We start from the raw sequence: 113,471 nt of genomic DNA, 5'->3' as shown, positions 1-113,471 counted from the left end.
ACCCCGAAGGTCAGGTGCAGCTCGACTGTCTGCGGTGCGATTTTCTCCCGCGGATAGATGCCCACCCAGGCCTGCACCCGCAACTCTTCGATGAAGATGAAATCCATGTCGTTTCCCGATTAGAATCGCCGCAATTCTAGCCGGATGCTCAGGCTGCTTGCGCACGATGTGTGGCGCGAATCACAAGACCACCTGAACTCAGGGGTCACGGAGAAATGATGTCTGTCCTGCTTTTGCTTGTCGCTGCCTACCTGCTCGGCTCCATTCCTTTTGCGCTGGTTTCCAGCCGTCTGTTCGGCCTGCAGGATCCGCGCAGCTACGGTTCGGGCAACCCCGGCGCGACCAACGTATTGCGCAGCGGCAACAAGGCCGCGGCAGCCTTCACCCTGATTGGCGACTGCGTCAAGGGCTGGGTTGCGGTATCGATTGCACTCAAGCTGGGCTTCACCGCCCCTGAAGCGGCGCTTGCCGGCTTTGCCGCCTTCCTTGGCCACGTATTCACGATTTTTCTGCGCTTCAACGGCGGCAAGGGCGTCGCCACCGCACTTGGCGTGCTGGCCGGGATCGACTGGCGGATTGCGCTTGCCTGCCTTGGAGCCTGGCTGCTGATCGCCGCTGCGAGCCGATACTCGTCGGCTGGATCGCTTGGGGCAGCCATCGTCTCGCCGATAGCAGGCTACCTTCTGCTGGGCGCAAATCCGGTCATCGCAGTGCTGCTTGCCATGAGCGCGGTGCTGATCTGGCGTCACGCTGCCAATATCCAGCGCCTGCTGGCCGGCACCGAGGGCCGGCTGGGCAGCAGCAAGAAGAGCTGAGTTACCCCTACCCACCCGCATCAAGAAAACTACCCTCCGGCTGGCGTCAGCAGCTCTGCCAGCGGCCAGCGTGGCCGGATCCGCACGCCGGGCGCCTGCTCCGGACGAGCTCCGCCTGCTAGCCGCAGCGCGCCGGCAAACGCAATCATCGCGCCGTTGTCGGTGCACAGCGCAGGCTCGGGGTAGTACACGCGAGCCCCACGTCGACGTGTGGCGCTATCGAGCCCGGCACGCAACTGCACGTTGGCTCCCACGCCGCCTGCCACCACCAGCGACTTCAGTCCCGTCTGCTTCAATGCCGCCAGCGACTTCGCGGTCAGCACCTCCACCACGGCCTGCTGAAAGTCTGCAGCCAGATCCGCCGCCCACTCGGCTTGCCAACCTGGCCCCGAGACAACGTTCAGCACGGCCGTCTTGAGGCCGCTGAAGCTGAAATCAAGATCTCCCGAATGCAGCATCGGCCGCGGCAGCTTGAAACGTCCCGGCTTTCCCTGCAGCGCCAGCGCCGCCAACTGAGGGCCGCCCGGATATCCGAGACCAATCAACTTGGCCGTCTTGTCGAAGGCCTCGCCTGCGGCATCGTCGAGCGATTCACCCAGCAGCGTGTAGGCACCGACGCCGGTCACCGCCATCAACTGCGTGTGCCCGCCCGACACCAGCAAGGCGACAAAGGGAAAATCCGGTGGGTCCGCAGCAAGCAGTGGCGACAGCAGGTGTCCCTCAAGGTGATGCACGGGGAGCGCCGGAATGCCGGCCGCCATCGCCATCGACTCGGCCACGCTCGCACCCACCAGCAAGGCGCCTGCAAGACCGGGCCCTGCCGTGTACGCGATGGCGTCTATCGCCCCGATATCGAGCCCTGCCTCGGCAAGGGCCTGGCGTACCAGGATCGGCAAGCGCCGGATGTGATCGCGCGATGCGAGTTCGGGCACAACCCCGCCATACACCGCATGCAGATCGATCTGCGAATGCAGGCTCTGTCCAAGCAAACCCGCCTCGGTGTCATACACTGCAACGCCTGTTTCGTCGCACGACGTCTCGATACCCAGTACCTTCATTCCCTGCATTCCCGGTCGTCAATGCGTCATTTTACCTTCCGCCGAGCGTTTTTCCGGCAATGAAAAATACCAAGATGCTTGCCAGAGTCTGACTAACCGGCTATATTTGCGATCTTTCTGCCCTCCAGACACTCAAGGAAGTAAGCAATGCCGGGTATCCGCGTCAAGGAAAACGAGCCGTTTGAAGTCGCTATTCGTCGCTTCAAGCGCACGATCGAGAAGACCGGTGTGCTGACTGAGCTGCGCTCGCGTGAGTTTTACGAAAAGCCCACCGCCGAGCGCAAGCGCAAGCTGGCCGCCGCGGTGAAGCGCAATCACAAGCGCCTTCGCAGCCAGACGCTGCCGCCGAAGCTCTACTGATCCCGCACCGGTTTTTTCCGGTTGCCTGCACGCCGGGCGAAGATCGTCATGATCTTCGCCCGGCGTGATATTTTTTCTGTTCGATGATTCCACAGTCTTTCGTTCAGGATTTGCTTGCCCGCGTCGACATCGTCGACGTCATCGAGCGCTACCTGCCCCTCAAGAAGAGTGGCGCGAACTATTTCGCCTGCTGCCCTTTCCACGGCGAAAAATCAGCCTCCTTTTCCGTAAGCCCGAGCAAGCAGTTTTACCACTGCTTCGGTTGCGGCGTGCACGGGAGCGCGATCGGCTTCCTGATGGAGTACAGCGGCCTCGGCTTCGTTGAAGCAGTCAAGGAACTCGCAAATCAGGCCGGACTGCAGGTGCCGGACGACGGCAAGCCCGGCCAGAATGCCATTGATGACGGCAATGCGAAGCTCGTCGACGCCATGGCTGAAGCGGCGCGCTTCTATCGCGACCAGCTCAAGAACGCCCCTGAAGCAATCGACTACCTCAAGCGCCGCGGCCTCTCCGGCGAGGTTGCAGCCCGCTTCGGCATCGGCTTCTCTCCTGACGAATGGCAGGCACTCCAGCGCGTCTTTCCCGACTACCAGAGCAAGCACCTGGCTGAAGCCGGACTGGTAATCGACAACGACCAGGGTCGGCGCTACGACCGCTTCCGCCACCGGATCATGTTTCCGATCCACGACCGGCGGGGCCGCATCATCGCCTTTGGCGGCCGCGTGCTCGACAGCGGCGAACCCAAGTACCTCAACTCGCCAGAGACGCCGCTGTTCGAAAAAGGTCGCGAACTCTACGGCCTGTACCTGGCGCAGAAGGCCATTCGGGACGCCAGCTTCGCCCTTGTCGTCGAAGGCTACATGGACGTTGTTGCGCTCGCCCAGTTCGGCGTCGATAACGCAGTCGCAACCCTTGGCACAGCGACCACGCCTCACCACATCACCACCCTGCTTCGTCACACCGACCGCATCGTGTTCTGCTTTGACGGCGACGCCGCAGGCCGCCGGGCCGCATGGCGCGCGCTCGAGAACGCACTCGAAGTACTGCGTGACGACACCACGCTCGCCTTCCTGTTTCTGCCCGCCGAACACGACCCCGACTCCTTCGTGCGCAAGGAAGGCGCAGAAGCCTTCCGCAAGGCCGCCGCGAGCGCATCCCCCCTGGCCAGCGTTTTGCTGCAGGAACTCAAGGAGCGCTGCGAACTGGACACCGCCGAGGGACGCGCACGCCTGATCCATGAATCGCGCCCACTGGTCACGCGAATTGCTGCACCGATGCTCCGTCTGCAGGTCATCAAATCGATTGCCGAGGCAGCCGAGATGACGCAGACGGAAGTCGAACTGGCGTTCGGCTTCAAGCCCGCCGCAGCACCGCCGCGACAGAGCTTCCAGAAGCAGGACTTCAAGCGCGGACCACGCCGGACCGAACCTCTTCGCCCGCAAGGGCGACGCAAGCCGCCATCAACCATCGGCACCTTGCTGCGACTCATCCTCCAACACCCCGAGCGCGCAGCACGACTGCCGATCGACCTCATCCCGGACGACTCCGCAGAGGGCCGCGCGATGATCGCCATCATTGATCTGGTCAGCCTCGGCGAGCCAATCCCTGCCGGCGGTCTTGGCGCACTGATCGAACGTTTTCGCGACACGCCGCACGGCGACACGCTGGCCAGACTGGGAACGGAACAGGACGAATCGGAGTTCGAGGAGTCCGTTGTCGAGACCCTGTTCGAGGACACCTTGCGCAAGCTGCAAGGCGACGCGATCGCACGCGAGATCACCGAACTGCTGGAACTGTCGAAGCAGGGAGCGCTCTCAGCAGGCGACCGCCACCGCCTGTCGGAACTTCTGCTGGAAAAACGGAACCTTGCCAGCACAGGCAAAGTCTCAGATCTATAGTATAATTTTCGGTTTACCCATTTATTTCGCCCTGATTCGAGGAGTGCCATGGCACGCGAGAAAGCCAAGGATACGCGCAAGGACAGCCCGAAAGGTCGCACTGCCAAGGCCAAGGCCAAGGACAAGCTCGCGCTGATCATCGAAAGCCCGGAAATTGCGCCGCTTGATGCCGAGGTCCGTCGCACGCGACTGAAGACCCTGATTACCCTCGGCAAAGAGCGTGGCTATCTCACCTACGCCGAGATCAGCGACCACCTTCCTGACGATGTAGCCGATGCCGAGCAGATCGAAGGCATCATTGCGACGTTCAACAACATGGGCATTCAGGTCTACGACGCAGCCCCCGCTGCCGAAGACCTGCTCATGTCGGACAACGTTGCCTCCACGGTGGACGAGGACGTCGCCGAGGAAGAAGCCGAGCAGGCGTTGTCGACCGTCGACTCCGAGTTTGGCCGCACGACTGACCCGGTGCGCATGTACATGCGTGAGATGGGCACCGTCGAGCTGCTGACGCGCGAGGGCGAAATCGAGATCGCCAAGCGTATCGAGGACGGCCTCAAGCACATGGTTCTGGCCATTGCTGCGTGCCCGACCACGATCGCCGAAATGATCGATATCGCCGACAAGGTCATCCGCGAGGAGATGCGTATCGACGAAATCGTTGATGCCGTGATCGACCCGAATGCACCGACCGCCGAAGAAACCGCCGCCGCCGCAGCCGAGGCCGCTGAAGAAAGCGCCGACAGCGACAGCGACAGCGACGATTCGGACGACAACGACGACGATAGCGACGACGACAGCGACGGCGACAGCGAAGGCGCTGCCAACGCGGCATCGCTGCTGCAACTCAAGACCGACGCGCTGGCCCGCTTCGAGGCAATCCGCGGCCACTACGAGCAGATGATGAAGGTGCTCGCGGATAAAGGTTCGCAGGACAAGGCTTACCTTGAGTACCAGCAACTGATCTCTGAGGAACTGATCAACATCCGCTTTACCGCGAAGTCGATCGAACGTCTGTGTGACTCCGTGCGCCGCATGGTAGAGCAGGTGCGCGGACATGAGCGTCACATCCTGCAACTGTGCGTCAATCGCGCAGGCATGCCGCGTCAGCACTTCATCAAGATCTTCCCCGGTCACGAAACCGACTCCGACTGGATCGACAGCGAGCTCGCCTCGAACAAGAACTATGTCGATGCCCTGTCGCGCGTACATCCGGCGATCACCGAAGAACAGGCGAAGCTGCTCGACCTGCAGGACAAGATCGGCATCCCGCTGAAGGAGCTGAAGGACATCAACCGTCAGATGTCCACCGGCGAAGCGAAGATGCGCCGCGCCAAGCGCGAGATGACCGAAGCCAACCTGCGCCTCGTGATCTCGATCGCCAAGAAGTACACCAACCGCGGCCTGCAGTTCCTCGACCTCATTCAGGAAGGCAACATCGGCCTGATGAAGGCTGTCGACAAGTTCGAATACCGTCGCGGTTACAAGTTCTCGACCTACGCCACCTGGTGGATTCGTCAGGCCATCACGCGCTCGATCGCCGACCAGGCACGCACCATCCGTATCCCGGTGCACATGATCGAAACGATCAACAAGATGAACCGCATCAGCCGTCAGATCCTTCAGGAAACCGGTGCCGAGCCCGATCCGGCAACGCTGGCCGAGAAGATGGAGATGCCCGAGGACAAGATCCGCAAGATCATGAAGATCTCCAAGGAGCCCATCTCCATGGAAACGCCGATCGGCGACGACGACGACTCGCACCTTGGCGACTTCATCGAGGACACCGCAACGCTGGCCCCGGCCGAAGCTGCGATGTACTCGGGCCTGCGTGACGCCACCGGTGAAGTGCTCGACTCCCTGACCCAGCGTGAAGCCAAGGTGCTGCGCATGCGTTTCGGCATCGAGATGAACACCGACCACACGCTGGAAGAAGTTGGCAAGCAATTCGACGTCACGCGCGAGCGTATCCGTCAGATAGAAGCGAAGGCCCTTCGCAAGCTGCGTCACCCGAGCCGTTCGGAGAAGCTGCGCAGCTTCCTCGACAGCGACGCGTAACACGCTACCGCCTGTCAGGTACGCCTGAAAGGGCAAAGGGCCTCTAGCTCATGCCTGGTTAGAGCAGCGGACTCATAATCCGTTGGTGCTGGGTTCGACTCCCAGGGGGCCCACCATGGAATCAAGGGGTTAGAGACTTTTTCTCTAACCCCTTTTCTTTTTTGCTGCATTCTTGCTGCAATTGAAAGGTTGCCGGCAAAACCTGCCCACGCGTGAAGCAGGCAGAAAATGGCAAGCTCATGAGCCTGCCCACACACGTGATCGCAATAAGCGCTTCAACGGTGACTGAATCGCGATTGTTTGGCTTTGGCTAATCTTTTTTCCCCCGCCCAAGAGATCTGGAGATGTCGGCATGAGGACAAACCTGCAAGTGCCCTTTGCTGAGAAGGACGAGGCCAAACAGCTCGGCGCGCGCTGGGACCCGAAAGCCCGCGTCTGGTACGTCAAGGACGCAGCTGACCTGACGCCCTTTGCAAAATGGCTCACGACCTCCGCACAACAGCCACAGCCCACTTCTGGAGCGAAGCCGGCTACGCCTGGCCGCACTCAGTCACCCCCTGTACAGAATACGGGCGCCGGGTTTTTCGTACTGGCGTGCGATTGCCTTCCATGGGAAGGGTGCGCAAAGTGCCAGGAAGTGGTGAAGAAACGGGGATGGGGCGCATGAAGCCAGTCTCGCCGGTGAGTTGGCGAATGAAGCACCTGCGTGGCTGAGTGAGGCCCAACGGGTATCAACGGCCAGCCCATGCTCTACACCACGACCACCTTTCGCTTACCGGCACACCGATGTCGGGTTTTCTGGTTTTGGGTACAACCCCGCTTTCTCAAACGGTGACGAAGTCTGCGCCCGGCACCGGATGACCCAGCAAATAGCCTTGCAGCTCGTCGCAGCCCAGATCCACAAGCTGACGGCGCTGCGACTCCATTTCGACACCTTCGGCAATAACCCGCATCCCCAGACTGTGGGCAACCGCGATGATGGCGGACACAATCGCAACCGCGCTTTCGCCCGTCAGCATGGCTCGCACGAAGGTCTGATCGACCTTCAGCGTATCGATGGGGAAATGCTGTATGTACGCGAAACTCGAATAGCCGGTGCCGAAGTCGTCCAGCGCAATCGTGACACCGAGCCCCTTCAGACGCCGGAGCATTTCTTCGGCCTGATCCACCTTGCCCATCAGCATGCTTTCAGTCAGCTCGAGCTCCAGCAGTGCAGGATCGAGGCCTGTCTCCTGGAGAATGGCGGCCACCCTTTCAGGCAGGTTTGCAGAACGAAACTGCCGTGCCGACACGTTGACCGCCACGCGCAAGGGCGTGCCCGCCGCCTGCCAGGCGAGCGCCTGCTCGCAAGCCGTCCGCAACACCCACTCACCGATCCGTTCGATCAAGCCGAGCTCCTCCGCCAGCGGGATGAAGCGTGCGGGCGAAACGGCACCGAGTTCGGCATGCGTCCAGCGCAACAAGGCCTCCGCGGCAATGACATGACCCGTGCTTGCGCTCATCTGCGGCTGATAGACCACTGACAGTTCGCCGTTCCCCAAGGCGTGGCGCAAAGCCTGTTCGAGCATCAGCCGGTCCTGCACCAGCTCATTCATCTCCGAGGTAAAGAAACGTATGGCATCGCGCCCGGCTGCCTTGGCCTGGTACATCGCAATGTCCGCGCGTTTGAGCAGCGTCTCGTCCTCATCGCCATCACGCGGGTAGAGACTGACTCCGATGCTGGTCGTGACAAAGAACTGCCGACCTTCGATTTCGACCGGCGCGGTCAGAATCTGCTGCAGCCGACACAGCACAGCATAGGCCTGCTCCTCGCCATCAAGATCGGGAAGCAGCACGACGAACTCGTCTCCTCCTTGGCGGGCGGCAGTATCGCCATCACGGAGCACACCCCGCAAACGTTGCGCGACTTCGCACAGCAGCCGGTCGCCTGTGCGATGACCAAGGTCGTCGTTGATGCGCTTGAAATGATCGAGATCGAGGTAGGCAACCGCCAGCACGCGCTGATGCCGCTTTGCGGTGATGATCGCCTGCTCGAGCCGGTCATCGAGCAGGGAGCGGTTGGGCAGGCCGGTCAAGGGATCGAAATGCGCCTGATGCTCAAGTTGCTGCAGATAGCGCATGCGCTCGGTGACATCCTTGATCACCAGTACCACGCAGTCGCTATCCTCCCCTCGAACCGGCTCAACCGCACATTCGGACCAGAAGCTCGCCCCGTCGGCCCCAACCCCTTCGAGCTCCAGCACCGATTCGCGAAGGGAGGCGAGCGCCCCGTCCAGCGCCGCGACGCCGCCCCGATCGAGAACGCCGAGCACGTCCGACGTACGACCGATGAGCGCCTCCTTGGACATCGCCAGAATCTTCTCGGCGGCCGGATTGACATCGCGAATCACGAAAGCACCGTCTTCGGCATGCAGGATCAGCACGCCGTCACGCGTTGTCTCAATCGCACGCTCGCGCAGGATCAGCGCACGCTCCGCACTCTTGCGCGCCATCTCGCTGCGCTGGCTCATCAAGCCGTAGCCAAGATCCTCCGCCAGCTCTTTGAGCAGTGCGACACCACTTCGATCAAGGTCGCGGACGCTACTTGCACCGATGGATAACACGCCCAGCAGACGCTCTCCTCCGTGCAGCGGAAAGGCAATCATGGCCTCGCATCCGTCGCGCAACGCCGCATCTCGCAACGCAGGATCGAAGTCCTCACCAGAGGTCAGATGCACCGGCTCGCCCGCCTGCAGCGCGCTCAACGCAGGCGCCAGTACCTGCCCTTCCCCCGCACCCAGCACGGCGCACAGTCGCTGCGCCTCGCCTGCCGACGCGACGCGCCTGAGCCTGCCGTCGGGGTCCAGACAGTCGATCAGGGCCAGCCGGAACCCGCCTGTATGCACCAGAATCCGGCAGATGGCAGAGACCAGGGCCGACTCGTCTTCGGAATGAACAAGGGCCTCGTTCCCTCTGCTCAGGGTGCGCAGCGTACGCTGCAAGCGCAGCATCGGCCGCATCACCAGGCGCTCGATGGTCACTTTCAGCCCGATCATCAAGAAAACCGCCATCAGCACCATCGCCACGCCGACGGTGTAGCGCAGCCGCACCGCGCTGCGGCCAAACTCCTCGACGTAGCCACTGGCACCCACCACCCAACCCAGCGACTCGCTGTGCTCGAAGGCCACAAGCTTGCTTCGGGGTTCGGTCTCGCCGCGCTCCAGGTTCTGCCACTCGTAGGCGATCACGCCCTGCTGATTCGCCAGCATGTTCGTGACAAGTTGCTGCCCGACCTCATTGAGCGGAGACCGAGGGTCATCGCCCGTCTGAAGCGGGTGGGAGATGAAGTGGCCGTAACTGGGGCCCGGGTTGGCATCAACCACATACAGATAGCCACTCTCGCCGATCACGAACGTTCGCAGTCGTTCCCGCAGAGGCTTGAGCGCGCGGATGAGGTCTACGCCGACAGCCATCAATCCCACCAGCCGCCCCTTTTCATCACGTGCTGGAACGACCTCAAGCAGATAGTGCCGATCCCGAATCATGACCCGGCCACGCCACCGCTGACCGGCCTCCAGCAAGCCGATCGATGCGGGCTCCAGCCGCAGGATCGGCGCCACGTCGTCATCTCCCCACTGAGTCGAGGCGATGACCCGAAACCCGTCGCCTTCGCGAGAGAGCACGGCAGCCAGCGTCCCGCGAAGATCGCCGCCGTAGCGCGCCAGTTCGGCGGAACGCTGACTCACCGCCACACCATCGATGAAGAAATCCGGCGTGCGGCCTGCCTGCGGAGAGCCCGAGTAAGCGCCGCCATAGCGCAAGGCCATGGCATCCGCGAGCTGGGTGAGGCCATTCCCGAGCGTGGCGTACTGCGTTTCGACGAGATCGTGCGCCAGGCGGCTCAAGGCCTTGAGCTGCCCCTCGGCCTCGGCGCCCGACTGCCTCACGAGATAACGATCACCCATCACGAGAACAGGCAGCATGACGATGCCGACGATCACGATGACGATCGCCAGCAACTTGCCACGGAGTCCTTGATGCGAGGCTTGAACCATTAAATATCCATTCATTTACTGCTTTGCACTGCATCTTACCCATTTTGGGGCATCGGCAGCGACGCAAAACGGTTTCATCGTCGTTAAATACCGTGCCTGCAAAAGCGTCGGGAGCGCCACACCACCAATGAGTACGGTAAGCTCGGGCGCCAACCCGAATTTTCCCGTTCAGATCCATGTCCTCCGAGTTCGAGCTGATTCACCGCCACTTCACCCGCCCCACGGCGCATACCGACCTTGCCGTCGGCGATGATGCGGCACTGATGCGCCCGCGCCCGGGCATGCAACTGGCCGTATCGACTGACATGCTGGTGGCCGGCACCCATTTCTTTGCCGACACCGATCCGCACGATCTTGGCTGGAAGACCCTTGCGGTGAACCTGTCTGACCTCGCCGCCATGGGTGCGGAGCCGCGCTGGGCCTTTCTTGGCCTGACCCTGCCGGGCGCCGACGAAGCCTGGCTCGCGGCGTTTTCGGCGGGCCTGTTCGCCTGCGCATCGCACTACGGCGTTGATCTTGCCGGCGGCGATACCACACGCGGACCACTCACACTGAGCGTCACCATCCTTGGCGAACTCCCTGCGGGCAAGGCCATCACGCGGGCTGGCGGTCACACCGGTGACGATATCTGGGTCTCCGGGCAGCCCGGACTGGCCGCACTCGGGCTCGCAGCCCTGCAAAACAGGATAGACCTTGGCCCGACCGGACGTGAGCACTGCATTCGCGCCCTGCAGCACCCCACCCCCCGGGTCGAACTCGGCCTGGCGCTGCGCGGCGTCGCCAGCGCCATGCTCGATGTCTCGGATGGCCTGCTGGGCGATCTCGGCCATATCCTCGAGCGTTCGGACTGTGGTGCCGAAATCGACATTGCCCTGCTCCCCCTGGCCGAACTGCGTGCGACGGGGGCCGACGAGGCCCAGGCGCGGCGCGCGCTGCTCGCAGGTGGCGACGATTACGAACTGCTGTTCTGCGCCCCCGCCGAGCGCCGTGACACCGTACTCAAGATCGCTCATGAGCAGGGCATTGCATTGCACCGCATTGGCCGCCTCACCGGCCCCCCCCGCCAGTTGATGCTGCGCGAGACCGATGGCCGCCTGCTTTCTCCCATGCTTTCCGGATACGACCACTTTGCCTGAAACACGCCCCACCACGCGCTTGCTGCTGAGCCACCCGGCCCATTTCATTTCACTCGGATTCGGCTCGGGGCTCTCGCCCAAGGCCCCGGGCACAGCCGGCACACTGCTGGCATGGCTGCTCTATCCCTTGCTGCGCACACCGCTATCGGAAGCGACCTTCCTCGCGCTGGTGTGCGCGCTCTTCGTTGCCGGCATTCTGGCAGCCGAGCGCACCGGACGCGCGCTCGGCGCCTCCGATCACGGCGCCATCGTCTGGGACGAAATGGTCGCGATGTGGCTCGTCCTCGCCTTCACACCCGCAAGCCTGATCTGGCAGGCGGTTGCAGTGGCGCTGTTCCGCCTGTTCGACATCACCAAGCCACCGCCCATCCGCTGGGCCGACAGCCGGGTCAAGGGCGGTTTCGGGGTCATGCTCGACGACCTTCTTGCAGCGGGCTACACCCTGCTCTCCCTTGCCGTACTCGTTGCCATTTTCGGCGCCTGAACCCATGGACAACACGCTAGAACACCTCTCGGCCCGCGTCGGCGAGGCCCTGACCCGCAAGGGCTGGATGCTGGGCACCGCAGAATCCTGCACCGGCGGCTGGATTGCCGAGGTCGTCACCGCCACGGCGGGCAGCTCGACCTGGTTCGACCGCGGCTTCATCACCTACTCGAACGCGGCAAAGATCGACATGCTCGACGTCAGCACCGGGACGCTCGCTGCGCATGGCGCGGTGAGTGAAGCCACGGTTGCGGAGATGGCCACCGGCGCCCTGAAGCACAGCCTTGCCAGCATTACCGTCGCGGTTTCAGGTATTGCCGGGCCCGGCGGCGGCAGTGCGGCAAAGCCGGTGGGCACGGTTTGCATCGCCACTGCGCTGCGCCGGGGCGATGTCTTCCCCACCACCCGCCACTTCGATGGCGACCGCGAAGCCGTGCGACGGCAGACCGTCATTGCCGCACTTGAAGAGGTCCTTCGCCTTACCGATTCGGACAGCAGCATCTCAGCAAGCTCTGTGCCATAATTCGCGTCTCACTCAGGAAGGACCACTCATGGACGACAACAAGGCCAAGGCGCTTGCCGCCGCGCTCTCGCAAATCGAGAAGCAATTCGGCAAGGGCTCGATCATGCGGATGGGCGACGGCAGTATCGAGCGCGACATCCAGACCGTCTCCACCGGCTCGCTCGGGCTGGACATTGCCCTCGGCCTGGGCGGCCTGCCGCGTGGCCGCGTAGTCGAGATCTACGGTCCGGAATCGTCCGGCAAGACCACGCTGACCCTCCAGGTCATCGCCGAAATGCAGAAGCTCGGCGGCACCGCATCGTTTATCGACGCCGAGCATGCGCTCGACGTGGGCTACGCTGAGAAACTCGGCGTCAACATCGACGACCTGCTGATTTCCCAGCCCGACACCGGCGAGCAGGCGCTCGAAATCGCCGACATGCTGGTGCGTTCGGGCGGCGTGGATATCGTCGTCATCGACTCCGTCGCCGCACTGACCCCGAAAGCCGAAATCGAAGGCGAGATGGGCGACCAGTTGCCAGGCCTTCAGGCACGACTGATGTCGCAGGCGCTGCGCAAACTGACCGCCAACATCAAGCGTACGAACACCCTCGTGATCTTCATCAACCAGATCCGGATGAAGATCGGCGTCATGTTCGGCAGCCCCGAAACCACCACCGGTGGTAACGCCCTCAAGTTCTACGCATCGGTCCGCATGGACATCCGGCGTACCGGCGCCATCAAGAAGGGCGACGAAGTCGTCGGCTCGGAAACGCGCGTCAAGGTGGTCAAGAACAAGGTCGCCCCGCCGTTCAAGGAGGCGCACTTCGACATCCTCTACGGAGAAGGCATCTCCCGCGAAGGCGAGATCATCGACCTCGGCGTGACTTACAAGATCGTCGACAAGTCCGGCGCCTGGTATTCGTACAACGGCGACAAGATCGGCCAGGGCAAGGACAACTCACGCGAGTTCCTGCGCGCAAACCCGGCGCTGGCTCGCGAGATCGAGAACAAGGTCCGCGCAGCCGTCGGACTGGGCGAAATGGCCGCGCTCGGTGGCGCGGCACCCGTCGCTTCCGAAGCCTGATTTCCGCCCCGCCCGGACGCTGACCCCTGATGGGCGAACCGAGTCTGCGCGAGCGCGCGCTGCGCCACCTCGCCCGTCGGGATCACTCGCGGGCGGAGCTCGCACGCAAGCTGTCCCCGTATGGCAGCGCCGAGGAGATCGAAGCCGTACTGGTTCGCATGAGCGAACTCGAACTGCTCTCCGACACCCGGTTTGCCGAAGCGTGGATTCGCAGCAAGGCCGCCAGGTTTGGCAGTCAGCGTCTGCGGCACGAACTCGCGAGGCGTGGCGTATCGAAGGCCTTGATCGACGAGGCCATCGAGAGCGAATGTGTGGAATCCGAACTCGACCGCGCACGTGCAGTGTGGCAGTCTAGATTCGGCCTCGCCCCTGACGATCGCCGCGAATGGGCGCGACAGGCGCGTTTCCTGCAAACCCGTGGTTTTTCCACTGACGTGATCTGCAAACTGTTGAAAGAAGACCCTGATGAGTCTGCTTAAGGTCACCGACCTGCAAAAGCGCTACAAGGCACGCACAGTCGTTCATGACGTTTCGTTCGAGGTCGGCTCGGGCGAAGTGGTCGGCTTGCTGGGCCCCAATGGCGCAGGCAAGACAACCTGTTTCTACATGATCGTCGGTCTGGTGCGCGCCGACGGCGGCGAGATCACGCTCGACGACGCCCGCCTGACCGATCTGCCGATCCACGCTCGTGCGCGCCTGGGGCTGTCATACCTGCCGCAGGAAATGAGCGTGTTCCGCAAGCTCACGGTCGCCGAGAACATCCGCGCCGTGCTTGAGCTCCGCGGGCTGCCAGTGGCGCAAATCGACGAGCGCCTGGAAGAGTTGCTCCAGGAACTCGGAATTACCCACCTGCGCGACAACACCGCCATCTCGCTGTCCGGCGGCGAACGCAGACGGTGCGAGATCGCCCGCGCGCTCGCCACCGACCCGCGCCTCATCCTGCTGGACGAGCCGTTTGCCGGCGTAGATCCGATCGCGGTCCTCGACATCCAGAAGATCATCCGCTTCCTGAAGGAGCGCAATATCGGCGTGCTGATCACCGACCACAACGTGCGCGAGACCCTCGGCATCTGTGACCGCGCAACCATCATTACCGAGGGGCGCGTGCTTGCCAGCGGCAAGCCGCACGAGATCATCGCCAACGAGCAAGTGCGCCAGGTCTACCTCGGCGAACACTTCCGCCTCTGATTCCGGCACGCACCCTCGACTGGCATCATGAAACCGACCCTTCAGCTCAAGCTCTCGCAGCACCTGACGCTCACTCCGCAGCTTCAGCAGTCCATCAAACTGCTGCAGCTCTCCACGCTCGAGCTCAACCAGGAAATCGAACGCTTTCTGCTGGAAAACCCGATGCTCGAGCGCGAAGACGGCGACGGCAGCGACTTCGCACCGGCCGCTGTCGGCAACGATGCGCAGCCCGCAACCGAGACCCCGCGCGAGACCAGCACCGAGACCACCCAGGAAGCCGAGCCCCGCAACGAGAACGAATCGGCCGACTTTGACGAAGGCATGGACTGGTCGGGCACCGGCAGCGGCGCCAGCAGCAAGAGCGACGACGACGAGGACAGCGACTTCCAGGAGTTCCAGGCCGCCGGCACCTCGCTGCGCGACTATCTCGACCAGCAGGTTGCGCTGTCCCCCCTGTCGGACCGTGACCGCCTGCTGGTGCGCTTCATCATCGAAGCACTCGATAGCGACGGCTACCTGCACCAGGAACTTGAAGACCTGCTCGAACTGCTCCCGCCCGAGCTCGACTACGACCTCGACGACCTCGCGATTGCCCTGCGACATGTGCAGCAGCTCGAACCGGCGGGGATTGGTGCACGCACCCCGCAGGAGTGTCTCGGCCTGCAGCTGCGGGCCATGCCTGCAGGCAGCTGCCGTGACCTGGCGCTGGTCATTGTCGAACAGCACCTCGAACTGCTGGCCGAACGAAACTTTGCGAAGCTGAAGCGCCTCACCGGGTGCGACGACGACGCCCTGCGCGATGCCCAGGCGCTGGTCTGCCGACTCGACCCGCACCCGGGCTCACAGCATTCCAACGAAGAAACCCGTTACGTGCTGCCCGATGTCGTCGTGCGCAAGATCCGCAACCGGTGGACGGTGTCGCTCAATGCCGAAGCCATGCCACGCCTGCGCATCAATCAGCTCTACGCGAGCCTGCTGCAGCAGAACCGCGGCCAGGGCGGCGGCCTCACCGGCCAGCTGCAGGAAGCACGCTGGCTGATCAAGAACGTACAACAGCGCTTCGATACCATTTTGCGTGTATCTCAGGCCATCGTTGACCAGCAGCGACAGTTCTTCGATCATGGCGAGGTGGCAATGCGTCCATTGACCCTCAGGGAGATCGCGGACCAGCTCGAGCTGCATGAATCCACCGTATCGCGTGTCACCACTCAGAAGTACATGGCGACACCGCGCGGCGTATTCGAACTCAAGTATTTTTTCGGCAGTCACGTTGCCACTGACACCGGTGGTGCGGCCTCCTCTACGGCGATTCGTGCATTGATTCGCCAGCTGGTGGATGCCGAAGACAGGAAGAAACCCCTGTCCGACGCAAAGATTGCCGATCTGTTGGGCCAGCAGGGTATCGTGGTCGCGCGGCGCACAATCGCCAAATACCGCGAATCACTCAATATCCCGCCGGTCAGTCTGCGTAAAGCGCTTTGATACCAAGAGGAGTTACCATGAATCTCAACATCACCGGACACCACGTTGAAGTGACCCCGGCCATCCGCGAGTACGTCTCCGGGAAGCTCGACCGCGTCATCCGCCACTTCGACAACGTTACCAGCGTGAACGTGATCCTTTCCGTTGAGAAACTCGACCAGAAGGCTGAAGTCACCGTGCACGTGCGCGGCAAGGACATCCACGTCGAAAGCTCCGACGCTGACCTGTACGCAGCCATCGACGCAATGACCGACAAGCTCGATCGCCAGGTGCTCAAGTACAAGCAGAAGAGCACCGATCACCACCACGACTCGCACAAGCACCAGACCCCCGAGGCGTGATTTTTCACCAGGCCTTTCAGCCCCAGGTGAAGTTATAATCCGCCGCTTAATTTGGCGGCCCGGCTTCACCCGGGCCTGAGAGACCTTTCAGCGTTGCGTCCGCTCCGGCGGCGCTGCGTGAGCCCCAAAGCGCATGAGCCTCATCTCCCAACTCCTGCCACTTTCGAACGTGGTTGCCGACCTCGACGCCAGCAGCAAGAAGCGCGTCTTCGAGCAGGCCGGCCTGTTGTTCGAGAACAATCAGGGCATCGCCCGCAGCATGGTGTTTGACAGCCTGTTTGCGCGCGAACGCCTCGGATCGACCGGCCTCGGCCAGGGCATAGCCATTCCCCACGGCCGCATCAAGGGCCTGAAGGACGCAGCCGGCGCCTTTCTCCGTCTCGAAGCCCCGGTGCAGTTCGATGCGCCCGACGGCCGTCCGGTGAACATGCTGTTTGTCCTGCTGGTACCCGAACAGGCCAACGAGACCCACCTTCAGCTCTTGTCGGAGCTGGCACAGATGTTCAGCGATCGCGGCTTCCGCGAACAGCTGCAGGCCGCACCCGACGCACAGGCACTCCACACCCTGTTCAACGACTGGGGTTCCGATGCGACAAACGAGCCTCTCGCAGCTGTATGACGACAACCGCGAACGTCTGCAGCTGACCCATGTCAGCGGCAGTATCGACGCGGTTCTCTCTGTTGCCGAAGAGCGCATCTGGCCGGCCGACCTGATTGGCCACCTCAACCTGATTCACCCTACCCGCCTGCAGATCCTCGGCGCAGCCGAGCTGGCCTGGGCGCAGCGGCAATCACGTGACAAGGTCGCACACCACCTCAACGACATCCTGTCGGCACACCCGCCTGCCTTCATCCTTGCCGATGGCTGCGAAGTGCCCAATATTGTCCACGGCGTCTGCGCGGCGCACAACGTCGGGCTGTTCACCACACCCCAACCGGCAGCCGGGGTCATCGACCAGCTGCGCCTTTACCTGTCACGACAGCTCGCCGAAAAGGTGTCGCTGCACGGTGTGTTCATGGACGTGCTCGGACTTGGCGTGTTCATCACCGGCAATTCCGGCGCCGGCAAATCCGAGCTTGCGCTGGAGCTGATCTCGCGCGGTCACGGCCTGGTTGCCGACGACATCGTCGAGTTCTCGCGGATCGCGCCCAGCGTACTCGAGGGCCGCTGCCCCGAACTGCTGCAGGACTTCATCGAGGTGCGCGGACTCGGCATTCTCAACATCCGCACCATCTTTGGCGAAACCGCCTGTCGCCGCAAGATGCGCCTGCGGCTGATCTGCCACCTTGAACGCCGTCAGCCGGGGCAGGACGACCCGACCCGGCTTCCGATGCAGCGCGAACATCAGAACATCCTTGGCGACTCCGTCCCCCGCGTCACCCTGCCAGTTGCGGCCGGCCGCAACCTTGCGGTGCTGCTCGAGGCGGCGGTGCGCTCGACCATCCTGCAGTTGCGGGGAGTGGACTCCACCCAGGAGTTTATCGAGCGCCAGATCAAACTGCTCGAAGCGGACAAGCCGGACGGCACCGCCTCCGATCTCGCGAACTAAGGGTACTCCCCCTTGCGCCCGGATGTTTTTTCGGGCACTGCGCTTGCCGCAGTGCCGCATCGACTGCTACCCTCAGCCCCTTTACCGCAGTGCGCTCGCACAAAGCCAAAGCCATGACCGCCGCAAGCCCGGATTATCTGGAACGTATTCTCAACGCCCAGGTGTACGACGTCGCCATCGAGACGCCACTGGATTTCGCCAGCAATCTCTCCGCCCGAATTCACAATCAAGTGTATTTCAAGCGCGAAGACATGCAGCCGGTATTCAGTTTCAAGCTGCGCGGTGCATACAACAAGATGGTCAAACTGTCGCCCCAGGCCCTGCAGCGGGGCGTCATCTGCGCCTCGGCCGGCAATCACGCCCAGGGTGTGGCGCTGTCGGCGAAGAAACTCGGTGTCCGTGCGGTCATCGTCATGCCCAGCACCACGCCACAGATCAAGATCGACGCGGTCAAGGCCAGGGGCGGTGAAGTCGTGCTGGTGGGCGAGTCCTACTCCGATGCCTATGCCCACGCGCTTGAACTGGAGAAGGCCGAGAAGCTCACCTTCGTCCATCCTTTCGACGATCCGGATGTAATCGCGGGCCAGGGCACCATCGGCATGGAGATCCTGCGCGCCCACCCCCAACCCATTCATGCCGTATTCTGCTGCGTCGGCGGCGGCGGCCTGATCTCAGGTGTCGCGGCCTACATCAAGCGTCTGCGCCCGGAGACCCGGATCATTGGCGTCGAAGCCGTCGATGCCGACGCGATGACGCGTTCGCTGGCGGCCGGCAAACGGGTGGCGCTCGATCAGGTAGGCATCTTTGCCGATGGTGCTGCCGTCAAGGAGGTGGGCCGCGAAACCTTCCGCCTGTGCCAGCAATATGTCGATGAGATGATCCTGGTCGATAACGACGCGATCTGCGCCGCAATCAAGGACGTGTTCGAGGACACCCGCTCGATTCTCGAACCCGCCGGCGCACTTGCGGTTGCCGGCGCCAAGGAATACGCGCGCCGCAACAAACTGCGTGACAAGCACTTGGTCGCGATCGCCTCCGGCGCCAACATGAATTTCGACCGTCTGCGCTTCGTGGCCGAGCGTGCAGAGCTTGGCGAGCAGCGCGAAGCGGTACTTGCAGTCACGATCCCGGAACACGCGGGCTCCTTCCGCAAGTTCTGCAGCCTGCTCGGCAATCGCAACATCACCGAGTTCAACTACCGTTATGCCGATGCCGAGAAGGCACACATCTTTGTCGGCGTGACGGTACATAACCGCAACGAAGCCACGCGACTGGTCGAAATGCTGGCGCGTCACGATCTGCCGGCCGTCGACCTGACCGACGACGAACTGGCCAAGACCCACGTCCGTTACATGGTCGGTGGGCGCGCGCCCCAGGCAGAGAACGAGGTGATCTATCGCTTCACCTTCCCCGAGCGTCCGGGCGCCCTGATCAACTTTCTGTCGAATCTGCGTTCGGACTGGAACATCAGCCTCTTTCACTATCGCAACCACGGCGCCGACTTCGGCCGGGTACTGGTGGGCATGCAGGTTCCGCCGGAAGACAACGGCGCCTTCGATGCGTTTCTCGAGCGCCTCGGCTACGAGTATGTCGACGAGACGACAAACCCGGCCTATCGCATGTTCCTGTCATGACCCCTGCAGGATGGCAGCCGCACAACCGCTGCCATCCTGCCCGCAAACCCTGCATCAAGCAGGCAGATGTCACATCCCGGCGCTTGATAACTTAGTTCTTTTGTAATAGAAATAGGCTTGCCGGAGCTGATCCGGCGACATGCGCATGATGTCGGCGTGACTGAGGTGCGCGACGCTGCAGCGCGGAGCCATGGAGACTCGTGGCTGCATTGAGGATACTCGTGACTTCCCCGCTCTCTCTTCAATTTGCTCGCTGGCTTCTCGTGCTCTTCGGCGCCGCCATGATTCAGGGCGTCGCTTTCGACGCGCACGGGCACCAAAGCCGCCTTGATCGCATCCTCGACGAGAAACGCGTCCGGATCTGCATCTGGCCGGAGTACTTCGGGGTGACATACCGGGACCCGGCAACACGCGAATTGCGCGGCATCGACATCGATCTCGCGCTCGAGCTCGGTCGGGAGCTGAACGTCGGCGTCGAATTCGTCGACAGCAGTTTTCCCCGCCTGGCGAAGGACTTGCTCAGCGACAACTGCGACGTCGCGATGTTCGGTGTCGGGATCACCGCCGAGCGTGCAGAGAAGCTTCAATTCACAGCCCCCTACCTCGCGAGCGACATTTATGCGGTTGCCGCCCGCAGCAGCGGTCGAGTCAAGCGGTGGGATGACATTGATCAACCGGGAATCGTCGTTGCCGTCGCCAAGGGCACGATCCATGAGCAGGTCATGGTCGACAAGCTTCGTCACGCCAGGCTCGCGATACTCGGATCACCTCATGCGCGTGAAGAGGAGGTTGCATCCGGCCGTGCCGACGTTTTCATGACCGACTACCCTTTTAGCCAGCGCATGCTCGACCGGTCCGACTGGGCGCGCCTGATTTCGCCCGGCACCCCCTACCACATTACGCCATACGCATGGGCTGTAGCTCCTGGTGACGCCACTTGGTTCAAGCGGCTCGAAACCTATCTCCAGGCGATAAAGCAGGATGGACGACTGGTACGCGCCGCGCGACGCCACGGGCTCGAGCCCATCGTCATCACACGCTGAACACGGATTCGAGATGAACGCACGACGTCGCAGGCGACTCGCTGATTTCGGCTTCCTTGCCCTGCTTTGCGTCTGTGCGCTACTGGCTTGGGCGGGTTTCGAGTATCACTTCTCAAGGGTCCTTGAGGACGTGCGCACTGCGCATGAACAAGTTTTGCAGCGCGACACCCGTCATCTGAACACGCACATCGGACATCTGCTACGGAACGTCGATCTCAACCTGATTTCCCTTGGACGAGCCATCGACGCCGATGCTCCATCACCTGAATGGACCAGCCGTCTCGAGTCCGTGATCCAGCACATCCCCTACCTGCGCTCGCTCTCTGTGGTGGCCGCAGACGGCACGGTCATAGCGAGCACCACGCCCGAGAATCGGGGAACAGCGCTCAGGCTCGACAGCTACCACCCTCCCGATCGTACCCGGGGAGACATCCTGCAGATCGGCCCGCCACACGCCGGGCGCGACCTTGCCGACGCCCGGCCGGCGGATGATTCGCTGACGCCGACACCCGACCTGGGCTTTGTCCCGATTGCACGTTCATTCAGACCGGGGAACGCGCCCCCGGTCGCGCTTCTTGCCACCTTGGACCTCGACTACCTCGAACGTATTCTCGACGACTTCAGAACCACCCATGGCGACCGCATCAGCCTCTTCCGGCTCGATGGAATACGCCTGCTCGATACCGCAACCGCAGACACGGCGCTGCAGCAACTCGAACAAGCGCTCGCCCTTCGCTGGCAGGCAGGCGAAACGGCAGGGATGCAGACACTGGACGGCGAACAGGGGCACCTGCTTGTAAGCTACCAACTCAACGAGCGTCTTCCATTCGCAGTGGTCATCAGCAGCGCGCTCGACGAGGCACTCGCAGGCGCGTATGCCGAAAGCCGCAGCAGCGCACTCATCTTCCTGCCGCTGAGCCTGCTCGGGCTCGGCTGCACGCTGGCCGCCTATCTGTATTTCCGACGCGCCGGACAGCATGAACGAAGCCTGCGCCATCGCGCCGAGGCGCGCCGCCACCTCCTCGAAAGTGCGCTCAACGCGAGCGCCACCGCCGTTGTAATCACCGGTACCGACGCGCGCATCGAATGGGCCAATCCAGCCTTCACCACCCTCACCGGCTATGGCCTGAGCGAGGCAGTCGGGCGCATGCCCAAGGAACTGGTTCGATCCGGCCAACAAAGCCGTGAGTTCTACGAAAGCATGTGGCGCACCATCCTCTCGGGCGCGGTATGGCGCGGGGAGCTCGTCAACCGGCGCAAGGACGGCAGCCTGTATGACGAGGCGCTCACCATTACACCTGTGCGCGATGAGCAGGGCACACTGACGCATTTCATCGCCATCAAGGAAGACATCACCGCTACCCGGGCCGCGCGCAAGGATCTGCAGGCTGCCTACGCCCGCTTGCAGACCGTGGTCGACCACTTCCCGGGCGCGGTGATCATGGAAGACATGCAGGGACAGATCACCCTGCTCAACGACAAAGTCTTCGACCTCATGAATATGCCGCGCCCGCCGGGCAATCTCGCGGGCGCATCGATCAAGAGCCTCACGCTCGCCGCCGGCAAGCTCAGTCTGGACCCGACGACATTTGCGCAACGTCTCGACATGCTGCGCGAGCGCGCGCAGACCGTCTATGGCGAAGAACTGGCACACCGCGACGGGCGCTGGATTGAGCGTGACTTCATTCCGATCCGGAGCACGGGAAGCACTGACGCACTGCTGGGCTTCCTGCGCGTCTATCGCGATGTGAGCGCTCGCAAGCAGCAGGAGAAAGCTCTGTGGCTGCTTGCCACCACCGACCCGCTGACAGGTGTTCGCAACCGTCGCGCGTTTCTGGACAAGGTCGATGCTGAGCTGGTTCGGGTGCGCCGCTACCGCAACAACGCGGCGCTGATGATGCTGGACCTCGATTACTTCAAGCGCGTCAACGACCTGCACGGCCATGCGGCAGGCGATGCCATGCTGTGCCACGTTGTAACGCTTGCGCACTCGCTGCTGCGAGCGTCCGACCTCATCGGCCGTCTGGGCGGCGAGGAGTTCGCGATCCTGCTGCCGGCTACCGGTTTGGCGGGCGCGCTCGAACTGGCCGAACGCCTTCGCAGCACGCTTGAGAACACCCCACTGGTCTACCAGAACCGCGACATCGGCGCGACGACCAGCATCGGTGTAAGCCTGATGCAGGCTGACGACAGCAATGCAGAAATGATTCTGGCCCGCGCCGACAGCGCACTCTACGCAGCCAAGCACAACGGCCGCAACCGGGTGGAGCAGGCCTGAACCAGCGCCCGCCCGAGCACTCCCCGCTCAGGCTTCGGCAGCCCGAAATGTCCCTGCCTCTGTCACCAGCCAGTCCATCGCCCGGTCGTGGGCCTGGGGCAGCACGGAATCAACCCGTCCCAACTCGAACCCGACCCCGACAGTCACCGTTCGCATGATCGCCAGCGTACGGTCGAAATACCCGCCGCCATAGCCAAGGCGAAAACCCTGCGCATCGAAGGCATTGAGCGGCACCAGCACCACGTCGGGCACGACAGCCGCGCCCTCACCGGGAAACGGAATGCCATGACGATCGGTCTGAAGCAGCATGCCGGGTCGCCAGCAGCGAAATATCAGGGGTGCGTCCTTCTCCAGCACGACCGGCAGGGCGGCACGACGGTCCGCGTCGGCTGTCAGCCAGCACGTCACCCATTCGCGCAAGTCGGGCTCTGCACGATACGGCCAGCAAAACGCAAGGACACGGGGCTGCAGCGCGGCAACAAGCTGATCAAGGTGGGTTTCGAGCTGGCGAACACGCCCGGCGCGGGACGCCGGCGAAAGCGCTTCGCGAGCAGCCAGCGCACGATCGCGAAGCACGCGTCGCCGAGCCTGGATATCGTCGGAAAGGGCAGGGAAACTGGCAGTCACTGTGATATGGTGATTCGATCTTAAACGGGGATGTTACGGGATGCACAAGGCTTCATGGGGAATGCTGTTCGCAGCATGCCTGGTATTTGCGACGAGCGCTTTCGGACAACAGGGAGAGGCGCGAATTCTCGCCGCCCGGGAGGCCATCCGCACAGGTGATCGCAACACGCTGGAACGGCTGGCGCAACAACCCGACACCCACCTGCTCGACCCCTATGTCCGCTACTGGCTGCTGCTCAACAAGCTTGCCCGACCCGATGCGCCCCCCGCAACCGAGCTGGCAGACTTCCTGATGCAGGAGGCAGGCTCAGTGCTTGCCGAACGCCTGCGCGCCGACTGGCTGCGAAGGCTCGCCAAGGACAGCGACTGGGCCGGCTTTCTGCGGCTCTATCCGGATCTGCAAAGCCCTGACGGCGAGCTGCGCTGCCATCACTGGACCGCCAGGCTCATGAACGGCGATCGCGGCGTACTGGCCGACGTCGCTGCACAATGGCACGACCTCACCGACGCACACAGCGCCTGCGACACCGTGCTGCGGGCTGCCGTCAGCAGCGGGGTCGTGAGCGCCGACGACGCGTGGTGGCGCTTCAGGCGACAGGTCGAAAACCGCAATACCGGCAACGCACGCAGCACGCTTGCATGGCTCGACGATGGCGACAGCAGCGCACTCGAACAGGTCATGAAGAGCCCGGCTCAATACCTCGACCGCCTGCCCGCCAATTTCGCCACCAACCGCGGCGGCCGGGAACTGGCGCTGGCCGCGCTGGTCCGCCTCGTCCGCGAAGACATGCCCGGTGCGCACGTGCGCCTGATCCGCCTGCAGGACCGGCTCGGCGCCGATGACCGCGCCTATGTCTATTCGGCCCTCGCGCTGCGCGCATCGTGGGCGCAGGACAGGATGGCCAGAGACTGGTTCAGTGCTGCCGGCGACATTCCGATGACGGCCGAACAGCGCGCGTGGCGCGTTCGTTCAGCACTGCGCGACAACGACTGGAACGCAGTGCTTGGGGCGATCGAGCGGCTGAACGCGGATGAACAGCAGCAAGCGGAGTGGATCTACTGGCGCGCCCGCAGCCTTGCCGGCCTCAACCGTCGTGCCGAGGCAGAAGCGCTCTATGCCCGCATAGCAGGCGCCCCCCACTTCTACGGCATGCTCGCGGGCGACGAACTCGGGCGCCCCTTTGTTGTTTCGCCCGGTGCCACGGCATTGAGCGCGGATCAGCTTCGCCTCGCCGAGGACGACCCCGGGTTGCGCCGTGCCATCGCGCTGTTCCAGCTCGACATGCGGACCGAGGCCGTGCGCGAGTGGAACTGGTCCTTGCGCGGACAGGACGAGGTATTCCGGCTCGCGGCCTCCCGCCTCGCCCTCAAGTACGATATTTTCGACCGCGCCATCAATACCGCCGAACTCGCCAGCCCGAACGGCGCCTTTGATCTGCGCTTTCTCACCCCGTACCGGGATCTCATCGAACCACAGGTCCGCAGCCAGGGTCTGGACATGAACTGGGTCTACGGCCTGATGCGCCAGGAGAGCCGCTTTGTCGTCCCCGCGCGCTCGAGTTCCGGCGCACAAGGCCTGATGCAGGTGATGCCGGCCACGGGCAAGTGGGTCGCAGGCAAGATCGGCATGAGCGGCTACCATCAGGGCCTGCTGGCCGAGCCCAACACCAACGTGCAGCTCGGCACCAGCTACATGCGCCTCATCCTTGAAGATCTCGACAATCATCCGGTGCTGGCCAGTGCAGGCTACAACGCCGGGCCGGGACGCGCCAAGCGCTGGCGCGACGCGCGTCCGCTGGAAGGTGCAATCTATGTCGAAACCATTCCCTTCGACGAAACCCGCGACTATGTAAAGAAGGTCATGGCGAATACCGTGATCTATGCAGCCATGCTCGACGGCCAGCCACAGTCGCTCAAGGCGCGGCTTGGCACCATTGCACCGCGGCCGGACGCACAATGACCCCATTCACATTAGTCGCTAAACTCATGCACTACGCGCCGGAGCAACAATCACGATGATTCCACAACGTGTCGTTCTGATCGGCGGTACCGGTTTTCTCGGCACCGCCATCGCCAACAGGCTGGCTGAAGCCGGCGTCAGCGTGCTGATTCCGACGCGCCGGCGCAGTCGTGCAGGGCGTGTATTGCTCCTGCCCAACGTCGAGGTGATCGAGGCCGACTGCCATGACGAGGCAACCCTTTCCCGCCTGTTTGCCGACGCCGATGCCGTGGTGAACCTCGTCGGCATCCTGCACTCGCGCAGTGCGTCGCCCTACGGGCCCGACTTTGCCCGCGCCCATGTCGAACTCCCGGAAAGGATCGTAGCCGCCTGCAAGACAGGCGGCGTGCGACGGCTCATTCACGTCAGCGCGCTCGGCGCCGATGCCGATGGCCCTTCCGAGTATCAGCGCTCCAAGGCCGCAGGCGAACTCGCCATCCGCGCCGCCGCGCCCGAGGTCGAATGGACCATCCTGCGACCGTCGGTCATTTTCGGCCGCGACGACAGCTTCCTGAACCTGTTCGCAAAGCTGGCCTCGGTCTTCCCGGTCCTGCCGCTTGGTGGCGCAAACGCCCGCTTTCAGCCGGTCTATGTGGAAGACGTTGCCGAGGTGGTGTGGCGCTGCCTCACCGACACTTCGGCCAACGGCCAGACGCTGGAACTTGCCGGGCCAAGCGTCTATACGCTGCGCCAGCTGGTCGAGTACGTCTCCGCGCTGGTCGGCCACCCGCGCCCGGTCATTCCGCTCCCCGAGGGCCTCGCGATGTTTCAGGCCAGGCTGATGGAGCTCGCACCGCAGCCCTTAATGAGCCGTGACAATGTGCGCTCGATGCGTGCTGACAACGTTGCCAGCGGCACGCCCCTGCCCTTCGGGCTGGTCCCGACTGCGATCGAATCGGTCGTACCAGGATGGCTCGGCAAGGCCACACAACGCGCCATGTATAACCCCCTGCGTCGCCACGCGCGACGCTAACCCCTCCCTTAGACGGAGTCCCTGATGAAACTGATCATCGGCAACAAGAACTACTCGTCCTGGTCCCTGCGTGCGTGGCTGGCAGCACGTTCCGGCGGCTTCACCTTCGAGGAAATCCGCATCCCGCTGTTCATTCCGGGTAGCCGTGAGCACATCCTCTCGCATTCGCCCTCGGGCAAGGTACCCTGCCTCATCGACCATGGCTTCGTGGTATGGGATTCGCTCGCAATCGGCGAATACCTGGCGGAGAAGAACCCGCAACTGTGGCCGACCGAGGTCGCAGCGCGGGCCGTTGCAAGGGCGGCAAGCGCCGAAATGCATTCCGGATTTGCGCACCTGCGCGAACACATGCCGATGAACATCCGCAAAGACTACACCGGCAAGGGGCACACCCCGGAGGTCGACGCCGAGATCGCCCGCGTGGTGGCGATCTGGAACGACTGCCGCGCACGCTTCGGCAAGGACGGCCCCTACCTGTTCGGCCGCTTCAGCATTGCGGATGCGGCCTTCGCCCCGGTCTGCTACCGCTTCAAGACCTACGGCGTGAAGCCGGAAGGCGCTGCCGCGGAGTATCTGGCCACCATGCTCACCAATCCGCACATGCGTGAATGGGAGGCTGCAGCACTGGCCGAGACCGAGTCCATTGCCTCAGAGGATCTCTACGGCTGATGCGTGCATTCGTTGTTGGCGGCGCAGTACGCGACGCACTGCTCGGACTCCCGGTAAAGGATCGCGACTGGGTCGTGGTGGGCGAAACGCCGGAAGCCATGCTCGCGCGTGGTTTCCGCCCGGTGGGCAAGGACTTCCCGGTCTTTCTGCACCCCGCCAGCAACGAGGAATACGCCCTCGCCCGCACCGAACGCAAGAGCGGGCGGGGCTATACCGGATTCGTGTGCCACGCCTCGCCTGACGTCACCCTCGAGCAGGACCTGCTGCGTCGCGACCTGACGATCAACGCCATTGCGCGTGATGCAGAGGGCAATCTGACCGACCCCTATGGCGGCGTCGCCGACCTGAATGCGAGGCTCTTTCGTCACGTCAGCCCGGCGTTTGCCGAAGATCCGGTGCGCATTCTGCGCGTCGCCCGCTTTGCAGCGCGGTTCAGTGAGTTCAGCCTCGCGCCGGAAACGCTCACGCTGATGCAGAACATGGTCAGTGGGGGCGAAGTCGATCACCTCGTGCCTGAACGCGTCTGGCAGGAACTGTCCCGCGGCCTGATGGAGGACTCACCGTCGAGGATGATCCGCATCCTGCGTGAGTGCGGCGCACTGGCGCGCATCCTGCCCGAAGTTGATTGCCTGTTCGGCGTACCGCAACCGGAGCAGCACCATCCGGAGATCGACACCGGCGAACACGTGCTGATGGTCATCGACGCATCGGCTCGCGGAGGCCACCCCCTGGCGGTGCGCTGGGCCTGTCTGCTGCACGATCTTGGCAAAGGCACCACCCCGGAAGCCATCCTGCCGCATCATTACGGCCATGAAATGCGTGGCGAGCACATGGCACGCGCAGTGTCGGAACGCCTGAAGGCGCCGACAGAATGCCGCGACCTCGCGGTGATGGTGGCTCGCGAACACGGCATTCTTGGCCAGATCGACATCCTGCGCACCGAAACCGTCGTCAAGGTCATCGAACGCTGCGACGCGCTGCGACGCCCCGAGCGCTTCCTGCTGATGCTCGATGCCGCAGCCTGCGACTATCAAGGCCGCGGGGGAGAGCGTTCAGCACCGTGGCTGCCAGCAATACGCTGGCGGCAGATGCTCGATCGCATGCGAGCCATCGATGCCGGCAGGATCGCCCGCGAATGCACCGACAAAAAACAGATTCCCGAGCACATCCACTGCGCACGCCTGGCAGCGGTCAAGGCAGTCCGCGCAGAAACTTCCGGCGCTGAATGAGCATCATCACACGGTCACACGCTCAGATCGCGCGCAAGATGAGCCAGGCAAGCAGGGACAGCAACACCGTCGTGGTGAAGGGGAAGTGATAAGCTTTGCCCCTGAAACGGAATGCAAGATCTCCGGGCAGGTGGCCAAGACGCAGGCGCTGAGCCGTGCCGGGCTGGATCAGGCCGGTGAGCACCACGATCAGCATGACCACCACAATCCACTTGAGCATCGACCACTCCACGCAAAGATGCCGGATTAGACCCCTTCAGGGGCGAACACCGCAACCAACAGAGCCTACAAGAAATGATCACCCTCCATACCTGGGCCACGCCGAACGGTCGAAAAGTATCGATCGCGCTGGAAGAACTCGGACTGGAATACGAAACCCGCGCAATCGACATCACCCGGAAAGATCAGTTTGCGCCCGAATTCGCCGCGCTCAACCCCAACAACAAGATTCCGGTACTCGTCGACAGTGAAGGGCCCGAAGGTCAGCCGTTCACGGTGATCGAGTCCGGGGCAATCCTGATCTACCTGGCCGAAAAATGTGGCCGACTGCTACCCACTGATGCGCGCGAGCGCAGCGAGGCCTTGCAGTGGCTGATGTTCCAGATGAGCAGCGTCGGGCCCATGCTTGGACAGATCCATCACTTCCTGCGCTTTGCGCCGGATGTCATTCCTTACGCAATCGACCGCTATTCGCGAGAGGGCGCGCGCATCTACGGCGTGCTCAACACCCGCCTCAAGGGCCGCGACTGGCTGGCCGGCAGCACCTACTCGATCGCAGATATTGCGACTTACCCCTGGATTGCCCGCCACGAGTGGCAAGGTATCGACCTTGCCCGATTCCCAGAGGTGCAGCGCTGGTCAAAAGCCATGACTGCACGCCCGGCAGTGCGGCGCGGCATGGAGATTCCCCAATGAATGCATCACGCTTCGGCGACCTCGAAGTCCTCTGTCACAGCCCAGAGAAGGACACGCCCCACGCCACCCCGCTGCTTTTCGTCCACGGCGCCTACACCGGCGCCTGGTGCTGGGAAGAGCATTTTCTGCCCTGGTTCGCAGCCAGGGGATGGACTGCTTACGCGGTATCCCTTTCAGGACATGGAAAGAGCCTGCACCACGACCACCTCGACTCGCTGTCGATCGACGACTATGTGCGCGACCTGACCCAGGTGATTGCGCGCCTGCCGAGCGCTCCAGTGCTGATCGGTCATTCGATGGGTGGCCTGGTGGTGCAGAAATACCTCGAACGGGCGACAGCCCCTGCGGCAGTGCTGATGGCGTCGGTGCCGCCACAAGGTCTGATGGGGTCGGCTTTCGGGCTGATGTTCAAGAAACCGCACCTGCTGGCCGATCTCAATCGCCTCATGAATGCAGGAGAAGCTCAGCTGGAGAGCCTGCGCGAAGCCCTTTTCCATCAACCGATCGAAGAAGCAACGCTGCGCCGCTACTACGCGCTGAGCCAAGCAGAGTCGCACCGCGCGATCTGGGACATGACGCTGTTCAACCTGCCCCAGCCTGCGCAGATGCACGATGTGCCAATGCTGATCCTCGGTGCGAGCCACGATCAGCTCATCCCGCCCGACCAGGTGCATATGACCGCCACCACCTACGGACTAACTGCCGAGATCTTTGACGATATCGGCCACGGGATGATGCTGGAACACGGCTGGGAAGGCGTCGCGAAGCGCATCGCGGAGTGGCTCGAGTCGCAATCGCTTTAAATCCCTTGGCTGACGGCGACCTGCTGCGGCAAAAAAGCCACACCCCGTGCTTTTTTTCCTCGCCAGCCGCTCGCCAAATTGTCATGATTTGCTCAAAGACGCGAACACCACGTCTTGAACATTGCACCATCGGTCCCAATCTTCGATTCAAGCCCGCCAGAAAGCGGCCGTTAATGAAATCAGGAGACCGGGATATCCGGTCACTTTGCGGAGGCCATCATGGTGATCTACATGGACATGCAAACCGGCAAGGAAATTCGGGAAGCCGGCAGGTCTGACGAGGAAGTCCTTGGCACCACCAGGCATCCTCTCCCCGAAACCGCCCTTCAGCTGCAGGAAATCGACTTCAGTCAGCCAGCGCGCAACATGCCGCCGCCGCGCGACATCGAAGCGCTCCTGAACGCAATGAGTCGCCAGGGCGCTTAATCAGCCGAAACGCCGGGCATCCGACAGGCAGTACCCGCTCGCAGCGTATCAAAGCGTATGCAGACGGTCGCCGCGAGCGAAACCGAGCAGCGGTACGTCGATGCCCCGGCCGACGGCAAGCACCTTGAACAACTCGCCCATCTCCTGCGGCGTGGTCAGCCGTTGCGCTGCGCGCGCCGCGCGAACATAGTCGGCCGACCCTTCTGGGCCGCGTCGTGCCAGACAGTCCAGCACCCCGCAATTGAACAGAAACTGTGCCTGGCTGGTGTAGCCCAGCACTTCCAGCCCTGCGTCGTACGCCGCCTCGGCCATCGCGGTGAAATCCACGAATTCGGTAATGTCGTTCAGCCCCGGCCACAGGAAGGGGTCGGCGTGCGCATGATGGCGGTAGTAGCACAGCAAGGTGCCGTTCGAGCGCGACGGCAGATAGTACTCGGCGCGCGGATAGCCATAATCGATCAGCAGCATCGCCCCCTGCTGCAAGCGGTCTGCCCATGAGGCCATCCAGGCCTGCCCGGCCAGGTTGATCTCGGTCAGGTATTCGCCCTCTGCGGGCGCCGGCAGTTCCAGCGCGCGGGCCGCTTCGAGCACTGCCCCCTCGGCCGGACTGTCACCCCAGCGAAACACCGCCCCATCTTCGCTCTCGGTCAGCACGACACCGCGCTCAAACACGCCATCGGCGCGCGACACGACCAGATGCACCGGCATCACATCGAGCACTTCGTTCGCGACCACCACACCGGAGAACTGCGCGGGCAGCGTATCCAGCCACTGGACGCGCGCGGCCAGATGCGGCGCCCGTTGCGCGAGGGTGTCGAACTGGCGTTCCCTGAGTTCGGCCGAAAGTTCGAGGATGCCATAGCTGAGCGGGAGCGCACCTCTGCGCTCAAGCTCAAGCAGGAGATCGGCCGCAAGCAGTCCGGTCCCGGCACCGACTTCGATCACCTGCATCGCACTGACCTGCATCACCTGCTCGACCTGGCCTGCAAGCGCCTGGCCAAACAAGGGCGTGAGCTCCGGTGCCGTGATGAAATCGCCCCCCGGCCCGAACTTTCTCGCGCCGCCGCTGTAATACCCCAGCCCGGGCGCGTAAAGTGCCAGTTCCATGTAACGGGAAAACGGCATCCAGCCCCCTGCGGCCCGGATTTCGGATTGCAGCAGGGCAGTCAGGCGATTGCTCTGGTCAAGAGCTTCTGCAGAAGGCTGGGGCAAGGAAGGCATGGCGGCGGCAAAGGTTGGGAACGCGGCATTGTAGCCGAGCGCGCAGGATGAACTGCACCGCGCACACCCGGAACCGCGCCAATCATCAACTCTCGACAACCCAATACAGCACCATGAACGAACAATCCACCGAGCCCGTCATTCTCGTCACCGGCGCCGCGCGCAGAGTCGGCGCTGCGATTGCACGCGAACTTCACGCCGGCGGCGCTCGCATCGCGCTGCACTATCGCAGCAGCCGGGATGAGGCCGAAGCGCTCGCGGCGAGCTTTCTCGCCATCCGCCCGGGATCGGCCATGACCGTTGGCGGAGACCTTGGTGCCGATGGCGTGCCCGAAGCGCTCGCGGACCGGGTCCTGGCTCACTATGGCCGACTCGACGGACTCGTCAATAACGCGTCGAGCTTTTTCCCCACGCCGCTGGGGCAGATCGACTCAAGCGCCTGGGCCGATCTCGTTGGCTCCAACCTCAAGGGCCCGCTGTTCCTCACCCAGGCACTCGCACCGGCACTCAAGGCATCACGCGGCGCCGTCGTCAACATTGTCGACATCCACGCTGAACGCCCCCTGCGACATTACGCACTGTACTGCGCGGCCAAGGCAGGGCTGGCGGGGCTGACCCGCGCGCTCGCCCTTGAGATGGCGCCCGAGGTGCGGGTAAACGGTGTTTCTCCGGGGCCGATCGAGTGGCCCGAAGATGGGCAGATCGCAAGCGACGAGCGCGAGGAGATCGTCCGCCACACCTTGCTGCAGCGCGAAGGCAGCCCGACCGACATCGCCCGCACGGTGCGCTTCCTGCTGGTCGACGCCCCCTACATCACCGGTCAGATCCTGGCCGTGGATGGCGGCCGCAGCGCGCACCTCTAATCGTCCGCTGCAATGCAAGTGTATAATCCGGAAAGACTTTTTTACTGAGCCCGATCGTGAACAGCGTTACCACCCAACCCGCCGTCGAACAAGCCGAAAACCGCCACTCCAATACCTTTCTGCGCCTGAAAAAGAAGCTCGAGCGTGGCGTCGGCGAAGCGATCGGTGACTACAACATGATCAGCGACGGCGATACGGTGATGGTCTGCGTGTCTGGCGGCAAGGATTCATACACCCTGCTCTCCTGTCTGCTGGCGCTGCGCGAGCGTGCGCCGGTCGATTTCCGCATCGTGGCAATGAACCTCGATCAGAAACAGCCCGGCTTCCCCGACCACATCCTGCCCGCCTACTTCGAGTCCATCGGCGTCGAGTACCGGATCGTCACCGAGGACACCTACTCGATCGTCAAGGACAAGATCCCTGAGGGCAAGACCACGTGTTCGCTGTGCTCCCGCCTTCGCCGCGGCATCATTTACCGCACTGCAGCCGAGATCGGTGCCACCCGCATCGCGCTTGGACACCATCGTGACGACATGCTGGAAACACTGTTCCTGAACATGTTCTTCGGTGGAAAGATCAAGGCCATGCCACCCAAACTGGTGAGCGACGACGGCAAGCACATGGTGATCCGTCCGCTGGCGTACTGTACCGAAAGCGATATCGCCCGATTTGCCCGCAGCATGGATTTTCCGATCATTCCGTGCAATCTGTGCGGCTCGCAGGAAAACGCGCAGCGCAAACACATCAAGGCCATGCTCCAGTCGTGGGCACGGGAGCATCCCGGACGTATCGAGTCGCTCGCGACCTCGCTCAAGAATGTCGTCCCGTCGCATCTGGCCGACCAGAAACTGTTCGACTTCGTCGGCGTCGACCGAAATACAACACTGGACGAAGGTGATATCGCCTTCGATCCGCAGCCCCTCCCGGAGGGGAACGGAGGTGTTATCAGGCTTTTTTCCGGGCAATAAAATATCCGTCAGGCATCGCCGGAAGGCTTGCATCGCTTTCAGCCTTTGATCATTATTGACCCGAGCGCGGCGAATGCCTGCCGCCGGACAATCACCGCGGTAAATCAATAATATGTCCGATCGAAAAAACCTGTGTGTGCTCGTGGCCGAAGTCATCGGGGGAGACCACCTCATCACACGCCTCGGCAAGGATGAGGCGAACCACGCAGTGGACCGCTGCCTGAACCGTATTGACCGTGCGGTAGGTGGCAATAGCGGCAATGTCCTTGAACGCACGCAAAGCTCCATGACGGCGAGCTTCGAGCGCTGCGATTCGGGCGTTGTCGCGGCCTGCGAAATGCTAGAGCGAGTCCTGAGCCTGCCGCCAGTCAGCGGCACGCAGTTGAAGATCCGGATCGGCATTCACTATGGTCTCGCCGATGTCGGCTCGGGTGGAGACGGAGTCGACGGCGCACGTCGCCTGGCGCAAACCTGTCGCCCCGGACAAGCCTTGGCGAGCAGCACTGCAGTCATGCTGCTCACCCCCTCGGCCCGGCACTTTGCCGGCGCAGAGGCATTTCAGTCCGAGGCACAAAGCGGGCTGGAATGGCAGGTATTCACCATCGGCCACCGCGTCGGCGTGGTGACGTCATTGCCACCGAACGCAAAACTCTCCCAGCGCCTGCGATTACGTCACCAGGAAGAGGTGATGTTCGTCGAAGAGCACCGCCCCATCGTGCTGCTCGGGCGTGAACTGGGCAACGATGTCGTGATCATCGATGCCAGGGCATCGCGCCAGCACGCACGCATCGAACGCAGAAGAGACGGCTTCGTCCTGATCGACCAGAGTTCCAATGGCTGCCACGTTTCCATCGACGGTGACGAAGAGCGCTGCATCAAGGGTGCCGAACTGTCCCTCAGTGGCTCGGGGCGCATCGGCTGCGGTTTTTCATCAAAGGAAATCGAACGCGACCTGGTCTTTTTCGACATCGTTTAAGTCCGCCCCCAAAGCCTCCGCCCAAGCGCCCACGGAATCAGCTCGCGGCGGACTCACACTGAATCATTGCGCGGGCGTCCGACCAGCGCCGAACGCCCGTCTCGCCCCGCATTCTCCGGGGCGAAGCACACTCACCCTTTAAGACACTCGCTCATGAAGGCCTTGCGCTCATTGCCCTTGAGTGCCTTCTCGCTCGCGTTCCGGCTGCACCCTTTCATTTTTTCCTTCTGAGCGGCCTGAAGCGCACCGTCACTCGTTGAGGTAGCGGACACGTTCTGTGCCTTGCCCTTGACGGGTTCGGGAGCCCTGGATGCTGGCGACGCGGCCGGCGCAGCCCCCACAGCATGCTTGCCTTTCAGGCATGTGCTCATGAACTGCTTGCGGTCGTCTCCCTTCAGTGCCTTTGTCCTTGCCTCCTGATTGCACGTCTTCATCCGCTCGTGCTGCGGATTGGCCCAGGCGTCCGCAGGGGATAATGTGGCAAGCAAGGTGGCGGCAACAGTCGTCAGAATCAATCCTTTCATCACACAACTCCTTGGTCATCAACATGAAAAATGCGCCGCCATACTCCCACTTGTCATATGCAAACGTCAACTTTAAGAAGCTGAGAAACACCTGCCGACACATGCTTCGACATGCATGCAGGCGGCCATCTGCCCGTGTTTGACGCCGTCAGCGCCGCGCTTGGCGGACTCTTCGTTTCGGCCTTCCTGTCAGCGACCGTACTGCCTGGCGGCTCCGAACTCGTACTTGCGGGCATCCTCCACCAGTACCCCGAGCAACTCGTCTCCGCCCTGATCCTCGCAACCGTCGGTAACACCCTCGGTGGCATGAGTACGTATGCAATCGCACGCCTCCTGCCGCGCAAGGAGTTGCCACAGCGCCTGCGCCAGGTGCAGCGCTACGGCAGCGCAAGCCTTGTGCTGTCCTGGGTTCCGGTCGTTGGGGACGCCTTGTGCGCGGCAGCCGGCGTACTTCGCCTGAACTGGTTTTCATGCCTGTGCTGGATGGCGCTGGGCAAGGGTCTGCGATACCTCGCAATCGCATCCGCCATGTACTGAGTACGGGCGGTATAATCGTGCGCCTTGCGATCTCATCCGGCCTTCTCATGCAATCGATACAGCGCAAGGGCACAACTGCCCGTTACTCCGACTCCGTGGTTCACAACGGTGTCGCCTACATTGTCGAAGTCCCGACCTCGGTCGATGGCGACATCGGCAGCCAGACCCAGGAGATCCTCGACAGCCTGGCACGACAGCTCGAGGACATCGGCAGCAGTACCTCTCGCATCCTCAGCGCAAGCATCTACCTCACCGACATGGCCGACTATGCCGGCATGAACGCGGCGTGGGATGCCTGGGTGCCGGCGGGCACCGCCCCTTCCCGCGCCTGCCTCCAGGTCGTTGCGCTGGCGCAACCCGGCTGGCGGGTCGAAATCGCGATCACCGCCGCCGTCGCCTGAAGGGCTTGAAACACCGGCCTTGCCGGAACCCTTCGTTACCCGTGGCGTCCACCCCTGTAGCGCAGTGTCTGATTCCACACTTCGCATAAGGTCTTGTTTTTTGATGCATGTTGCACTGCGGTTCGTTAAAATCGCAGGTTCCCCTGCAGCAGCCACCTCGGTGCACTAATGACCCAACGCCTGCGAGAAATTCCGTACAACTACACTTCGTTCTCCGACCGCGAGATCGTGACCCGCCTGCTCGGTGCAGACGCGTGGTCCGTTCTCGACGAATTGCGTGCAGAGCGGGTTACCGGCCGTTCGGCGCGAATGCTGTACGAAGTCCTCGGCGACATCTGGGTGGTTCGCCGCAACCCTTACCTTGAAGACGACCTGCTCGCCAGCCGCGAGCGGCGCGAGGCGCTGATCAACGCCCTCGACCACCGGGTCAATGAGGTGGAGAAGCGCCGGCAGGGTAACGACCGCGTCGCACTGCTGATTGCCCGCGCGCGTCAGGCCGTTGCCGATTTCGAGCGCTGGTTCGATGTCACTGCGCGCAAGCGCAAGGCTGCGCTGAAGACGCTCACGCGTCACACTGCGCGCGACAACGTCTGTTTCGACGGGCACGCCCGCGTATCGCACGTCACCGACGCAACTGACTGGCGCGTCGAGTACCCCTTCGTCGTCCTCTACCCCGACACCGAAGAGGAAATGGCACCGCTGGTACGCGCCTGTATCGAACTCGGCATGACCATCATCCCGCGCGGCGGCGGCACCGGCTATACCGGCGGAGCCGTACCCCTCGACGCGAATTCGGTGGTGATCAACACCGAGAAGCTGATCACCATCGGCGCTGTGGAAGAGATGGTTCTGCCCGACGCCGACGGCAAGCCGATGGACTCCCCCTACGCGACCATTCGCACCGGCGCCGGCGTTGTCACCGATCGCGTGTCGGAGGCAGCAAGCCTGGCCGGCCGCGTGTTCGCCGTCGACCCCACCTCGGCCAGCGCATCCTGTGTGGGCGGCAACATCGCCATGAACGCCGGCGGCAAGAAGGCCGTGCTGTGGGGCACTGCACTCGACAACCTGGCGTGGTGGAAGATGGTCACGCCGGACGGCAACTGGCTCGAGGTCGAGCGTCTCGACCACAATTTCGGCAAGATCCACGAGCAGCACATTGCACGGTTCCGCCTGCGCCGCTTCGATGGCTTCACTTACGCGCCCCTCGGAGAAGAAGTGCTCTCCATGCCCGGCGCACACTGCCGCAAGGACGGACTGGGCAAGGACGTCACCGACAAATTTCTCGGCGGCATTCCGGGCGTGCAGAAGGAAGGCACGGACGGCCTGATCGTGGCCTCGCGCTGGGTGCTGCACAAGATGCCGCCGGTCACCCGCACCGTCTGTCTCGAGTTTTTCGGCCAGGTTCGCGAAGCCGTGCCAGCCATCGTCGAGATCACCGACTACTTCAAGCCGGGTGGCGCCGGCAATGCCGCCGGTGTGCTGCTGGCGGGGCTCGAGCACCTCGACGAGCGCTATGTGAAGGCGGTGGGCTACACCACCAAGGCCAAACGCCACGGCCGCCCGAAGATGGTGCTGATCGGTGACATCGTCGGCTTCGACGAGAACGCGGTGATGACCGCCGCCTCCGACGTGGTGCGCATGACCAACACCCGCGGTGCAGAAGGCTTCATTGCGGTCTCGCCCGAGCAGCGCAAGCGCTTCTGGCTGGAGCGCTCACGCACGGCAGCCATCTCCCGCCATACGAACGCCTTCAAGATCAACGAAGACGTGGTCATCCCGCTGCCACGCATGGGCGACTACTGTGACGGCATCGAGCGCATCAACATCGAGTTGTCCACCCGCAACAAGCTTGAGTTGTGCGACACCCTTGCCGAATTTCTGCGTGGCGATCTGCCACTGGATCAGGGCGATGCGAACCTTGCCGCAGATGAGCTGATTGGTGACCGCCGCGAAGCTGCCCTCAACTACGTCGGGGCCGTGCGCCGGCGCTGGGAATGGCTGCTGGACAACCTTGACATGCCGCTGGCCGAGGCTGAGAGCCAGTTCGCCACCTACGGCATTCAAGCCGGTGAACTGAGCAATCGTGCAGCAAACCCCACGCTCTTCCATCGCCTTCAGGATTACTCCATCCGGGTGTCGTGGAAGACCGAGATCAAGCCGCGTCTGAACAAGATCTTCGACGGCACGATCTTCGCCCCGGTGCTCGAGCGGATCGAGGCGCTGCATGCGCAGGTGCTGCGCGGGCGCGTCTTTGTGGCGCTGCACATGCACGCCGGCGACGGCAACGTGCACACCAACCTTCCGGTCAACTCCGATAACTACGACATGCTGCAGACCGCCAATCGCGCGGTCGATCGCATCATGGCGCTGGCGCGCTCGCTTGATGGCGTGATTTCCGGCGAGCACGGCATCGGCATCACCAAGCTCGACTATCTGACTGACGCGGAGATGGCCTCCTTCTGGGACTACAAGTCCAGAGTGGACCCCGAGGGTCGCTTCAACCGTGGCAAGCTGATGCGGGGCGGCAACCTCGACAATGCCTACACGCCCAGCTTCAACCTGATGGGCCACGAATCGCTGATCATGGAGCAGACCGAGATCGGCGAGATTGCGCACGATATCAAGGACTGCCTGCGTTGCGGCAAGTGCAAGCCGGTGTGCTCGACTCATGTGCCGCGCGCCAACCTGCTCTACAGCCCGCGCAACAAGGTGCTCAGCACCTCGCTGCTGATCGAGGCCATGCTTTACGAAGAGCAGACACGGCGCGGCGTATCGCTGGCACACTGGGCCGAGTTCGAGGATGTGGCCGACCATTGCACCGTATGCCACAAGTGCGAAAAGCCGTGCCCGGTCGACATCGACTTCGGCGACGTCTCGATCAAGATGCGCAACCTGCTGCGCAAGCAGGGCAAGAAGTCCTTCAATCCCGGCAAGGCCGCGGCGATGGCCTTCCTTACCGTCAAGGACCCGGCCACGATCAAGGTGATCCGCACCGGCATGATCGAATGGGGCTACAAGGCGCAGCGTTTCGCCTACACAATGGGCAAACGCTTCGGCCTCATCCAGTCCCAGGTGAAGGCGCCGCCAGCCACGCTGCACAAGGCCCCGATCAAGGCGCAGGTGATTCACTTCATCAATAAGCCGATGCCCGGCAATCTGCCGAAGAAGACCTCCCGCGCCCTGCTCGACATCGAGGACGACAAGGTCATCCCGGTGATTCGCGACCCGCAAAAGGGCAGTAACGATACCGACGCCGTGTTCTACTTCCCCGGCTGTGGCTCGGAGCGCCTGTTCAGCCAGGTCGGCCTGGCCACCCAGGCCATGCTCTACCACGTCGGCACGCAGACCGTGCTGCCGCCGGGCTACCTGTGCTGCGGCTATCCGCAGACGGCCGCCGGCGAGGAAGACAAGGGGCAGAAGATCACCACCGACAACCGGGTGCTCTTCCACCGCGTCGCCAACACGCTGAACTATCTCGACATCAAGACGGTGATCGTGTCCTGCGGCACCTGCATGGATCAGCTGCAGAAGTACGAGTTCGAGAAGATCTTCCCCGGCTGCCGCCTGCTCGACATCCATGAGTACCTGATGGAAAAGGGCGTGAAGCTCGAAGGTGTGCAGGGCGTGAACTACATGTATCACGAGCCCTGCCACACCCCGATGAAGGTGCATTCCGGCATCAAGGTGGCCAACGAGCTGATGGGGACACGGGTGGACCTGTCGGACCGCTGCTGCGGCGAGTCGGGCACCCTGGCGGTTGCACGTCCGGACATTTCCACCCAGGTGCGCTTCCGCAAGCAGGAGGAGATCGAAAAGGGTGTGGCGCTGATGCAGGAAGCCAGCCCCAACGCCCCGACCAAGATCCTCACCTCCTGCCCCAGCTGCCTGCAGGGGCTGAGCCGTTACGCCGACGACGCCGGCGGCATCGAGCCCGACTACATCGTGGTCGAACTCGCAAAGCACCTGCTGGGAGAGAACTGGCTGCCCGATTACGTCGCAAAAGCCAATAACGGCGGCATTGAGCGCGTGCTGCTGTAAGTAGTAGCAACCGCAGCAACAAGAAAGGGCGCCAGTGGCGCCCTTTCCTTTGTGCCCTGATCGCGTCGCGATCAGGGCAGTTCGTGCATGCGCGCCCACAATTGCGTCATTGCGTCCGCAGCGCCCATGCGCAGGCGGTAGTCGACAATATCGCTGACCTCGGTGTCACCCGGATTGATCTCAACCGATGGAATCCTGTTCTGCTGCGCCCACCACACCGGGCCGGAGATATACGGAAAGACACTTGTGGTACCGATGGATACGATCAGATCGACCCCCGACTCGAGCACATGGGTGAGCTGATCCAGCCCCTTTTGCGGCAACATCTCGCCGAACAGCACGATATCCGGACGCAGCACGCCACCGCACACAGGACACGCGGGCGGCAGATCAAGCCCGGCAAAATCGTGCACGCTGCGCTGATGCGGACACTCGGTGCAGCGCAGGTGATGCACCGTGCCGTGGATCTGGATCACCTTCTCCGATCCGGCCATGCGGTGCAATCCATCGACATTCTGCGTCAGCACCCAGACACCCGGCTTTTCGGCCTCGAGGTCGGCAATGCGCAAGTGCGCCGCACTCGGCTTCGCACCTCTGCAATTGGATTCGATCTCCCCGATGTAACGCCAGGAGATATCCGGTCGTTGCGCCATCATTTCGCCCGAAAGCGCTTCTTCGATCGTCAGCCCTTCGGCCGTCAGACGCTCATGATACAAGCCGCCGATGCCACGATAAGTGGGGAGTCCGGAGTCGGCGGAAATGCCCGCCCCGGTAATGAACAACACGCGCTCGGCGCGCTTCAGCAGCGCTGCAACCGCATCAATATCAGCATTCGTGCTTGACGAAACCGTCATACAGGCAAGACCTCAACCAGACAATCGTAAAAAATCGGCCCGCCTCCCATGTCGGTCAGTGCCGACGAGGTCACCGCATTTGCGTTCTCTCCATCGCCAGAGAGCTTCTGCCACCACACGGACGGACTCACGACGACACCGGCACGGATGTCCTCGGTGACCACTGCGCGGGCGTGAAAGGCACCACGATCATTGCGGATGCGCACCCGGTCTCCATCGCTGATAGCGCGCTTCGCGGCATCCTGCGGATGAATCTCGAGCTTCGGCGAGCCTTCCTGCTGCACGAAGCGGGGCAGATTGGCAAAACTGGTATTCAGGAAATTGCGGGCCGGCGGTGTAATCAATGCCAGCGGGTAGCGTTGGGCGAGCGCTGGATTGCTCGACACGGACTCCGCCGGCGGCGTCCAGGCCGGCAGCGGGTCATGCCCCTGCGCTGCAAGCGTCTCGGCGTAAAACTCGCACTTGCCCGATGGCGTCCTGAAGGCGCCCTGAGCATACGGCACACTGGGGCGCGGCAGATTCAACCTGACCCAGCCTTGTGCTTTCAGCGCTTCCGGCGTCACCCCGAATGCGCGCGGATCGTCGCGATTGAAGGCCTGGGACGCAAGCTCGTCGTCGGTTTCGGAAAACAGCGCTTCGGAGAACCCCATCCGCGCCGCCAGCAGGCGAAACACCTCAGTGTTCGGCTTCGCCTCCCCCAGCGGCGCAATCGCAGGCTCGTTGGACACTGCGTAAGCGTGTCCGTAGCTGGCATGCACATCACGGTGTTCGAGCTGGCTGGTGGCGGGCAGCAGGATATCGGCGTAGTCGGCCGTGTCGGTCTGGAACAGCTCGTGCACCACACAGAACAAGTCCTCACGCGCAAAACCCGCCCGTACTTCATTGCTGTTGGGCGCAACCGCCACCGGGTTCGAGTTGTAGACGTAGATGGCCCGGACAGGCGGCTCGCCAGCCTTGAGCAGGGCCTCGCCAATATTCGACATGTTGATCGTGCGCGGCGGAAAGCGCTTTGCATCCGGATACAGGTCAGGCCGCGCCAGGGCGCGCACATCCTTGGGAAAGTTTCCGGAAACGGAGAGCAGCGCCCCGCCCGCAGCATGTCGCCAGGCGCCGGTCAGGGCGGGAAGACAGGCGATGTTGCGCACCGCCATGCCAGCCCCCGCGCAGCGGTTCAGACCATAGTTGAGACGAATCATTGACGGCTGCGCGCGCCCATATTCGCGCGCAAGGCTGCGGATCACCTCCGCATCCAGACCAGTGACGGACGCCGCCCATTCGGGCGTATGTTCACGAACACGCTCAGCCAGCGCATCAAAGCCAATCGTGTGCTGCGCAATGTAGTCGTGGTCGAGCAGGTCCTCGGCGATCAGCATCTGCATCATTGCCAGCGCCAGTGCGCCGTCCGTTCCGGGCAGGGGCGCGATATGCTGATGACACTTTTTCGCGGTATCGGTGCGGCGGGGGTCGATGCAGATCAAACGCGCACCACGCCGCTTGGCCTCCTGCATGTAACGCCAGCCATGGAGGTTAGACACCACCGGGTTGCCACCCCAGATCAGGATCAGCCTGGCATCGACCAGTGCTTCGGGATCGGCCCCTACGGCCGCACCGACCGTCGCCTTCCAGCCAGCGGCGCCGGCCGAGGCGCAGATGGTGCGATCGAGCAGCGAGGCGCCAAGACGGTGGAAGAAGCGACGGTCCATGCTCTCGCCCTGCACCAGCCCCATGGTGCCTGCGTAACTGTAGGGCAGGATCGCGCGCGGATCGTCGGCGGCGATCTCGCGGAACTTCGCGGCAATGGTATCCAGGGCTTCATCCCAGGTGATGCGCTCAAAACGCCCCTCCCCCTTGCGCCCGATACGTTTCATCGGATACAGCAGGCGCTGGTCGGAATACACCCGTTCCAGATAGTGCGACACCTTGGTGCACAGCGAGCCATTGGTGAACGGCATCTTCTCTGCACCGCGAACGCGCACTGCCCTGCCCTGTTCGACGGTGATCTCCATCGCGCAGGTATCCGGGCAATCATGTGGACAGGCGGCTTTCACCACCTTGGGCTCGATGGCGTTCATCTGGATCTCCGTGGGCGCAATCCGCGCAATGTCAGCGCGGGCGGGATGCAGGGGCCGTCAACTCAAGGTAGCGACGACGATCTTCCTCGAAGCGCAGACGGAGAGACTCACGTTCGCGCAGCTTGGCCTCGATGATCGAGCGCTGGGCAGCAATCTCGCCATCGACGTTGTGCTGATCCTCTGCGAGGTCTGCCGGCACGCTCTGGCCGCGGTAGAACTCGGCCTCCTGCGCGAACCGCGCCTTGCGCGCAAGCAGCGCCTTCTCCCGCACACGCAAATCCGCAATCGTGCGATCCATGTCCGCCAGCGCCCGTTCACGACGGTCGGAAATCGCGTTGACGCTGGGATAGGTTTCAAGCAAAGCCTGATCCAGGCGTCGCTGCTTGAGCGCAATGGCCTCTGCCTCCTTGCGACGACGCGCGTCCTCGTCGCGCTGGGCAATCTCTTCTGCCGTCAGCGGCGGAGGTACGTAACGCCGCAGCGTGCCGCTCGTGCTGAGCTCACGGTAACCTCGTCCGTAACATGCGGCCGGAAGGATATCCCCGCACACGGGGCTACCGCCCACGTCACAGCAGAAAATAGTGCGTCCCTGCGCCGCCGCAGCCAAAGGCGCGGCCAGCGCGGTCAGAAGCGCAAGCTCAACGAGCCGAACCGACGCCATACGCTTCCCGGTAGGCCTTGACCGCATCGAGGTTTGCAGCGAGGTCGGGGCTGTCGGCCAGATAGCCGATGAGGTCATCGAGTGTCGCTACCGCAATCACGGGGATGCCGAAGTTCTCCTGCACTTCCTGCACAGCAGACAGCGCGCCCTTGCCGCGCTCCATGCGGTCAAGCGCGATCACGACCCCGGCCGGCGTGGCACCGGCAGCACGAATGATCTCGACAGACTCACGCACCGACGTACCCGCCGAAATCACATCGTCGAGAATCAGGACGCGTCCGGCCAGCGGCGCGCCGATGAGCGTGCCCCCCTCGCCGTGGTCCTTGGCCTCCTTGCGATTGAACGCAAACGGCAGACCCACGCCTTCTTCTGCGAGCCGGATCGCCGTACCCGCCACCAGCGGGATACCTTTGTACGCGGGACCGAACAACATGTCGCAAGCGACGCCGGTGTCACGAATCGCATGTGCGTAGTATCCGCACAGGGCACGAAACGACACACCGTCATCGAACAGACCGGCATTGAAAAAATAGGGTGAGTTACGCCCCGCCTTGGTCACGAACGACCCAAAACGCAGCACGCCCTTTTCACAGGCGAGGGCAATGAATTCCCGGCTAAAATCCACGATTCGAATCCTGCATTGCAACATGACTGGAAGTTTGCCCATGTTACGCATCATCTCCGCCAACCTCAACGGCATCCGCTCTGCAACCAGCAAAGGTTTTCTCGATTGGCTCGCAAAACAGGACGCAGACATCGTCTGTCTGCAGGAACTGAAGGCTCAGGGGCCTGATCTGAGCGACCAGATGCGGAATCCAGCCCCGCTCAATGGATGGTTTCACTGCGCCGAAAAGAAAGGTTACAGCGGTGTCGGCATTTACAGCCGCCACACACCGGACCGCGTCGTGGAGGGCCTCGGTATTGCCGACATCGACGCTGAAGGCCGCTACCTGCAGCTCGACTTCGGCGCCCTTTCGGTCATCTCCTTGTATCTTCCCTCGGGCTCCAGTTCGGAAGACCGGCTCCAGATCAAGTTCTCATTCATGGAACGCTTCCTGCCTCACCTCGCTGCCCTGCGCGCAAGCGGTCGCGAAGTCGTGATCTGCGGCGACTGGAACATCGCCCACAAGGAGATCGACCTGAAAAACTGGAAGAGTAATCAGAAGAATTCCGGTTTTCTCCCGGAAGAGCGCGCCTGGCTCAGCCGGCTGTTCGACGAGCAGGGCTGGGTAGACGTCTATCGCGGCCTGTATCCGGACGCCGGAGAGGCCTGCTACACGTGGTGGTCGAACCGCGGGCAGGCCTGGGCCAAGAACGTGGGCTGGCGGCTCGACTACCAGATCGCAACCTCCGGTATTGCGGAAAAGGCCAAAGCCGCCGCGGTATACAAGGAAGAGCGCTTCAGCGACCACGCGCCACTCACCGTTGACTACGACTGGGTACTCTGACGCCGAACGTACTGCAGCCCCCCGGGGAAACACCCCCAGGGGACTCACCACTGGTGCCGGGACAAGGTTTCGAGACACCCCACGTGCCACCGCCCCCGTAGCACTGAAAAACGGCGCTCAGCCTTCGGGCGCGAACGAACCAGCATGTCGTGTGACATCACGCACACATCCCATTCCCGATGAATTTGCTAACTCGCCGGAAACGGAATAGCGTGGACTCATCACCGCGCAACCGCGCATTCGTCATAGTTCGCAAGGAGGCCAAGAATGACCGACACGACTCATCCCTCAAGGGAAAAACTCGTTTCCGACCTGAAATTGGTGGTATCCGACGCCGAGGAGTTGCTCAAGCTTACGGCCGGGCAGGCGGGCGACAAGATTGGCGACGTGCGCAGTCGCCTCACTGACCGCCTGTCTGACGCCAAGGACAGAATCGCCGACGCAGAAGCAGCCGTTCTCGACAAGACGAAGAAGGCAGCGCACGCAACCGACGACTACGTTCATGCCCACCCCTGGGAATCCGTTGGTGTAGCGGCGGGCGTCGCCTTTTTGCTCGGCCTGCTGGCGGGTCGCAGGTAAACCGGCGCAGTGAGCGAGAAACGAAGACCGCGTCTTGCAGACAGCCTGCGCGGCTTTCTGGATCACGGACTGGAGACCGCGCAAACCCGGCTTGAGTTGCTCGCGCTCGAGGTGCAGGAGGAAAAACTGCGCCTCAGCGGCCTGGTGCTCAATCTCGTGGTGTGTGCGCTGCTGCTGGCCTTTGGCATCGTATTCCTGCTGGTATTTCTCACCGTGCTGTTCTGGGAGGAACACCGCTTGCTAGCCTTGGGCATTGCCACCACTGTCTGCATCGGCGCTGCGCTGCTGACGGCAAGCAATGCCGCGCGTGAGCTCAAGCGCGGTTCGCGCCTTTTTGCCTCAAGCCTGGCCGAACTGGCCCGCGACCGCGCGGCATTGCGCCGCGACGACGAATGAACCCACGGCTGATCGAGTTTGCGCTGCGCAAGCAACGCCTGCAGATCAATGCAGAGCACCAGCGCGACGATATGGTGCGACATCTCGAAGGCGTCGAATCCATACTTGATACCGTCGACGAACTACGCGACGGGGTGGACTGGGCGCGCAAACAGGCGCCGATCCTGTCCGGCGCAGCGCTGCTGCTGATCGCGACCAGGCCACGACAGGCCCTGCGACTGGCCAAGCGCGTGGGAATCGGCTGGCTGATGTACCGGCGCATGCAGGGCGGACCCGGCGCACGGGTCAGCCTGCTTGCACTTCCGCTGGTACGTCGCCTGCTCGAACGCGTGCTGCGCCGGTTCGCTGGCAGCCGCGCCTGACACGGCCGCCGCTCTCGGCAAGATCAAGGCTGCTTGCGGTTTTTGGGCAGCAGCAGGTTGAGCAGGATCGCGGCGACGCCGCACAGGCTCACGCCCTGCAGGCTGAACCCATCCAGATTGAGCGCCAGTCCGCCAATACCGAACACCAGCACGGCGGAAACGATCACGAGATTGCGCGGCTCGTCGAGGTTGGTGCGGTCGGCGATCAGGGTCTTGAGGCCGATACTGGCAACCGAGCCAAACAGCAGCATCATGATGCCCCCCATCACCGGGACGGGGATCGACTGCAGCAAGGCGTTGAACTTTCCGAAAAAGGCCATCACGATCGCGAACACCGCAGCCCAGGTCATCACCTTGGGGTTGAAGCTCCTGGTCAGCGTAACTGCGCCCGTCACCTCCGAATAGGTCGTCACCGGCGGCCCACCAATCAGACCGGCAAACAGCACACCGAGGCCATCACCGGCGAGGGTGCGATGCAGGCCCGGCTTGTCGGTGTAGTCCTTGCCCGTCACGCCCCCAATCGCAACCACGTCCCCGACGTGTTCGATCGCAGGCGCCAACGCGACCGGGATCATGAACAGTATCGCAGCCCATTCGAAGGTCGGCGCCACAAAGTCGGGCATGGCCACCCACGGCGCAGCGGCGATCTTGCCGAAATCGACCAGCCCCAGCACGGCAGCCAGCACATAACCTGTGCCAACACCGATCAGAATCGGCACCAGACGCAGGAAGCCCCGTCCGAAAACGGCAGCGACCACGGTCGCCCCGAAGGAGACCATCGCGACGATCATCGCCGTGCCATAAGGCACCAGCTCGACCTTGCCGTCTCCCGTCCGCCCCATCGCCATGTTCACCGCGACAGCAGCAAGCGACAGGCCGATGATCATGATGATCGGACCGATCACCACCGGCGGCATGAATCGATGCACGATCTCTGCCCCGTGCCGCCACACCAGCCCGGAAAAAACGAAATACACCAGCGACACGCAGGCCAGCGCACCCATGGTGGCGGGCAGACCCCAGGTCTGCATGCTGTAGATGATCGGCGCGATGAAGGCGAAGCTGGAGCCCAGGAAAATCGGCACCTGCCGCCCGGTGACGAACTGAAACAGGAGCGTCCCGACACCCGCACCAAGCAGCGCCATGCTGGGGTTGAGGCCGGTCAGCAGCGGCACCAGCACCAGCGCACCAAACGCCACGAAAAGAATCTGGGCACCAGAAACCGCCTGCCGCCACAATGGGTCAGCAGACTCGATGGGAACTTCACGCATTACCATTCTCCTTGCGCGCCGGCCATGCAGACCGGCTGCGGTCACTACCTTAGTATTTGCCGCGACATCGTCACACAGCGCCGGTCTGACGCCGGCATGGCTGCGGACAATGCGCCTGATCAGTTGTGCTTGGTACCGAAGATCTTGTCGCCCGCGTCACCAAGTCCCGGAATGATGTATCCGTGCTCATTGAGGTGACTGTCGATGCTTGCGGTATAGATCTCGACGTCTGGATGACGCTCCTGCATCAGCGCAATGCCCTCGGGCGCGGCCACCAGCACCAAAGCACGCACCTGGCCACAACCGTTGCGCTTGAGCATGTCCACGGTCGCCGCAAGCGACCCACCGGTGGCGAGCATCGGATCGATGATCAGGGACATGCGTTCGCCGAGATGTCCGACGAATTTCTCGAAGTACGGCGCCGGCTGCAGGGTTTCCTCATTACGTGCGATCCCTACGACGCTGACCTTTGCGCTGGGGATCATGTCCAGCACCCCATCGAGCATCCCCAGCCCTGCACGCAGGATGGGCACGACCGTCACCTTCTTGCCCTTGATCTGCTCGACTTCCACCGGCCCGGCCCAGCCATCGATGGTCACCGATTCGAGCGGAAAGTCCTTGCACGCCTCGTAGGCAAGCAATCGGGCCAGTTCGGCCGTGAGTTCGCGAAACTTCTTGGTGCTGATGTCACCTTCCCGCATCAGTCCGATCTTGTGGCGGACCAGGGGGTGATTGATCTGGTGGACGGGCATGAAGAATCCTGAGACGAAGGGAGTAGGCGACAGTTTACCTTCAAGTTTGTCCATCAGTCGGGCGATGCGGCCCCAGTGCGATAAAATCCCCTGCTATTGCCGCCCGCGGCCATCACAAACAAGAGAGAAGCAGACCGCCATGAACATGGATGAAATCCGACGCGCCCGTGAGGAAGCCGACTGTCTGGCCAATGAGGAGGCGGTCGAAGGCGCACTCGATCGCATGGCATCCGAGATCACGGCAAGGCTCGCCGACCGCAACCCGCTGGTCTACACCGTCATGAATGGCGGCCTGATCCTGGCCGGGCGCATCCTGACGCGCCTGCCCTTCCCGCTCGAAGTTGCCTACCTTCATGCGACCCGCTACGGACATGCCACGCAGGGCACCCTGCTCGACTGGCGCGTGCGCCCGACGCAGGACCTGCGCAACCGAACGGTACTCGTCCTCGACGACATACTCGACGAAGGCCATACGCTCAACGCCATCATCGAATACCTCAAGGCCGAAGGCGCAAGCGAGGTGCTGTCGGCCGTGCTGGTGCACAAGGAACACGACCGCAAGGCCTATCCCGGCATGCGCGCCGACTTCAGCGGCCTCGACATCGCCGACCGCTTCCTGTTCGGATGCGGAATGGATTACAAGGGATACTGGCGCAATGCCCCGGGCATCTACGCCGTGAAGGGACTCTGAGGAGCGACACCATGCTGATCATCTTCAAATCCGACGCCAGCGCCGATGTCATCATGCTTGGCGACGCCGGCAAGCAAGTCATCGCGGCGATGGGCAAGGACTCCGCGGACGCCAAGGGCATCGTCACCGTGGAGCAGTTGCCCGCAGCCATCGCGAGCCTGCAGGCTGCGATCGAAGAGGATCGCGCCCGTCAAACTGAGCGCACCGAAGCGGAAGAAGCAGCCGACCGCGAGGAAGGCCGCACCGGCATGGCAGCGCCCGTCAGCCTCGCCCAGCGCGCATGGCCGCTGCTCGACATGCTGCAGCAGGCACAGAAGGAAAAAGTGCCGGTCGTCTGGGGCGTCTGAAGAGCATCTGCCCGGCAGAAGACTGCGCCATCACGGCGCAGCCTCCCCGCCAGGGTAAAGGGCAAAGCCGGCTCAGACGCCCTTCTTCACCACCAGCACGTCTTCCATGATCAGATACTCGAGATCCGAACCGAAGAACATGTTCAGCGCATCGGTCGGCGAGCAGATCATTGGCTCGCCGCGACGGTTGAGTGAAGTGTTCAGTGCCACACCGTTCCCGGTGAGCTTCTCGAGTTCGAGCATCAGATCGTAATATCGCGGATTGAACTCGCGCCTGAGCACCTGCGCCCGCGAGGTACCGTCTTCGTGCACGACCTCGGGCACGCGCGACTTCCATTCCTCGGACACTTCGAAGGTGAAGGTCATGAACGGCGCGGGGTGATCCGTCTGCAGCATCTGCGGCCCGACCGTGTCGATCATGCTCGGGCAGAACGGGCGCCAGCGCTCGCGGAACTTGATCTGCTCGTTGATGCGATCCGCCACGCCCTCGGCACTCGGGCACCCCAGAATGGAGCGCCCGCCAAGCGCCCGCGGCCCGAACTCCATGCGCCCCTGAAACCAGGCCACCGGATTGCCGTCGACAAGAATCTGCGCGATACGCTGCGGCACGTCATCGATCTGCACCCACTCCGGTTTGGAAGGGTGGCGGGCGCAGGCCGCGATCACATCTTGATTGGAGTAGGACGGTCCGAGATAGACATGCTCCATCTTCTCCACCGGCACGCCGCGCGCAGCGGACACATAGGACGCCGCACCCACGGCCGTTCCCGAGTCGCCTGACGCCGGCTGCACGAAGAGTTCCTTCACCTCGGGGCGCGCGATGATCTTCTGGTTGAGCTTGACGTTGAGCGCGCCGCCGCCGGCAAACGCCAGCTTTCCGGTTTCGCGCAGGATGTCGCCCAGGTAGTAGTCCATCATCTGCAGCGACAGATCCTCGAACAGCTTCTGCATGCTCGCCGCGTAATGGATGTAGGGCTCGTCCGCCACATCGCCCGCGCGCATCGGGCCAAGCCAGTCGATCAGCTTGGGCGAGAAGTAGTAGCCTTTGCCCTTTTCCTTGTAGCGCCGGAAGCCGATCACGTTCGCGTAGTCGGTATTGATGACCAGTTCGCCGTTCTCGAACTTCGCCAAGCGCGAAAAATCGTACTTGTCCGGATCACCATAGGGCGCCATGCCCATGACCTTGTACTCACCATCGAGCATCTCGAAACCAAGATATTCGGTGATCGCACCGTACAGCCCGCCGAGCGAATCGGGATCGTAGAATTCCTTGATCTTGTGAATCTTGCCGTTCTCGCCGTAACCGAAGAAGGTCGTGGCGTACTCGCCCTTGCCGTCGATCCCCATGATCGCCGTCTTCTCGGTGAAGCCCGAGCAGTGATAGGCACTCGACGCATGCGAAAGGTGGTGCTCCACCGGCACGATCTCGACCTTTTTCAGATCGAAGCCAAGCTGCAGCAAGGTCCATTCGATGCGCCGCTTGTAACGGTAGTAGCGGCGGTTGCCCATCAGGATCGCATCAAGACCGCGATCCGGCGCATACCAGTAACGCTTGGCATAATGCCAGCGCGCCTTCTCGGTGATGCTGATCGGCGCAAACGGAATCGCCACCACCTGCACGTCCGCCGGCTTGAGCCCGGCAAATTCGAGACAGAACTTCGCAGCCTCGTAGGGCATGCGGTTCTTGGCATGCTTGTCGCGGACAAAGCGCTCTTCTTCCGCGGCAGCGATAAGCTTGCCGTCGATGTAAAGCGCCGCGGAAGGGTCGTGCGTCAGGGAGCCGGAAAGGCCGAGAATGGTAAGCGCCACGTATAGAACCTCGAATACGGAGAAAGGCCTCGAAGCAAGGGGCCGATCAGAAGCGCCGGATTATACCTGCTCACGCACCTGCGTCTCTTCCGACGCGGCACTCGTCACGCCATGACTTGCCGGCACATATTCCGGCACCCAGCGCTTCAGCCCTGCCCGAACAGCGTCGTCAGAGACGGGACCAGGCTGCCCCAGCCAGCCCTGAAGTTCGTTCAGGAACCCTTCCGGAACCGACCTGGATCGCGCAATTCTCAGTTTCGGGTGAGGCGTTTCCCTCGTTGCCTCAGCATCGGCAAGCAACTCTTCATACAGCTTCTCACCAGGCCGGAGACCGGTAAATTCGATCCGAATCTCTTCATCCGAGTAGCCAGACAATCGAATCATATTGCGCGCGAGGTCGACAATCTTGACTGGCTCACCCATATCGAGCACGAATACCTCGCCTCCATGCCCCATTGCCGAAGCCTGCAACACCAACTGCGCCGCCTCCGGAATAGACATGAAGTAGCGGTTGATCTCCGGGTGAGTCACCGTCACAGGCCCTCCATGAGCGATCTGTTCGGCAAACTTCGGAATGACGCTCCCTGTGCTGCCGAGGACATTTCCAAACCGGACAATCTCGAATTGCGTCGCTTTCGTGCCAAAACTGTGCAATGCCTCGCACACCATCTCAGCCAATCGCTTCGTTGCCCCCATGACGTTGGTCGGATTTACGGCCTTATCCGTGGAGATAAAGACAAAACGCTCGGCTTTATAGCGCTCGGCATGTACAGCGACCTGCAGGGTCCCCAGGACATTATTGCGCACCGCCTGCCATGCGTTACCCACCTCCATCAACGGAACATGTTTATAGGCCGCCGCATGGAACACAATCTGTGGAGCCCAAACCGCAAACACCTCGTCCAGACGGACGCTATCCTTTACGTCTCCAGCCAGGGACACAACCCGCACATCGGGACGGTTCCTGGCAAACCACTGTTCCACCGAATAAAGGGCAAATTCACTCGACTCCAGAAGGACCAGCGTGCCTGGCTCGAACCGGGAGAGTTGCCTGCACAATTCGCTCCCGATGGAACCCCCGGCCCCTGTGACAAGGACGGTCCGGCCCGCAAGCATTGCCTGAACATTCTCGGTATCGATATTGACCGGCTCACGTCCGAGCAAATCCTCGATTTCGACCGGCCGCATAGCGCTGATCGAGACGCGGCCATTCATAAGCTCTTCGAGTCCCGGAACGGTGAATACATGCGCGCCGGCACGCACGCCGATATCCGTTGCCCGCCGCAGCGTTTCAGTCGCAGCTGAGGGCATTGCAAGAATCACATGACTGGCCTTGAATTCGCGCAACACCTCGGGCAGCGCACCCAATCCGCCCACGATGGGTATACCGAACAACTCCATACCCCATTTACCCGAATCGTCGTCGACCAGAGCCACCACACGCCAGTCCGGACTGCGTTCGAGTTCACGCATCAACATGGCGCCACCGCGCCCTGCACCGACGATGACTACGGGCTTACCTTGCGCTATCAATCCACCATACAGCCGATGCTCCTTCCACATCCGCCATGCCGCACGCCCCCCACCCATCACAAGGAGCAGCAACACCGGATAAAGAACGATCATTGATCGGGGAATCGCGGTAGGCCCCCTGTCCAGCGCAACCCACATTACCAGGGCCACGCCAGAGACCGCGACCGCCTTCAGAACACGCTTCAAGTCGGGAAGGCTGGCAAATACCCACATGCCGCGATAAAGTCCGGCCCAGCGGCAAGCCACAGCGTGTACGACAAGCAAGCCGCCCAAACCGAGGAAGGCCAATCTGACATACTCGGAAGGGAGATCGAAATTGAACCGCAGCAGCAGGCCGCCGCACCACGCAATGGCGACAGCAAACAGGTCGAAGAGAAAAACGAGCGCAGAGCGCAAGAATCGAATCATATTTTTATGAGCGAACCGGCCTGAGATTGACAAGCACCCTCCGGCAACGGCTTTAACACTTTCTATTCAGGGCAGGAAAGGATTACGCCTCTTTTCGGCGTCAGCCGATTCTGACCTCGTGGGTAGCCGCCAGCATTACAGATCGGAGCGCATTGCAGGTATGTTCGACCGAGGCCTCATCAAGCGTCGGATGTACAAGGAACATCAAACTCGTTTCACCCAACTCCTTTGCAACAGGCAAACGGACGGATGGCCGCCATCCGGTAGCATCAAAGGCACGCTCAAGATAGACCTCGGGACAGGACCCGACCAGACAGGGCACTCCAAGCGCATTGATCTCAGCGATCACCCTGTCACGATCCCATCCAGCACCAAGACAAGCCGGCTCAACAAAGACATAGCACTTGTATGCCGCATGGCGACAGTCTTCCGGGGCCACCGGCACTCTGAGGCCGTCAATTGTCTTCGCGCAATTCCAGATCGTTTGCGCATGAGAATTTCGCAGCCTCGACCACTCTGCCATCCTGCGCAACTGAATCCGCCCGATTGTCGCCTGCATTTCAGTCATACGCCAATTGGTACCGAACTGCTCGTGAAGCCAACGAAACCCGGGTTCGTGTTCGCGTTCGTAGACTGCGGCCCAGGACTTTCCATGGTCCTTGTAAGACCACATCCGCGACCACAAATCATGGTCGTTGGTCGTAACCATGCCACCTTCTCCACCCGTCGTCATGATCTTGTCTTGGCAGAAAGACCACGCACCGATGTGGCCGATGCTCCCAACGGGGCGCCCCTTGTAGCGGGCACCGTGAGCCTGGGCACAGTCTTCGATCACGGCAAGGTCATGCTCACGAGCCAGGGCCATGATCGGGTCCATGTCACACGGCCAACCTGCCAGATGCACGCAGATGACTGCTCGAGTGCGAGCGGTGAGCACCCTTCGCACCGTATCGGCGGTAAGGTTCTGGCTGTCACGGTCAACATCGGCAAAAACCGGCGTCGCACCTGCTGTGATGATGCAGGAAACCGAAGCCAGAAAAGTACGAGCGGTCACGACGACCTCATCACCCGGCCCGACACCCAGCGCCTTGAGCGCAAGATCAAGAGCGACAGTACCGTTAGCCAGCGCAACCGCATACTGACACTCAGCCCATCGGGCGAACTCGTCCTCGAACTGGCGCCCCTCGTTTCCAGTCCAGTAGTTCACCTGCCCGGAGCGCAAAACCTTGCCGACCGCAGCGATCTCGTCCTCGGAAAAATGCGGCCACGGGGCGAACTCGATGACACCATCACCCTCTCCGGCCTTCTCGGAACACCGTCTCATTGACTCACTCACCTTCATTGCTTTGCGACGACCTGATCTTGTCGGGGTGACTGGTTCGCGCGGGGACATCTCCCCTCACGACGCCCCCGGCCGGAACAATCGCATCATCGCCGACTGAAAACCCTGGAATCGCGACCGCGCCAGCACCGAACAACACTCGCCGTCCGACCTTGACGCCGCCGCATAGCCTTGCTCCTGGTCCGATATGGGCACCCTCTGCGACCCAGCAGTCATGGTCAACCGAGGCGCAGGTATTGATGATCGCGTGCTCTCCGATCACCGCATCAGCGTTGATAACAGCCCCCGCCATCACCACGCAGCCTGCACCGATCCGGGCCGAAGGAGATACGACGGCGCGTGGGTGCACGACAGAATCGAAGCGGAGACCACGTTCGGCAATACGAGCGCCCATCATTGACCGGATTCGATTGTCGCCAATCGCGACGACAACCGCATCAACGCCTTCACTTGCAGCAAAATCAATCATCGCATCCAGACCGCCGAGTACGGTATATCCAAACCATTCCTGACCGTGGCGCCCAGCATCACCATCAAAAACACCCGCGACGGAATCGCCCTGCTGCACGATCGCGTCCACCACGACTTTTGCGTGACCTCCTGCCCCGAAAATGACAAGCCTCCTACTCACCGTTGCGCCCCTTCTGCTGGCTACCGGTAAACGGAGTCATTGTTTCCCGCCCGGGTTCGCTGACGCCATGACGGCCAAGCACCTTCCCAATCGTCATCAACAGAATTCTCAAGTCAAGCGCAAATGAACGGTGATCCACGTACCAGACATCGAGGCGAAAGCGCTCGTCCCACGATAGCGCATTTCGCCCGTTAACCTGGGCCCAACCGGTAATCCCGGGCCGAACGTCATGCCGCCTCCCCTGCTCCGGGGAATAAAGTGCCATGTACTCCATCAATAGCGGGCGCGGTCCGACCAGACTCATGTCGCCCTTCAGGACATTGAACAACTGAGGAAGCTCATCCAGGCTGAGCTTGCGAATCGTCCGTCCAACGGCCCCCAGCCGCGCCTCGTCGGGCAGCAAACGGCCGGAGGCATCACGTTTATCCGACATCGACCGGAACTTGTACAAAGTGAAAGGCCGCCCATGCAAACCTGGTCTGAGCTGTCGAAAAAGAACCGGCGCTCCGAGACAGCGCCAGATAATCAGCGCAAGCAGCAGCATCACTGGCCAAAGCAGCATGATAGCGAGAAGGGCCATGGTCAGATCAAACGCGCGTTTCATGCTGACCCTCCGCACCCGAGCGCAACAGGCTTCCAATAAAAGCTGTTAGCGCCCCCGTTACAACCATTGCCGAGAACTCGTTTGTCGCACGACCCTTCCCTGCCCTGCCCATACGTGCTCGAAGGTCTGCGTCACGAACCAATTGTGCAAGCACATCAACCAGCCCGCCTACATCTCCTGCCTCATGCATCAAGCCGGTCTCTCCCTCCACGACGGCGTCCGTCAATCCGTAGATCCGGGACGCCACAACCGGCAGACCACAGGCGCCAGCTTCAATGATGACGGTGCCAAACCCCTCGCGATAGCTGGGCAGGCAAAACACATCTGCAGCCGCCATGAAGTGCTCGGGATGGTCGGTAAAATCCACAAAATGGAGCTTAGCCGCGGCGCCAACAAGCACTTCGACCTCGTGCCGCAATCCGGCCTCGTCGGGCCCCACGATAAGCAACACACAATCCGGTATTGACGCAGACAGCGCAGAAAACGCAGCGGCCAGATCAAGCACGCCCTTGTCGCGGTTCAAGCGGCCAACAAACAGCAGAACCACCGCATCCTCTGCAACGCCCAAAGAGCGGCGCACCGCCTGCCTTGCTTCCACCGAAGGCCTGAAACGGACGGCATCAACTCCCGAGATCGACCCACTCGCCAAAACCGCCGAGTGCCTATCGTTTGTAATGCCCTGATCAATCAGAAATTGTCGCTGTGACGCACTGTCAGCGAGAACATTTGTTGCACACCTTGCAATAAGCCGGTCCGCCAATTTCAGCAATATGCGCCCAAGTCCGGTCCGGGTGGCCCATACCTGTCCGGTGAACATATGTATCCGAGACGGCACGCGCGCGAGGCAACCCGACACCATCGCCATTAGCCCCCCTTTGGGGGTCACGGAAAAGACAAGATCAAATCGCTCACGATGGAAAACGCGCGTCAGGCGGGCCAGGCAGTGAAGATCCAACATCGGCGCGATTGGGCGTGCAAACGGGATTGAGATCACCCGCACGCCGCGAACATCCGCAGAAATACGTTCAGGATCAACCGTATTGGTAATCACGGTCACGTCGTGGTCTGCGGCAAGCGCCACGATGTGCGCACGGAGAAAAGCGATCACAGTCATATCCGACGCCGCGACCAGCGCCACTTTCTTTCGGTTATCAGCAGCGCTCATGCGGAAGCCCAAAGAGGATTCGCGTTGATGACAATCCGCGGCGAAGGCGTGACTCAACGAGTTCAGACTTCATATCCGATCTAGAGCTCATGATCTCAAACCGGGTGGCGATTGAAGGCAAATCCGCGCGAGAGCACTCTGCGCAAATCAGCAACTGCGACAACAGGCCGTAGCAGGCGAAAGCGCTCAGTGCATGCAAGCAGCGCCGCGAGAAAGGGGTATTTCGACAGCAACCGGATATTGCTCCTCACCTCCATCCTTAAGGCGCTTTCCCTGCAACGCTCAAATCGTAAGAGATGCTTGAGCAGCCAGAATGCCCAAATATGTGCATCCGCACGCGTACCAAGAAAAGGCTGCCCATGCCGCTCGAAGTACTTTCTGAGCACCTGGAGCTCCCAGCGCGACACATTGAGGTTGTTGCGCGACAAACCGGATTCGTTGTAACGGTAGAGATATAGTGGTAACTGGATATCGACAACAGAAACCCCTCCATCAAGGAGTCGAAGCCACAGATCAAAGTCTTCGCAAGAACGCAGACTTTCGTCATAGCCGCCAACCCCTGCCAACAGCTCTCTGGAGATCATGAGCGCTGCGCCAGTGAGACTGTTGCGCATGACTATTGAGCCGCTTTCCGCTACCTCACGCACCTTGAATTCGTTTTCACAGTGCGCGGTCTCGGCAAGCTCACAGCTGTCACCTATGCGCCTGACCTGACATGTCACGGCAATTTCCGGTCGAAAAACCCGAAGCTGAAACTCGATTTTCTGCGGATGCAGTTCGTCATCGGCGTCAAGAAACGAAATCACATCTCCCGTGGCAGCGTTCAGGCCAACATTTCGCGACGCGGCCAGACCCAGATTGCGCTCATTCCTGATGTAAATAACCTGAGGATAGCGTTGCAGAACGGCTTCAATACGGTCTGTCTCGGGCGAGCAGTCATTGACCACGATGATCTCTTCGACCTGGCGTGTCTGCCCATGAAGCGAAGCAATCGCGAGGCCCAAGGTTGCAGCATCCCGGTAACAGGGGATGACTACGCTGACTCGGTGTGGAACTGCACTCATGGCAAGATGCTGCGCGCCAGAAAATAGGCGGCCTTGAGTCGATAGCTCAGGTCGAGTGGTTGGACAAGTGCGCGCAGGAGACTGCGACGTGCTCCCGTGACATCACCAACCATCTGAGCAATCCGCCCGCTCCGGTAGGCCAGAAATCCCTCTGCGCGACGCCGGTCAGCCAACGGCAATTCATCAATATACTGCGCATACAAGGTGCGAATGCGCGATATCTGCTTTGGTGAAGCAGCCGATATGTTCCCACCACCAAGCCAGTAATAACCGAGGCATTCGGGCAGTCGGACAAAGCGCTCAGTCAGTCTCGAAATCCGAACCCACGTATCGTAATCTTCCACGGAAATGAGTTCCCGGTTTTCCGTGATTCCGCCCAACTGTTCGATAAGCGCTCTGCGCACGACAACACTGGAATTGGGCACAGACATGCCGGTGCAGAGCAAGGCCTTGAACATGGGGTGCTTGGGCTGCGTCGATACGATCCGTTCGCTGAAAACCGTTTGAGCGGTATCGCGAACGATAAACAGATCGTGGTAAACGAGATCTGCACCTGCGTCGAGCGCGGCCACACTCTTCTCCAGCTTGGCAGGCGTCCACCAGTCGTCAGAGTCAAGAAAGGCAATATATGGAGCCCTGGCACCGGAAACACCACGATTGCGCGGCCGCGCCGGCCCGCCAAAGTTGTCCGCGGTATCGAAGCGGAGACTCAGTCGCCCCGAAAACTCGTCCGCAACGCTTGCACTATGATCCGTTGACCCGTCATCACAGACCAGTACCTCGAAGTTGTCCAGAGTCTGCAGCGCCAGCGAGTCGAGGCACCGCCTGAGGTCATCCGCGCGGTTGTATGTGGGAATGACGACGGTCACCCGCGGATTGGCGCATACCTTACTCACCACTCAGGCGACCTTCAGACGCGTCGAAAAATAGGCGATCGTTTCCTTCAGCCCATCTGCCAGATCGACTTTCGGCTCCCAGTCAAGCACCTGCTTCGCCAAGGAAATATCCGGTTGCCGTTGCTTTGGATCATCGGCTGGCAGCGGTTTGAAGATCAGCCGGCTCTTCGAGCCCGTTAGCCGAACAACCTGCTCCGCCAGCTCCAGCATCGTGAACTCACAGGGATTCCCAATATTCACTGGCCCGACAAAATCCTGAGCCGAGTCCATCATGCGAATCATGACTTCTACCAGGTCGTCGACATAACAGAAGCTTCTGGTCTGCTGGCCATCCCCGTAGATCGTGATGTCCTCACCCTTCAGCGCCTGAACGATGAAATTACTGACCACTCTACCGTCGTTGGGGTGCATGCGCGGACCATAGGTATTGAAAATCCGTACGACCTTGATCTGCAGTTGATGCTGGCGCCAGTAATCGAAAAAGAGCGTTTCAGCGCAACGCTTTCCTTCGTCGTAACAACTCCGGATACCAATAGGATTGACCTTGCCCCAGTACGACTCGACCTGCGGGTGCACCTCGGGGTCTCCGTAAACCTCGCTTGTCGACGCCTGCAGGATTCGCGCCTTTACTCGCTTTGCCAGTCCAAGCATGTTGATCGCACCATGAACACTCGTCTTCGTCGTCTGAACCGGATCGTGCTGATAGTGAACGGGAGACGCTGGGCAAGCCAGATTGTAGATCTGGTCTACTTCGACGTAGAGCGGAAAAGTCACGTCATGCCGCATGACCTCGAAGTAGGGATTGCCCATCAGATGGGCAATATTATCCTTGCTACCGGTGAAGAAATTATCCACGCAGAGTACATCGTGCCCCGCTTCGAGAAGGCGTTCACACAAGTGAGAGCCGAGAAAGCCGGCCCCGCCAGTCACCAATATCTTTTTAGTCATCGTCTTTATCGTGTCCCAAGTAAGCCAATCAGTTTTCGGGGGGCCTTGAACATCAACTCAGCGAGCCTGAGGACACCTCCAGGGATCGCAAAAACCAGTGCCAGAGGATCCAGTTGGACGATCCGCTTCAGGTGGTATGGGATATTGGACACGCCGTTCGCTGAGGGAGAAAGCACGTGCACAGCCCACAGGTACATCACATGGGTTCGATACCGCATTCTCTCAAAGGAAGTCAGCTCAAGCGTCCGTACCTGCCCCAGCAACAACCTGAAATACTCTTCGAAGACGACCCTGTCCTTAGTGACGCTTCGAATTGTGCTGCGATGCTGACGAAAATAGTTCAGGGGCTCTGCAACGTATGCAACATCGTAGCGAGCGGCAATCCTGAAGAAGAGATCCCAGTCGCAACAAACCTTGTACTCCGAAGACAAATAGCCAACGGTGTCAAAGCAATCTCTTCGAATAAGCGCTGCGCTAAGGTTTGGAATAACGCATGAGTGCATCAGAAAGCGAGACGCCTCGGAACCGGGGAGCAACACGTCGCCGGAACACCGGGCCCTGAACGCATCTTCACGAATCGAAAAGTCGTCACCCAGCACAGTTCCGTCCTCATCAACCATCAGGCTGCGACAAAATGCAATGCCAGCAGATGGATGCTGCCTCATCGCATCGACAAGGCGCTCAATCATGCGCGCATCACAATCATCGTCGCAGTTTGCGAACAGCACAAACTCGCCCGTCGTCAACTCGACGCCTTGGTTACTTACCGCCACCCACCCGCCATTTTTATCGCGAACGAGAAGGCGGACGCTCGGTTGCCCTTCATACGAGCGGAGAACGTCGACGCTATTGTCCGGAGAACAGTCGTCGATCACCAGAATCTCTGTGTTCGGGTAGGTCTGCCCGAGAAGACTATCCATTCTGCGGGGGAGGAATCCCGCATGGTTATAACTGGCAACGACGACACTAACCACCCCGACGCCCGATTCCTGCTTCATTTGAACAGGCCTTTTGCACGCAGTTCGTTCAGGCTCTCCTCATAGCGGTCACCACTGATCTGTTCGCCCTTCACCCAGTTAACAAATGCACTCAAGCCGTCGTCGATGCCAACTTTTGGCTCAAATCCCAGGGTACGTTTCACTTTCTCAAGATTCGCAACGTTGTGCCGAATGTCGCCAATCCTGAACTGGCCGGACACGCTGATTGAAGAACACCCACCCAGATGCCGGAGCAGGGTTTGCGCAATCGTCATCACATCCGTAGCTGCACCAGAGCCGACGTTGAAGACGTCGACCAGAGGCTCCGGGTGCTCGATCCCCTTGACGGTCGCATCAACCACATCGCCGATGAAGACAAAATCGCGGCTCTCGCGACCATCTTCGAAAATATTGATCGGGCTACCGTTCCGAATGCGGGTGGAGAAGATCGAGAGGATGCCCGTATAGGGATTCGACAGCGACTGCCCAGGTCCATAAACATTCTGATAGCGAAACGCGAGGGCCGAAATCCCCAGAGCCCTCCCCACCGTCAGCACCAACTGTTCCTGTGTAAGCTTCGTTACCCCATAGACGGAAGAGGGATGCAAAGCAGCCCCTTCATCTGTCGGCACCACCTCCAACGGCAAGGAACAAACGGGACAGAGATGCTCGAACTGCCCCTTGACCATCTCCTCGGCGCTTCGAGCCTCGGGATGGAGGGTGCCATGCACCGGGCAGCGATAACAACCTTCACCGTAGACTGCCCGTGAAGAGGCCACAACCAGTCGCTTTACCGGGAAGCCATCATTCGCAATCACGTCCAGCAGCAGTGCCGTACCCCCAACATTCACTTCGGAATAATGCTGGATTGCATACATGGACTGCCCTGTGCCAGTCTCAGCTGCCAAGTGTACAACCGTATCCACGCCCGGGAGAACTTTCATCAAGTCAGCCCGGACAGTTACATCACCACGAACAAAGCGAGCCTTGCCTTCAAGTCGCTTGAAAAGCGGTGACTGCTCGGGATCCGCGCCGTGGATCTGAGGTGCGAGATTGTCGAGAACCGTCACCTCGTGCCCACGCTCGCTCAGCGCGAGTACGAGTGCCGATCCGATAAACCCGGCCCCGCCCGTTACAAGTATCGTTCTTCCGCTCATCCCTTGCCCTGTCTCAAAACACCCTTGCTCTCCCAACGTCCCGCAGATCGATCGTAGTACCGAATGACCACCGCAGGGCTTCCGACCGCTACAGAAAAGTCCGGAATGTCATGCGTCACTACCGAATTCGCGCCGACAACGCAGTTCTTGCCGACGCTCGCACCAATGATGCACACATTCTCGCCGATCCAGCTTCCTTCTCCGATCACCACGGCGTTCTTGAACCGAACGGGTTGATGCATGATCGGTACGCCAACGTCCTCATAGGAATGAAGGTTATCGGAGATGTAAACGTTGTTCGCCGTAAGCACATGGTCCTCGATGACGACGTCACGCACGGCAGTAATGTGGTTGTTGTAACCGAAGACGCACCCGGAGCCAACGTGCAGACGCCCCGACTGACCCTCTGAAGGCTCACAGTACAACCAGGCGCCACGCTGCATGACCGTGCGATCACCAAGGCCAATGTGTTCTCCCCCATCGACACGAAATGGCGCGTACAACAACACATTCCTTCCACAACGGCCGAAGCGGGGAGCATGAACACATGCGAACCAGAGACTACGCAGTTTCGCCAGGATTCGCTGCACAAGACCAATCATCACTCTTGCTTCCGAAGCATCGTCAAGAACACCTCAGGACTCGCAAAATACGGTGCAAGCTCTGAGAGCCTCTGTTCGCTCAATGTCCACCACTCAGAGTCTGCCAGCACCGCGCACAGCGTTGCGTCAAAACGTTGCCGCAACCGGCGGCAGGGAACACCGGCCGCGATTGTATAGGGAGGCACATCCCGGGTCACCATCGCCCCTGCACCGATTACCGCGCCCACGCCAATACTGACCCCCGCCCGAATCATCGCCCGCTCTCCTATCCAGACATCCGCGCCCACGACCGTCCGCGGGATCGACCCCTGAGCTGCATTCTGGCTCGCGAAAAATCTGGGGAGCGGCTGCGACCGGTCATAGAACACGGGACTTGTACTCACGAGCGACGTTGGATGATCAACAAGCCCAATCGTCACATTCGCAGCAATCGAACAGAAAGGCCCCACTTCAGCCCCAAGCAGCAGGGTGTTCTCCTGCACATAACTGTAGGAGCCAAGCGTGGAACAAATCAATCTCGCGTTCCGGAAAAGGACCGCGTAATCACCCAGGCTACTTTCCCCATCGACCGTCGCACCGCCACAGGTGACACTGCGAAAAATCTGCGGCGAAGCCGAAATTCGTACAGGGCGAGCCGAAGCGACGTCGAGATGCGACTCATGCGGATTGCTCCTTACGATCTCCGCTCAACAGCCCTTCGATAAACTTCAGATTGCGCTTCAGGTTCTCACCATCCAGCGGTCCGACGTACCTTTCCATCGTTCCTCTATCAAGAAACGCGTCATACCGGTCATCGCCTCGCATGAAGTCCGAAATCGCCACCTCAAGTTCGTCTGCAGAATGGGTCGTGACCAACTCGGATCTGCCATCGAACGGCGCGTCGAGAATCTGCCTGTCGTTCTTGTGGTAGACGCAGGGGATACCCAGACAGGACGCCTCGAACAAGGTCTGCGAGTAGATCGAAACATAGAAATCGGTCTCATCCAACACAGCCCGCATCGGGACCTGATCAAGGATGCTATCGACCAACCCTTCGAAATACTCATCGCAGAACCGGCGATACAGTTCCTTGTACCCATTGGCGCGCACCTTCAGCACCACACGGACACCCGCTCCCCGTGACCTGAGCCTGCAGATCGCTTCAAGCACGTCGTTGAGGAACTCGAACTCTACCGCGAGGTATGAATTAAGATCTGTATTACTGAAGCCCGATGCGCCAATCGTGATGACAGGATTCTCGCGGTTGATACTCCGCCGCGGCACCATGGCGTAATCGTCCATTCGGGGATCACCCAGACAAACCACGTTCTTCATTCCACGGAAATAGTGATCCCGAATACTCTCAGAATACGAATTGATCACATCCGCATACTTTCCTTCATCGAGAAACGCGCTGCACAGAAGCCCGTTGATGATCAGATAACTGGGGACTCCTCGAGCCTTGGCTACGCAGTCAACCAGCATCGCAACCTGCCCCATGTTTGCAATCAATACCACAAGTCGGATGGGGTGGCGATCGAGATAGCGAATCACGCAGTCAAGGGCGCGCAAAGTTTCGGGCAAAGTCGATGAAATCCGCCTTTCAATCGCGCGGCTGACCGCATCAGTCACGTCCACACCATTCGTGAGCACAAGACGGGCCGCACGTTTCGCACGGTAGAAGCACATCAGCGCCGAAGCTGCCCCACGATACCGCCCCACGTTCCCGAACACTGGGATCGGCCGCTCACGCAGAAACATCATCGCCCCTCTCGCGGCCGAAAAATGCCCCTGGAGGACCTGCACGCCCGGCGTCTTCCTTAGGCATTGCATCAACTTGCGCGTCGGATGGTACTCCTGAACGAATACCCTGACCCTCTGTCTGAAACGTCCCTCGACGCAATCCCATGCACTCATCAAAATGCCCTGCACGGTAATCACGGCGTCCCGGACGCGGTGCCGGATACGCCTGACATGCACACGCTCGTTCATCCATCGGTGAATTGGAAAGAAATACCCATCCAGCGACGACCGCCCACCAGTTGCAAGACGCGACCAAGTCAGCGCCATGTCCTGCAAGACAGACTCAATAACGTCGTTATTCGAACATACAAAAAGCTTCTGATAGGAAAAGCCTCTCAACTGCTCAAGACACAGGCGACTGCGCACGTAGAACGTAAAGTCATTCCAGATCAGAATTCGAAAACTGAACCCGAAATCAACCCCATTGTGCCGGAATATGTCATTACCCTCCTCATCCAGGTGCCAGTCATGGAAAAACCTGTACATGAGGAAATTGTTTTCCTGCATGACAGACTGGGAGCACAGGTGATCCACGTAGTACGCGACACCACCAAGCCCCAGAACATCCCGCAGCAGGCCAAAGTCATAGGTCAGGATCAAGTCCAGCGCTGGCTCGAAGTTGGGCACTACCGACGACCAGCCGGCCCTGGAGTCGACGATGAACACGTTCCGGAATGATGATCCAGGAACAATTACGTTTCCATCACAGCCCAATTCGAACTCCTGCCTCCGGTCCAAGCACGACACCTCAGACAGCCCTGCACACAAAATGAATCAACGGTCGCCCCTTGCTCCCCTTCACGGTCGGCATATCCGTGTTCATCACGGCCTCAACTGCAAACCCTGCACGCGTCAAAGCCTCAAGCCAATACCAACTCGGATAATCCCGGTCACCGAGATCTGGGTCGTAAAGATAGCCCGAAGATGAAATCGAGGGAGAAACCGGCATATAGCGTCGAGTAGCCAGGTTACGAAGGATTCGAAGACTTGCCACAAACACAGATACGAGAAATCTCACTCCCGTACGTGGCGTTTCGTTAAGGATGACAAGCAGGCCGCCCGGCTTCAATGCGCGGCGAATCTCCTTGAGCACGGACTCAAGGTTATCAGCGTGATGCAGCGCAGAAGACGCCACAACTGCATCGAGATACGACTCCTCAAAGAGAAGCGGTTGAAACAAGGCCTCAAGCGTAACGACCTTCTCAGCATTACCCTCCATTAAAGTCATGACTTCAGGCAGCAATTTATGGAGGAAATGCTGACTCGAATCGAGGGCATAGACGGTCTTCACTGAGTCAACGCGCGACAGCATGGCGGTCAACCACCCACCACCGCAGCCAAGATCGAGCACTTCGGCCCCCTGCGGCAGCAGGCCCGCCCAATCTAGCATTTTGGACGCGTCGACATAGTTGCAGACCTCACCGACTGTACTCAGATACGCCCTGGCATTCTGCAAATATTCGTTCGAGTCAGGGTACGAATTAACCATTGACTGATCAAATTGCGATACACCAGACAGAGTTTGCTTAACAATCCAGTTGTCGTTCATTTCAATTTTCTCAAGATATCACGCACACCATGCTTCACTTTCTCTATGACCGGCGCCATCTCATCCTTGCGCAAGCCAACGACGGAGGGCGCGTAAATCAATAACGTAACAAATATGAAAGCGTACAAGAATCCGCTTCCCAGCATTCCGAAAAACAACTCCGACTTGTCCGTACCAGCAGCCAGACCAGGAGCAAGAACCCGAACGGTGAACATCGAGCCGTAACCCACACTCAGAAGGGGCACGATGGGCAGCAACTGATAGTACCAACGGAAAGCCGCCAGATACTGCCGGCAAATCATCCACGACTGAATATTGACGAACAGAATATTCAGACAGACCATTTTGAGCGCAAGCCCCAAAGCTCCTAGTCCCATACCCGAAACCCACACCCCATCGGTCGGCCCAATCAGCAGGTACGAAACTGGAACGCTCACAACTAAACCGGAAACAGTCACCTTCATGTAACTATGGGTCCTTCCGGTTGCCATGAACAATGTCCCGTTTATCTGTCCCATTGTCTGATGAACCGGGTAGAAGAGCATCAGAAACAACACCGGCCATCCAGCATGATAGGCGTCACCAAGCAGGGCAACGACAAGGTTTTCAGCCCAAGGGGCAAGGAAGCAGGATACGCCTGACGCCAATAGCATCAGAAATCGCGTCGCCTTCTGATGCAGAACGATCACGCGCGCGTTGTCTCCGCGCGCGCACGCCTCGGCAACCTCCTTCCAAAGAATATTGAGTACCGAGCTGGTCGCCAGCAGGCTTATGGTGGAAAGCTGAGCTGCCACCTGATAGAAACCCTGCTGACTGGATCCGCCGAAACGCTGCAATAACCATCGGTCTGTGATCTCATAACAGAACGTAAACACTGCGATGATCATCATCGGCCTGCAGTACGCGAGATACTCCGAAACGACTCCACCCACTGACGCAGCGCCACCGTCGTCAGCATTGCGCACCACTCCCCTTCGTAGTGCGCCGGAAAGCCACGCGGCAGCAACCAGATACTCAACGATGATGGCCGACAAGACCGAGCGGACTGACAACCAGTCGCCCAGCAGCATGGCCGAAACCAAAATGACATGCGTTGAAATGATCAAGAGCCCCGACACCTGAATCCGGACAGTCATTCGGGCCGCTTCGTGAATCTGCACAACCGTTTGCCAGACCTGATTCTGAAGAAAAGTGGCCAACAGGGCGAGCACGACAAGGTCACGTGACTGCCCAAGCCAGAACCGGTCGACGAGCGACTGCGGGAGCAATTGGATAACGAGCGCAGTTGAAAAAACGAACTGAAATCCCAGCCACCCAAAGTACACGAGGTAGTAGAGACGCCCCCGATGGCGCTGCGCGATAAAGGTATAAAAAGCGCTGCCCGACCCCATGTCGAGCAAGGCGCGAATAGCCCAGAAACTCCCGAGGAGATACGCAAGATTACCGTAGTCCGATGGCCCAAGCCCGCGCGCAACCAGCAACCCCGCGATTAGACTTATTGCAGCGCGCGCCATATTGGCGCCGACCGAGAACAGAAGCCGGTGCTTGACCGACAGGACGGTCGCCCCCCGCTCAACCACGCTCAAAGTGAAAAACCGTCGTCAACTACGAGATTCTGTCCGGTGATGTAGCGTGATGCATCAGACAAAAGAAAGAGTAACGCGCCGACGACGTCACCCGGATCGAGCATTCCTCTCGACGCACATCGCTCTTTGTAAGCATCAAGAAAGCCTGAAGGCTGCCCCGCGAGAATACCCCCGGGACTCAGGCAATTTACTCGAATTCCCGACCCCTTGAAATATTGAGCAAAATAGCGGGTTAAATGAATCACACCAGACTTGATCGCTGCATACTCTACGGGCATGGTCATCTCAGTCCCGGCATAGACCTCGAACCGTGGCGCCATCACCCCATAGATCGAAGACATATTGACCACATTCCCACCACCTTGCGCCCGGAATGCCAGACAGAATTGCTGGGCAACAAGAAAGTAGCCCCCAAGATGTGAGTCGACGTTCTCACAGAAATCAGTATAGGTCACGTCCTCGAGTTTGCGCCCGTAGTTCCGGTTCCTTGGATACGCATTGTTGACGACTGCATCGACACGGCCATAGCGATCAGTCACCTCCGAAATCAGAGCGGTAATCGAATCCTTGCTCGTGATATCGAGATGCGCCGCGCAAGCGCGTGCAGCTTGTTCCGGCGCCAATGAGTCCACTAGCTGCGTGGCGGCCATCATATCGATATCGGCGACAACGGGAGTGTCCCCGCTATCGGCAATCGCGCGCACGAATCTCGACCCTATTACCCCCGCACCGCCCGTTACGACTACGACTTTGCTTTCATGCCGCTCGCCGAGCACTTCTTCTCCGGTCATGACTCAACCTTTACGTTTGGAAAGGAGAATGAGGTCACCGATGAGAAGATGATCAATCTCCGAGCGCTCGAACGTGCGATCCGCATCGTCAATGGTGACGACGATGGGCTCACCGTGCAGGTTGAAGCTCGTATTACGAACTTGTTCATAATAAATTTTAATCAGAATACCCAGAATTCATCTGTTATGGTTTTCGAGTGCAACCACCCTGGGTCAGGATTGCCGAGCAAGAATTTCATTATGGGCTTTAAAAGGACTTGATTTATAGAAATACTCAGAAGGCTTCGTCTTTAAAATAAGATTTGGCGACTGTCCAAATACAATCGTATTGTCCGGAACAACTTCATCCTTGACCAAGGTTCCAGCAGAAACAAATACGTTGCTACCTATACTCGTATTACCGATTACAGTCGCATTCGCAAACAGCCAAACAAACTCACCAAATCTCGGGTAATAACCATGATTACCACCGACGGTACAGCCTTGCTGGAAAACAAAGTAGTTTCCATAGGATGCTCTACCCATAACGGATGCAACAGGATGCTCAAGAAAAAAAACATCCGGCAACATTACCTCATAGTAAATATCACACCCATTTAACATCTTATTGAGATAATATATTCTATCCGCAAGAGACCTATTATTGCACTTCACCGCCTCTTGCGATGCAAAGTACAGAAATATTGAGTACTGTCCTGAATGAAACGGATTAAATACAACCTCACCAGAATCGCTCCAATAATATTTGTTATTATTCTCCACAAAGCACTTATTCGTCCGCAACAAGGCTAAGTTGACAGCATACGAAACATCAACTATATCTTTTTCACTTAAAAAGAAGTTATTCCGAATTTGTTTGCAAAGCAACTCATTCAGTTCATCAGTTGCATAGAACACATTGTATATTTCTGCAGGCATTGACAACCTCCTTACACATATTCCGGGCAGCCTGCGCCCAAAGCCGATGCAGATTGAATCGATGACCGGCACTGACTTGATGTCAAGATGCTTGAGATACTATTAACCTGGGGACGGGTCAGCTATTGCTCATTGCGCTCCACTGAATCGTCATTTTTTCAACGCTCGACTACATTCACTCCAGATGCCATCAGGAACTCGACGAAACGAAAATCAAGTTCCGAATCGATATCGATCGACCTCTCTTCAGGCATTACATGCAGTCGGGTATCTGGATTGAACAGGGACTCATTGCCGAACAACGCCGCCCTCCGCCAAACGTAGATCGAGGCGTTCATGTCATAACACTTGGGCGCATCCTGACGTCTGACGATTGCGTTACGGGGTGACTTTGACAGATGAACAATTCCGTCCTGATCGAGTTCGACGAGGTTGAAGTATGGGGATCGGCGCGCTGGCATTGCTGTGATGACATTTCCCGCACCACTTCGCTCAAGCAATTCGACCGCATCACGAATATCCTCAGGTGTTCGCAATGGTGAGGTTGCGTCCAGATCGACCAGGGTTTCGAACGAGTCGCCGGTAAGCCGCTCAACCTCAGCGACGCAATGACGGATGACCGGCAACTTCGCGGCCTGGTCTGTCGCGAGTTCGTCCGGGCGCTTGACAAGAAGGTCTGCGCCACAATCCTGAGCAACTGCGAGAATCTCGTCCGAATCGCTGCTTACCGCAATCAGATCAAACAGACCCGACGCTCGTGCCTGATCAATGCTATGGGCAATAAGAGGTTTTCCAAGAAGAACCTTGAGGTTCTTCCCCTTGACGCCCTTTGAGCCTCCCCGGGCACAAATCGTACACAGTCGCTTCATCGAATGACCCACTCCCTGTTTCTGTTGGCCTGCTCGGCAGCATCAATCAGTTGCAGCGTCGCCAGACCTTCGTCGAGCGAGCATAGTGTTGCGCGCTCATCGCCAAGCATGGCTCGATGCATCGCCTCGTAGGTGAAGTCGCGCCCTACCGACAGGGTTTCGAGCTCATTGCCGCAGGAAATCGTTCCTGCGATCAAGTCAGCCTCTATTGTCAGACGCTCCGTATTGACGACGATACATCGGCGTGCGGTTCTATCGAGATAACTCACCTGAACGGAAACGACCGGACACCTGCTCATCTGCATCAACAGTACAAACAGGTCATCACTGTCAATCTCAAGGGCGCTAAGATGACCGCCCAGCGCCGTCACTGACTGCCAGTCTCCAAAGATCCAGGCCAGATAGTCAAGTTCATGACTCAGGTCTCGAAGTGCGCCGCCACCCTGCGCGGCACTCGCCGAATATGACTGCCGATAGTCGGATGCTGGCCGCCAATCCGGCAGGTACTGCCCCATGTAGGCCTGCACGGAGATGACTGTTTCCCCGAGGACCAATTCGCGAAGACGCTGAATGACCGGATGGAATCTTAAATTGTAGGCGACGGCGAGATGACTGAAAGGGGCGTCGATCAATGCACGACAGTGATCGAACAGGGGTTTCTCGACCAGCACCTTTCCCGCGAATCCCGCAGCGGCCAATGCCTCGATGGTTTCGTGATGCAGACTCGTCGGATTCGCCACCACAACATACTCGGGGCGATGCTCGGCCAACGCCCGCAGCAGGTCTGTATAGCAGGACGGAAAATCCAGCTCCCGCCGACTGAGTACCGCTACGTCGCAGCTGAGCCCGCGGAGCAGCCTGGTATGTCGCTGCCCGATAGAGCCATAGCCGATGACGAGCGCTCTCACTTACCCTCCGCTCTTGGATGCGCGGCGCGAGCGCGCTTCAGGTCATCGTCGCGCCCAACGTCAAGCCAGGGTTCATGCATCGGATAAACGATCGTTCGCGCAGCCTCTTCCTTGAGTCGAGCAAAAAGCGTTGGCATGTCACAGTGCTCCGCCCGCTTCAGCAACCCAAGCGCTGCAGGCTCAAGGACATAGACACCAGCATTGATATGACTTCGGGAAATAGGCTTCTCTTCGAAACCGACGATATCCACCCCTTCCGTGCGCACGACGCCGAACGGATGCTGCCATTCATGAAGCCGAACAGCCATCGTCGCACTTGCTGCGTGGCGGCAATGGAAATCGAGCAATTCACCATAGTGGATGTCGGTCAGAACATCGCCATTGGATACAACGAACGGCAACTCAGGACGGGGCTTCAGCAAACTGATCGCACCAGCCGTTCCCAGAGGCGAGTCCTCCCGGAGATACTCGATACTGACACCCCAGCGACTCCCATCCCCGAAGTACTCTTCGATCATGTGGCCAAGGTAGTGAATTGACAGCACAAAATGGCCGAACCCGTCGCTCTTGGCCCGCTCTATGATGTGCTCAAGCATCGGCTTGCCGCCCACGGGCAAGAGCGGTTTCGGGCAATTCTCGGTGTGCGGACGCAGCCGAGTGCCCTGCCCTCCCGCCATGATGACCATCAGGTTGCGCCGCCTTCTTGGAGCCATCAACTCATCAAGCAGGTGCAAGCCCACGACATGCCGGTCAGTATCGACCACCGGCAACTGATGAACGCGATTTGCCCGCATCAGTTGCAGCACGGCGTCACGCCCCAATTGCGGCGGTACGACCAGCGGGTCATGATTGATGAGCGAGTCGACCGGGCTGTCCAAGCCCAAACCGCGAAGCAGTCCGCGACGGATGTCACCATCGGTGAGGGTGCCAATCAGCCGCTCGTCGGCCGACACGACCAGTACGATCTGCGACGTCGACTCATTCAGGCAACTGATCGCCTGCTGCAAGCTCGCATCGCTTGCCAGCAAGGCCTTGCGCCATTGTTGTTCAGAAGGATTTGATCTGGTCATGGTTGTCAGCCTTCAGATTCTCTGATGACTCTCATCACTGGCGCTCTCTCAGGAGTTGAAAGGCCTCAGCAGCCACGTACCCCGCGGAGGCTCCGCGCCATTCCGCCAGGGCCCGCATCGCCCGGACGCTACGTGGAAAGGGAAATACGCCAAGCTCCGAGCGGTAAACACCCATGATCTCCAGCTTGCGTTCGTGATAGGGCTCAATATCCACAAAGTAATTGGGATGAAAAGCGTCTTCTCTGCACAGCCCGAACTCAGTCTCCGATACCGTTTCATAAGCAAGAACCCGGCGCACCGAAGGGTAGCGAAACCATTTCGCGCACGCCGCCACGACATCAAACGTGACGCGATGACCCGAATGAACGTCGCCATGATGCGGAACGAAGACCTCCTCCGGCGCAAACGACTTGAATACCTCCGAGAGGGAAGACACGAGATCGCCGAGCGGGAGTGCGTCCAGACCGGCTGGAGGAAGGCCGAGATTGAACACCTCGTCGAACCCGATCATCCCAGCGACGGTCTTGATCTCGTCGTCGCGCTGCTGAATGCGGTCGATGGGCCAACCGGCCTCGGCAGTCATTCCCGTCACGATCAGCCAGCCCAGCGTGCCGCCCTCGGCCTTTCTCCGCAGCAAGGTTCCACCACACCCCAGGATCTCGTCGTCAGGATGGGGAGCGACCACGAGCGTTCTCATAGATAGCGCCCCGCGGCAAGGCCCACACCGCTCTCCATCTCGATTATTCTAATCGCATCCACGCCGCATTTAACGACCACGCCCGGCGCCGCTGGATTGACTACAATTTTTCCAGGCTCAATATTCTTCGGCATGCCACGCACAACCTCTGACTTCCACACTTTCACCTGCCGGCCATCAATATCGAAATGGGCGCCGACATACGGCCTGGTCAGCCCCCTTATCAGATTGTAGATGCCCTCGGCAGGCATGCGCCAATCGATCCTGCCGTCCGCAGCGCCACGCTTCCGCCAGGTGTTCGACAGAGCATCATCTTGAGACATCAAGGGGAAGTCGGGGTCTGCCAGACACGGGACGAATTCATCCAGCTGATTCAATGCGCATGCCGTGATCCGTTCGTACAGACTTCCCGCATCATCCTCATAATGAATCGGGACACTTCGACGGGATATCAGTGGTCCGCTGTCAGCGCCTTCATTCATGAAGAAGAAAGACGATCCAGTCTCCTCAAGCCCCAGGACCAGCGCCCAGATAATCGGGTGACGGCCGCGGTTTGCCGGCAGCAAGGCCGGATGAAATCCAACAACTCCCATTGGCGCCAACTCAAGCAACTCGCGTTTCAGCAACCGGGACCATCCGAGGCAGAAGATTACGTCCGGCCGCTTCGCGCGAATCCACTCCAGCGTCTCGGCTGAGTTCACATTGCTGACATGGAGACAAGGAACCTGATTGACACGGCTGATTTCGCCCAGATCCGCATAATCCGAATTCTCACCGGTGTCGACGGACGTGCAGACACCGACCACATCTGCGCCAATGTCGAAAAGCCGCTCAAGCGCGCGCAGCGAAAAGTGAACGGTTCCGATGAATACGATTCTCATGGCACGCACACATCAAAAAACTTTTTCTTCAAGAGCCCGTCAAGAGGGACCGACTTCAGAACCTCGACTACCTTGTCGCTTACCCAGCCATCGCCATAGGGGTTGACGGCCCCCTTCAAGACCTGTGCGAACTCGTCGGAATAGAGCCTGCGGATGGCCTTTTCGATCTCGTTCCTCGCAGGGGCACAATCAATCACGCTCGCAGATTGCAAGCGTCCCCGCTGTCGATCACCGATATTGATCGTTGCTTTTCGGAAGCTGGGAACCTCCGTCAGCCCACTCGACGAATTACCGACGACACCATCCACATAGGCCAGACATGACAAATATCTGCGATAACCGAGTGACGTGAAGGCATACGCCTCGGGGTGATGCTCCACATAGTCATTGATCATCTCGATCAAGACTCTCCCGCCCGAATCGGCATTCGGCAGCGTAAAGATGAGCCGGGTGTCGTCGAGCGTCTCCAATGCCTGAAGAAGTGCCGTCATCTGAGCCTCGGCGGTCGACTCCTCCAGGGTAACGGGGTGAAAGGTGACAAGCAGGTTGCGTTGCCCGAATCTCAGACCCAGCGACGACTCCAGTTCGTCACGCGACATCAATTCCAGCCGCCGAATGTTCTCCACGCCCAGTCCGCCGACAAGATGGACGGAATCCGGCTGCTCGCCGAGTTGAATCACTCGATCCCGGTACTCTTGCGCGGCAACAAAGTGCAAGTGAGACATCTTTGTAATCGAGTGCCTGATCGCCTCGTCAACAACGCCCTCCGTCGCCTCCCCCCCATGCAGGTGCGCCACGGGTATTCGTGCAACCATTGCAGCCGCAACGGCTGAGAAAATCTCGTATCGATCGCCCAGAACGACCATCAGATCCGGACGCAACTCGCTCAAGGCATCCGCAAACCCGATCATCCCCAAACCCATCGACTTGGCGATGCCGACGGAGGAGTCCGAGCTTGTCAGCATCTCGACTTTTCGATCTATCTCAAAGCCATCCTGCTCAATCTCGCGAAACGTCAGCCCGAACTCCGGCGACAAATGCATGCCTGTGGCGATGATCTGTAACTGAAGAGACGGCTCCGCCTTGATGGCCCTCATCAACCAGTGGAGCAGTCCATACTCCGCGCGCGTACCGGTGACGACGCAAACCTTCCGCCTCATAGCTCAATCAACTCATTGACGGAAAAGTCTCGTGCGGAGCGGCGACCGATGACCTCATCCCATCGCATGGGATTGAGGCCCGTGCCGGGCCGTTTGACGCCGACATTCTCAGCCGAGAATAGCTCGCCCGCGTGAATTTGCTTGACTGCCACCAGCGACTTCCGGACTACCGGGATATTCTGACTCTCCCTCAAACCGGGGCGTTTCACCCCGTCGCCCATTGCGAGTTCAATGTTCCGAATCGAACGAATCAGGTGCGCAAGCTCCTGCGGCTCGATGCTTGCCCGGTGATCAGGACCTGGCAGGCTTCGATCGAGCGTGAAGTGTTTTTCGATGACGCACGCACCGAGCGCAACGGCAGCGACCGCGACCTCGATACCTTCGGTATGGTCAGAGAAGCCAACCTCAACGCCAAACGCCTCGCGAATCGAGATCATCGCTCGGAGGTTCACTTCTGCCATCGGCACCGGATACTCGGTGTTGCAATGCAATACCGTAATACGGTCGCGAGATGTTCCGGCCCGCTCAAGCACATCCACCGCAGCCTCGATCTCTCCCAGCGTCGACATTCCGGTCGACAGAATGACGTGCTTGCCAAAAGCGCCGACCTTTCGCAGGTAGGGCAGATTGGTAATTTCCCCGGACGGCACCTTGATGCGGGGCATGCCAAGGCTGTTCAGGTAATCGAGACTGTCAAGATCAAAGGCGGTGGAGAAGAACTCGATCCCTCGCTGCTGGCAGTGTCCGATCAGATCCGCATGCATTGCCGGTGACAGTTCGAGCCGCCGGATCATTTCATACTGCGACTCATCGGCCTCCGTCGCCTTGATCTGGTAGTCGGCCTTACGCGCCGAAGTCGTCACAAGACGATCTGCGCTGAAGGTCTGGAACTTCACCAAGTCTGCACCCGCCTCGGCGGCTGCATCGACAAGCGCCCGTGCCATGTTCAGATCGCCGTTATGGTTCACGCCGGCCTCGGCAATGATCAGGGTTTTCAACGTATCCTCCTCTGAGGCAACTGAGTGCCGTCGGGGCAGTCTTTCAACACGACCTGTCCCATGCCAATGATGCAATTGCGCCCGATGACTACGCCCTGCCTGATCAGGCTACCGCTGCCAATGAAGCTTCCTTCGCCAATCCGGACACCGCTGTTTATTCTCGCTCCGGTTGCGATGTGGCAGTGGTCATCAACCAGAACGTCATGTTCGATCAGCGAGAGGCTGTTCACAATGCAGTTCTCGCCCACTGACGCCGACGCGTTAATCACCGCACCGTGCAAAACGAAGGAGCCATCTCCCACGCGCGCGTGACGGGAAACATATGCACGCGGCGAGACCATGACAGGCACGCACAGCCCACGAGCCCTGAGATGCGCGAATTGCATCATTCTCGGCACCGGCGTCTTGATCTGACCGATCACCACGATGCCCGCTGAATACTGACCGAGCAACGCCGGCAGATCATCATCCGAACCAAGCACGGGATAGCCAAGAACCTCCCTGCCAACCTCCTCGGGTAAACCAACGAGGCCAGCAACCCGGAAACGGCCCTCTTGTTCGATCACGTCAATACATGCCCGTGCGTGGCCGCCCGCCCCCAGGAGCAGAATCGTCTCCGCCGAAGACATCTCTACGCCACCTCGCGAAACAGTTGCGGACTGCTCGGCAGATTGATGATGCGTTTCTCAAGAGACTCGGCTACCGACAGATCCATTCGTGGACAAGCTGCGTAGGGCTTCAATCGGTGCAGCAACCTCCAGACCGGACGGCACTGATAGCCGGCTTCGCGAGCAGCCTCCAGAAACTCGTCACGCCGACTACTCAGCGCAGCCGACAACTCAATCGCGTTGAGCCAGTTGTTGCTGGAGCGGCCGCCCACCTCGTCGACGAATCGGAAATCCCGTGCGTCCGCAAACGCATGGGCGTAAGCATCCGCCAATCCTTTCTTTCTGCGCAGAATCTCGGGCAGACGCTCAAGCTGGGCGCAGCCCAAGGCCGCGTTCAGATTCGGCATCCGGTAGTTGAAAGCGACCTCATCGTGTACAAAATCCCATCGGTGCGACGCCTTTGCAGTGGTCGTCAGATGCTTGAGACGACGCGCGACATCGGCATCGTTCGTCAACACCGCACCTCCACCGCCGGTCGTGATGATCTTGTTGCCATTGAAGCTGAGCACACCGGCTACACCAAACGTCCCCGCACTTCGATCGCCGATCCTGGCGCCAAGCGCTTCGGCCGCGTCCTCCACAACGGGCATCCGGTAGCGGGCAGCGAGGTCAAGAAGAGGCTCGATGTCCACCGGATGACCGAATACGTGCATCGGTACGATTGCTGCGAGCCTGCGCCCGGTATGCTTGTTGCGGAAACGGCCATCCGCTGGTTCCGCAACTTGCCGCAGGTGCTCCGCCAGGGCCGCAGGACTCATTCCATAGGTGTCGGGAGCACAATCCACGAAATGCGGAACCGCTCCACATTGAGAAACAGCATTTGCCGTCGCAACGAAACTCACTGTCGGCACCAGCACCTCATCACCGGCGAGCACGCCCGAAACGTGTAACGCGGCATGCAGTCCGGCAGTGCCATTCACCACGGCAATCGCATGTCTCGCGCCGCTCAGCTCTGCAAGCCTTGATTCGAACTCATCGACGAACTTCCCGGCGGTCGACACCCAGCCCGTGTCCAGACACTCCCTGACGTAGGCCAGTTCATTCCCGGAAAAAGCGGGTTCATGCAGCGCCAGTGGCGTTTCCGTGACCCCGAGCACTGCGGTCACGCGTTCGACGAAATCTTTCACGGGAGACGTCACGCTCATCATCACCCTGCGTGTCAGATGTTGTAAGTGCCGGGCTTATAGCCGGAAAGATTGGATGGATCAGAGAACCACTCGGCCGTTTCCGCAAGACCGCGACGCAAACCCTCAATGCCGCCGTACGCCGGAGACCAACCGAAGAGACTCTGCGCCTTGGCGTTATCCGCCCAAAGTCGCTCCACCTCGCTCTTTGCCGGACGCAGACGGACATCATCAGTCTCGATTTCAACCTCGACACCCATCACATCGGCAATCAGCTTGACCGTATCGCCTATGGATATCTCATAGTTCGAACCGAAATTCACAACCTCGCCTACACCCTTATCACTCTGAAGCGCTGCAATGAACGCATTGACTGTGTCTGCCACATAGTTGAAATCGCGAGTGGGGTGCACAGCACCCAGCTTCAAACGTCGCATACCGCTTGCAATCTGGGCGATCACAGTTGGGATAACAGCCCGCGCAGACTGTCTTGGACCATAGGTATTGAAGGGTCTCGCGATCACCACGGGCAAGCCAAACGACGCATGGAAAGAATAGGCCAGCTGATCCGCTCCAATCTTGGACGCGGAGTATGGCGACTGCCCTTGTAGCGGATGCTCTTCAGTAATCGGAACAAAACGCGCAGTCCCATAGACCTCGCTTGTCGAGGTGTGCACCACACGTGAAAGCTCCAGTTCGCGGGCAGCCTGGAGTACGTTCAAGGTGCCCTTGATATTGGTATCGACATAGGTGTCAGGGGAGTGATACGAGTACGGAATGGCGATGAGCGCAGCAAGATGCAGGACCGCATCACATCCTTTCATGGCAGTGCGAACACCGTTTGGATCGCGAATGTCGCCAGCAAAAACGTCAAGCTCGTCCCGAATCTCGGGCGCTGCATGGTCGAGCCAGCCCCACGAGTTGAACGAGTTATAAAGCACGAATGGCCGTACATTGAACCCCCGACGCACAAGGGTCTCAGTGAGGTGCGAACCGATAAAGCCATCGGCACCGGTAACAAGTATTGTCTTCAAATCAGTTCACCTGTTCATAGGGACGCGACGCGAGCCCCTCAGCATTCCGCAAAGCCCGCCACACACATCGCCCAGGTCGTCAAGTAGCAAGAAATTCAGGCGCGATCACGAGTTGCGGCGAATTGTATCAGCCGTCCACTGCCAGCATCTCGACAGGAGCGGCTACCGGACGCACACCGAAAGCCGGAGCAAATCAATGCGCCTCATCCCAGTTATCCCCCGCGCCCACCTCCACCAGCAGCGGCACGGCGAGATCGGCCACGCCGCCCATCAGCTTCGGCAGTTCGGCACGGATGACATCGAGTTCATCTGCGGGAACCTCCAGCACCAGTTCATCATGCACTTGCAGCACCAGGCGTGACTTGAGGGTCGAGCCAGCCAGCCAGGCGTGCACCGCAATCATCGATTTCTTGATCAGGTCTGCCGCCGTGCCCTGCATCGGCGCGTTGATCGCAGCGCGCTCGGCAGCCTGCCGGCGCCCGGCCTGACTGGCGCGGATATCGGGAAGGTAAAGCCTACGACCGAAGACTGTCTCGACGTAGCCTTTGTCCTTGGCCTCGGCCTTGATGCGCTCCATGTAATCCGCAACGCCCGGGTAGCGGGCAAAGTAGCGGTCGATCCAGGTTTGCGCAGCGGCGCGTTCGATGCCGAGGTTCTTTGCCAGTCCGTGGGCGCTCATGCCGTAGATGAGGCCGAAGTTGATCACCTTCGCGTAGCGGCGCTGCTCGCTGCTGACCTCGTCGGGCGTCACGCCGAAGACCTCGGCAGCCGTCGCGCGGTGGACGTCTTCACCCTGAGCGAAGGCTTCGAGCAGACGGGCGTCCGACGACAGGTGGGCCATGATGCGCAGCTCGATCTGCGAGTAGTCGGCCGAGACAATCAGGTGATCGCGCGGCGCGATGAAAGCCGCGCGGATGCGGCGCCCCTCGGCGCTGCGGATCGGAATGTTCTGCAGGTTCGGTTCCGAGCTGGCAAGGCGGCCGGTGACGGCAGTCGCCTGCGAGAAGCTGGTATGCACGCGGCCGGTTTTCGGATTGACCATCCGCGGCAGCTTGTCGGCGTAGGTGCTCTTGAGCTTGGCCAGACTGCGATGCTCGAGCAGCAGCTTGGGCAGCGGGTAGTCTTCAGCGAGCTGGGTGAGCACATCCTCGTCGGTCGAGGGCTGGCCGGTGGCAGTCTTCTTGACCACAGGCAGACCGAGCTTGCCGAACAGGATCTCACCCAGCTGCTTGGGCGAGCCCAGATTGAAGGGCTGACCGGCGAGCGCGTGCGCTTCGCCTTCGAGCACCATCAGCCTGCGGCCGAGCTCCTCGCCATGCTGTGCGAGCAGGAAGGGGTCGATGAGAACGCCCGTACGCTCCATGTCGAGCAGCACCTCAAGCGTAGGCAGCTCGATCTCCCGATACAGTGCAGCCAGTGATGGCGCAGCCTCGACCTGCGGCCACAGCTTGCGGTGCAGGCGCATGGTGATGTCGGCATCCTCGGCAGCGTATTCGATGGCACGATCGACCGCGACCTCGTCGAATCCGATCTGCTTCGCCCCCTTGCCGCATACGTCGGTGTACTGAATCGTGGTCAGACCGAGATGACGCTTGGCCAGCGAATCCATGTCGTGCGTGCGGTCGCTCTCGAGCACATAGGATTCGAGCAGGGTGTCGTGGGTAATGCCGCCAAGGCGAATGTCGTGGTTGAGCAGCACATGCGCGTCGTACTTCAGGTTCTGCCCCACCTTGGCGTGCGCGTTCGATTCCAGCCAGGGCTTGAGCTTCTTCAGCACCTCGTCCATTGCCAGCTGATCGGGCGCATCCGCACCGCGATGGGCAAGCGGCAGGTAGGCGCCCTCGCCCTTCTCGGTGGAAAACGACATCCCGACCAGGCGCGCCGCCATCGGATCGAGGCTGGTGGTTTCGGTGTCGAAGGCCGTCAGCTCAGCCGCATTCAGTCTGACCAGCAGCGCGTCGAAGGCGTCCCAGTCGAGGATGCCGACATAGCCCGCACGATGCGCGTCCGGCTCCGCCGAAGAATCAAAGGGGTCAGAGTCGTTTGATTCGGGGATCAAACGACTCTGACCCCTTTGATTCTGACCCCTTTGATTCTCCCTTTGATTCTCGTCGCCCAGATCCTTCAGCCATCCGCGGAACTCGAAGCGTTCGTACAGTGCTTTCAGCGCGATCTTGTCGTCAGCACGTGCCGGCAGATCGTCGAGCTGCAGGGGCAATTCGACATCGGTCGCAACCGTCACCAGACGTTTGCCGAGCGGCAGAAAGTCGAGATGCTTGCGCAGGTTCTCGCCCACCTTGCCGCCCACCTTGTCGGCGTTGCTGATCAGGTTGTCGAGCGTGCCGTATTCGGTCAGCCACTTCACCGCGGTCTTCGGACCACACTTTTCGACACCCGGCACGTTATCCACGGTATCGCCGACCAGCGCCAGATAATCGATGATGCGTTCGGGCGCGACGCCGAACTTGGCCGACACGCCGGCTTCGTCCAGCACCTCCTCGCTCATGGTGTTCACCCAGCGCACACCCGGCTGCACGAGTTGCGTCAGATCCTTGTCGCCAGTCGAGATCACCACCTCCCAGCCGCGCTCGACCGCCATCCGCGTCAGCGTGCCGATGACGTCGTCGGCCTCCACGCCTTCGACCGACAGCAGCGGCCAGCCTTCCGCCTCGACGGCCTCATGCAGCGGTTCGATCTGGGCGCGCAGGTCGTCGGGCATCGGCGGGCGATGCGACTTGTACTCCGGATACCAGTCGTCCCGGAAGGTCTTGCCCTTGGCGTCGAACACGCAGGCACGGTACTCCGCCTTGTAGTCGCCTTCGAGCCGACGTAGCATCGACAACACACCCCGGATGGCCCCGGTCGGCTCCCCGCTCGAATTGCGCAGATCGGGCAGCGCATGAAATGCACGGTATAGATAACTGGAACCGTCGACAAGCAGCAGGGTGGGCATCCTGGAACATCCTTGCGGGAAACATCGGCATTGCGCCACGCTCAAACCGGCGTGCACGCACCGAACCAACGAAAAAGAAGAGAAGGGACATCATGACCGCAAAAGAGAAACTCTCCCGCAGTGCGCCGGACAGTGCCGCGCCGCGCTTCAATGCGCGCGAGTCCTGGCGAATTTTTGGAATTATGGCAGAGTTCGTCGAAGCCACCGAGCGCCTGAATGCCATTCGTCCGGCGGTATCGATCTTCGGCAGCGCCCGCATTCCGCCGGATCACAGCTACTACGTGCTCACCGAGCGCATCTCCCGCCTGCTGTCGGACGCCGGATTTGCCGTGATTTCGGGCGGCGGCCCCGGTATCATGGAAGCGGCCAACAAGGGCGCCTATTTTGGCAAGAGCCCTTCAGTCGGCCTCAACATCCAGCTGCCGATGGAGCAGCAGGCCAATCCCTATCAGGACATCTCGCAGACCTTCCAGCACTTCTTCGCGCGCAAGTTCATGTTCGTGAAGTTCGCCAGCGCCTATGTGGTCCTGCCGGGTGGCTTCGGCACGCTCGATGAACTGCTCGAAGCCATGACCCTGATCCAGACCCGAAAGAGCAGGAGCATTCCGATCATCCTGGTCCACGGCGCGTTCTGGAAAGGCCTGATCGACTGGTTCCGCGACCGCCTGGTCAGCGAGGGCATGATCAAGGCGGAAGACCTCGATCTGATCCAGATCATCGACAGCCCCGAAGAGGTTGTCGAGGCCATCTTCAAGCACTACGAAACGCGTGGTTTCATGCCGCTGCCCGAAGAGCACGAACTGATGCTCAACCTTTAAGCGAAACAGGGCAAAAGCCGGCACCTCGCCCCCGTTCGACACCCATCCCGAATGGTAGAATCGGCCCATCTGAAGGAGAACACCATGCGCCGTACCCTGATTGCCCTGCTGCTGGCGGTTTCAATGCCAGTGCTGGCCCAGCAGCCCCCCAAGCTCGAGCCGATCCCCGAACCCCCGCCGCCGCCGCCGGGCATGACCGATATCGAAGAGCCGCAGGTCACCATCGTCAAGCGTGGCGACGATACCGTCGCCGAGTACCGCATTCGCGGAAAGCTCTACATGGTCAAGGTCACCCCGCCCCATGGCGTGCCCTATTACCTGGTTGACCGAGAAGGCAACGGCGATATGGTTCGCGCCAGCGAACCTGCGCTGTCCGTACCGATGTGGGTCATCAAGTCCTGGTGAGCACCACCCCCGGCCCGGCGGTCTGCAGCTTTGCTCCGGTCTGTCGCAGCGATGCGCGAGTGCTGATCCTCGGCAGCATGCCGGGCGAGGCCTCGCTCGCTGCCGGAGAGTATTACGCCCACCCCCGCAACGCCTTCTGGCCAATCATGGGCGCACTGTTCGGAGCCGCACCGGAGCAGCCCTACCCCGTGCGCCTCGAACGCCTGCTCGATGCGGGCATTGCGCTATGGGATGTGATCGGGCGGTGCAGGCGCAGCGGCAGTCTCGACAGCGCCATCGCAGCAGACAGCATCGAGCCCAACGACTTCGCGGGGCTGTTCACCGCCTGCCCGCGACTGAGTCACGTGTTTTTCAACGGCAGCGCCGCTGAAACGGCCTTTCGCCGCCACGTGCATCTTCCGCACGGGGAACACCGCATTCGCGTGCAGCGGCTGCCGTCGACCAGTCCTGCGCACGCAGCACTCAATTTCAGTGACAAGCTTGCCGCCTGGCAGGCTGTACGCAACGCCACGCTCACCGCTGCCCACGCGGCCTGAGCGGCTTTCCGCATCCCGGAGTTTTCATGTCTGTTTTCACCCCCGTGCCCGAAGCCGTGCTCTCGCAGTGGCTGAAAAACTACGCCATCGGCCGCCTCATCGAGCTCAAGGGCATCTCAGCCGGCGTGCAGAACAGCAACTTCTTTGTCACCACCACGCTTGGCCGTTATGTCCTGACGCTGTTCGAGGGCATTGGCCGGGCAGAACTGCCGTACTACCTGCACCTGATGGCCCACCTCGCCCGTCACGGGTTGCCGGTGCCGGCGCCGATTGCCAACCGGGACAACGAGTACCTCGGCACCATCGAGGACAAGCCCGCGGCGCTGGTCATGCGCCTGTCCGGCGCCTCGGTCATGGCGCCGGACGAGCACCACTGCACGCGCGTCGGTGCCATGCTCGCCGGCCTGCATCTGGCCGGCATGTCCTACGGCCGGCGCCAGCCGAATCCCCGCGGCCCGGCCTGGCGCACCCAGACCGCAGCGCGGGTGCACGCCTACCTTCCCGAGGCCGAGCAGGCGCTGCTCGACCGCGAAATTGCGTTTCAGGCCACCGTCGACACCGATGCCCTCCCGGCGGGTGCCATTCACGCCGACCTGTTTCGCGACAATATCCTGTGGGACGGCGAAGTCATCGGTGGTGTCATCGATTTCTACTTCGCCGGCAATGACACCCTGCTGTTCGATGTCGCCGTCACGCTGAACGACTGGTGCTCGCTTGACGACGGCAGCCTCGACCCGGTTCGCAGTGATGCATTTCTGCACGCCTATCACGCCGAGCGCCCGTTCTCCGACGCCGAGCGCGCCGCCTGGCCGGCCATGCTGCGCGCTGCAGCGCTGCGCTTCTGGCTATCGCGGGCGGAGGATTTCCACCTGCCGCGCGAGGGCGAAATGGTGCTGGTAAAGAATCCGGACGAATACCGCGACATTCTGCGGCAACGCATCGCCTGGTCACCCGCCTTGCCCGCGGTTTGAACTCACCCACCCAATCGGCTAGCATCGACCACGCGTCGCTGCACCGCAGCGACTTCCGGACCCACTGAATGCCTGCAACGCCGCCTTCGCGCCACTACCATCCCTTGCCGCAGCCCGGCACGGTTACGCCAGCCCACGCCCTGCAGTGGGTGGCGACCGGCTGGCGCCTGTTCCTGCGCAAGCCCGGCGTATGGATGGTGCAGACACTGATCTTCATTCTCGTCATTGCCGCGCTGGGCTTCGTGCCACTCATCGGCTGGGCTGCGGCACCCGTCGCACTTCCGGTGCTGGTGGCCGGACTCGTCGCCGGAGCGGATGCGCTCGCCAGAGGGGAAGCGCTGCGGGTCGACCATCTGTTCGACGGCCTGCGCCTTCACGCAGGCAATCTGCTGCTGGTGGGCGGCTTTCATCTGCTCGGCGCACTCATCGCAGCCCTGATTGCTGCCGCAATCGGCGGAAGCGCAGTGTTCACCGGCTCGATGATGGGCGCGTTTGGCGGCATGGGCATGGCCGCGGGCGGCATGATGCTGGGCGTGCTGGTGTTTTCCGTGCTGTGGGGGCTGTTGATGATGGCCTTGTGGTTTGCCCCCGCACTGGTCATGCTGCACGACGTTGCACCACTCGACGCCATGAAGCTCTCCGCACAGGCCTGCTTCCAGAATCTGCTCACCTTCGTCGTCCTCGCCGTCATGCTGTATATCCTGGGCTGGATCGCCATGTTGCCTGCAGGACTTGGCGTCTTCGTCCTCATCCCGGTGCTGGCCGGAGCACTCCAGGCCGCCTGGCGTGATACCTTCTCGCCCCCGAAGGCGCTGCCACCCGCAGCGCATCTCACAGAATAGAAATCATGCAAGCGAATCAACTTCCCATGCAGCGCGGCTGGGGCTGGCTGCGCGACGGCCTGACGCTCTGGCTTCGCAGCCCTGCCCTGCTGAGCTTTCTCGCATTCGGCTATCTGCTGGTGCTGCTGGTGATCAGCATTTTTCCGCTCATCGGCCAGCCAGCCGCTTCGCTGCTGATGCCGATCCTGTCACTCGGCGTGCTCAACGGTTACCGCGCCGTCGCGGCCGGGCGCAAGGTCGGCCCGGACGTCCTGTTCTCAGGCTTCAAGAGCAACGTGCAGAGCCTGGTCACCATCGGCGGCATCTATCTCATCGCCAGCGTCCTGGTACTGGCGCTGACTGCGCTGGCCGATGGCGGCGGCCTGTTCGCCGTGATGACAGGGGGAAACGTGGATGACGCAGCCATCACCGACTCATCCCTGCCTCTCGCCATGCTGCTTGCCGTCGCACTGTCCACACCGGTGGTCATGGCCTACTGGTTCGCGCCGGTGCTGGCAGGCTGGTGGAACATCACCGCGCCCAAGGCGATGTTCTTCAGCTTCCATGCCTGCCTGCGCAACTGGCGCCCGTTTCTCGCCTATGCCATCGGCCTGATGATCTTCGGCGCGTTCATACCCGGCATCGTGATCGGGGTGATCGGGCTGCTGTCTCCGACGCTCGCAACCATCCTCACCGTGCCCTTGCCGCTGATTCTGATTCCGGTCGTCTTTGCCAGCTTCTTCACCTCGGCGCGCGATGTTTTTGGCCTGCCTGACGAGGTCATCATTGACAAGTAGCAGCGCCCGACCTGGCCCGCTCGGTCTGCTGGGAGGGACTTTCGACCCCATCCATCTGGCCCACCTTCGGCTCGCCGAAGAGGCGTGCGAAGCGCTCGCACTGGACAAGGTCAGACTGATCCCCGCGGGTCAGCCACCGCACCGCGGCGAACCGGGCTCGACACCCGACGACCGCCTGCACATGGCACGCCTTGCGGTGAGCGGAAACCCGCGCCTGGAGGTAGACGACGGCGAGGTCCGTTCGCCTCGCAAGAGCTACACGGTGCTCACCCTCGAGCGCTTGCGTGCAGAAGTGGGCCCCGAGCGGCCGCTGGTGCTGATACTTGGCGCCGATGCCTTCCAGGGCCTTCCGACATGGCACCGCTGGACGGAGCTGTTCGAGCTCACCCACATCGCCGTTGCCAACCGTCCGGGCTACGCACCCCACGGCCGACGCTGGCCGGGCGCCCTGTCCCCCGAACTCGACGAGGCCTGCCAGCAGCGCCAGATCACCGATCCCGCGCACCTGCGCGAGCGCAGTTGCGGTTACGTGATCCCGTTCGACATGACGCCCCTGGCCATTTCTGCTTCACTCATCCGCGACCTGGTCCGTACCGGTACCAGTCCGCGCTATTTGCTGCCCGATTCCGTTCTCGACTATATTGGGCTGCATCACCTTTACGATAATCACGAATGAACACATCCCAGCTGGAAAAGCTCGTCGTTGCCGCGCTCGAAGACATCAAGGCGCAGAACATCGAAGTCATCAATACCGCCAAGCTCACTGCCCAGTTCGAACGCATCGTCGTCGCCAGCGGCGAATCCAACCGCCAGACGCGCGCACTCGCACGCAACGTGCAGAACAAGGTCAAGGAAGCGGGCGGCGAAGTCATCGGCGTCGAGGGCGAGGAAACCGGCGAATGGGTGCTGGTCGATCTGGGCGATGTTGTCGTCCACATCATGCAGCCCGCCATTCGCAGCCACTACAACATCGAAGAACTGTGGGCCACCACGCCCGCTGCAAGACGCAAGGCCGCCGAGGCCGCACGCAGCGGGGAATAAGTGAAGTTGCTCGTCGTTGCCGTCGGCCACCGCATGCCCTCTTGGGTGGAGGCCGGTTTCGACGAGTTCGCGCGCCGCATGCCGCGCGAACTGCCGCTGCAACTGGTCGAAATCAAGGCAGAACCGCGTACCTCGGGCAAGACGGTCGAGGCCATGATGGCCGCAGAAGCGACACGGCTTGAGGCCGCACTGCCGCCGCGCTGCCGCAGGGTCATCCTCGACGAACGCGGTGCAGACCTCAGCAGCATGGCGCTGGCCCGTCGGCTGGAAGACTGGCAGGGCGAAGGCCAGGACGTGGCGCTGATTGTGGGCGGGCCGGACGGCCTGTCTCCGGCCTTCAAGGCGACCGCAGCCGAATCCGTGCGCCTGTCCAGTCTCACCCTGCCCCACGCGCTGGTGCGCCCCCTTCTGGCTGAAGCCCTTTACCGGGCCTGGAGCATCACCCGGAATCATCCTTATCATCGCGAATGAGCGAACCACCAGGAACCGTCCCATGTCCGCCATCCCGCCCCGCATCTACCTCGCGTCGAAAAGTCCGCGCCGTCGCGAACTGTTGCGACAGATCGGCGTGCAGTTCGACGTCATGACCTTTCGCGGTGGCGAGCGCGGCGAGGACGCCGACGTCGACGAGACACCGCTCCCTGACGAAGATGTCGAACGCTACGTCGAACGCCTGGCGCTGACCAAGGCAGAGGCCGGCATGCGTCGGGTGATGTGGCGCAAGATGACGCGACATCCGGTGCTCGCCGCCGACACCACGCTTGAGCTCGACGGCGAGATCATCGGCAAGCCGGAGAGCGCGGAAGACGCCCGCGCCATCCTCCAGCGCCTGTCCGGGCGCACCCACCGCGTGCTCACCGCGATTGCCGTCACCGACGGCGTGCGCACACGCAGCCGCATCTCCAGCAGCGAGGTAAGCTTCCGGGAACTCTCCGAAGCCGACATCCGTCATTACGTGGCGAGCGGAGAGCCCATGGACAAGGCCGGCGCATACGGCATCCAGGGCCGGGCAGCGATGTTCATCCGCGAGATCCACGGCAGCTACTCCGGCATCATGGGGCTGCCGCTGTTCGAAACTGCCGAGTTGCTGGAAGTCTTCGGTTACCCTCTGTAAGCTTTCCCGCTTGCTGTAGCGCCCCCTGTCAGCCGGCCTCTCCCGGCCACAGGCGGGAGCCGGCGTGATCCGATGAGCCATGCGCAATGGCAGACAGCCCGACTGCCATTGCGTATTTCCCATTGGGTTCAATCCATCATGAGCATCGAATTCCTGATCAACTTCACCCCACAGGAGACGCGGGTCGCCATCGTCGAGCAGGGCGTGGTGCAGGAGTTGCACGTCGAGCGTACAGCCAGCCGCGGCATCGTCGGTAACGTCTACCTGGGCAAGGTGGTACGCGTACTGCCGGGCATGCAGTCCGCCTTCATCGAGATCGGCCTCGAGCGCACCGCCTTTCTCCACGTTGCCGACATCTGGAGCGAGCGCCAGCATGGCGAAGCGGCCAAGCCGATCGAGAAGATCCTGAACGAGGGTCAGAGCCTGCTGGTCCAGGTCCTGAAGGATCCGATCGGCACCAAGGGCGCACGCCTTTCGACTCAGGTGAGCCTGGCCGGGCGCCTGCTCGTGTATCTGCCGCAGGAAAAGCACATCGGCATCTCGCAGCGGATCGAGGACGAATCCGAGCGCGAACAGTTGCGCGAACGCCTGACCCGCCTCGTCCCCGACGACGAGCCCGGTGGTTTCATCGTGCGCACCATGGCGGAATCCGCCAGCGACGAGGAGCTTGCCGCCGACATCGCCTACCTGCGCAAGCTGTGGAGCGAGATCCGCAACACCACCGTCGGCGCCTTCCCGCCGCGACTGCTGCATGAAGACCTCGGCCTCGGACAGCGGGTGCTGCGCGACCTCGTCAACGAAGAGACCACCCGTATCCGTGTCGACTCGCGGGAGAACTTCCAGAAGCTCACCGCCTTTGCTGCAGAGTACTCGCCCAAGGTGCTGCCACTGCTCGAGCACTACACCGGCGAGCGACCGCTGTTCGACATCTTCAACGTCGAGGAGGAAATCCAGAAGGCGCTTGCGCGCCGGGTCGACCTCAAGTCGGGCGGCTACCTCATCATCGACCAGACCGAGGCCATGACCACGGTCGACGTGAACACCGGCGGCTTCGTCGGTGCGCGCAACTTCGACGACACCATCTTCAAGACCAACCTTGAAGCCACGCAGACCATTGCGCGCCAGCTCAGGCTGCGCAACCTCGGCGGCATCATCATCATCGATTTCATCGACATGGAGAACGTCGAACACCGCGAGATGGTGCTCGACGAGTTCCGCAAGGCGCTCGCCCGCGACCACACCAAGATGAGCATCAACGGCTTTACCGCGCTCGGTCTGGTCGAGATGACGCGCAAGCGCACCCGCGAGTCGCTCGCGCACCTGCTGTGCGAGTCCTGCCCGACCTGTGGCGGCCGCGGCGAAGTGAAGACCGCGCGCACGGCCTGCTACGAGATCCTGCGCGAACTGCTGCGCGAGGCACGCCAGTTCAACGCGAAGGAGTTCCGCGTCCTTGCCGCACCCAATGTGATCGACCTCTTCCTCGACGAAGAGAGCCAGTCGCTGGCGATGCTGTCCGACTTCATCGGCAAGAAGGTCTCGCTCCACCCCGAGGCGAGCTACACCCAGGAACAATTCGACATCGTGCTGCTGTGAGCCACCCCGCCGAACCCGCACCGGGCGCGTTTCCGAACCGCGCGGTCCTGCTCTTTCTTGCCACCCGCCCGGCGTTTCTGTCGGTCACCCTGGTCGCATGCCTGATCGGGCTGGCCTGCGCGCACCGCAGCGGCGCATCCATCGACTGGATGACCGCAGTCTTCACCCTGCTCTTCGCCCTCGTCGCGCATGCCGGGGTCAATGTCATCAACGATTATCACGACGCCGAGAGTGGTGCAGACGCGGCGAACACCAAGCGGCTGTTTCCCTTCACCGGCGGCAGCCGCTTCATCCAGAACGGCGTGCTGAGCGCGGCCGAGACCGGCCGCTTCGGCTATGCCCTTCTGGCTGCAGTCGTGCCAGCCGGCCTGTGGCTGACCTGGCAAGCCGGCGCGGGGCTGATCGTCATCGGCATCGCGGGGCTCTTCGTCGGCTGGGCCTACTCCGCGCCGCCACTGAAACTGATGAGCCGGGGTCTGGGCGAACTGGCGATCGCGCTGGGCTGGCTCGCGGTGGTGGTCGGCACCGATTACGTGCAGCGCGGCAGCTTCAGCCTGCTGCCGTTTGCAGCGGGCGTGTCCTATGCCCTGCTGGTGGCAAACCTCCTGTTCATCAACCAGTTCCCCGATCACGACGGCGATGCCGCCGCGGGTAAACGTACCCTCGTCGTCCGCCTCGGCCCGCAGGTCGCCAAGTGGGGCTACCTGCTGATCGCAATCCTTTCCTACACCTGGCTGGTAGCAATGGTGACGATTCATGCGCTGCCGCAATACGCGGCTGCCGCCGCGATGACGCTGATCCTCTCATTCACCTCAGCGCGCGAGCTCATCGCCGATGCGAGCACGCCCGACGAGCTTGCCGCCCCGATCAAGCGCACCATCCTTGCGACCAACGTGCATGGCCTGCTGCTTGCTGCCACGCTCGCCTTCGCCCAATCCGGAATCTCCGCATGACCGCCTTCGACCCCCGCCCCGTCCGCGCCATCATCTTCGACATGGACGGACTCCTGCTCGACTCCGAGCGCATCGCCTACGCAATCGGCCGTGAAGCAAGCGAGCACCTCGGACTGCCCTGGGATCATGAAGTTGCGATGCGCATGATCGGCATGAATTCGCGCGACGGCTACCGCCTGCTGCAGGACGCCTTTGGCCCGAGCTTCCCGATCGACGAACACCAGGCCGAGTTTGGCCGCCGTTACGAGCAAGCCATCGTCGACGGCCGCTTCCCGCTCAAGCCGGGCGTTCCCGAACTCCTCGACCAGCTCGCGCTGCGCGGACTGCCGGGCGCGGTCGCCACCTCCACCCGGCGCAGCCGGGCACTGCCCAAGCTCGAAGGCGTCGGCATCCTGCACCGGCTGAAGGGCGTAATCGGCGGCGATGAAGTGCGTAACGGCAAACCGGCACCCGACATCTATCTGGCCGCGGCGGCCCTGCTTGAGACGCCGATAGCGCATTGCCTGGTCCTCGAGGACTCGAACACCGGCGTGCGCGGCGGACTGGCTTCAGGCGCCCAGGTGGTGATGGTGCCCGACCTTCTGTCCCCCGCAGAGGATGTACTGGCGCGTGGCATCACGGTGATGAACGACCTCCACGAAGTCGCCCGCCGCCTGGCCGACTGACCCCACCCGAAACCCGCCGCAGCCGTTCAACAGACAGGCAGCGGCACCCGGAGCCCTACTGATGATCGGACGCATCACCGGCACGCTGCTGGAAAAGAACCCACCCCAGATTCTGGTTGATGCCAACGGCGTCGGCTATGAAGTCGACGTGCCCATGAGCACCTTCTACAACCTGCCGGCGACAGGCGAGCGGGTCAGCCTGCACACCCACCTTGCGGTGCGCGAGGACGGTCACTTCCTGTACGGCTTTGCCACCGACGAAGAGCGCACCGCCTTCCGCCAGCTGCTGAAGATTTCCGGCATTGGCGCACGCATGGCGCTGGCGGTGCTGTCCGGTCTGTCGGTCAGCGATCTCGCCCAGGCGATCGCGCTGCAGGAGGCAGGCCGCCTGGTGAAGATTCCCGGCATCGGCAAGAAGACCGCCGAACGCCTGCTGCTCGAGTTGCGCGACAAGCTCGGCAAGGCCCTGCCCAACGCTGGCGGCATTCGCCTTGCCGCGGGCGTCGACGCCGCACCGGACGCGAAGAGCGATATTCTCAACGCGCTGCTGGCACTGGGCTACAACGAACGCGAGGCCCTTGGCGCCATGAAGGGGCTGGGCGAGGACATCGGTGTGTCGGACGGCATCCGAGCCGCACTCAAGCTGCTGTCGAAGGCATGAGCATTGCTCCGCACAGCCTGTCGCCAAGTCGCTAAACTCTCGCCATGATCGAAACTGACAAGCTGCGCTCGGCCGCACCCGAAAGGCTGATCTCCGCGGAGCCCACCGACCGCAAGGAAGACGCCATCGAGCGTGCCCTGCGCCCCAAGCGACTGGCCGAGTACGTCGGACAGGCGAAGATCCGCGAGCAGCTGGAGATCTTCATCGAAGCTGCGCGCAACCGCAAGGAGGCGCTCGACCACGTCCTGCTGTTCGGCCCGCCGGGTCTGGGCAAGACCACGCTGGCCCATATCGTCGCTGCCGAGATGGGCGTCAATATGCGGCAGACCTCCGGGCCCGTGCTGGAGCGCGCGGGTGACCTCGCCGCCCTGCTCACAAACCTCGAGCCGCACGACGTCCTCTTCATCGATGAAATTCACCGCCTGTCACCAGTGGTCGAGGAAATCCTCTATCCCGCGCTGGAAGACTTCCAGATCGACATCATGATCGGCGAAGGCCCGGCCGCACGCTCGGTCAAGCTCGACCTGCCGCCGTTCACGCTGGTGGGCGCAACCACCCGCGCGGGCATGCTCACCAACCCCTTGCGCGACCGCTTCGGCATCGTCTCCAGGCTCGAGTTCTACACGCCGGACGAACTTGCCTACATCGTCAGTCGCTCCGCACGGCTGCTCAACGTCAGCATCGACGACGCCGGTGCGCTCGAGATCGCCCGGCGCGCGCGCGGCACCCCCCGCATCGCCAACCGCCTGCTGCGCCGGGTGCGCGACTATGCCGAGGTGAAGTCCGGCGGCGACATCACCAGTGCGGTCGCAGACGCAGCGCTGGTGATGCTCGACGTCGACGTGCTCGGACTCGATCTGATGGACCGCAAGCTGCTGCTGGCAATGCTGGAAAAGTTCGGTGGCGGCCCGGTCGGCCTCGACAACATCGCCGCGGCGATCGGCGAATCCTCCGACACCATCGAAGACGTCATCGAGCCCTACCTGATCCAGCAGGGCTACCTGCAGCGTACCCCGCGCGGTCGCATGGCAACGCATTCGATCTGGCAGCATTTCGGCCTCAACGCCCCGCGCCTGCCGGGCAGCGACCTGTTCGGACAATAAGCGCCGAAATGGCAGCGGGCCTGCTTGTAATCGTATCCGCGATCGGGATCCTGCTCCTTCTGGCTCGCCCATCACGCAAACCGAAGGACCGCAGGAAACATGCTCGCGGGAGCCGTCTGACTGAAAAGGCGGCGAACAGCGCTTCTGCGCATGCGGCGCGGGACACGGACAGTGCCTGCGGCAGTGATGACTGCGACGGTGGCGACTGATGCGGACCTTCCAGGTGCTGATGCTCACGCTCTGTCTGGTTGGCGGCCTGCACCTGCTGCTGCAGGCACCGGAATTCTTTCTGCCCGACAGATGGGACCCGGCCTTCGGTCGCCAGTTCGACGCCACCGCCTCGAGAGTGCTCGGTGGCGGTCTGCTGGCGATGGCGGCGATGGCGCTGATCTTCCTGCGCCACCATTTCTACGCCGAGGTGCGACGCCTGCCCGGCGCCGCCATGCAAAAAATCTACTTCGGCCTCGTGCTCATGGCACTCGGCCTGATCACGCTGGCTTTCAACCTCGCCGACCTGGTGCCGAACCCGGATCGCGCCCCGTCGGCCAGCATCCAGCGCTGAGCGGAAGCACGCCTTCGCGGCCCCCGCCCGTGTGGGCAATCAGCCGATCTGAATCGCAAGTCCCTTGAGGTACTCGCCTTCGGGCACGGCCAGGCCGACCGGATGGTCGGGTGCAGCGGCCAGTCGATGCAGGATGCGAGCGTCGACGCCGGCATCACTTGCCGCACTGGCGACGATCTTCTGGAACATCTCCAGCCCGATGCCACCGGAGCAGGAATAGGTCATCAGGATGCCACCCGGCGCCAGCAGGCGGAAGCCGAACAGGTTGATGTCCTTGTATGCGCGCGAGGCACGTTCGGCGTGAGCCGCGGACGGCGCAAACTTGGGCGGATCGAGGATGATCAGGTCAAAACTGCGCTCTTCGGCACGCAAACCGCGCAGTGCCTCGAACACATCATCCTCGCTCCATTCGGCACGCGCGGCATCGAGTTGCGGGTTGAGCGCCAAATTGCGTGCGGCGGTGGCAAGTGCGGGGCCGGACGAATCGATCGACAGCACGCTGCTCGCCCCACCCGCCAGCGCCTGCAGGGAGAAGCCGCCGGTGTAGCAAAAGCAGTTCAGTACCCGCCGCCCATGGGCAAGATCGCCGGTGAGCTTGCGGTTGTCGCGCTGATCAAGATAAAAGCCGGTCTTGTGGCCACCGACCACATCGACCTCCATCCGCACGCCATTTTCGACGATCTGCAGCCCCTCGGCAGGCAGTTCGCCGAAGGCAATTCCGGCGCGCGGCTCCAGGCCTTCCAGCCTGCGCACGTCGGAATCCGAGCGTTCATAGACGGCGGCGCAGCCCGTCGCCTGCACCAGACCGGCCACGATGGCATCGCGCCACTTGTCGGAGCCGGCACTGGTGAGCTGCAGCACAACGACGGAACCGTAGCGATCCGCGATCACGCCCGGCAATCCATCGGATTCGCCGTGGATCAGCCGCTGACCGTCCTGCCCGCGCAACATGGGATGCGTCTCGCGCCGGGCGACGGATTCAGCGACCTTGCGCTTGAAAAAGGCGTGATCGATTGCCGCTTCGGCATCCAGTGACCACACCCGGGCACGGATCTGTGACTCGGGCGACCACGCTGCACGCGCCACCACCTTGCCGTCGGCAGCGACCACATCGACCGTGTCGCCCGGACGGGCGCGGCCTTCGAGATGATCGACAGAGCCGGCGAAAATCCAGGGATGACGACGAAGGACGGTGCGTTCCCTGCCGGGACGTAGATGAAGGCGAGCCATGGATGATGATCCAGCAAAAGGGCGCCAAGTTTAGCCCTTACCAGCCTCCTTGCGCCACCGCCCTGCCAGCACCCACCGTCAGTCGCCGAGCAGGCGCCGGGCGCGATCCGCGGTATCGATCAGATCCGGAAGCTCGCGTGAGCTCATCAGATGACCAAAGTGGTGCAAAGCGCCCGAGGACACATAGAGGTGGCCGTTCTTGCGCCGGGACACCCAGCCGAGCTCGACAAGCCGTGCCACCTTGCGGCGAACGGTCTCACGCGGGAGGCCGGTGGCCGCCGCAATCGAATAGGCATTACAGGGCTTGAGCGTGCACTCAGGCAAGCCTTCGCCGTCGACGGCGCCTGAACTTGGCGTGCCGATATTGTGCAATGCAATTTCGCCGAGCAGGATGGGCAGCATGATGTCGCGATCGAACTCTTCGAACCAGCGCTTCATGTTCCGGACTTCATGCTTTGCAAGCAGCAGGGCAACATCCCGGAGCATGCGCTGCTTTTTTATTTTCTCTGCGGGCGGAGCTTCGATTCCAGCATCCATGGAAGCCTCATCGGGGGCGAAAGGTTCAGATGTCATAAGCATCCTTGCTTGCGGCTCAGTGCCTTGTACGCACATCGCCGCTTATTATTTATTGTTGATTGATGCACGACAGCATAGCCGATCGCGAATGAGTATCAGCATTTATCGATACCCAAAATGGGGAACGCTACAGCCTATTCCTTCGCCTTCCGTGCCCGCGGATGAGCGGCATCATAGATCCTGGCGAGGTGCTGAAAATCAAGGTGCGTGTAGACCTGGGTGGTCCGGATGCTGGCGTGGCCGAGCAGTTCCTGAACCGCACGCAGGTCCCCGCTCGACTGCAGCACGTGGCTGGCGAAACTGTGACGCAGCATGTGCGGATGGACATGCACGCCCAGGCCCACCGTACCGGCTCTCAGGGTGAGCCTGCTGCGAATCGCCCCCGGGCTCATTCGTCCGCCCGTACGCGTCACGAACAGGGTCGGACTGCCGACCGGCACCTGCCCGCGCACCTCAAGCCACTGCCTGACCGCCTCGACCGCCTGGCTGCCGACCGGCACGCTGCGCGTCTTGCCGCGCTTGCCGCGCACCGTCACCATGCCGCCCTCAAGATCGCTCGCATCATCGAGTCCAAGCCCGGCGAGTTCGGACAGGCGCAGACCTGACGAGTAGAACAGTTCGAACATTGCCAGATCGCGAATCTCGAGCAGGCTGTCGGCCGGGGCGTCGAGCAAGGCCTTTGCCTGATCGGGAGACAGCACGCGCGGCAGTGTCGCCGGCGATTTTGGTGCACGAATACCGTCCACCGGATTGTGCTTGAGCCCATGGTGGCGGATCAGCCACCGATACAGGCCGCGCCAGGCCGACAGGCAGCGCGCAATCGAGCGCCCGCCCAGGCCTTCTGCATGCATGCGCCCCACGAAGCGGCGAATCTCGGCCGCGCTCAGGGCACCGGGGTCGCGCCCCTGTGCAAGGCTGTGCAAGCGCAGCAGATCCCGACGGTAGTTCTCCAGCGTCAGCGCGGCGGCACGGCGCTGGGTCGCAAGCCACCCCAGATAGCCTTCGACCCAGACCGGTGCCAGCGCTGCGGCAAGTGGCTCAGGCATGCGCTCAGCCGATCTCCCCGAGCAGCGCGGCGGCGGCAAGCTCACCGATCCGGCCGAGATACAGGGTGCCCATCTCGGGGTAGAAACGCTCGGGCTCTTCACTGCCCAGGGCCAGAAGACCGACCACCTGAGTCTGCCGACGCAGCGGCATGAGGGCTACGGAACGCACATGCGGTGCCGACTCGCCAAACCAGCTCAGCACTTCGATGTTGCTCGGCGCACCGCAATACGGGTGACGGAGGTCGCCCGCAAACAGGCGCACGCCTTCGCCAACGGGCGCGAAGTCCTCGTCGCTGCGAGCCAGCACGCTGTTCCAGATTCGCAGCGCGACATGAGGAATGGCGAAGTCCTGCTGCATACTGGAAAAAAGTTCGTGGCGGACGCCTTCGTAACCGTGCGCCTCGAGCAGCAACAGGGTCAGCCGATGCACTTTTTCGCTGATCTCGTCGTTCTCCTCGCCAAAGCGAATCAGTTCGGCAAGCTTGACCTCCAGCAGGCGGATCTTGTCGCGCAGGGCGTGAAGCTGCCGTTCCGCAAGCGAGATCGCCTGGCCTTCGTGCTGCGGGTGCGGCACGGTCAGTTCGGTGAACAGCTCGCCATGGTCGGACAGAAAATCAGGGTTGTCGCGCAGATAGCGTGCGACTTCATCGGCATTCATCGGCAATAGCTCCTGTCGGGCATCAAGCCCTGTTGCATGTCTCCAGACATCAGACGAGATTCATCTCGCCCTCAAAAACCGTTACTGCCGGGCCAGTCATCAGCACCGGCGTGCCTGGACCTTCCCAGGCAATCTCAAGCTCACCGCCACGGGTTTCCACCCGCACCGGCGAAACAACCAGTTCGCGCAGTATCGACGCCGCCACTGCGGCACATGCCCCGGTGCCGCAGGCCAGGGTTTCCCCGGATCCGCGCTCAAACACGCGCAAGCGAATGCGGTGCGCATCCACCACCTGCACGAAGCCTGCATTCACCCGCGCGGGAAAACGCGGGTGGTGCTCGATCAGCGGCCCCTGGGTTTCGACCGGGGCCGCATCGACGTTGGCCACGACCTGAACGGCGTGCGGGTTTCCCATCGATACGGCCGTGATCGCAAGCATGTCGCCGCCCACCTCGAGTGGCTGCACGATCGCGTCGGAGTCGGAGACGAAGGGGACCTCGGCAGAAGTGAGGACGGGCACACCCATATCGACCGTGACCAGCCCATCCTCGCGCAAACGCGGCGAAATGATGCCGGAGCGGGTCTCGACGCTGATGTCGGCCTTGTCGGTCAGTTTTTTGTCGTATACGAAGCGCACGAAGCAGCGTGCGCCGTTGCCGCATTGTTCGACTTCGCCGCCGTCGGCATTGAAAATGCGGTAGCGGAAATCGACAGCCGGCCGGCTCGGCGGCTCGACCACCAGGAGCTGGTCGCAACCGACGCCGAAATGGCGATCGGCGATCGCCCGGACGCGCTCGGGAGTGAGTTCAACCGGTTCACGGGTTGCGTCGATCACGACAAAGTCGTTGCCGAGGCCATGCATCTTGGTAAAGCGCAGTTTCATGGGAGTTCTGATCAATGCGGAAAGCGTGCCCGGATTCTCCTCCTGCACCCGGGTATCGTCCAGCACGCGTCATCGTGAGAGAATTCGGGACATGACCAATACGCCAGCGCCACGCCGCTCAGCTCTCCCGATTTCCGCATGGTTGCTCGGCCTGCCCGGCCTTGCCTGTCTGCTTGGCGGCCTGGTGCTGCTGGCGGGAGACTTCAGCGATGTGCATCCGGTGCTTGCCGAAAGCGGCACCGCAATTGCGCTCATCGTCTCTGCGATTGCCCTACTCGGCAGCGCCGCCTTTCCCGTGGTCCTGCGCCATCTCGCGGACGCCGACGCGCCTGCAGCAGATCAGTAGAGCTTGGCCTCGCCCACGGGGCGCGTCTTGAACCGCCTGTGCACCCAGTAGTACTGCTCCGGCATCGTGCGCACGACCGACTCGATCCACTCGTTCATGCGCAGCGTGTCGGCCTCGACATCCGCGCTCGGAAAGTCGGACCATGCCTCGCCGATCTCGACGACGTAGCCGGCGCCGCCGGGCAACATCTTCGTGACACAGGGCAGCACCGCTGCGCCGGCCACGCGGGCAAGCCGCGGCAGTCCGGTGATGGTAGCCGCCGGCACACCGAAAAAGGGGACAAAGATCGCATCGCGCCGACCGTAATCCATGTCCGGCAGGTAGTAGAACGGGCGCCCGGCCTTCATCGCCTTCACCGAGCTGCGCACGCCATCCTGCCGCGCGAGCAGCAGCTGATCGCCAAACCGGCTGCGGCCATGATAAAGCCAGCGATCGAGCACCGGATTCTTCTTCTGGCGCGCATAGACACTGACGATATCGAAGTCCATCGTCACCCGCGTCCCGCCCATGTCGAGTCCGACAAAATGGGGGGCAAGCAGGATGACCGGCGTCCCCGCCGCCTGCAGTGCCCGCACACGGTCGCCGCCCTCGATTCTGACGATGCGCTCGAGACGCTCGCGGCTGCCCCACCACAACAGGCCGCGCTCGAGCAGGCTGCGCCCCACTGTACGAAAATGACGACGCGAGAGCTGACGCCGCTGCCGCGCATCAAGTTCGGGAAAGCACAGCTTCAGATTGGTATCCACCACATGCCGGCGCGGCAAGGCAAACACATGAAGCAGCAGCCCCAGCGCCTCGCCCAGTCGCGCCAGCACCGCAAGCGGCAGCCAGTGCAGCAGCCAGAATACCGCCACGCCGAGACGGCTCATCACGCCTCGGAACCTGCTGCCGCTTCACGCCCTGTACGCGGCTTCTTGTAGCGGTTGTAGCCCCACATGTACTGGCCGGGGCACTTCAGGATGACGCGTTCGATCTCCCGGTTCATCGTTGCCACACGTGCGGGCAGATCCCCTTCGAGTGGCTCGACAGGCGCAGACAGCCTGAACACATAGCCCTCGCCGTGCGGCAAACGCTCGGCCCAGCAATAGATCACATGCACGCCCTTGACCTCTGCCAGGCGCGCCGCCAGCGTCATCGTCCACGCGGGTCGGCCAAAGAAATCCGCCCACGCACCTTCGCCGGCACCCGGCACCTGGTCTGGCAGCATGCCGATCGCTTCGTGACTGCGCAGGGTTTTCACCAGCCGGCGCACCCCCGACAGATCTGCCGGCGCTGTCTTCATCTGACCGCGTACGCGTCCGGCCTGCATCAGGGGCTCGAGCGCAGCATTGCGTGGCGGGCGGTAAAGCACGGTAATTGGCGTCAGCGAGGCGATGTACTGCGCGGTGACTTCGAAACAGCCCAGATGCGGCGTCATGAACACGATGCCCGCACCCTCGCGGTGGGCCGCATCAACGAGCTCCCAGCCTTCCACCCGCTTCACCTTGGCCACCACTTCCTCGGCCGGACGCAGCCACAGCCACGGCAGCTCGAAGGCCTGCCGGCCCGCCTCGGCGATCGCGGAATGCAGCACCGCGGGATCGACATCACCGACGGCCTGAGCCAGATGGCGTCGCACGCGGCGGCGATAGGACGGTGACGCGGCGTAGGCAATCCAGCCCGCCCAACCACCGAAGAGGTGCAGCAGGGACAGCGGGAAGCGCGCAAGCACGCGAAAAAGGAGATTGACAATCACGATAGTTTTCGCGGTTCCGATCCGGTGACAGATTGACCTGAGACAAACACAGTCTATAATTGTGCCTCAGCCGCCGAGTTAACTCGACAACTTGCAGGGCGGCCGTCACCGCAACAATCGCGTGACCCAAAAATTCTGCTAAAGCGTCGGCTGCTCGATGAAATCCCCGGAGCTGGCCGTAACGCCAGGAAACGGGGATTTTTGTTTTTCAGGAGCAGTCATGGCAGCAGAATTCCTCTTCACCTCGGAATCGGTTTCCGAAGGTCACCCCGACAAGGTTGCGGATCAGATCTCGGACGGCGTGCTCGACGCCATCCTCACCGAAGACCCACACGCCCGCGTCGCCTGCGAGACCCTGGTCTCCACCGGCCTGGTCGTCATTTCGGGCGAAATCACCACCAGCGCCCACCCCAATTATCGCGAAATCGCACAGGATGTGGTGCGTCGCATCGGCTACGACAGCTCCGACATCGGCTTCGACTACAAGTCGTGCGCCATCCTCACCGCCATCAACCGCCAGTCCTCCGACATCGCGCAGGGCGTGAATGAAGGCGAAGGAATCGACCTCGACCAGGGCGCGGGCGACCAGGGCCTGATGTTCGGCTATGCGTGCAACGAAACCGCCAGCCTGATGCCGCTGCCGATCTACTACGCGCACCGCATCATGCAGCGTCAGGCCGAAGTGCGTAAGGATGGCCGCCTGCCGTGGCTGCGCCCCGACGCCAAGAGCCAGCTCACGGTCAAGTATGTCGACGGCAAGCCGGTGGGCATCGACACCGTCGTGGTCTCGACCCAGCACAGCCCCGAGGTGTCGCACGCTCAGATTTCCGAGGCCATCATCGAGGAAGTCATCAAGCCGGTGCTGCCCAAGGAACTGCTGCAGGGCGAAGTGCGCTATCTCATCAACCCGACCGGCCGTTTCGTCATCGGTGGCCCGCACGGCGACTGCGGCCTGACCGGTCGCAAGATCATCGTCGACACCTACGGCGGCGCTGCTCACCACGGCGGCGGCGCGTTTTCGGGCAAGGATCCGTCCAAGGTCGACCGCTCGGCCGCCTATGCAGGTCGTTATGTGGCCAAGAACGTCGTCGCTGCGGGCCTCGCCGACAAGTGCGAAGTTCAGGTTGCCTACGCCATCGGCGTCGCAAAGCCGGTTTCGCTCATGGTCAACACCTTCGGCACCGGCAAGATCAGCGACGCGAAAATCGTTGATCTGATCCGTGCTCACTTCGACCTGCGTCCGAAGGCCATCATCCAGACCCTCGACCTGCTGCGTCCGATCTACGCCAAGACGGCTGCTTACGGTCACTTTGGCCGCGACGAACCCGAGTTCACCTGGGAGCAGACCGACAAGGCTGCCGCACTGCGCGCCGACGCCGGCCTCTGATGCACCACGGCGCCGGCCACAGGCTGGCGCCGGCACAGCGGTCGGCACGGGTTCCGCACGATGCGGGAACCGTGCCGACCGGATGTACTCTGAAACAGTTCAACATTCATCAAGCCCTCAATGCTCGAGCAAGCCCTGCTGTTCCTCCTTGGTCTGGTCACCCTCGTCATCGGCGCCGAACTCCTCGTGCGCGGAGCGTCGCGACTGGCGGTCTCCTTTGGCATCTCGCCGCTCGTCGTCGGTCTGACGGTTGTCGCCTTCGGGACCAGTGCGCCGGAGATGGCGGTTTCGGTTGGCTCGGCACTCAACGGCAACCCTGACATCGCCATCGGCAACGTGGTGGGCAGCAACATTGCGAACGTCCTGCTGATCCTCGGCATCGCAGCGGTCATCGCGCCACTGCTGGTGGCAGAGCAGATCATCCGGCAGGAGATTCCGATCATGATCGGCGCCTCGGTGCTGCTGCTGGTGATGGCGCTCGACGGCTCCATCAACCGCATCGAAGCGGCGACGCTGTTCGGTCTGGTGATCGCCTACACGGTGTTTCTGGTGCGGCAGTCGCGCAAGGGCTCGGCCGCGATGAGCGAGGATTTCGCTGAAGACATTCCGACCTCGCAATGGGACAGCCACTGGGCAGTGCAGACTGCGCTGGTGGTCGCCGGCCTTGTCATGCTGGTACTCGGCGCCGGATGGCTGGTCGACTCTGCGGTCGTCTTTGCACGCGCCTTCGGTGTCAGCGACCTGGTGATCGGCCTCACCGTCGTCGCCATCGGCACCTCGATGCCCGAGATCGCCACCTCCATCGTCGCCGCACTGCGCGGTCAGCGTGACATCGCGGTCGGCAACGTGGTGGGCAGCAACGTTTTCAACATCTGTGCCGTGCTGGGCGTCACCGGACTGGTGGCACCCGCAGGGCTTCCGGTTTCCGAGGCTGCCCGTCACTTCGATCTGTGGGTCATGCTCGCCGTAGCGTTCGCCTGCCTGCCGATCCTGATCACCGGGCGGGAAATTGCGCGCTGGGAAGGCATCTTGTTTCTCGGCTATTACGCGGCCTATACCGCGTGGCTGATCCTCGCCGCACAGCATCACGCCGGACTGGAGGCCTTTTCGGGCGTCATGCTTGGCTATGTGATGCCGCTGACGGTGATCACACTGGTCGTCAGCATCGTCCGTCACAACGGGAAAGCTGCATCAGATCGGTAGCAGGCATTCCGCAAACTGTGCGGGATCGCTATAATTCGAAGTATTCCGAGGAGCGCTGCAAGGCACTGTCCGCATTCATTGCGACAGCCCCAGGCTCGGAACCCGCCCTCCCCGGGCGGGCGTGTGAAACGGCGCTCACCCTGGTCTTTTCTCTCAAACCCTGCCGGGTTCGGGATGATGGGTGAGCTAAACGCCGTCCTCTTTCCCTCCCGGCCATAGCATGGAGCTTCACATGAACGCTGTGGCTGAATTCAACGATTACGTTATTGCCGACCTGACGCTGGCCGACTGGGGCCGCAAGGAAATCCGTATCGCCGAGACCGAAATGCCCGGTCTGATGGCGATCCGCGACGAATACGCTGCCGCCCAGCCCCTGAAGGGCGCACGCATCACCGGTTCGCTGCACATGACCATCCAGACCGCGGTGCTGATCGAGACCCTGACCGCACTCGGCGCCGAAGTGCGCTGGGCCTCGTGCAACATCTTCTCGACCCAGGACCACGCCGCTGCAGCCATCGCTGCACAGAACATTCCGGTGTTCGCGGTCAAGGGCGAGTCGCTGAGCGATTACTGGGATTACACCCACCGCATCTTCGAATGGGCCGACGGCGGCTACTCGAACATGATCCTCGACGATGGCGGCGATGCCACCCTGCTGCTGCACCTGGGTGCGCGGGCCGAGAAGGACATTTCGGTCATCGCCAAGCCGACGTCGGAAGAGGAAACCATCCTCTTCGCATCGATCAAGGCCAAGCTCGCCACCGACCCGACGTGGTACTCCACCCGTCTTGCACAGATCAAGGGCGTCACCGAAGAAACCACCACCGGCGTTCATCGCCTGTATCAGATGCATCAGCGCGGCGAACTCAAGTTCCCGGCGATCAACGTCAATGACTCGGTCACCAAGTCCAAGTTCGACAACCTCTACGGCTGCCGCGAGTCGCTGGTGGATGGCATCAAGCGTGCGACCGACGTGATGATCGCGGGCAAGGTTGCCCTGGTGGCCGGTTACGGTGACGTGGGCAAGGGCTCGGCACAGGCGCTGCGCGCACTGTCGGCTCAGGTGTGGATCACCGAAATCGACCCGATCTGCGCCCTGCAGGCTGCGATGGAAGGCTACCGCGTCGTCACCATGGAGTACGCTGCGGACAAGGCAGACATCTTCGTGACGACCACGGGCAACTTCAACGTCATCACCCATGAACACATGGCTGCGATGAAGGACCAGGCCATCGTGTGCAACATCGGACACTTCGACAACGAAATCGATGTTGCCTCGCTCGAGCAGTACGAATGGGAAGAGATCAAGCCCCAGGTCGATCACGTGATCTTCCCCGACGGCAAGCGCATCATTCTGCTCGCCAAGGGTCGCCTGGTGAACCTCGGCTGCGGCACGGGCCACCCGAGCTATGTGATGTCGTCGAGCTTCGCCAACCAGACCATCGCCCAGATCGAACTTTATACTCGCACGGGTGACTACCCTGTCGGCGTGTACACTCTGCCCAAGCATCTGGACGAAAAGGTCGCACGCCTGCAACTGAAGAAACTCAATGCACAGCTCAGCGTGCTGCGCCCCGACCAGGCCGCCTATATTGGCGTACCGGTTGAAGGCCCGTACAAGGCTGATCATTACCGCTACTGATCGCCCCGGCTGCGGACGGGCCACCGCCTCCTCCAGGGCGCGGTGGCCCTTACGAACAATAAGACTTGGAGACACCGAATGAACTCTGTCAGCGTGCGTCAGACTCGCCCGGAAGACATTCCCGCACTGATCGCCCTTCAGTCCGAGGTCTATCCGGACATCCCTGCATGGAGCAAGCGCAAGCTCGCCGAGCAGCTCGACGTCTTTCCGCAGGGCCAGATCGTGGCCGAGACGGAAGATGGCCTGGTCGGATGTGCGAGCTCACTCATCGTGCTGTGGGACGATTGGGCGGAGTCGCACAGCTGGAAGGAGATCACCGGTGCCGGCACGTTCGACAATCACAACCCGGACGGCAAGACGCTTTATGGCGCAGAGGTCTTTGTCGATCCGAGGCTGCAAGGCAAAGGGGTGGGACACCTGCTCTACGAAGGCCGTCGATCGCTGTGCCGGGCCATGAACCTGAAGCGCATCATTGCCTGCGGACGCCTGCCGGGTTACGACCGCTACGCTGACGAAATGAGCGCAGAGTTCTATGCGCAAAAGGTGGTCTGGGGCGATCTGATCGACCCCGTACTGAGCTTCCAGATCAAGGAAGGCTTCAGCTATTGCGGCGTCATCGAGAACTACATTCCCGAGGATACCGAATCGCGCGGCTATGCCTCGCTGATCGTATGGCTCAACCCGGATTACGATCCGTCAAACCCCACCATCATCCCTGAGGAAATCGCACTATGATCGTTCGAATTGCTGCCGTGCAGTACCTGCTGCGCCCGATCCACGACTGGTCGGGTTTCGAGAATCAGGTGCGTTTCATCATGAAGGCCGCCGGGGACTACAAACCCCAGTTCGTGCTGCTGCCCGAGATCTTCACCACGCAACTGCTGTCCTTCATGGACACCAGCGACGTGCGCGCCGCCGTGCGCAACATGAACGACTACACCAAGCGCTACAAGGACCTGATGCAGGAGCTTGCAGCGCAATGGGACGTGCACCTCATCGGCGGCACCACCCCGCAGGTCAACGAAGAAGGGCGCTTGCTCAACACCGCGTACTATTTCACCCCGAGCGGTGAAATCTACGAGCAGGACAAGATCCACCGCACGCGCTGGGAGCGCGAAAAATGGAACACCGACGCCGGTGACCAGCTGCGCCTGTTCGAGACCCCCTTCGGCAAGATCGCGATCCTGATCTGCTACGACATCGAGTTCCCCGAGCTCGCACGCATGGTGTGCGAAGCTGGCGCCGACATTCTTTTCGTGCCCTCGTGTACCGACGACCGCCAGGGCTTCCTGCGCGTGCGCTACTGCTGCCACGCCCGGGCCATCGAGAACCAGGTGTTTGTCGCCATGACCAGCACCGTGGGCAACCTGCCGGTCGAGGGCCTGGGTCTGCACTATGGTCAGGCCAGCATCATCACGCCGTCGGACTTCGCTTTCGCACGCGACGGCATTGCCGCCGAAGGCACACCGAACATCGAACAGATCGTCGTGGCCGACGTGGACCTCAAGGACCTCGAAAGCGGCCGCACACACGGCACCACCATTCCCCTCTACGACAAGCGCAAGGATGTGTACGAGCACCCGGTCGAAGTGGTGAAGGTTTCCTGAGCATCCGGGAACGCTCGCTTGAAATCATTTCATCGGCGCACGGCGCGCCCGGCAACCGCGCCTGCCACGACCCATGTGCAGGCACCCGCCGAGCGTGGCGGCCTGATGCGTGCTGACAGCCTGCTGGTGACTCAAGGGCTCGCGCCCTCCCGGACTGCGGCGCAGGGACTGATCGAGGCCGGCCGGGTCAGCTGGGAAGGTGGTCCGGTGACGAAATCGGCCCAAACGCTGCCGGGCGAGGTTGTACTGCAAGTCCGGCCGGACGAGAACGACCGCTTCGTCTCGCGCGGCGGGCTCAAGCTTGCAGGCGCGCTGGCAGCCAGCAAGCTGTCCGTCACCGGCCTGACTTGCCTCGACGTGGGGCAATCCACCGGCGGCTTTACCGACTGCCTGCTGCAGGCGGGCGCGAAGCAGGTTGTCGGCGTCGAGGTCGGACACGGCCAGATCCACGCGAAGCTGGCGGCGGACGCGCGCTGCGTCACCCTGGAGGGTATCAATGCGCGTCACCTGCTCGTTGCGGATCTGGGTGCGCACTTCCCTCCGGACGGCTTCGGGCTGATCGTCTGCGATGCCAGCTTCATTTCGCTGACACTGCTGATGCCGCAGTGGCCTGCGTTGCTGGCAACAGGGGGCAGCATCCTGGCGCTGGTCAAGCCACAGTTCGAGGTCGGCCCCAAGGGCTTGTCCAAAGGCGGCATTGTCCGCGATACCAACTTGTATGCCGACGTCGAATCACGACTTCGGGATAGTGCACGCAGTTGCGGTCTGAGCGTAAAGGGCTGGTACGACTCCCCGATTACCGGCACCGACGGCAACCGCGAATTCTTCATCTGGATGCAACATGAACAACACTGAACTTTCGATCGAATTCTTTCCGCCCCAAACCGAAGAGGGTGCGGAGAAGCTGCGTGCCGTGCGCGCCCGGCTGGCCGAACTCCGGCCCAGCTTCTTCTCAGTGACCTATGGCGCCGGCGGCTCCACCCGCGAGCGCACTTTCGCCACGGTCAAGGAGATTGCAGCGAGCGGCTCCGAAGCAGCCCCTCACCTGTCGTGCATCGGCTCGACCCGCGACAGCATCCGCGCCATCCTGGCGGAGTACGCCGAAGCCGGCATCAAGCGTATCGTCGCCCTGCGTGGCGACCTGCCCTCCGGCGTTGGCGATGCAGGCGAATTCCGCTATGCCAACGAACTGGTGGCGTTCATTCGCGCCGAGACAGGGCAGCGTTTCCGCATCGAGATTGCGGCCTACCCTGAATGGCATCCGCAAGCCCGCAGCCCCAAGGACGACCTGCTCGCCTTCAAGCGCAAGGCCGAAGCCGGTGCCGACTCCGCGATCACGCAGTACTTCTACAATATCGACGCCTATCTGCATTTCGTCGATGCGGTGCGTGGCATGGGCGTCGACATCCCGATCATCCCCGGCATCATGCCCATCGCCAGCTTCTCCAAGCTGGCCCGTTTCTCGGACGCGTGCGGTACCGAGATCCCGCGCTGGATGCGCAAGAAGTTCGAAGCCTTCGGCGACGATTCGGAATCGATTCGTGCCTTCGGCCTCGATGTCGTCACCGCGATGTGCGAAAAACTGATCGCCAGCGGCGCGCCCGGCCTGCATTTCTACAGCATGAACCAGTCAGCCCTCACCACCGAGATCTGCCACCGCCTCAAGCTCGCCTGAACGCGCCGACCGCCCGAAACGGCTTGCAGCACGCCGTTTCGGGTTCAGCGTCTGGACTGGCCCGACGAATCCGAGATTGCCTGCAGCTCGGAAAGCACGCGGACGCTGGCCTGCTCCATGTCCTGAATGCCCAAGAGCGCATCGTCAAGACGCCCGGCACCGCACGATTCGAGCGCGCGCTTGCCGGCGGCGTGCACCAGCGCATGTGGCGCATCGAGATTGCGATACGCGGGCAGACTGGCGAAACGCTTTCCATCGCCCTCGAAATACCATTTCCCGAGCCGGCACTCGTGGTGACTCGAGAAGTCGGCGGCTGTGCGCCCGGAGTGCCCCGAAACCGCCTGGTACACGTCGAGCTTGAAGATCAGATGATCGAGCTTCGCCAGTTCGGCAAAACTGCGCACTGACGCGTCCTGCATGGTGCCCGCGAGCTGGCGGGCGATATCACTCAATTCGTCCATGCTGCCCTGCGCCCGACGTCCATCCTCGGCCGCACTGGTCGCCTTTTCCGACAGAGAGCCGATCACGCTCCGCACCTGCCCCGTCTCTCCCTGGATGGCGGTCACCAGCCCGGAGATTTCGTTTGTTGCCCCGGCCGTACGTTCGGCCAGCTTGCGCACCTCGTCAGCCACGACCGCGAAACCACGCCCCTGCTCGCCCGCGCGCGCCGCTTCGATCGCCGCGTTCAGCGCGAGCAGATTGGTCTGGTCGGCAATCTCCCGAATCAGTCGGACAATGCCGCCGATCTGGGCGGCACGCTCGGCCAGCTGTGCGACCGAGCCGGCGGTCTCGCCGGTATCGGTCGCAAGTTGCGCCAGGCTTCCCGACACACTGCCGATGGCTGCGACACTTTCGTCCGCCGCAACGGTCGAGCGTGTCGCGGCCTTTTCCTGTGCGCCAAGGCGTTGGGCAAGGTCTCCGAACGTGCCCTGCACCGAAACCAGGGTCTGACCGTAGTTGCGCAACTGGCCGAACAGCGCGTCGAACAGCGCCTCACGGCGTTTGGCTTCGGCACACACCAGTTCCTGCTCGGCGATCCTGGCCTCAAGCGTGGCAGACCGCTCGCGCTCGAACTCGAGTGCGCTTCGTGCGACATCGAGCTCAACCCGCAAGGCTGCAAGCTCGGCACTCTTTCCCAGCCACCCCATGCTGCTCTCCCTTTGTTCGATCATGTGCAAGTCCGGCGGACTGTATATCACGTCATATCGACCGCTCGCACCGCATCTTGAGCGATTCAGCGCTTCGGAGCGCGCGCCATCGTCACCACGCCTGCTATCACCATCGTCATGCCCGCCATCTGCGCCAGCCCGATGCGTTCGCCAAGCAGCAGCCATCCGAAGAACAGGGTAACCACCGGACCAAGGGTGCCGGTCAGCGATACCGGCCCGGCACCAAGCCGGCGAATCGCCTCGGACACGAGCCAGACCGGCCCGACCGTGCTGAACGCGGCCATCGCCAGCGACAGCCCATAGATCTCCCACGGCTGAGCCAAGGCCTCGAGCGGGCGCATCAGACCGAACTGCGCCAGGCTGAACACGCAGGCAAAGGACGAGGCGTAGGCCGTCACCCGCGCCGAGCCCAGACGCCCGACCACGTGCCCGTTCCCCATGAGGTAGAGCGCATAGCTGACCGCACTGCCGAACACCAGTACGCAGCCCAGCACCACGTCGCCAGCCTCGCCGGCGAGCGTGAGGTCGTGCCCGACCGCCAGCCCGATCCCGAGATAGCACAGTGCCAGCGCGCCGGCCATGCGCCGGGTGATGGGCTTGCCCAGAAACAGGGCGGAGACCACGAGCACGATGGTGGGATACAGAAACAGGATCAGGCGTTCGAGTGCCGCCGTGATGTAGGCGAGCCCGAGGAAATCCAGGTAGCTTGCGAGGTAATAGCCGAAAACGCCCAGGCCGGCCATCCACACCCAGTCGGTGCGCGACAGCGGCGACGCGGCACTGCGGCTGCCCAGCACCCCCAGCAAGAGAAAGAAAGGCAGCGAAAAGGCCATGCGCAAGGCAAGCAGGGTTTCAGCATCGACCCCGTAGCGATAGGCCAGCTTCACCAGGATCGCCTTGAACGAGAAACCGACCGCTCCTGCAACCGCAAACAACAATCCGACGCCGGTCGACGTCTGCCCCATGTCCCGCACTCCCGTTTGGCGAGCCGGGATTAAGCCACCTCAAACACGATCGCACAATGCCGATGCACTGACGCCGGAACGGCGGCGACCGTCCCGCGCACCGGTCGCCGGCCTTTCAGCGCACGTTCAGCGTTTGCTGCCGAGCAAGGAACCCAGCAGGCCGCGCACGATCTGGCGTCCGATGCTGCTGCCGATGGTGCGGGTCACGGTCTTGGCGGCGATCTGCAGCAGCCCGTCACGCTGACCTCCGCGTGGTCCGGTGGAGCCGAAAAGCATGTCGTTGAGCCCGCCACCCGATCCGCCAGTGCTCGCCTTGGCGGGGGCCTCCGCCTCGCGGGCCGCGGCCTGCGAACGCAGCATTTCGTACGCGGACTCGCGGTCCACGGCCTTTTCGTAGTGACCGTAGATGACCGAGCCGGTGATCGCCGCCTTGCGCTCGGCATCGACCATCGGCCCCAGGCGCGAGTCGGGGGCAATGACGAACGCACGCTCGACGATGGTCGGCCGTCCCTTCTCGTCGAGGAAGGAGATCAGCGCCTCGCCAACCCCGAGCTCGGTGATCGCGTCTGCCGCGTTGAACGCCGGGTTCGGACGCATGGTGTCGGCTGCGGTCTTGACCGCCTTCTGGTCGCGCGGGGTGAAGGCACGCAAGGCATGCTGAACCCGGTTGCCGAGCTGCCCGAGCACCGTCTCGGGGACATCGAGCGGGTTCTGGGTCACGAAATACACGCCAACGCCCTTGGAGCGGATCAGGCGCACGACCTGCTCGATCTTCTCGATCAATGCCTTTGGCGCATCGTTGAACAGCAGGTGAGCCTCATCGAAGAAGAACACCATCTTGGGCTTTTCGGGGTCGCCGACTTCGGGCAGCTGCTCGAACAGCTCCGACAGCATCCACAGCAGGAAGGTGGAGTACAGCTTGGGCGAGTTGTACAGGCGGTCGGCCGCAAGCACGTTGATCACGCCACGGCCGTCGCCATCGGTCTGCATCAGGTCGTTGATGTCCAGCATCGGCTCGCCGAAGAAGATGTCGCCGCCCTGCTCTTCCAGCCCCAGCAGATTGCGCTGGATCGCACCGATCGACGCCGTGGAGATGTTTCCGTACTCGGTGGTGAAGGTCTTCGCATTCTCCCCCACGTACTGCACCATCGCGCGCAGATCCTTGAGATCGAGCAAGAGCATGCCGTTGTCGTCGGCGAGCTTGAACACGAGCTGCAGCACCCCGGACTGGGTATCGTTGAGGTTGAGCAGACGCGACAGCAGCAACGGCCCCATGTCGGAGATCGTGGCCCGCACCGGATGGCCCTGCTCACCGAACACATCCCAGAACACGGTGGTGTTGGCACGCGGGTGGAACTCGGTAATGCCGAGCGCCGCCAGGCGCTGCATGAGCTTGTCCGAGGCGGTGCCGGCAGCACCGATGCCGGACAGATCCCCTTTGACGTCGGCCATGAACACCGGTACGCCGACGCTGGAGAATGCCTCGGCCATTTTCTGCAGGGTGACCGTCTTGCCTGTTCCGGTCGCGCCGGTAATCAGCCCATGGCGATTGGCCAGGCGCGGCAGCAGGGTGATGTCCTTGTCTTTTGTTCTGGCAATCAGTAGCGGCTCGACCATGTGCCCCTCCGGCAAGTGAGTTTTGAACGGCGAATACGCTCAATCTTAACCCGAGCATCCCGCCCGGGCACCAGCCTGCGGCCGGGGATCTGTATAATGCAGCGACTTTTCAACCGCACACGCTGCTCCAGAGGTTCGTATGGCTGGTCACTCAAAATGGGCCAATATTCAGCACCGCAAGGGTCGTCAGGACGCCAAGCGGGGCAAGGTCTTCTCCAAGCTGATCAAGGAAATCACCGTCGCTGCCCGCATGGGCGGGGGCGATATCGGCTCAAACCCGCGTCTTCGCCTCGCCATCGACAAGGCGAAGGGCGAATCGATGCCCAAGGACAACATCGACAACGCGATCAAGCGCGGCACCGGCCAGCTTGAAGGCGTGACCTACGAGGAAGCGCGCTACGAAGGCTACGGCATCGGCGGCGCAGCGGTCATCGTCGACTGCCTCACCGACAACAAGGTCCGCACCGTTGCCGACGTCCGCCACGCCTTCTCCAAGTACGGTGGCAACATGGGCACCGACGGCTGCGTCGCGTTCCAGTTCACTCATTGTGGCCAGCTGATGTTTGCTCCCGGCACCGACGAGGATGCACTGATGGAAGCCGCCCTCGAAGCCGGCGCGGAAGACGTGGTCGCCAACGACGATGGCTCCCTCGAAGTGATTACCGGACCGTGGGAATTCACCTCGGTGAAGGAAGCGCTCGAAGCCGCCGGCTTCACCGCCGAATTCGGCGAAGTCACGATGAAGCCGCAGAACGAAACCGAGCTCTCGGGTGACGATGCGGTGCGCATGCAGAAGCTGCTGGATGCGCTCGACGCACTCGACGACGTGCAGGACGTTTACACTTCGGCAGCACTCGACGAGTAAGCCCGGCTGCTCGCGGCACTCACGAGGCGGCGCGATGCGTCGCCTTTTTTATTCTGCAGACCCGACCCCGATCATGACCACGCCCACCCTTGCACAACGCGTGATGCCGCTGCTCTTCGTGCTGCTCTGGAGCACCGGCTTCGTTGGCGCCAAGTTCGGTCTGCCCTATGCGGGGCCGCTCACCTTCCTGTCTGCGCGCTACGTGCTCGTCATCGTGCTGATGGTCATGCTGGCGCTGGCGATGCGTGCCCCATGGCCGAAGTCGCCACGCGAAGCCATGCATATCGGCATCACCGGCGTGCTGGTTCAGGCCCTCTACCTGGGTGGCGTATTCGTTGCCATCGATCGCGGACTGCCGGCTGGCGTCACCGCGCTGGTCGTCGGCATGCAACCCTTGCTCACCGCGCTCGGCGCCGGCTTCCTGCTCGGCGAGCGCGTCAGCATCCGCCAGTGGGGCGGGCTCGCGCTCGGTTTCTTCGGCGTGTCGCTGGTCGTGAGCAACAAGATCGCGGTTGACGGCATGGCGCCGGACGAACTCGGCACGATGCTCGCCCCGGCGCTGCTCGCGCTGATCGGCATCACCGTGGGGACCCTGTACCAGAAGCGCTTCTGCCCGCGCTTCGACCTGCGCACCGGCTCCATCGTCCAGTTCGTCCCCACGCTGATCCTCACCGCACTGATTGCCAACCAGACCGAGAGCATGGAGATCACCTGGAGCGGCGAGTTCGTGTTTGCGCTGCTGTGGCTGGTCGTGGTGCTGTCGCTGGGCGCCATCAGCCTGCTCAACCTCCTCATCCGCAGCGGCAGTGCCGTCAACGTTGCCAGCCTGTTCTACCTGACGCCCCCCACCACCGCGCTGATTGCGTGGGCGATGTTCGGCGAAACCCTGAGCGGACTCGCGCTCGCCGGCATGATCGTGGCCGTCGCCGGAGTATGGCTCGCCCGCAAGGCCTGATAGCATTCGGCGGGAATGCATCCACGGAGACCGGCCATGCAACTGTCAACCACCCCCACCCTCGAAGGCCACACCATCCAGCGCTATCTCGGCGTGGTCGCGGGCGAAGCCATCATCGGCGCCAACATCTTCAAGGACCTGTTCGCCTCCATCCGCAACATCGTCGGCGGCCGCGCGGGCGCGTACGAGCGTTCGCTG

The 113,471-nt window shown here is 61.6% G+C and carries 117 protein-coding genes, 1 tRNA gene, 1 pseudogene and 1 riboswitch (2 of these 120 only partly in view); of the genes and pseudogenes, 65 read left to right on the top strand and 54 right to left on the bottom strand.

What is annotated here, in order from left to right; all coding sequences use genetic code 11:
• Positions 1-107: the beginning of a dihydroneopterin aldolase gene (locus CEW87_RS12050; protein ID WP_108973304.1), read on the bottom strand. 271 nt of this gene lie to the left of the window's left edge; the window shows 107 of its 378 coding nt (coding positions 1-107); the start codon lies at positions 105-107; its stop codon lies beyond the left edge, outside the window.
• 111 nt (positions 108-218) lie between these two features.
• On the opposite strand from CEW87_RS12050, the gene plsY reads away from it, so the two are divergent.
• The gene (plsY, locus tag CEW87_RS12045; protein WP_199917012.1) at positions 219-815 is read left to right on the top strand and encodes a glycerol-3-phosphate 1-O-acyltransferase PlsY; all 597 of its coding nucleotides are present in this window, start codon (positions 219-221) and stop codon (positions 813-815) included.
• A 29-nt stretch (positions 816-844) separates the two neighbouring features.
• On the opposite strand, the gene tsaD is transcribed toward plsY, so the two are convergent.
• Positions 845-1,873: a tRNA (adenosine(37)-N6)-threonylcarbamoyltransferase complex transferase subunit TsaD gene (gene tsaD / locus CEW87_RS12040; RefSeq protein ID WP_108973300.1), complete on the bottom strand. Its 1,029-nt coding sequence runs from the start codon at positions 1,871-1,873 to the stop codon at positions 845-847.
• Between the two features lie 147 nt (positions 1,874-2,020).
• On the opposite strand from tsaD, the gene rpsU reads away from it, so the two are divergent.
• The 5 genes from rpsU to CEW87_RS22800 all read left to right on the top strand — a co-directional run bounded on the left by rpsU (position 2,021) and on the right by CEW87_RS22800 (position 6,856).
• Positions 2,021-2,233, top strand: a complete 213-nt coding sequence (gene rpsU, locus CEW87_RS12035; protein WP_002924646.1) for a 30S ribosomal protein S21 — start codon at positions 2,021-2,023, stop codon at positions 2,231-2,233.
• 83 nt (positions 2,234-2,316) lie between these two features.
• Positions 2,317-4,131: a DNA primase gene (gene dnaG, locus CEW87_RS12030; protein WP_108973298.1), complete on the top strand. Its 1,815-nt coding sequence runs from the start codon at positions 2,317-2,319 to the stop codon at positions 4,129-4,131.
• Between the two features lie 48 nt (positions 4,132-4,179).
• Entirely contained in the window at positions 4,180-6,189 is a 2,010-nt protein-coding gene (gene rpoD / locus CEW87_RS12025) for an RNA polymerase sigma factor RpoD (protein ID WP_108973297.1), read from the top strand.
• A gap of 37 nt (positions 6,190-6,226) precedes the next feature.
• Positions 6,227-6,305 (top strand) — tRNA-Ile (locus tag CEW87_RS12020).
• A gap of 236 nt (positions 6,306-6,541) precedes the next feature.
• Entirely contained in the window at positions 6,542-6,856 is a 315-nt protein-coding gene (locus CEW87_RS22800; RefSeq protein WP_108973295.1) for a DUF5710 domain-containing protein, read from the top strand.
• 157 nt (positions 6,857-7,013) lie between these two features.
• On the opposite strand, the gene CEW87_RS12010 is transcribed toward CEW87_RS22800, so the two are convergent.
• Positions 7,014-10,223 carry an EAL domain-containing protein gene (locus CEW87_RS12010; RefSeq protein WP_159098157.1) on the bottom strand — a complete coding sequence of 1,070 codons (3,210 nt, stop codon included), beginning with the start codon at positions 10,221-10,223 and terminating at the stop codon, positions 7,014-7,016.
• Positions 10,224-10,399: 176 nt separating this feature from the next.
• Between CEW87_RS12010 and thiL the strand changes: the two genes are divergently transcribed.
• From thiL to CEW87_RS11945, 13 genes are all read left to right on the top strand, one after another.
• Positions 10,400-11,359, top strand: coding sequence for a thiamine-phosphate kinase (thiL, locus tag CEW87_RS12005; protein WP_108973292.1), 960 nt, complete (start codon positions 10,400-10,402; stop codon positions 11,357-11,359).
• Positions 11,352-11,843: a phosphatidylglycerophosphatase A gene (locus tag CEW87_RS12000; protein ID WP_234418930.1), complete on the top strand. Its 492-nt coding sequence runs from the start codon at positions 11,352-11,354 to the stop codon at positions 11,841-11,843. The genes thiL and CEW87_RS12000 overlap by 8 nt, the downstream gene beginning before the upstream one ends.
• 4 nt (positions 11,844-11,847) lie before the next feature.
• A complete protein-coding gene (locus CEW87_RS11995; RefSeq protein WP_108973290.1) occupies positions 11,848-12,366 on the top strand; it encodes a CinA family protein in 519 nt (172 codons plus the stop codon).
• A 28-nt stretch (positions 12,367-12,394) separates the two neighbouring features.
• On the top strand, positions 12,395-13,432 hold the full coding sequence (recA, locus tag CEW87_RS11990; RefSeq protein WP_108950968.1) for a recombinase RecA: 1,038 nt from the start codon (positions 12,395-12,397) through the stop codon (positions 13,430-13,432).
• 29 nt (positions 13,433-13,461) lie between these two features.
• Positions 13,462-13,911 carry a recombination regulator RecX gene (gene recX, locus CEW87_RS11985; protein ID WP_108973288.1) on the top strand — a complete coding sequence of 150 codons (450 nt, stop codon included), beginning with the start codon at positions 13,462-13,464 and terminating at the stop codon, positions 13,909-13,911.
• Positions 13,898-14,620 (top strand): LPS export ABC transporter ATP-binding protein, encoded by a 723-nt coding sequence (gene lptB, locus CEW87_RS11980; RefSeq protein ID WP_108973286.1) that lies wholly within the window; start codon positions 13,898-13,900, stop codon positions 14,618-14,620. The genes recX and lptB overlap by 14 nt, the downstream gene beginning before the upstream one ends.
• Before the next feature lie 27 nt (positions 14,621-14,647).
• On the top strand, positions 14,648-16,102 hold the full coding sequence (locus CEW87_RS11975; RefSeq protein WP_108973284.1) for an RNA polymerase factor sigma-54: 1,455 nt from the start codon (positions 14,648-14,650) through the stop codon (positions 16,100-16,102).
• Between the two features lie 17 nt (positions 16,103-16,119).
• The gene (gene hpf, locus CEW87_RS11970) at positions 16,120-16,443 is read left to right on the top strand and encodes a ribosome hibernation-promoting factor, HPF/YfiA family (protein WP_108973282.1); all 324 of its coding nucleotides are present in this window, start codon (positions 16,120-16,122) and stop codon (positions 16,441-16,443) included.
• A 133-nt stretch (positions 16,444-16,576) separates the two neighbouring features.
• Positions 16,577-17,062: a PTS IIA-like nitrogen regulatory protein PtsN gene (ptsN, locus tag CEW87_RS11965; RefSeq protein ID WP_108973280.1), complete on the top strand. Its 486-nt coding sequence runs from the start codon at positions 16,577-16,579 to the stop codon at positions 17,060-17,062.
• Entirely contained in the window at positions 17,031-17,993 is a 963-nt protein-coding gene (hprK, locus tag CEW87_RS11960) for an HPr(Ser) kinase/phosphatase (protein ID WP_108973278.1), read from the top strand. The genes ptsN and hprK overlap by 32 nt, the downstream gene beginning before the upstream one ends.
• A gap of 113 nt (positions 17,994-18,106) precedes the next feature.
• Positions 18,107-19,627, top strand: a complete 1,521-nt coding sequence (gene ilvA, locus CEW87_RS11955; protein WP_108973276.1) for a threonine ammonia-lyase, biosynthetic — start codon at positions 18,107-18,109, stop codon at positions 19,625-19,627.
• Between the two features lie 221 nt (positions 19,628-19,848).
• Entirely contained in the window at positions 19,849-20,670 is an 822-nt protein-coding gene (locus CEW87_RS11950; protein ID WP_234421521.1) for a substrate-binding periplasmic protein, read from the top strand.
• Positions 20,671-20,683: 13 nt separating this feature from the next.
• A complete protein-coding gene (locus tag CEW87_RS11945) occupies positions 20,684-22,948 on the top strand; it encodes a diguanylate cyclase (protein ID WP_159098156.1) in 2,265 nt (754 codons plus the stop codon).
• A 27-nt stretch (positions 22,949-22,975) separates the two neighbouring features.
• Here CEW87_RS11945 and CEW87_RS11940 read toward each other — a convergent pair whose 3' ends face one another.
• Positions 22,976-23,524 (bottom strand): 5-formyltetrahydrofolate cyclo-ligase, encoded by a 549-nt coding sequence (locus CEW87_RS11940; RefSeq protein ID WP_234421520.1) that lies wholly within the window; start codon positions 23,522-23,524, stop codon positions 22,976-22,978.
• A 91-nt stretch (positions 23,525-23,615) separates the two neighbouring features.
• On the opposite strand from CEW87_RS11940, the gene CEW87_RS11935 reads away from it, so the two are divergent.
• From CEW87_RS11935 to CEW87_RS11920, 4 genes are read left to right on the top strand one after another with little or no spacing between them, the layout of a single operon-like run.
• On the top strand, positions 23,616-25,535 hold the full coding sequence (locus tag CEW87_RS11935; RefSeq protein WP_108973272.1) for a lytic transglycosylase domain-containing protein: 1,920 nt from the start codon (positions 23,616-23,618) through the stop codon (positions 25,533-25,535).
• 55 nt (positions 25,536-25,590) lie between these two features.
• Complete coding sequence (locus CEW87_RS11930) at positions 25,591-26,547, top strand: complex I NDUFA9 subunit family protein (protein ID WP_108973270.1); 957 nt, start codon at positions 25,591-25,593, stop codon at positions 26,545-26,547.
• A gap of 24 nt (positions 26,548-26,571) precedes the next feature.
• Positions 26,572-27,216: a glutathione S-transferase family protein gene (locus CEW87_RS11925; RefSeq protein ID WP_108973268.1), complete on the top strand. Its 645-nt coding sequence runs from the start codon at positions 26,572-26,574 to the stop codon at positions 27,214-27,216.
• Positions 27,216-28,445, top strand: coding sequence for a multifunctional CCA addition/repair protein (locus tag CEW87_RS11920; protein WP_108973266.1), 1,230 nt, complete (start codon positions 27,216-27,218; stop codon positions 28,443-28,445). Before CEW87_RS11925 ends, CEW87_RS11920 begins: the two co-directional genes overlap by 1 nt.
• A gap of 22 nt (positions 28,446-28,467) precedes the next feature.
• On the opposite strand, the gene CEW87_RS11915 is transcribed toward CEW87_RS11920, so the two are convergent.
• Positions 28,468-28,665, bottom strand: a complete 198-nt coding sequence (locus CEW87_RS11915; protein WP_108973264.1) for a DUF2905 domain-containing protein — start codon at positions 28,663-28,665, stop codon at positions 28,468-28,470.
• Between the two features lie 74 nt (positions 28,666-28,739).
• Between CEW87_RS11915 and CEW87_RS11910 the strand changes: the two genes are divergently transcribed.
• The 3 genes from CEW87_RS11910 to CEW87_RS11900 all read left to right on the top strand — a co-directional run bounded on the left by CEW87_RS11910 (position 28,740) and on the right by CEW87_RS11900 (position 30,589).
• Positions 28,740-29,360 (top strand): glutathione S-transferase family protein, encoded by a 621-nt coding sequence (locus CEW87_RS11910; RefSeq protein WP_108973262.1) that lies wholly within the window; start codon positions 28,740-28,742, stop codon positions 29,358-29,360.
• The gene (locus tag CEW87_RS11905) at positions 29,357-30,163 is read left to right on the top strand and encodes an alpha/beta hydrolase (RefSeq protein ID WP_108973261.1); all 807 of its coding nucleotides are present in this window, start codon (positions 29,357-29,359) and stop codon (positions 30,161-30,163) included. Before CEW87_RS11910 ends, CEW87_RS11905 begins: the two co-directional genes overlap by 4 nt.
• 219 nt (positions 30,164-30,382) lie before the next feature.
• A complete protein-coding gene (locus CEW87_RS11900; RefSeq protein ID WP_108973259.1) occupies positions 30,383-30,589 on the top strand; it encodes a hypothetical protein in 207 nt (68 codons plus the stop codon).
• A 48-nt stretch (positions 30,590-30,637) separates the two neighbouring features.
• Here the strand turns inward: CEW87_RS11900 and CEW87_RS11895 are convergent, their stop codons facing one another.
• Positions 30,638-31,810, bottom strand: a complete 1,173-nt coding sequence (locus CEW87_RS11895) for a class I SAM-dependent methyltransferase (protein ID WP_108973257.1) — start codon at positions 31,808-31,810, stop codon at positions 30,638-30,640.
• 113 nt (positions 31,811-31,923) lie between these two features.
• Here CEW87_RS11895 and CEW87_RS11890 point away from each other — a divergent pair, with 113 nt between their 5' ends.
• From CEW87_RS11890 to CEW87_RS11880, 3 genes are all read left to right on the top strand, one after another.
• Complete coding sequence (locus CEW87_RS11890; protein WP_108973256.1) at positions 31,924-32,673, top strand: pteridine reductase; 750 nt, start codon at positions 31,924-31,926, stop codon at positions 32,671-32,673.
• A 56-nt stretch (positions 32,674-32,729) separates the two neighbouring features.
• Positions 32,730-33,641 carry a tRNA 2-thiocytidine(32) synthetase TtcA gene (gene ttcA / locus CEW87_RS11885; RefSeq protein WP_199917009.1) on the top strand — a complete coding sequence of 304 codons (912 nt, stop codon included), beginning with the start codon at positions 32,730-32,732 and terminating at the stop codon, positions 33,639-33,641.
• 112 nt (positions 33,642-33,753) lie between these two features.
• Positions 33,754-34,617 carry an FHA domain-containing protein gene (locus CEW87_RS11880; protein WP_108973252.1) on the top strand — a complete coding sequence of 288 codons (864 nt, stop codon included), beginning with the start codon at positions 33,754-33,756 and terminating at the stop codon, positions 34,615-34,617.
• A 131-nt stretch (positions 34,618-34,748) separates the two neighbouring features.
• On the opposite strand, the gene CEW87_RS11875 is transcribed toward CEW87_RS11880, so the two are convergent.
• Entirely contained in the window at positions 34,749-35,141 is a 393-nt protein-coding gene (locus CEW87_RS11875) for a PsiF family protein (protein WP_108973250.1), read from the bottom strand.
• Positions 35,142-35,276: 135 nt separating this feature from the next.
• Between CEW87_RS11875 and CEW87_RS11870 the strand changes: the two genes are divergently transcribed.
• The 3 genes from CEW87_RS11870 (at position 35,277) to CEW87_RS11860 (ending at position 40,117) form a co-directional block, all read left to right on the top strand.
• Positions 35,277-35,678, top strand: coding sequence for a YqaA family protein (locus CEW87_RS11870; RefSeq protein WP_234421518.1), 402 nt, complete (start codon positions 35,277-35,279; stop codon positions 35,676-35,678).
• A gap of 47 nt (positions 35,679-35,725) precedes the next feature.
• Positions 35,726-36,079 carry a RidA family protein gene (locus tag CEW87_RS11865; protein ID WP_108977158.1) on the top strand — a complete coding sequence of 118 codons (354 nt, stop codon included), beginning with the start codon at positions 35,726-35,728 and terminating at the stop codon, positions 36,077-36,079.
• Between the two features lie 168 nt (positions 36,080-36,247).
• On the top strand, positions 36,248-40,117 hold the full coding sequence (locus CEW87_RS11860) for a DUF3683 domain-containing protein (RefSeq protein ID WP_108973246.1): 3,870 nt from the start codon (positions 36,248-36,250) through the stop codon (positions 40,115-40,117).
• A gap of 71 nt (positions 40,118-40,188) precedes the next feature.
• Here the strand turns inward: CEW87_RS11860 and CEW87_RS11855 are convergent, their stop codons facing one another.
• The 4 genes from CEW87_RS11855 to pyrE all read right to left on the bottom strand — a co-directional run bounded on the left by CEW87_RS11855 (position 40,189) and on the right by pyrE (position 44,332).
• Positions 40,189-40,971 carry an NAD-dependent deacylase gene (locus CEW87_RS11855; RefSeq protein ID WP_108973244.1) on the bottom strand — a complete coding sequence of 261 codons (783 nt, stop codon included), beginning with the start codon at positions 40,969-40,971 and terminating at the stop codon, positions 40,189-40,191.
• Complete coding sequence (locus CEW87_RS11850) at positions 40,968-42,977, bottom strand: molybdopterin-containing oxidoreductase family protein (RefSeq protein ID WP_234421751.1); 2,010 nt, start codon at positions 42,975-42,977, stop codon at positions 40,968-40,970. Before CEW87_RS11850 ends, CEW87_RS11855 begins: the two co-directional genes overlap by 4 nt.
• 97 nt (positions 42,978-43,074) lie before the next feature.
• Complete coding sequence (locus CEW87_RS11845; protein ID WP_108973241.1) at positions 43,075-43,704, bottom strand: hypothetical protein; 630 nt, start codon at positions 43,702-43,704, stop codon at positions 43,075-43,077.
• Entirely contained in the window at positions 43,682-44,332 is a 651-nt protein-coding gene (gene pyrE / locus CEW87_RS11840; protein ID WP_420094141.1) for an orotate phosphoribosyltransferase, read from the bottom strand. The genes CEW87_RS11845 and pyrE overlap by 23 nt, the downstream gene beginning before the upstream one ends.
• 37 nt (positions 44,333-44,369) lie before the next feature.
• Between pyrE and CEW87_RS11835 the strand changes: the two genes are divergently transcribed.
• From CEW87_RS11835 to CEW87_RS11820, 4 genes are all read left to right on the top strand, one after another.
• Complete coding sequence (locus tag CEW87_RS11835; RefSeq protein WP_108973237.1) at positions 44,370-45,152, top strand: exodeoxyribonuclease III; 783 nt, start codon at positions 44,370-44,372, stop codon at positions 45,150-45,152.
• Positions 45,153-45,419: 267 nt separating this feature from the next.
• On the top strand, positions 45,420-45,731 hold the full coding sequence (locus CEW87_RS11830) for a DUF883 family protein (protein ID WP_108973235.1): 312 nt from the start codon (positions 45,420-45,422) through the stop codon (positions 45,729-45,731).
• 9 nt (positions 45,732-45,740) lie between these two features.
• Positions 45,741-46,127 carry a phage holin family protein gene (locus CEW87_RS11825; RefSeq protein ID WP_108973233.1) on the top strand — a complete coding sequence of 129 codons (387 nt, stop codon included), beginning with the start codon at positions 45,741-45,743 and terminating at the stop codon, positions 46,125-46,127.
• Positions 46,124-46,489, top strand: coding sequence for a YqjK-like family protein (locus CEW87_RS11820; RefSeq protein WP_108973231.1), 366 nt, complete (start codon positions 46,124-46,126; stop codon positions 46,487-46,489). The genes CEW87_RS11825 and CEW87_RS11820 overlap by 4 nt, the downstream gene beginning before the upstream one ends.
• Positions 46,490-46,512: 23 nt before the next feature.
• Here CEW87_RS11820 and CEW87_RS11815 read toward each other — a convergent pair whose 3' ends face one another.
• Both CEW87_RS11815 and upp read right to left on the bottom strand, forming a co-directional pair.
• Complete coding sequence (locus tag CEW87_RS11815; protein ID WP_108973229.1) at positions 46,513-47,760, bottom strand: uracil-xanthine permease family protein; 1,248 nt, start codon at positions 47,758-47,760, stop codon at positions 46,513-46,515.
• Positions 47,761-47,879: 119 nt separating this feature from the next.
• Complete coding sequence (upp, locus tag CEW87_RS11810; protein WP_108973227.1) at positions 47,880-48,512, bottom strand: uracil phosphoribosyltransferase; 633 nt, start codon at positions 48,510-48,512, stop codon at positions 47,880-47,882.
• 139 nt (positions 48,513-48,651) lie between these two features.
• Here upp and CEW87_RS11805 point away from each other — a divergent pair, with 139 nt between their 5' ends.
• Complete coding sequence (locus CEW87_RS11805; RefSeq protein ID WP_108950932.1) at positions 48,652-49,203, top strand: hypoxanthine-guanine phosphoribosyltransferase; 552 nt, start codon at positions 48,652-48,654, stop codon at positions 49,201-49,203.
• Between the two features lie 11 nt (positions 49,204-49,214).
• The gene (locus CEW87_RS11800; RefSeq protein WP_108973225.1) at positions 49,215-49,550 is read left to right on the top strand and encodes a DUF1840 domain-containing protein; all 336 of its coding nucleotides are present in this window, start codon (positions 49,215-49,217) and stop codon (positions 49,548-49,550) included.
• Positions 49,551-49,622: 72 nt separating this feature from the next.
• Here CEW87_RS11800 and CEW87_RS11795 read toward each other — a convergent pair whose 3' ends face one another.
• From CEW87_RS11795 to polA, 30 genes are all read right to left on the bottom strand, one after another.
• Positions 49,623-51,359, bottom strand: a complete 1,737-nt coding sequence (locus CEW87_RS11795; RefSeq protein ID WP_108973223.1) for a carbamoyltransferase — start codon at positions 51,357-51,359, stop codon at positions 49,623-49,625.
• A 60-nt stretch (positions 51,360-51,419) separates the two neighbouring features.
• A complete protein-coding gene (locus tag CEW87_RS11790; protein ID WP_332871674.1) occupies positions 51,420-53,288 on the bottom strand; it encodes a nucleoside-diphosphate sugar epimerase/dehydratase in 1,869 nt (622 codons plus the stop codon).
• A gap of 112 nt (positions 53,289-53,400) precedes the next feature.
• On the bottom strand, positions 53,401-54,624 hold the full coding sequence (locus CEW87_RS11785) for a DegT/DnrJ/EryC1/StrS family aminotransferase (protein ID WP_108973219.1): 1,224 nt from the start codon (positions 54,622-54,624) through the stop codon (positions 53,401-53,403).
• A gap of 4 nt (positions 54,625-54,628) precedes the next feature.
• Entirely contained in the window at positions 54,629-55,273 is a 645-nt protein-coding gene (locus CEW87_RS11780; protein WP_108973217.1) for an acetyltransferase, read from the bottom strand.
• The gene (locus CEW87_RS11775; protein WP_108973215.1) at positions 55,266-55,877 is read right to left on the bottom strand and encodes a sugar transferase; all 612 of its coding nucleotides are present in this window, start codon (positions 55,875-55,877) and stop codon (positions 55,266-55,268) included. The genes CEW87_RS11780 and CEW87_RS11775 overlap by 8 nt, the downstream gene beginning before the upstream one ends.
• Positions 55,861-57,042 carry a glycosyltransferase family 4 protein gene (locus tag CEW87_RS11770; protein WP_108973214.1) on the bottom strand — a complete coding sequence of 394 codons (1,182 nt, stop codon included), beginning with the start codon at positions 57,040-57,042 and terminating at the stop codon, positions 55,861-55,863. Before CEW87_RS11770 ends, CEW87_RS11775 begins: the two co-directional genes overlap by 17 nt.
• A 95-nt stretch (positions 57,043-57,137) precedes the next feature.
• Complete coding sequence (locus CEW87_RS11765) at positions 57,138-58,106, bottom strand: glycosyltransferase family 2 protein (protein ID WP_108973212.1); 969 nt, start codon at positions 58,104-58,106, stop codon at positions 57,138-57,140.
• Entirely contained in the window at positions 58,103-59,005 is a 903-nt protein-coding gene (locus tag CEW87_RS11760) for a glycosyltransferase family 2 protein (protein ID WP_108973210.1), read from the bottom strand. Before CEW87_RS11760 ends, CEW87_RS11765 begins: the two co-directional genes overlap by 4 nt.
• Positions 59,006-59,950: a UDP-glucuronic acid decarboxylase family protein gene (locus CEW87_RS11755; RefSeq protein ID WP_108973208.1), complete on the bottom strand. Its 945-nt coding sequence runs from the start codon at positions 59,948-59,950 to the stop codon at positions 59,006-59,008.
• A 5-nt stretch (positions 59,951-59,955) separates the two neighbouring features.
• Entirely contained in the window at positions 59,956-60,948 is a 993-nt protein-coding gene (locus CEW87_RS11750) for a glycosyltransferase (protein ID WP_108973206.1), read from the bottom strand.
• The gene (locus CEW87_RS11745; protein ID WP_108973204.1) at positions 60,945-62,084 is read right to left on the bottom strand and encodes an NAD-dependent epimerase/dehydratase family protein; all 1,140 of its coding nucleotides are present in this window, start codon (positions 62,082-62,084) and stop codon (positions 60,945-60,947) included. Before CEW87_RS11745 ends, CEW87_RS11750 begins: the two co-directional genes overlap by 4 nt.
• Positions 62,081-62,686 (bottom strand): acyltransferase, encoded by a 606-nt coding sequence (locus CEW87_RS11740; RefSeq protein ID WP_108973202.1) that lies wholly within the window; start codon positions 62,684-62,686, stop codon positions 62,081-62,083. The genes CEW87_RS11745 and CEW87_RS11740 overlap by 4 nt, the downstream gene beginning before the upstream one ends.
• Complete coding sequence (locus CEW87_RS23035) at positions 62,686-62,940, bottom strand: hypothetical protein (protein ID WP_269807786.1); 255 nt, start codon at positions 62,938-62,940, stop codon at positions 62,686-62,688. The genes CEW87_RS11740 and CEW87_RS23035 overlap by 1 nt, the downstream gene beginning before the upstream one ends.
• A gap of 403 nt (positions 62,941-63,343) precedes the next feature.
• Entirely contained in the window at positions 63,344-65,134 is a 1,791-nt protein-coding gene (locus tag CEW87_RS11730) for a hypothetical protein (protein WP_108973198.1), read from the bottom strand.
• A gap of 82 nt (positions 65,135-65,216) precedes the next feature.
• Complete coding sequence (locus CEW87_RS11725) at positions 65,217-66,017, bottom strand: class I SAM-dependent methyltransferase (protein WP_108973196.1); 801 nt, start codon at positions 66,015-66,017, stop codon at positions 65,217-65,219.
• Entirely contained in the window at positions 66,014-67,597 is a 1,584-nt protein-coding gene (locus CEW87_RS11720; protein ID WP_108973194.1) for a lipopolysaccharide biosynthesis protein, read from the bottom strand. Before CEW87_RS11720 ends, CEW87_RS11725 begins: the two co-directional genes overlap by 4 nt.
• A gap of 2 nt (positions 67,598-67,599) precedes the next feature.
• On the bottom strand, positions 67,600-68,394 hold the full coding sequence (locus CEW87_RS11715; protein WP_108973192.1) for an oxidoreductase: 795 nt from the start codon (positions 68,392-68,394) through the stop codon (positions 67,600-67,602).
• Positions 68,395-68,397: 3 nt separating this feature from the next.
• Entirely contained in the window at positions 68,398-68,487 is a 90-nt protein-coding gene (locus CEW87_RS23030) for a hypothetical protein (RefSeq protein ID WP_420094140.1), read from the bottom strand.
• A 120-nt stretch (positions 68,488-68,607) separates the two neighbouring features.
• The gene (locus CEW87_RS11705; protein ID WP_108973190.1) at positions 68,608-69,312 is read right to left on the bottom strand and encodes a transferase; all 705 of its coding nucleotides are present in this window, start codon (positions 69,310-69,312) and stop codon (positions 68,608-68,610) included.
• Positions 69,313-69,470: 158 nt separating this feature from the next.
• The gene (locus CEW87_RS11700; protein ID WP_108950913.1) at positions 69,471-70,181 is read right to left on the bottom strand and encodes a cytidylyltransferase domain-containing protein; all 711 of its coding nucleotides are present in this window, start codon (positions 70,179-70,181) and stop codon (positions 69,471-69,473) included.
• On the bottom strand, positions 70,178-71,089 hold the full coding sequence (locus tag CEW87_RS11695) for a Gfo/Idh/MocA family protein (RefSeq protein WP_108973188.1): 912 nt from the start codon (positions 71,087-71,089) through the stop codon (positions 70,178-70,180). The genes CEW87_RS11700 and CEW87_RS11695 overlap by 4 nt, the downstream gene beginning before the upstream one ends.
• Positions 71,086-72,159, bottom strand: a complete 1,074-nt coding sequence (locus CEW87_RS11690) for a nucleotidyltransferase family protein (protein WP_108973186.1) — start codon at positions 72,157-72,159, stop codon at positions 71,086-71,088. The genes CEW87_RS11695 and CEW87_RS11690 overlap by 4 nt, the downstream gene beginning before the upstream one ends.
• A 34-nt stretch (positions 72,160-72,193) precedes the next feature.
• Positions 72,194-72,856, bottom strand: a complete 663-nt coding sequence (locus CEW87_RS11685; protein ID WP_108973184.1) for a PIG-L deacetylase family protein — start codon at positions 72,854-72,856, stop codon at positions 72,194-72,196.
• Positions 72,853-73,737 carry a methionyl-tRNA formyltransferase gene (locus CEW87_RS11680; protein WP_108973182.1) on the bottom strand — a complete coding sequence of 295 codons (885 nt, stop codon included), beginning with the start codon at positions 73,735-73,737 and terminating at the stop codon, positions 72,853-72,855. Before CEW87_RS11680 ends, CEW87_RS11685 begins: the two co-directional genes overlap by 4 nt.
• Positions 73,734-74,834, bottom strand: a complete 1,101-nt coding sequence (neuC, locus tag CEW87_RS11675; protein ID WP_234421517.1) for a UDP-N-acetylglucosamine 2-epimerase — start codon at positions 74,832-74,834, stop codon at positions 73,734-73,736. The genes CEW87_RS11680 and neuC overlap by 4 nt, the downstream gene beginning before the upstream one ends.
• Before the next feature lie 59 nt (positions 74,835-74,893).
• A complete protein-coding gene (neuB, locus tag CEW87_RS11670) occupies positions 74,894-75,895 on the bottom strand; it encodes an N-acetylneuraminate synthase (RefSeq protein WP_108973178.1) in 1,002 nt (333 codons plus the stop codon).
• A complete protein-coding gene (locus CEW87_RS11665) occupies positions 75,892-76,524 on the bottom strand; it encodes an acetyltransferase (RefSeq protein WP_108973176.1) in 633 nt (210 codons plus the stop codon). Before CEW87_RS11665 ends, neuB begins: the two co-directional genes overlap by 4 nt.
• A gap of 2 nt (positions 76,525-76,526) precedes the next feature.
• Entirely contained in the window at positions 76,527-77,711 is a 1,185-nt protein-coding gene (locus CEW87_RS11660) for a LegC family aminotransferase (protein WP_234421749.1), read from the bottom strand.
• Positions 77,712-77,722: 11 nt separating this feature from the next.
• Entirely contained in the window at positions 77,723-78,721 is a 999-nt protein-coding gene (locus CEW87_RS11655; RefSeq protein ID WP_108950904.1) for an NAD-dependent 4,6-dehydratase LegB, read from the bottom strand.
• Between the two features lie 193 nt (positions 78,722-78,914).
• The gene (gene polA / locus CEW87_RS11650; RefSeq protein WP_108973172.1) at positions 78,915-81,674 is read right to left on the bottom strand and encodes a DNA polymerase I; all 2,760 of its coding nucleotides are present in this window, start codon (positions 81,672-81,674) and stop codon (positions 78,915-78,917) included.
• Between the two features lie 92 nt (positions 81,675-81,766).
• On the opposite strand from polA, the gene CEW87_RS11645 reads away from it, so the two are divergent.
• From CEW87_RS11645 to CEW87_RS11570, 16 genes are all read left to right on the top strand, one after another.
• Positions 81,767-82,492 carry a TIGR00730 family Rossman fold protein gene (locus CEW87_RS11645; RefSeq protein WP_108973170.1) on the top strand — a complete coding sequence of 242 codons (726 nt, stop codon included), beginning with the start codon at positions 81,767-81,769 and terminating at the stop codon, positions 82,490-82,492.
• A gap of 84 nt (positions 82,493-82,576) precedes the next feature.
• On the top strand, positions 82,577-82,897 hold the full coding sequence (locus tag CEW87_RS11640; protein ID WP_108973169.1) for a DUF2782 domain-containing protein: 321 nt from the start codon (positions 82,577-82,579) through the stop codon (positions 82,895-82,897).
• Positions 82,894-83,433, top strand: coding sequence for a DNA-deoxyinosine glycosylase (locus CEW87_RS11635; RefSeq protein WP_108973167.1), 540 nt, complete (start codon positions 82,894-82,896; stop codon positions 83,431-83,433). Before CEW87_RS11640 ends, CEW87_RS11635 begins: the two co-directional genes overlap by 4 nt.
• 26 nt (positions 83,434-83,459) lie before the next feature.
• Entirely contained in the window at positions 83,460-84,404 is a 945-nt protein-coding gene (locus CEW87_RS11630) for a homoserine kinase (RefSeq protein ID WP_108973165.1), read from the top strand.
• Between the two features lie 68 nt (positions 84,405-84,472).
• Positions 84,473-85,246, top strand: coding sequence for a BPSS1780 family membrane protein (locus CEW87_RS11625; protein WP_108973164.1), 774 nt, complete (start codon positions 84,473-84,475; stop codon positions 85,244-85,246).
• A gap of 5 nt (positions 85,247-85,251) precedes the next feature.
• On the top strand, positions 85,252-86,022 hold the full coding sequence (locus tag CEW87_RS11620) for a BPSS1780 family membrane protein (RefSeq protein WP_199917006.1): 771 nt from the start codon (positions 85,252-85,254) through the stop codon (positions 86,020-86,022).
• Entirely contained in the window at positions 85,982-86,698 is a 717-nt protein-coding gene (nadD, locus tag CEW87_RS11615) for a nicotinate-nucleotide adenylyltransferase (RefSeq protein ID WP_108973161.1), read from the top strand. The genes CEW87_RS11620 and nadD overlap by 41 nt, the downstream gene beginning before the upstream one ends.
• Positions 86,695-87,063, top strand: coding sequence for a ribosome silencing factor (gene rsfS, locus CEW87_RS11610; RefSeq protein ID WP_108950896.1), 369 nt, complete (start codon positions 86,695-86,697; stop codon positions 87,061-87,063). The genes nadD and rsfS overlap by 4 nt, the downstream gene beginning before the upstream one ends.
• Complete coding sequence (gene rlmH / locus CEW87_RS11605; protein WP_108973159.1) at positions 87,064-87,534, top strand: 23S rRNA (pseudouridine(1915)-N(3))-methyltransferase RlmH; 471 nt, start codon at positions 87,064-87,066, stop codon at positions 87,532-87,534. It begins immediately after the preceding gene.
• 22 nt (positions 87,535-87,556) lie between these two features.
• Positions 87,557-88,177 (top strand): Maf family protein, encoded by a 621-nt coding sequence (locus CEW87_RS11600; RefSeq protein ID WP_108950894.1) that lies wholly within the window; start codon positions 87,557-87,559, stop codon positions 88,175-88,177.
• Positions 88,178-88,315: 138 nt separating this feature from the next.
• On the top strand, positions 88,316-89,770 hold the full coding sequence (rng, locus tag CEW87_RS11595; RefSeq protein WP_108950893.1) for a ribonuclease G: 1,455 nt from the start codon (positions 88,316-88,318) through the stop codon (positions 89,768-89,770).
• Positions 89,767-90,723: a prenyltransferase gene (locus CEW87_RS11590; RefSeq protein WP_199917005.1), complete on the top strand. Its 957-nt coding sequence runs from the start codon at positions 89,767-89,769 to the stop codon at positions 90,721-90,723. The genes rng and CEW87_RS11590 overlap by 4 nt, the downstream gene beginning before the upstream one ends.
• Positions 90,720-91,388 carry an HAD family hydrolase gene (locus tag CEW87_RS11585; RefSeq protein WP_108973157.1) on the top strand — a complete coding sequence of 223 codons (669 nt, stop codon included), beginning with the start codon at positions 90,720-90,722 and terminating at the stop codon, positions 91,386-91,388. Before CEW87_RS11590 ends, CEW87_RS11585 begins: the two co-directional genes overlap by 4 nt.
• A gap of 61 nt (positions 91,389-91,449) precedes the next feature.
• Complete coding sequence (gene ruvA, locus CEW87_RS11580; RefSeq protein ID WP_108973155.1) at positions 91,450-92,049, top strand: Holliday junction branch migration protein RuvA; 600 nt, start codon at positions 91,450-91,452, stop codon at positions 92,047-92,049.
• A 44-nt stretch (positions 92,050-92,093) separates the two neighbouring features.
• Entirely contained in the window at positions 92,094-93,152 is a 1,059-nt protein-coding gene (gene ruvB / locus CEW87_RS11575; protein ID WP_108973154.1) for a Holliday junction branch migration DNA helicase RuvB, read from the top strand.
• Between the two features lie 208 nt (positions 93,153-93,360).
• On the top strand, positions 93,361-93,714 hold the full coding sequence (locus CEW87_RS11570; RefSeq protein ID WP_108973152.1) for a hypothetical protein: 354 nt from the start codon (positions 93,361-93,363) through the stop codon (positions 93,712-93,714).
• A gap of 39 nt (positions 93,715-93,753) precedes the next feature.
• Here the strand turns inward: CEW87_RS11570 and CEW87_RS11565 are convergent, their stop codons facing one another.
• The 5 genes from CEW87_RS11565 to dapF form a co-directional block, all read right to left on the bottom strand.
• Positions 93,754-94,944 (bottom strand): class I SAM-dependent rRNA methyltransferase, encoded by a 1,191-nt coding sequence (locus CEW87_RS11565; RefSeq protein ID WP_108973150.1) that lies wholly within the window; start codon positions 94,942-94,944, stop codon positions 93,754-93,756.
• 78 nt (positions 94,945-95,022) lie between these two features.
• Positions 95,023-95,430 carry a helix-turn-helix domain-containing protein gene (locus tag CEW87_RS11560; RefSeq protein ID WP_332871673.1) on the bottom strand — a complete coding sequence of 136 codons (408 nt, stop codon included), beginning with the start codon at positions 95,428-95,430 and terminating at the stop codon, positions 95,023-95,025.
• A gap of 224 nt (positions 95,431-95,654) precedes the next feature.
• Complete coding sequence (locus tag CEW87_RS11555; RefSeq protein ID WP_108973146.1) at positions 95,655-96,566, bottom strand: tyrosine recombinase XerC; 912 nt, start codon at positions 96,564-96,566, stop codon at positions 95,655-95,657.
• A 4-nt stretch (positions 96,567-96,570) separates the two neighbouring features.
• Entirely contained in the window at positions 96,571-97,224 is a 654-nt protein-coding gene (locus tag CEW87_RS11550) for a DUF484 family protein (protein ID WP_108950884.1), read from the bottom strand.
• A gap of 49 nt (positions 97,225-97,273) precedes the next feature.
• Positions 97,274-98,107, bottom strand: a complete 834-nt coding sequence (gene dapF / locus CEW87_RS11545; protein WP_108973144.1) for a diaminopimelate epimerase — start codon at positions 98,105-98,107, stop codon at positions 97,274-97,276.
• Positions 98,108-98,198: 91 nt separating this feature from the next.
• Between dapF and CEW87_RS11540 the strand changes: the two genes are divergently transcribed.
• Positions 98,199-98,453 carry a hypothetical protein gene (locus tag CEW87_RS11540; RefSeq protein WP_159098152.1) on the top strand — a complete coding sequence of 85 codons (255 nt, stop codon included), beginning with the start codon at positions 98,199-98,201 and terminating at the stop codon, positions 98,451-98,453.
• Here CEW87_RS11540 and CEW87_RS11535 read toward each other — a convergent pair.
• Both CEW87_RS11535 and CEW87_RS11530 read right to left on the bottom strand, forming a co-directional pair.
• The gene (locus tag CEW87_RS11535) at positions 98,447-99,322 is read right to left on the bottom strand and encodes a lysophospholipid acyltransferase family protein (RefSeq protein ID WP_108973140.1); all 876 of its coding nucleotides are present in this window, start codon (positions 99,320-99,322) and stop codon (positions 98,447-98,449) included. The genes CEW87_RS11540 and CEW87_RS11535 overlap by 7 nt on opposite strands.
• On the bottom strand, positions 99,322-100,188 hold the full coding sequence (locus tag CEW87_RS11530) for a lysophospholipid acyltransferase family protein (protein ID WP_108973138.1): 867 nt from the start codon (positions 100,186-100,188) through the stop codon (positions 99,322-99,324). The genes CEW87_RS11535 and CEW87_RS11530 overlap by 1 nt, the downstream gene beginning before the upstream one ends.
• Before the next feature lie 220 nt (positions 100,189-100,408).
• Here CEW87_RS11530 and metK point away from each other — a divergent pair, with 220 nt between their 5' ends.
• From metK to metF, 7 genes are all read left to right on the top strand, one after another.
• Positions 100,409-101,575 (top strand): methionine adenosyltransferase, encoded by a 1,167-nt coding sequence (gene metK / locus CEW87_RS11525; RefSeq protein WP_108973136.1) that lies wholly within the window; start codon positions 100,409-100,411, stop codon positions 101,573-101,575.
• Positions 101,576-101,695: 120 nt separating this feature from the next.
• Positions 101,696-102,778, top strand: coding sequence for a calcium/sodium antiporter (locus CEW87_RS11520; protein WP_108973134.1), 1,083 nt, complete (start codon positions 101,696-101,698; stop codon positions 102,776-102,778).
• Between the two features lie 41 nt (positions 102,779-102,819).
• A riboswitch (S-adenosyl-L-homocysteine riboswitch) is annotated at positions 102,820-102,922 on the top strand.
• Between the two features lie 88 nt (positions 102,923-103,010).
• Positions 103,011-104,420: an adenosylhomocysteinase gene (ahcY, locus tag CEW87_RS11515; protein WP_108973132.1), complete on the top strand. Its 1,410-nt coding sequence runs from the start codon at positions 103,011-103,013 to the stop codon at positions 104,418-104,420.
• 78 nt (positions 104,421-104,498) lie between these two features.
• A complete protein-coding gene (locus CEW87_RS11510) occupies positions 104,499-105,155 on the top strand; it encodes a GNAT family N-acetyltransferase (RefSeq protein WP_108973131.1) in 657 nt (218 codons plus the stop codon).
• Positions 105,152-106,027 (top strand): carbon-nitrogen hydrolase family protein, encoded by an 876-nt coding sequence (locus CEW87_RS11505; RefSeq protein WP_108973129.1) that lies wholly within the window; start codon positions 105,152-105,154, stop codon positions 106,025-106,027. Before CEW87_RS11510 ends, CEW87_RS11505 begins: the two co-directional genes overlap by 4 nt.
• 18 nt (positions 106,028-106,045) lie before the next feature.
• Positions 106,046-106,882, top strand: coding sequence for a TlyA family RNA methyltransferase (locus CEW87_RS11500; protein WP_234421514.1), 837 nt, complete (start codon positions 106,046-106,048; stop codon positions 106,880-106,882).
• Positions 106,869-107,702 (top strand): methylenetetrahydrofolate reductase [NAD(P)H], encoded by an 834-nt coding sequence (gene metF, locus CEW87_RS11495; protein WP_108973127.1) that lies wholly within the window; start codon positions 106,869-106,871, stop codon positions 107,700-107,702. Before CEW87_RS11500 ends, metF begins: the two co-directional genes overlap by 14 nt.
• Before the next feature lie 44 nt (positions 107,703-107,746).
• Here metF and CEW87_RS23025 read toward each other — a convergent pair whose 3' ends face one another.
• From CEW87_RS23025 to CEW87_RS11480, 4 genes and pseudogenes are all read right to left on the bottom strand, one after another.
• Positions 107,747-108,121: a CZB domain-containing protein gene (locus tag CEW87_RS23025; RefSeq protein ID WP_234421748.1), complete on the bottom strand. Its 375-nt coding sequence runs from the start codon at positions 108,119-108,121 to the stop codon at positions 107,747-107,749.
• Positions 108,122-108,160: 39 nt separating this feature from the next.
• Positions 108,161-108,850, bottom strand: a pseudogene (locus CEW87_RS23020) (methyl-accepting chemotaxis protein); the annotation flags it as partial.
• 86 nt (positions 108,851-108,936) lie between these two features.
• Complete coding sequence (locus CEW87_RS11485; protein ID WP_108973125.1) at positions 108,937-109,836, bottom strand: DMT family transporter; 900 nt, start codon at positions 109,834-109,836, stop codon at positions 108,937-108,939.
• 126 nt (positions 109,837-109,962) lie between these two features.
• Positions 109,963-111,453 carry a helicase HerA-like C-terminal domain-containing protein gene (locus CEW87_RS11480; protein ID WP_108973123.1) on the bottom strand — a complete coding sequence of 497 codons (1,491 nt, stop codon included), beginning with the start codon at positions 111,451-111,453 and terminating at the stop codon, positions 109,963-109,965.
• 139 nt (positions 111,454-111,592) lie between these two features.
• On the opposite strand from CEW87_RS11480, the gene CEW87_RS11475 reads away from it, so the two are divergent.
• The 3 genes from CEW87_RS11475 to CEW87_RS11465 form a co-directional block, all read left to right on the top strand.
• Entirely contained in the window at positions 111,593-112,318 is a 726-nt protein-coding gene (locus CEW87_RS11475; protein ID WP_108950872.1) for a YebC/PmpR family DNA-binding transcriptional regulator, read from the top strand.
• A 73-nt stretch (positions 112,319-112,391) separates the two neighbouring features.
• Positions 112,392-113,273: a DMT family transporter gene (locus CEW87_RS11470; protein WP_108977148.1), complete on the top strand. Its 882-nt coding sequence runs from the start codon at positions 112,392-112,394 to the stop codon at positions 113,271-113,273.
• Between the two features lie 36 nt (positions 113,274-113,309).
• On the top strand, positions 113,310-113,471 hold the 5' portion of the coding sequence (locus CEW87_RS11465; RefSeq protein ID WP_108973121.1) for a heavy metal-binding domain-containing protein. Its footprint extends 156 nt past the window's final position; only the first 162 of its 318 coding nucleotides appear in the window; it begins with the start codon at positions 113,310-113,312; its stop codon lies beyond the right edge, outside the window.

The sequence above is a fragment of the Parazoarcus communis genome, from assembly GCF_003111665.1.
In the GTDB taxonomy this organism is placed as follows: domain Bacteria; phylum Pseudomonadota; class Gammaproteobacteria; order Burkholderiales; family Rhodocyclaceae; genus Parazoarcus; species Parazoarcus communis_B.
The sequence above is the reverse complement of the archived record's forward strand: the minus strand, read 5'-3'. Positions and strand labels throughout refer to the sequence as shown.

Excerpts from the sequence above, each read along its gene's own strand:
- CEW87_RS11890 (WP_108973256.1), top strand. The coding sequence starts at position 31,924 with ATGAACGAACAATCCACCGAGCCCGTCATTCTCGTCACCGGCGCCGCG.
- CEW87_RS23025 (WP_234421748.1), bottom strand. The coding sequence starts at position 108,121 with ATGCAGGACGCGTCAGTGCGCAGTTTTGCCGAACTGGCGAAGCTCGAT.
- CEW87_RS22800 (WP_108973295.1), top strand. The coding sequence starts at position 6,542 with ATGAGGACAAACCTGCAAGTGCCCTTTGCTGAGAAGGACGAGGCCAAA.
- CEW87_RS11480 (WP_108973123.1), bottom strand. The coding sequence starts at position 111,453 with ATGGTCGAGCCGCTACTGATTGCCAGAACAAAAGACAAGGACATCACC.
- dnaG (WP_108973298.1), top strand. The coding sequence starts at position 2,317 with ATGATTCCACAGTCTTTCGTTCAGGATTTGCTTGCCCGCGTCGACATC.
- CEW87_RS11705 (WP_108973190.1), bottom strand. The coding sequence starts at position 69,312 with ATGCCTGCAGAAATATACAATGTGTTCTATGCAACTGATGAACTGAAT.
- CEW87_RS11555 (WP_108973146.1), bottom strand. The coding sequence starts at position 96,566 with ATGCCTGAGCCACTTGCCGCAGCGCTGGCACCGGTCTGGGTCGAAGGC.
- CEW87_RS11535 (WP_108973140.1), bottom strand. The coding sequence starts at position 99,322 with ATGAGCCGTCTCGGCGTGGCGGTATTCTGGCTGCTGCACTGGCTGCCG.
- CEW87_RS11915 (WP_108973264.1), bottom strand. The coding sequence starts at position 28,665 with ATGCTCAAGTGGATTGTGGTGGTCATGCTGATCGTGGTGCTCACCGGC.
- CEW87_RS11820 (WP_108973231.1), top strand. The coding sequence starts at position 46,124 with ATGAACCCACGGCTGATCGAGTTTGCGCTGCGCAAGCAACGCCTGCAG.
- CEW87_RS11660 (WP_234421749.1), bottom strand. The coding sequence starts at position 77,711 with ATGATGAGCGTGACGTCTCCCGTGAAAGATTTCGTCGAACGCGTGACC.
- CEW87_RS11910 (WP_108973262.1), top strand. The coding sequence starts at position 28,740 with ATGATCACCCTCCATACCTGGGCCACGCCGAACGGTCGAAAAGTATCG.
- nadD (WP_108973161.1), top strand. The coding sequence starts at position 85,982 with ATGTTTTTGGCCTGCCTGACGAGGTCATCATTGACAAGTAGCAGCGCC.
- CEW87_RS11925 (WP_108973268.1), top strand. The coding sequence starts at position 26,572 with ATGAAACTGATCATCGGCAACAAGAACTACTCGTCCTGGTCCCTGCGT.
- CEW87_RS11700 (WP_108950913.1), bottom strand. The coding sequence starts at position 70,181 with ATGAAGCGACTGTGTACGATTTGTGCCCGGGGAGGCTCAAAGGGCGTC.
- rpsU (WP_002924646.1), top strand. The coding sequence starts at position 2,021 with ATGCCGGGTATCCGCGTCAAGGAAAACGAGCCGTTTGAAGTCGCTATT.
- hpf (WP_108973282.1), top strand. The coding sequence starts at position 16,120 with ATGAATCTCAACATCACCGGACACCACGTTGAAGTGACCCCGGCCATC.
- plsY (WP_199917012.1), top strand. The coding sequence starts at position 219 with ATGTCTGTCCTGCTTTTGCTTGTCGCTGCCTACCTGCTCGGCTCCATT.
- CEW87_RS11470 (WP_108977148.1), top strand. The coding sequence starts at position 112,392 with ATGACCACGCCCACCCTTGCACAACGCGTGATGCCGCTGCTCTTCGTG.
- tsaD (WP_108973300.1), bottom strand. The coding sequence starts at position 1,873 with ATGAAGGTACTGGGTATCGAGACGTCGTGCGACGAAACAGGCGTTGCA.
- CEW87_RS11835 (WP_108973237.1), top strand. The coding sequence starts at position 44,370 with ATGTTACGCATCATCTCCGCCAACCTCAACGGCATCCGCTCTGCAACC.
- rng (WP_108950893.1), top strand. The coding sequence starts at position 88,316 with ATGAGCATCGAATTCCTGATCAACTTCACCCCACAGGAGACGCGGGTC.
- recX (WP_108973288.1), top strand. The coding sequence starts at position 13,462 with ATGGGCGAACCGAGTCTGCGCGAGCGCGCGCTGCGCCACCTCGCCCGT.
- CEW87_RS11845 (WP_108973241.1), bottom strand. The coding sequence starts at position 43,704 with ATGGCGTCGGTTCGGCTCGTTGAGCTTGCGCTTCTGACCGCGCTGGCC.
- CEW87_RS11560 (WP_332871673.1), bottom strand. The coding sequence starts at position 95,430 with ATGCTCCGGGATGTTGCCCTGCTGCTTGCAAAGCATGAAGTCCGGAAC.
- ruvB (WP_108973154.1), top strand. The coding sequence starts at position 92,094 with ATGATCGAAACTGACAAGCTGCGCTCGGCCGCACCCGAAAGGCTGATC.
- CEW87_RS11775 (WP_108973215.1), bottom strand. The coding sequence starts at position 55,877 with ATGAAACGCGCGTTTGATCTGACCATGGCCCTTCTCGCTATCATGCTG.
- CEW87_RS11815 (WP_108973229.1), bottom strand. The coding sequence starts at position 47,760 with ATGCGTGAAGTTCCCATCGAGTCTGCTGACCCATTGTGGCGGCAGGCG.
- CEW87_RS11475 (WP_108950872.1), top strand. The coding sequence starts at position 111,593 with ATGGCTGGTCACTCAAAATGGGCCAATATTCAGCACCGCAAGGGTCGT.
- CEW87_RS11740 (WP_108973202.1), bottom strand. The coding sequence starts at position 62,686 with ATGATTGGTCTTGTGCAGCGAATCCTGGCGAAACTGCGTAGTCTCTGG.
- CEW87_RS11830 (WP_108973235.1), top strand. The coding sequence starts at position 45,420 with ATGACCGACACGACTCATCCCTCAAGGGAAAAACTCGTTTCCGACCTG.
- CEW87_RS11685 (WP_108973184.1), bottom strand. The coding sequence starts at position 72,856 with ATGAGAACGCTCGTGGTCGCTCCCCATCCTGACGACGAGATCCTGGGG.
- CEW87_RS11550 (WP_108950884.1), bottom strand. The coding sequence starts at position 97,224 with ATGAATGCCGATGAAGTCGCACGCTATCTGCGCGACAACCCTGATTTT.
- CEW87_RS11805 (WP_108950932.1), top strand. The coding sequence starts at position 48,652 with ATGAACATGGATGAAATCCGACGCGCCCGTGAGGAAGCCGACTGTCTG.
- CEW87_RS11875 (WP_108973250.1), bottom strand. The coding sequence starts at position 35,141 with ATGAAAGGATTGATTCTGACGACTGTTGCCGCCACCTTGCTTGCCACA.
- CEW87_RS11680 (WP_108973182.1), bottom strand. The coding sequence starts at position 73,737 with ATGAGAATCGTATTCATCGGAACCGTTCACTTTTCGCTGCGCGCGCTT.
- polA (WP_108973172.1), bottom strand. The coding sequence starts at position 81,674 with ATGCCCACCCTGCTGCTTGTCGACGGTTCCAGTTATCTATACCGTGCA.
- CEW87_RS11785 (WP_108973219.1), bottom strand. The coding sequence starts at position 54,624 with ATGAGACGGTGTTCCGAGAAGGCCGGAGAGGGTGATGGTGTCATCGAG.
- CEW87_RS11690 (WP_108973186.1), bottom strand. The coding sequence starts at position 72,159 with ATGACCAGATCAAATCCTTCTGAACAACAATGGCGCAAGGCCTTGCTG.
- CEW87_RS11850 (WP_234421751.1), bottom strand. The coding sequence starts at position 42,977 with ATGGAGATCACCGTCGAACAGGGCAGGGCAGTGCGCGTTCGCGGTGCA.
- CEW87_RS11665 (WP_108973176.1), bottom strand. The coding sequence starts at position 76,524 with ATGTCTTCGGCGGAGACGATTCTGCTCCTGGGGGCGGGCGGCCACGCA.
- CEW87_RS11945 (WP_159098156.1), top strand. The coding sequence starts at position 20,684 with ATGAACGCACGACGTCGCAGGCGACTCGCTGATTTCGGCTTCCTTGCC.
- CEW87_RS11485 (WP_108973125.1), bottom strand. The coding sequence starts at position 109,836 with ATGGGGCAGACGTCGACCGGCGTCGGATTGTTGTTTGCGGTTGCAGGA.
- CEW87_RS11725 (WP_108973196.1), bottom strand. The coding sequence starts at position 66,017 with ATGAACGACAACTGGATTGTTAAGCAAACTCTGTCTGGTGTATCGCAA.
- CEW87_RS11905 (WP_108973261.1), top strand. The coding sequence starts at position 29,357 with ATGAATGCATCACGCTTCGGCGACCTCGAAGTCCTCTGTCACAGCCCA.
- CEW87_RS11765 (WP_108973212.1), bottom strand. The coding sequence starts at position 58,106 with ATGAGTGCAGTTCCACACCGAGTCAGCGTAGTCATCCCCTGTTACCGG.
- CEW87_RS11995 (WP_108973290.1), top strand. The coding sequence starts at position 11,848 with ATGGACAACACGCTAGAACACCTCTCGGCCCGCGTCGGCGAGGCCCTG.
- CEW87_RS11900 (WP_108973259.1), top strand. The coding sequence starts at position 30,383 with ATGGTGATCTACATGGACATGCAAACCGGCAAGGAAATTCGGGAAGCC.
- metK (WP_108973136.1), top strand. The coding sequence starts at position 100,409 with ATGGCAGCAGAATTCCTCTTCACCTCGGAATCGGTTTCCGAAGGTCAC.
- thiL (WP_108973292.1), top strand. The coding sequence starts at position 10,400 with ATGTCCTCCGAGTTCGAGCTGATTCACCGCCACTTCACCCGCCCCACG.
- metF (WP_108973127.1), top strand. The coding sequence starts at position 106,869 with ATGAACAACACTGAACTTTCGATCGAATTCTTTCCGCCCCAAACCGAA.
- CEW87_RS11800 (WP_108973225.1), top strand. The coding sequence starts at position 49,215 with ATGCTGATCATCTTCAAATCCGACGCCAGCGCCGATGTCATCATGCTT.
- CEW87_RS11755 (WP_108973208.1), bottom strand. The coding sequence starts at position 59,950 with ATGACTAAAAAGATATTGGTGACTGGCGGGGCCGGCTTTCTCGGCTCT.
- recA (WP_108950968.1), top strand. The coding sequence starts at position 12,395 with ATGGACGACAACAAGGCCAAGGCGCTTGCCGCCGCGCTCTCGCAAATC.
- CEW87_RS11570 (WP_108973152.1), top strand. The coding sequence starts at position 93,361 with ATGCGGACCTTCCAGGTGCTGATGCTCACGCTCTGTCTGGTTGGCGGC.
- CEW87_RS11565 (WP_108973150.1), bottom strand. The coding sequence starts at position 94,944 with ATGGCTCGCCTTCATCTACGTCCCGGCAGGGAACGCACCGTCCTTCGT.
- CEW87_RS11510 (WP_108973131.1), top strand. The coding sequence starts at position 104,499 with ATGAACTCTGTCAGCGTGCGTCAGACTCGCCCGGAAGACATTCCCGCA.
- ptsN (WP_108973280.1), top strand. The coding sequence starts at position 16,577 with ATGAGCCTCATCTCCCAACTCCTGCCACTTTCGAACGTGGTTGCCGAC.
- ilvA (WP_108973276.1), top strand. The coding sequence starts at position 18,107 with ATGACCGCCGCAAGCCCGGATTATCTGGAACGTATTCTCAACGCCCAG.
- CEW87_RS11585 (WP_108973157.1), top strand. The coding sequence starts at position 90,720 with ATGACCGCCTTCGACCCCCGCCCCGTCCGCGCCATCATCTTCGACATG.
- hprK (WP_108973278.1), top strand. The coding sequence starts at position 17,031 with ATGCGACAAACGAGCCTCTCGCAGCTGTATGACGACAACCGCGAACGT.
- CEW87_RS11715 (WP_108973192.1), bottom strand. The coding sequence starts at position 68,394 with ATGACCGGAGAAGAAGTGCTCGGCGAGCGGCATGAAAGCAAAGTCGTA.
- CEW87_RS11860 (WP_108973246.1), top strand. The coding sequence starts at position 36,248 with ATGACCCAACGCCTGCGAGAAATTCCGTACAACTACACTTCGTTCTCC.
- CEW87_RS11770 (WP_108973214.1), bottom strand. The coding sequence starts at position 57,042 with ATGAGCGCTGCTGATAACCGAAAGAAAGTGGCGCTGGTCGCGGCGTCG.
- CEW87_RS11880 (WP_108973252.1), top strand. The coding sequence starts at position 33,754 with ATGTCCGATCGAAAAAACCTGTGTGTGCTCGTGGCCGAAGTCATCGGG.
- CEW87_RS11540 (WP_159098152.1), top strand. The coding sequence starts at position 98,199 with ATGACCAATACGCCAGCGCCACGCCGCTCAGCTCTCCCGATTTCCGCA.
- CEW87_RS11920 (WP_108973266.1), top strand. The coding sequence starts at position 27,216 with ATGCGTGCATTCGTTGTTGGCGGCGCAGTACGCGACGCACTGCTCGGA.
- rsfS (WP_108950896.1), top strand. The coding sequence starts at position 86,695 with ATGAACACATCCCAGCTGGAAAAGCTCGTCGTTGCCGCGCTCGAAGAC.
- CEW87_RS11935 (WP_108973272.1), top strand. The coding sequence starts at position 23,616 with ATGCACAAGGCTTCATGGGGAATGCTGTTCGCAGCATGCCTGGTATTT.
- CEW87_RS11630 (WP_108973165.1), top strand. The coding sequence starts at position 83,460 with ATGTCTGTTTTCACCCCCGTGCCCGAAGCCGTGCTCTCGCAGTGGCTG.
- ahcY (WP_108973132.1), top strand. The coding sequence starts at position 103,011 with ATGAACGCTGTGGCTGAATTCAACGATTACGTTATTGCCGACCTGACG.
- CEW87_RS11855 (WP_108973244.1), bottom strand. The coding sequence starts at position 40,971 with ATGACGGTTTCGTCAAGCACGAATGCTGATATTGATGCGGTTGCAGCG.
- CEW87_RS23035 (WP_269807786.1), bottom strand. The coding sequence starts at position 62,940 with ATGATTCGGGCGGGGGTCAGTATTGGCGTGGGCGCGGTAATCGGTGCA.
- CEW87_RS11865 (WP_108977158.1), top strand. The coding sequence starts at position 35,726 with ATGCAATCGATACAGCGCAAGGGCACAACTGCCCGTTACTCCGACTCC.
- CEW87_RS11645 (WP_108973170.1), top strand. The coding sequence starts at position 81,767 with ATGACCGCAAAAGAGAAACTCTCCCGCAGTGCGCCGGACAGTGCCGCG.
- CEW87_RS11895 (WP_108973257.1), bottom strand. The coding sequence starts at position 31,810 with ATGCCTTCCTTGCCCCAGCCTTCTGCAGAAGCTCTTGACCAGAGCAAT.
- CEW87_RS11620 (WP_199917006.1), top strand. The coding sequence starts at position 85,252 with ATGCAAGCGAATCAACTTCCCATGCAGCGCGGCTGGGGCTGGCTGCGC.
- CEW87_RS11600 (WP_108950894.1), top strand. The coding sequence starts at position 87,557 with ATGTCCGCCATCCCGCCCCGCATCTACCTCGCGTCGAAAAGTCCGCGC.
- rpoD (WP_108973297.1), top strand. The coding sequence starts at position 4,180 with ATGGCACGCGAGAAAGCCAAGGATACGCGCAAGGACAGCCCGAAAGGT.
- neuC (WP_234421517.1), bottom strand. The coding sequence starts at position 74,834 with ATGAGGGCCATCAAGGCGGAGCCGTCTCTTCAGTTACAGATCATCGCC.
- ruvA (WP_108973155.1), top strand. The coding sequence starts at position 91,450 with ATGATCGGACGCATCACCGGCACGCTGCTGGAAAAGAACCCACCCCAG.
- CEW87_RS11750 (WP_108973206.1), bottom strand. The coding sequence starts at position 60,948 with ATGAAGCAGGAATCGGGCGTCGGGGTGGTTAGTGTCGTCGTTGCCAGT.
- CEW87_RS11745 (WP_108973204.1), bottom strand. The coding sequence starts at position 62,084 with ATGAGCGGAAGAACGATACTTGTAACGGGCGGGGCCGGGTTTATCGGA.
- CEW87_RS11640 (WP_108973169.1), top strand. The coding sequence starts at position 82,577 with ATGCGCCGTACCCTGATTGCCCTGCTGCTGGCGGTTTCAATGCCAGTG.
- dapF (WP_108973144.1), bottom strand. The coding sequence starts at position 98,107 with ATGAAACTGCGCTTTACCAAGATGCATGGCCTCGGCAACGACTTTGTC.
- CEW87_RS11930 (WP_108973270.1), top strand. The coding sequence starts at position 25,591 with ATGATTCCACAACGTGTCGTTCTGATCGGCGGTACCGGTTTTCTCGGC.
- CEW87_RS11505 (WP_108973129.1), top strand. The coding sequence starts at position 105,152 with ATGATCGTTCGAATTGCTGCCGTGCAGTACCTGCTGCGCCCGATCCAC.
- lptB (WP_108973286.1), top strand. The coding sequence starts at position 13,898 with ATGAGTCTGCTTAAGGTCACCGACCTGCAAAAGCGCTACAAGGCACGC.
- CEW87_RS12010 (WP_159098157.1), bottom strand. The coding sequence starts at position 10,223 with ATGGTTCAAGCCTCGCATCAAGGACTCCGTGGCAAGTTGCTGGCGATC.
- upp (WP_108973227.1), bottom strand. The coding sequence starts at position 48,512 with ATGCCCGTCCACCAGATCAATCACCCCCTGGTCCGCCACAAGATCGGA.
- CEW87_RS11975 (WP_108973284.1), top strand. The coding sequence starts at position 14,648 with ATGAAACCGACCCTTCAGCTCAAGCTCTCGCAGCACCTGACGCTCACT.
- CEW87_RS11520 (WP_108973134.1), top strand. The coding sequence starts at position 101,696 with ATGCTCGAGCAAGCCCTGCTGTTCCTCCTTGGTCTGGTCACCCTCGTC.
- CEW87_RS11625 (WP_108973164.1), top strand. The coding sequence starts at position 84,473 with ATGCCTGCAACGCCGCCTTCGCGCCACTACCATCCCTTGCCGCAGCCC.